This is a genomic window from Streptomyces tauricus (assembly GCF_014650955.1).
GTDB lineage: Bacteria > Actinomycetota > Actinomycetes > Streptomycetales > Streptomycetaceae > Streptomyces > Streptomyces tauricus.
This window is the reverse complement of record NZ_BMVY01000001.1, coordinates 803562-918904: the sequence shown is the minus strand read 5'-3', so window position 1 is coordinate 918904 and position 115343 is coordinate 803562. Positions and strand designations below refer to the sequence as shown.

98 protein-coding genes and 1 riboswitch (2 of these 99 cut by a window edge) are annotated in these 115343 nt (G+C 71.5%); of the genes, 42 read left to right on the top strand and 56 right to left on the bottom strand.

Going from position 1 to position 115343, the window contains the following annotated elements; genetic code table 11:
- Positions 1–780, top strand: the 3' portion of a protein-coding gene (locus IE278_RS03885; protein WP_189768655.1) for a helix-turn-helix domain-containing protein. It extends 138 nt beyond the left edge of the window; 780 of the gene's 918 nt are visible here — the last part of the coding sequence; its start codon lies beyond the left edge, outside the window; it ends in the stop codon at positions 778–780.
- Between the two features lie 108 nt (positions 781–888).
- Positions 889–1869 (top strand): SMP-30/gluconolactonase/LRE family protein, encoded by a 981-nt coding sequence (locus IE278_RS03880; RefSeq protein WP_189768653.1) that lies wholly within the window; start codon positions 889–891, stop codon positions 1867–1869.
- 40 nt (positions 1870–1909) lie between these two features.
- On the opposite strand, the gene IE278_RS03875 is transcribed toward IE278_RS03880, so the two are convergent.
- Positions 1910–3691 carry a PucR family transcriptional regulator gene (locus tag IE278_RS03875; RefSeq protein WP_373311878.1) on the bottom strand — a complete coding sequence of 594 codons (1782 nt, stop codon included), beginning with the start codon at positions 3689–3691 and terminating at the stop codon, positions 1910–1912.
- 241 nt (positions 3692–3932) lie between these two features.
- On the opposite strand from IE278_RS03875, the gene IE278_RS03870 reads away from it, so the two are divergent.
- From IE278_RS03870 to IE278_RS03860, 3 genes are all read left to right on the top strand, one after another.
- Positions 3933–5213 carry an aspartate aminotransferase family protein gene (locus tag IE278_RS03870; RefSeq protein ID WP_189768650.1) on the top strand — a complete coding sequence of 427 codons (1281 nt, stop codon included), beginning with the start codon at positions 3933–3935 and terminating at the stop codon, positions 5211–5213.
- Positions 5214–5307: 94 nt separating this feature from the next.
- A complete protein-coding gene (locus IE278_RS03865; RefSeq protein ID WP_189768649.1) occupies positions 5308–6747 on the top strand; it encodes an NAD-dependent succinate-semialdehyde dehydrogenase in 1440 nt (479 codons plus the stop codon).
- 225 nt (positions 6748–6972) lie between these two features.
- Positions 6973–7470 carry a DUF5990 family protein gene (locus IE278_RS03860; protein WP_220451669.1) on the top strand — a complete coding sequence of 166 codons (498 nt, stop codon included), beginning with the start codon at positions 6973–6975 and terminating at the stop codon, positions 7468–7470.
- Here the strand turns inward: IE278_RS03860 and IE278_RS03855 are convergent.
- Positions 7440–8924, bottom strand: a complete 1485-nt coding sequence (locus tag IE278_RS03855) for an FG-GAP repeat domain-containing protein (protein ID WP_189768645.1) — start codon at positions 8922–8924, stop codon at positions 7440–7442. The two genes, IE278_RS03860 and IE278_RS03855, sit on opposite strands and share 31 nt — an antisense overlap.
- 148 nt (positions 8925–9072) lie before the next feature.
- Between IE278_RS03855 and IE278_RS03850 the strand changes: the two genes are divergently transcribed.
- Positions 9073–9480: an STAS domain-containing protein gene (locus IE278_RS03850; protein WP_189768643.1), complete on the top strand. Its 408-nt coding sequence runs from the start codon at positions 9073–9075 to the stop codon at positions 9478–9480.
- Positions 9481–9689: 209 nt separating this feature from the next.
- Here IE278_RS03850 and IE278_RS03845 read toward each other — a convergent pair whose 3' ends face one another.
- The 3 genes from IE278_RS03845 to IE278_RS03835 all read right to left on the bottom strand — a co-directional run bounded on the left by IE278_RS03845 (position 9690) and on the right by IE278_RS03835 (position 11937).
- Positions 9690–10496, bottom strand: a complete 807-nt coding sequence (locus IE278_RS03845) for a methyltransferase domain-containing protein (protein WP_189769078.1) — start codon at positions 10494–10496, stop codon at positions 9690–9692.
- Positions 10497–10588: 92 nt separating this feature from the next.
- The gene (locus IE278_RS03840) at positions 10589–11206 is read right to left on the bottom strand and encodes a TIGR04282 family arsenosugar biosynthesis glycosyltransferase (RefSeq protein ID WP_189768641.1); all 618 of its coding nucleotides are present in this window, start codon (positions 11204–11206) and stop codon (positions 10589–10591) included.
- Positions 11203–11937, bottom strand: coding sequence for a glycosyltransferase family 2 protein (locus tag IE278_RS03835; protein ID WP_373311877.1), 735 nt, complete (start codon positions 11935–11937; stop codon positions 11203–11205). Before IE278_RS03835 ends, IE278_RS03840 begins: the two co-directional genes overlap by 4 nt.
- A 103-nt stretch (positions 11938–12040) precedes the next feature.
- On the opposite strand from IE278_RS03835, the gene IE278_RS03830 reads away from it, so the two are divergent.
- Together IE278_RS03830 and IE278_RS03825 are read left to right on the top strand one after the other, a co-directional pair.
- On the top strand, positions 12041–12940 hold the full coding sequence (locus IE278_RS03830; RefSeq protein WP_246569812.1) for a response regulator transcription factor: 900 nt from the start codon (positions 12041–12043) through the stop codon (positions 12938–12940).
- On the top strand, positions 12933–14048 hold the full coding sequence (locus IE278_RS03825) for a sensor histidine kinase (protein WP_189768637.1): 1116 nt from the start codon (positions 12933–12935) through the stop codon (positions 14046–14048). The genes IE278_RS03830 and IE278_RS03825 overlap by 8 nt, the downstream gene beginning before the upstream one ends.
- 47 nt (positions 14049–14095) lie before the next feature.
- Here IE278_RS03825 and IE278_RS03820 read toward each other — a convergent pair whose 3' ends face one another.
- From IE278_RS03820 to IE278_RS03810, 3 genes are all read right to left on the bottom strand, one after another.
- Positions 14096–15109 carry an NAD-dependent epimerase/dehydratase family protein gene (locus tag IE278_RS03820; protein ID WP_189768635.1) on the bottom strand — a complete coding sequence of 338 codons (1014 nt, stop codon included), beginning with the start codon at positions 15107–15109 and terminating at the stop codon, positions 14096–14098.
- Positions 15110–15188: 79 nt separating this feature from the next.
- Positions 15189–16958 (bottom strand): hydroxysqualene dehydroxylase, encoded by a 1770-nt coding sequence (locus tag IE278_RS03815; RefSeq protein WP_189768633.1) that lies wholly within the window; start codon positions 16956–16958, stop codon positions 15189–15191.
- Positions 16959–17101: 143 nt separating this feature from the next.
- Positions 17102–18154 (bottom strand): helix-turn-helix transcriptional regulator, encoded by a 1053-nt coding sequence (locus IE278_RS03810; protein ID WP_189768630.1) that lies wholly within the window; start codon positions 18152–18154, stop codon positions 17102–17104.
- 94 nt (positions 18155–18248) lie between these two features.
- Between IE278_RS03810 and IE278_RS03805 the strand changes: the two genes are divergently transcribed.
- Together IE278_RS03805 and IE278_RS03800 are read left to right on the top strand one after the other, a co-directional pair.
- The gene (locus tag IE278_RS03805; protein ID WP_189769075.1) at positions 18249–18839 is read left to right on the top strand and encodes a DinB family protein; all 591 of its coding nucleotides are present in this window, start codon (positions 18249–18251) and stop codon (positions 18837–18839) included.
- Between the two features lie 3 nt (positions 18840–18842).
- Entirely contained in the window at positions 18843–19961 is a 1119-nt protein-coding gene (locus IE278_RS03800; RefSeq protein ID WP_189768628.1) for a winged helix DNA-binding domain-containing protein, read from the top strand.
- A gap of 150 nt (positions 19962–20111) precedes the next feature.
- Here the strand turns inward: IE278_RS03800 and argG are convergent, their stop codons facing one another.
- Complete coding sequence (gene argG / locus IE278_RS03795; protein WP_189768625.1) at positions 20112–21566, bottom strand: argininosuccinate synthase; 1455 nt, start codon at positions 21564–21566, stop codon at positions 20112–20114.
- Between the two features lie 269 nt (positions 21567–21835).
- Between argG and IE278_RS03790 the strand changes: the two genes are divergently transcribed.
- Positions 21836–22456, top strand: coding sequence for a YciI family protein (locus IE278_RS03790; RefSeq protein WP_189768623.1), 621 nt, complete (start codon positions 21836–21838; stop codon positions 22454–22456).
- 34 nt (positions 22457–22490) lie between these two features.
- On the opposite strand, the gene IE278_RS03785 is transcribed toward IE278_RS03790, so the two are convergent.
- Together IE278_RS03785 and IE278_RS03780 are read right to left on the bottom strand one after the other, a co-directional pair.
- Positions 22491–23585: a M23 family metallopeptidase gene (locus tag IE278_RS03785; protein WP_189768621.1), complete on the bottom strand. Its 1095-nt coding sequence runs from the start codon at positions 23583–23585 to the stop codon at positions 22491–22493.
- A gap of 308 nt (positions 23586–23893) precedes the next feature.
- Positions 23894–24547 (bottom strand): TetR/AcrR family transcriptional regulator, encoded by a 654-nt coding sequence (locus tag IE278_RS03780; RefSeq protein WP_189768619.1) that lies wholly within the window; start codon positions 24545–24547, stop codon positions 23894–23896.
- A gap of 150 nt (positions 24548–24697) precedes the next feature.
- On the opposite strand from IE278_RS03780, the gene IE278_RS03775 reads away from it, so the two are divergent.
- On the top strand, positions 24698–25729 hold the full coding sequence (locus tag IE278_RS03775; protein ID WP_189768617.1) for a medium chain dehydrogenase/reductase family protein: 1032 nt from the start codon (positions 24698–24700) through the stop codon (positions 25727–25729).
- An 85-nt stretch (positions 25730–25814) separates the two neighbouring features.
- Here the strand turns inward: IE278_RS03775 and IE278_RS03770 are convergent, their stop codons facing one another.
- The 3 genes from IE278_RS03770 to IE278_RS03760 form a co-directional block, all read right to left on the bottom strand.
- Positions 25815–26930, bottom strand: coding sequence for an AI-2E family transporter (locus IE278_RS03770; protein WP_189768615.1), 1116 nt, complete (start codon positions 26928–26930; stop codon positions 25815–25817).
- A 95-nt stretch (positions 26931–27025) separates the two neighbouring features.
- A complete protein-coding gene (locus IE278_RS03765) occupies positions 27026–30244 on the bottom strand; it encodes an alpha-L-rhamnosidase (RefSeq protein WP_189768613.1) in 3219 nt (1072 codons plus the stop codon).
- A gap of 342 nt (positions 30245–30586) precedes the next feature.
- A complete protein-coding gene (locus tag IE278_RS03760) occupies positions 30587–31105 on the bottom strand; it encodes an AAA family ATPase (protein ID WP_189768610.1) in 519 nt (172 codons plus the stop codon).
- A gap of 780 nt (positions 31106–31885) precedes the next feature.
- Here IE278_RS03760 and IE278_RS03755 point away from each other — a divergent pair.
- The gene (locus IE278_RS03755) at positions 31886–32113 is read left to right on the top strand and encodes a hypothetical protein (protein WP_189768608.1); all 228 of its coding nucleotides are present in this window, start codon (positions 31886–31888) and stop codon (positions 32111–32113) included.
- A 456-nt stretch (positions 32114–32569) separates the two neighbouring features.
- Here the strand turns inward: IE278_RS03755 and lysA are convergent, their stop codons facing one another.
- The 7 genes from lysA to IE278_RS03720 form a co-directional block, all read right to left on the bottom strand.
- Positions 32570–33961 (bottom strand): diaminopimelate decarboxylase, encoded by a 1392-nt coding sequence (lysA, locus tag IE278_RS03750; protein ID WP_189768607.1) that lies wholly within the window; start codon positions 33959–33961, stop codon positions 32570–32572.
- A gap of 13 nt (positions 33962–33974) precedes the next feature.
- The gene (locus IE278_RS03745) at positions 33975–34397 is read right to left on the bottom strand and encodes an SAV_915 family protein (protein ID WP_189768606.1); all 423 of its coding nucleotides are present in this window, start codon (positions 34395–34397) and stop codon (positions 33975–33977) included.
- Between the two features lie 369 nt (positions 34398–34766).
- Positions 34767–35894 carry an ABC transporter ATP-binding protein gene (locus IE278_RS03740; protein ID WP_246569810.1) on the bottom strand — a complete coding sequence of 376 codons (1128 nt, stop codon included), beginning with the start codon at positions 35892–35894 and terminating at the stop codon, positions 34767–34769.
- Positions 35891–36763: a molybdate ABC transporter permease subunit gene (gene modB, locus IE278_RS03735; RefSeq protein ID WP_189768605.1), complete on the bottom strand. Its 873-nt coding sequence runs from the start codon at positions 36761–36763 to the stop codon at positions 35891–35893. Before modB ends, IE278_RS03740 begins: the two co-directional genes overlap by 4 nt.
- Positions 36760–37617, bottom strand: a complete 858-nt coding sequence (gene modA, locus IE278_RS03730; protein ID WP_189768603.1) for a molybdate ABC transporter substrate-binding protein — start codon at positions 37615–37617, stop codon at positions 36760–36762. The genes modB and modA overlap by 4 nt, the downstream gene beginning before the upstream one ends.
- A 194-nt stretch (positions 37618–37811) precedes the next feature.
- Complete coding sequence (locus IE278_RS03725) at positions 37812–38207, bottom strand: TOBE domain-containing protein (protein WP_189768602.1); 396 nt, start codon at positions 38205–38207, stop codon at positions 37812–37814.
- Positions 38208–38301: 94 nt separating this feature from the next.
- Positions 38302–39690, bottom strand: a complete 1389-nt coding sequence (locus tag IE278_RS03720) for a glycoside hydrolase family 43 protein (RefSeq protein ID WP_189768601.1) — start codon at positions 39688–39690, stop codon at positions 38302–38304.
- 490 nt (positions 39691–40180) lie between these two features.
- Here IE278_RS03720 and IE278_RS03715 point away from each other — a divergent pair, with 490 nt between their 5' ends.
- The 3 genes from IE278_RS03715 to IE278_RS03705 all read left to right on the top strand — a co-directional run bounded on the left by IE278_RS03715 (position 40181) and on the right by IE278_RS03705 (position 43327).
- Positions 40181–41065 (top strand): SDR family oxidoreductase, encoded by an 885-nt coding sequence (locus IE278_RS03715; protein WP_189768600.1) that lies wholly within the window; start codon positions 40181–40183, stop codon positions 41063–41065.
- Positions 41066–41172: 107 nt separating this feature from the next.
- Positions 41173–41649, top strand: a complete 477-nt coding sequence (locus tag IE278_RS03710) for an SRPBCC family protein (protein WP_189768599.1) — start codon at positions 41173–41175, stop codon at positions 41647–41649.
- Positions 41650–41692: 43 nt separating this feature from the next.
- Complete coding sequence (locus tag IE278_RS03705) at positions 41693–43327, top strand: phytoene desaturase family protein (protein ID WP_189768598.1); 1635 nt, start codon at positions 41693–41695, stop codon at positions 43325–43327.
- A 39-nt stretch (positions 43328–43366) separates the two neighbouring features.
- Here IE278_RS03705 and IE278_RS03700 read toward each other — a convergent pair whose 3' ends face one another.
- Entirely contained in the window at positions 43367–44539 is a 1173-nt protein-coding gene (locus IE278_RS03700) for a PucR family transcriptional regulator (protein WP_189768597.1), read from the bottom strand.
- Between the two features lie 207 nt (positions 44540–44746).
- Here IE278_RS03700 and IE278_RS03695 point away from each other — a divergent pair, with 207 nt between their 5' ends.
- The 3 genes from IE278_RS03695 (at position 44747) to IE278_RS03685 (ending at position 47943) form a co-directional block, all read left to right on the top strand.
- Positions 44747–46540: an FAD-binding dehydrogenase gene (locus IE278_RS03695; RefSeq protein ID WP_189768595.1), complete on the top strand. Its 1794-nt coding sequence runs from the start codon at positions 44747–44749 to the stop codon at positions 46538–46540.
- Between the two features lie 208 nt (positions 46541–46748).
- A complete protein-coding gene (locus tag IE278_RS03690) occupies positions 46749–47429 on the top strand; it encodes an MmyB family transcriptional regulator (protein ID WP_246569808.1) in 681 nt (226 codons plus the stop codon).
- Positions 47430–47493: 64 nt separating this feature from the next.
- Positions 47494–47943 (top strand): DUF6069 family protein, encoded by a 450-nt coding sequence (locus IE278_RS03685; RefSeq protein ID WP_189768592.1) that lies wholly within the window; start codon positions 47494–47496, stop codon positions 47941–47943.
- Here the strand turns inward: IE278_RS03685 and IE278_RS03680 are convergent.
- Genes IE278_RS03680 through IE278_RS03655 form a run of 6 tightly spaced genes read right to left on the bottom strand, consistent with a single transcriptional unit; the run spans position 47900 to position 54120 of the window.
- Positions 47900–48934, bottom strand: coding sequence for a fumarylacetoacetate hydrolase family protein (locus IE278_RS03680; protein WP_189768590.1), 1035 nt, complete (start codon positions 48932–48934; stop codon positions 47900–47902). The genes IE278_RS03685 and IE278_RS03680 overlap by 44 nt on opposite strands.
- Positions 48935–48944: 10 nt before the next feature.
- Positions 48945–49883, bottom strand: a complete 939-nt coding sequence (locus IE278_RS03675) for a VOC family protein (protein ID WP_189768588.1) — start codon at positions 49881–49883, stop codon at positions 48945–48947.
- Positions 49884–49886: 3 nt separating this feature from the next.
- On the bottom strand, positions 49887–50936 hold the full coding sequence (locus IE278_RS03670) for an amidohydrolase family protein (RefSeq protein ID WP_246569806.1): 1050 nt from the start codon (positions 50934–50936) through the stop codon (positions 49887–49889).
- Positions 50933–52063 (bottom strand): FAD-dependent oxidoreductase, encoded by a 1131-nt coding sequence (locus tag IE278_RS03665; protein WP_189768586.1) that lies wholly within the window; start codon positions 52061–52063, stop codon positions 50933–50935. Before IE278_RS03665 ends, IE278_RS03670 begins: the two co-directional genes overlap by 4 nt.
- A gap of 36 nt (positions 52064–52099) precedes the next feature.
- Positions 52100–53119, bottom strand: coding sequence for a cyclase family protein (locus IE278_RS03660; RefSeq protein WP_189768584.1), 1020 nt, complete (start codon positions 53117–53119; stop codon positions 52100–52102).
- Positions 53116–54120: a fumarylacetoacetate hydrolase family protein gene (locus IE278_RS03655; RefSeq protein WP_189768582.1), complete on the bottom strand. Its 1005-nt coding sequence runs from the start codon at positions 54118–54120 to the stop codon at positions 53116–53118. The genes IE278_RS03660 and IE278_RS03655 overlap by 4 nt, the downstream gene beginning before the upstream one ends.
- Before the next feature lie 128 nt (positions 54121–54248).
- On the opposite strand from IE278_RS03655, the gene IE278_RS03650 reads away from it, so the two are divergent.
- Positions 54249–55157, top strand: coding sequence for a LysR family transcriptional regulator (locus IE278_RS03650; protein ID WP_189768580.1), 909 nt, complete (start codon positions 54249–54251; stop codon positions 55155–55157).
- A 173-nt stretch (positions 55158–55330) separates the two neighbouring features.
- On the opposite strand, the gene IE278_RS03645 is transcribed toward IE278_RS03650, so the two are convergent.
- Complete coding sequence (locus tag IE278_RS03645; protein WP_189768578.1) at positions 55331–56044, bottom strand: FadR/GntR family transcriptional regulator; 714 nt, start codon at positions 56042–56044, stop codon at positions 55331–55333.
- Between the two features lie 249 nt (positions 56045–56293).
- Here IE278_RS03645 and IE278_RS03640 point away from each other — a divergent pair, with 249 nt between their 5' ends.
- The 5 genes from IE278_RS03640 to IE278_RS03620 all read left to right on the top strand — a co-directional run bounded on the left by IE278_RS03640 (position 56294) and on the right by IE278_RS03620 (position 61434).
- The gene (locus IE278_RS03640) at positions 56294–57535 is read left to right on the top strand and encodes an aminotransferase class V-fold PLP-dependent enzyme (protein WP_189768576.1); all 1242 of its coding nucleotides are present in this window, start codon (positions 56294–56296) and stop codon (positions 57533–57535) included.
- Between the two features lie 98 nt (positions 57536–57633).
- Positions 57634–58938 (top strand): ABC transporter substrate-binding protein, encoded by a 1305-nt coding sequence (locus IE278_RS03635; protein WP_189768574.1) that lies wholly within the window; start codon positions 57634–57636, stop codon positions 58936–58938.
- A gap of 2 nt (positions 58939–58940) precedes the next feature.
- A complete protein-coding gene (locus tag IE278_RS03630) occupies positions 58941–59945 on the top strand; it encodes a carbohydrate ABC transporter permease (protein ID WP_189768572.1) in 1005 nt (334 codons plus the stop codon).
- Positions 59942–60778 carry a carbohydrate ABC transporter permease gene (locus IE278_RS03625; protein ID WP_189768570.1) on the top strand — a complete coding sequence of 279 codons (837 nt, stop codon included), beginning with the start codon at positions 59942–59944 and terminating at the stop codon, positions 60776–60778. Before IE278_RS03630 ends, IE278_RS03625 begins: the two co-directional genes overlap by 4 nt.
- Before the next feature lie 191 nt (positions 60779–60969).
- Positions 60970–61434 carry a MerR family transcriptional regulator gene (locus tag IE278_RS03620; RefSeq protein WP_189768568.1) on the top strand — a complete coding sequence of 155 codons (465 nt, stop codon included), beginning with the start codon at positions 60970–60972 and terminating at the stop codon, positions 61432–61434.
- Positions 61435–61452: 18 nt separating this feature from the next.
- Here IE278_RS03620 and IE278_RS03615 read toward each other — a convergent pair whose 3' ends face one another.
- From IE278_RS03615 to IE278_RS03580, 8 genes are all read right to left on the bottom strand, one after another.
- A complete protein-coding gene (locus IE278_RS03615; RefSeq protein WP_189768566.1) occupies positions 61453–61887 on the bottom strand; it encodes a cupin domain-containing protein in 435 nt (144 codons plus the stop codon).
- A gap of 217 nt (positions 61888–62104) precedes the next feature.
- Entirely contained in the window at positions 62105–62386 is a 282-nt protein-coding gene (locus IE278_RS03610) for a hypothetical protein (protein ID WP_189768564.1), read from the bottom strand.
- Between the two features lie 56 nt (positions 62387–62442).
- Positions 62443–63438 carry an AraC-like ligand-binding domain-containing protein gene (locus IE278_RS03605; RefSeq protein ID WP_189768562.1) on the bottom strand — a complete coding sequence of 332 codons (996 nt, stop codon included), beginning with the start codon at positions 63436–63438 and terminating at the stop codon, positions 62443–62445.
- A 226-nt stretch (positions 63439–63664) separates the two neighbouring features.
- Positions 63665–65983 carry a 5-methyltetrahydropteroyltriglutamate--homocysteine S-methyltransferase gene (gene metE, locus IE278_RS03600; protein WP_189768560.1) on the bottom strand — a complete coding sequence of 773 codons (2319 nt, stop codon included), beginning with the start codon at positions 65981–65983 and terminating at the stop codon, positions 63665–63667.
- A 165-nt stretch (positions 65984–66148) separates the two neighbouring features.
- Positions 66149–66366, bottom strand: a riboswitch (cobalamin riboswitch).
- A 30-nt stretch (positions 66367–66396) separates the two neighbouring features.
- On the bottom strand, positions 66397–67176 hold the full coding sequence (locus IE278_RS03595) for an SDR family NAD(P)-dependent oxidoreductase (protein WP_189768558.1): 780 nt from the start codon (positions 67174–67176) through the stop codon (positions 66397–66399).
- 151 nt (positions 67177–67327) lie between these two features.
- Positions 67328–67981, bottom strand: coding sequence for a maleylpyruvate isomerase N-terminal domain-containing protein (locus IE278_RS03590; protein WP_189768556.1), 654 nt, complete (start codon positions 67979–67981; stop codon positions 67328–67330).
- A 207-nt stretch (positions 67982–68188) separates the two neighbouring features.
- Positions 68189–70384, bottom strand: a complete 2196-nt coding sequence (helR, locus tag IE278_RS03585) for an RNA polymerase recycling motor ATPase HelR (RefSeq protein ID WP_189768553.1) — start codon at positions 70382–70384, stop codon at positions 68189–68191.
- A gap of 196 nt (positions 70385–70580) precedes the next feature.
- Entirely contained in the window at positions 70581–71456 is an 876-nt protein-coding gene (locus IE278_RS03580) for an alpha/beta fold hydrolase (protein ID WP_189768551.1), read from the bottom strand.
- A 101-nt stretch (positions 71457–71557) separates the two neighbouring features.
- Here IE278_RS03580 and IE278_RS03575 point away from each other — a divergent pair, with 101 nt between their 5' ends.
- Complete coding sequence (locus IE278_RS03575; RefSeq protein ID WP_189768549.1) at positions 71558–71959, top strand: winged helix-turn-helix transcriptional regulator; 402 nt, start codon at positions 71558–71560, stop codon at positions 71957–71959.
- A gap of 42 nt (positions 71960–72001) precedes the next feature.
- Here the strand turns inward: IE278_RS03575 and IE278_RS03570 are convergent, their stop codons facing one another.
- The 3 genes from IE278_RS03570 to IE278_RS03560 all read right to left on the bottom strand — a co-directional run bounded on the left by IE278_RS03570 (position 72002) and on the right by IE278_RS03560 (position 75870).
- Positions 72002–73534: a glycoside hydrolase family 43 protein gene (locus tag IE278_RS03570; RefSeq protein ID WP_189768547.1), complete on the bottom strand. Its 1533-nt coding sequence runs from the start codon at positions 73532–73534 to the stop codon at positions 72002–72004.
- A gap of 61 nt (positions 73535–73595) precedes the next feature.
- Positions 73596–74270 carry a LysE family translocator gene (locus IE278_RS03565; protein WP_189768545.1) on the bottom strand — a complete coding sequence of 225 codons (675 nt, stop codon included), beginning with the start codon at positions 74268–74270 and terminating at the stop codon, positions 73596–73598.
- A 121-nt stretch (positions 74271–74391) separates the two neighbouring features.
- On the bottom strand, positions 74392–75870 hold the full coding sequence (locus IE278_RS03560; protein ID WP_213089700.1) for a glycoside hydrolase family 76 protein: 1479 nt from the start codon (positions 75868–75870) through the stop codon (positions 74392–74394).
- Between the two features lie 346 nt (positions 75871–76216).
- Between IE278_RS03560 and IE278_RS03555 the strand changes: the two genes are divergently transcribed.
- The 10 genes from IE278_RS03555 (at position 76217) to IE278_RS03510 (ending at position 88864) form a co-directional block, all read left to right on the top strand.
- Positions 76217–77326: a LacI family DNA-binding transcriptional regulator gene (locus tag IE278_RS03555; protein WP_189768542.1), complete on the top strand. Its 1110-nt coding sequence runs from the start codon at positions 76217–76219 to the stop codon at positions 77324–77326.
- A gap of 188 nt (positions 77327–77514) precedes the next feature.
- Positions 77515–79128 (top strand): FAD-dependent oxidoreductase, encoded by a 1614-nt coding sequence (locus IE278_RS03550; protein ID WP_189768540.1) that lies wholly within the window; start codon positions 77515–77517, stop codon positions 79126–79128.
- A gap of 108 nt (positions 79129–79236) precedes the next feature.
- Positions 79237–81426 (top strand): hydantoinase/oxoprolinase family protein, encoded by a 2190-nt coding sequence (locus tag IE278_RS03545; protein WP_189768538.1) that lies wholly within the window; start codon positions 79237–79239, stop codon positions 81424–81426.
- Positions 81423–82016, top strand: coding sequence for a hypothetical protein (locus IE278_RS03540; RefSeq protein ID WP_189768535.1), 594 nt, complete (start codon positions 81423–81425; stop codon positions 82014–82016). Before IE278_RS03545 ends, IE278_RS03540 begins: the two co-directional genes overlap by 4 nt.
- A gap of 3 nt (positions 82017–82019) precedes the next feature.
- On the top strand, positions 82020–83306 hold the full coding sequence (locus IE278_RS03535) for a TRAP transporter large permease subunit (protein WP_189768533.1): 1287 nt from the start codon (positions 82020–82022) through the stop codon (positions 83304–83306).
- 152 nt (positions 83307–83458) lie between these two features.
- Positions 83459–84496, top strand: a complete 1038-nt coding sequence (locus tag IE278_RS03530; RefSeq protein WP_189768531.1) for a glycoside hydrolase family protein — start codon at positions 83459–83461, stop codon at positions 84494–84496.
- 211 nt (positions 84497–84707) lie between these two features.
- Positions 84708–85895 carry a glycoside hydrolase family 64 protein gene (locus tag IE278_RS03525; RefSeq protein ID WP_189768529.1) on the top strand — a complete coding sequence of 396 codons (1188 nt, stop codon included), beginning with the start codon at positions 84708–84710 and terminating at the stop codon, positions 85893–85895.
- Between the two features lie 126 nt (positions 85896–86021).
- Positions 86022–86534 (top strand): hypothetical protein, encoded by a 513-nt coding sequence (locus IE278_RS03520; RefSeq protein ID WP_373311873.1) that lies wholly within the window; start codon positions 86022–86024, stop codon positions 86532–86534.
- A 186-nt stretch (positions 86535–86720) separates the two neighbouring features.
- Positions 86721–88220: an MFS transporter gene (locus tag IE278_RS03515; protein ID WP_189768527.1), complete on the top strand. Its 1500-nt coding sequence runs from the start codon at positions 86721–86723 to the stop codon at positions 88218–88220.
- Between the two features lie 5 nt (positions 88221–88225).
- Positions 88226–88864 carry a TetR/AcrR family transcriptional regulator gene (locus IE278_RS03510; protein WP_246569931.1) on the top strand — a complete coding sequence of 213 codons (639 nt, stop codon included), beginning with the start codon at positions 88226–88228 and terminating at the stop codon, positions 88862–88864.
- A gap of 99 nt (positions 88865–88963) precedes the next feature.
- On the opposite strand, the gene IE278_RS03505 is transcribed toward IE278_RS03510, so the two are convergent.
- From IE278_RS03505 to IE278_RS03475, 7 genes are all read right to left on the bottom strand, one after another.
- Entirely contained in the window at positions 88964–90907 is a 1944-nt protein-coding gene (locus IE278_RS03505; RefSeq protein WP_373311896.1) for an FAD-dependent oxidoreductase, read from the bottom strand.
- A 328-nt stretch (positions 90908–91235) separates the two neighbouring features.
- The gene (locus IE278_RS03500; protein ID WP_189768521.1) at positions 91236–92669 is read right to left on the bottom strand and encodes a cytochrome P450; all 1434 of its coding nucleotides are present in this window, start codon (positions 92667–92669) and stop codon (positions 91236–91238) included.
- 164 nt (positions 92670–92833) lie between these two features.
- Positions 92834–94030 (bottom strand): exo-alpha-sialidase, encoded by a 1197-nt coding sequence (locus IE278_RS03495; protein ID WP_189768519.1) that lies wholly within the window; start codon positions 94028–94030, stop codon positions 92834–92836.
- Between the two features lie 99 nt (positions 94031–94129).
- Complete coding sequence (gene arfA / locus IE278_RS03490; protein WP_189768517.1) at positions 94130–95647, bottom strand: arabinosylfuranosidase ArfA; 1518 nt, start codon at positions 95645–95647, stop codon at positions 94130–94132.
- A 44-nt stretch (positions 95648–95691) separates the two neighbouring features.
- Positions 95692–96579, bottom strand: a complete 888-nt coding sequence (locus IE278_RS03485) for a carbohydrate ABC transporter permease (RefSeq protein ID WP_189768514.1) — start codon at positions 96577–96579, stop codon at positions 95692–95694.
- A 2-nt stretch (positions 96580–96581) separates the two neighbouring features.
- Positions 96582–97490 carry a carbohydrate ABC transporter permease gene (locus IE278_RS03480; protein ID WP_189768512.1) on the bottom strand — a complete coding sequence of 303 codons (909 nt, stop codon included), beginning with the start codon at positions 97488–97490 and terminating at the stop codon, positions 96582–96584.
- A 100-nt stretch (positions 97491–97590) separates the two neighbouring features.
- Positions 97591–98958, bottom strand: coding sequence for an extracellular solute-binding protein (locus IE278_RS03475; protein ID WP_246569802.1), 1368 nt, complete (start codon positions 98956–98958; stop codon positions 97591–97593).
- A gap of 350 nt (positions 98959–99308) precedes the next feature.
- Between IE278_RS03475 and IE278_RS03470 the strand changes: the two genes are divergently transcribed.
- The 3 genes from IE278_RS03470 to IE278_RS03460 all read left to right on the top strand — a co-directional run bounded on the left by IE278_RS03470 (position 99309) and on the right by IE278_RS03460 (position 101864).
- Positions 99309–100331, top strand: a complete 1023-nt coding sequence (locus tag IE278_RS03470) for a LacI family DNA-binding transcriptional regulator (protein ID WP_189768509.1) — start codon at positions 99309–99311, stop codon at positions 100329–100331.
- Between the two features lie 148 nt (positions 100332–100479).
- Positions 100480–101175 carry an HAD family hydrolase gene (locus IE278_RS03465; RefSeq protein WP_189768508.1) on the top strand — a complete coding sequence of 232 codons (696 nt, stop codon included), beginning with the start codon at positions 100480–100482 and terminating at the stop codon, positions 101173–101175.
- A complete protein-coding gene (locus tag IE278_RS03460; RefSeq protein WP_189768507.1) occupies positions 101172–101864 on the top strand; it encodes a hypothetical protein in 693 nt (230 codons plus the stop codon). The genes IE278_RS03465 and IE278_RS03460 overlap by 4 nt, the downstream gene beginning before the upstream one ends.
- 53 nt (positions 101865–101917) lie before the next feature.
- Here IE278_RS03460 and IE278_RS03455 read toward each other — a convergent pair whose 3' ends face one another.
- From IE278_RS03455 to IE278_RS03430, 5 genes are read right to left on the bottom strand one after another with little or no spacing between them, the layout of a single operon-like run.
- Positions 101918–102787 (bottom strand): class I SAM-dependent methyltransferase, encoded by an 870-nt coding sequence (locus tag IE278_RS03455; RefSeq protein WP_189768506.1) that lies wholly within the window; start codon positions 102785–102787, stop codon positions 101918–101920.
- 44 nt (positions 102788–102831) lie between these two features.
- A complete protein-coding gene (locus IE278_RS03450; RefSeq protein WP_189768505.1) occupies positions 102832–104778 on the bottom strand; it encodes a glycoside hydrolase family 9 protein in 1947 nt (648 codons plus the stop codon).
- Positions 104775–106598, bottom strand: a complete 1824-nt coding sequence (locus tag IE278_RS42110) for a sensor histidine kinase (protein ID WP_246569800.1) — start codon at positions 106596–106598, stop codon at positions 104775–104777. The genes IE278_RS03450 and IE278_RS42110 overlap by 4 nt, the downstream gene beginning before the upstream one ends.
- Positions 106595–107287 (bottom strand): winged helix-turn-helix domain-containing protein, encoded by a 693-nt coding sequence (locus tag IE278_RS03435; protein ID WP_189768504.1) that lies wholly within the window; start codon positions 107285–107287, stop codon positions 106595–106597. Before IE278_RS03435 ends, IE278_RS42110 begins: the two co-directional genes overlap by 4 nt.
- A gap of 43 nt (positions 107288–107330) precedes the next feature.
- Positions 107331–108110, bottom strand: a complete 780-nt coding sequence (locus IE278_RS03430; protein ID WP_189768502.1) for an enoyl-CoA hydratase/isomerase family protein — start codon at positions 108108–108110, stop codon at positions 107331–107333.
- 306 nt (positions 108111–108416) lie between these two features.
- Here IE278_RS03430 and cbiE point away from each other — a divergent pair, with 306 nt between their 5' ends.
- Together cbiE and cobM are read left to right on the top strand one after the other, a co-directional pair.
- Positions 108417–109682 carry a precorrin-6y C5,15-methyltransferase (decarboxylating) subunit CbiE gene (gene cbiE / locus IE278_RS03425; protein ID WP_189768500.1) on the top strand — a complete coding sequence of 422 codons (1266 nt, stop codon included), beginning with the start codon at positions 108417–108419 and terminating at the stop codon, positions 109680–109682.
- Positions 109679–110428 (top strand): precorrin-4 C(11)-methyltransferase, encoded by a 750-nt coding sequence (gene cobM, locus IE278_RS03420; RefSeq protein WP_189768498.1) that lies wholly within the window; start codon positions 109679–109681, stop codon positions 110426–110428. The genes cbiE and cobM overlap by 4 nt, the downstream gene beginning before the upstream one ends.
- A gap of 71 nt (positions 110429–110499) precedes the next feature.
- Here cobM and IE278_RS03415 read toward each other — a convergent pair whose 3' ends face one another.
- The gene (locus tag IE278_RS03415) at positions 110500–111642 is read right to left on the bottom strand and encodes a cobalt-precorrin-5B (C(1))-methyltransferase (protein WP_189768496.1); all 1143 of its coding nucleotides are present in this window, start codon (positions 111640–111642) and stop codon (positions 110500–110502) included.
- A gap of 18 nt (positions 111643–111660) precedes the next feature.
- On the opposite strand from IE278_RS03415, the gene IE278_RS03410 reads away from it, so the two are divergent.
- On the top strand, positions 111661–112404 hold the full coding sequence (locus IE278_RS03410) for a cobalt-precorrin-6A reductase (protein WP_189768495.1): 744 nt from the start codon (positions 111661–111663) through the stop codon (positions 112402–112404).
- A gap of 81 nt (positions 112405–112485) precedes the next feature.
- Here IE278_RS03410 and cobJ read toward each other — a convergent pair whose 3' ends face one another.
- The 3 genes from cobJ to IE278_RS03395 all read right to left on the bottom strand — a co-directional run.
- Positions 112486–113928: a precorrin-3B C(17)-methyltransferase gene (gene cobJ / locus IE278_RS03405; protein ID WP_246569929.1), complete on the bottom strand. Its 1443-nt coding sequence runs from the start codon at positions 113926–113928 to the stop codon at positions 112486–112488.
- A gap of 77 nt (positions 113929–114005) precedes the next feature.
- Positions 114006–114668 carry a precorrin-8X methylmutase gene (locus IE278_RS03400; RefSeq protein WP_189768493.1) on the bottom strand — a complete coding sequence of 221 codons (663 nt, stop codon included), beginning with the start codon at positions 114666–114668 and terminating at the stop codon, positions 114006–114008.
- Positions 114669–114713: 45 nt separating this feature from the next.
- On the bottom strand, positions 114714–115343 hold the 3' end of the coding sequence (locus tag IE278_RS03395) for a ferredoxin-like domain-containing protein (protein ID WP_189768492.1). 801 nt of this gene lie beyond the right edge of the window; only the last 630 of its 1431 coding nucleotides appear in the window; its start codon lies beyond the right edge, outside the window; its stop codon occupies positions 114714–114716.

Sequence of the window (115343 nt, the reverse complement as noted above, 5' to 3'; positions counted from 1 at the left end):
GGCATCAGCGCCCCCTACTACACGCGCCTGGAACAGGGCCAGTCACGCAACGCCTCCCGCGAGGTGCTCGACGCCGTGGCGAGCGCGCTGCGACTGGACGACTCCGAGCGGGCCCATCTGCACACCCTGGCCAGTACATCCAGTCGGCGCGGGCCCGGCGCACGGCCCCGTCCCGAACGTGTCCCGCCCGCGACGAGCGCCCTGCTGGCGGCCCTCGACGGCACCCCCGCCCTGGTCATCGGCCGCCGCAGTGACGTCCTGGCCTGGAACCGCCCGGGACACGGGCTCTTCGCGGGGCATCTCGACCCGGACGGCCCGGACGACCCCGGCGGCGCGGGCGGTCCGGGGCGACGGCCGAACATGGCCAGGCTGGTGTTCCTGGACGCCCACACCCGCGACCTGTACGTCGACTGGACCGCCAAGGCCAGGGCCGTCGTGGGCAATCTGCGGCTGACGGCCGGCCGGTACCCGGACGATCCCCTGCTGGCCGCACTGATCGGTGAACTGACCATGCGCAGCCGGGAGTTCGCCACTATGTGGGCCGACCACCGGGTGCTCGCCTGCGATGTCGCCGACTACGAGATGCGCCATCCGCTGGTCGGGACGGTGACCGTCACCCAGCAGACACTGCAGAGCCCGCAGGGCGACGGGCCGTCCCTGGTGGTGGCCACCGCCGAGCCCGGTTCGCCGTCCGCGGCGGCCCTGGCCCTGCTCGCCCATGCCACCGCACCGCGAAAGGCGGACCGGCCGCACCACGGCGCCGGGACCCGCACCACCTGACCCACCCTTCCCCGCTCACCGGGGCGCCCTTCGGACCGCGGCGCCGCACCTGGCTGCCGCATGCCCGAAACCACAGTACAAACCCGAAAAGAAGCCAGAAAAGGAACCATGTCGAACCGACGTATCAAGACACTCATGGCGGCCGTCGCGGTGGCCGCGGCCACCCTCGCCTCGGCCCTCCCGGCCGACGCCACGCCCACCCGACCCACCCGCGAACCCCTGACCGACGTACGGGTCGCCACCCACTTCGACCTGTCCTCGGGCCAACTGCCGGAGAACATAGCCCTGTTGCCCGACGGCACCGCGGCCGTCACCTTCGCCGCGAGCCGTCAGGTGGCCGAGGTGAGCCCGCGGGGCGCGACCCGCGTCCTGGCGACGCTGCCCGCACCCGCCGACGGCGGCGTGCACACCCCCGCCCTCGGCTTCCCGCTGGCCACCGGCATCGCCCGCACCCCGGACGGCACCCTGTACGTGCTGTACGCGACCGGCACCGCCGACCTGACAGGGCTGTGGCGGCTGCGCCCCGGACAGTCCCCGCAGCGCATCGCCGCACTGCCCGCGGACGGTCTGCCCAACGGGCTCGCCCTGGACGAACGCGGCAAGCACCTCTACATCACCGACTCGGTACTCGGCACGGTGTGGACCGTCCCCGTCACCGGCGGCACCCCCACCGCCTGGTCCACCGCACCCGAACTCGCCTCCACCGGCTTCCTCGGAGCCAACGGAGTAAAGGTGCGCGACGGCGCGCTCTGGGTGACCAACCTCGACCGGGGCACCCTCCTGCGCATCCCGATCCGCCCGGGAAACCGCGCGGGCACCCCGCAGGTCAAGGCCTCGGACCTGGCCGGAATCGACGACTTCGCCTTCACCGGACACGGCGACGACGTCCTGGCCACGCTCAACACCACCAACAGGGTCGTACTCCTCAGGCCCGACGGCTCCCGGACCACCGTCCTGGACACCGCCGACGGACTCCAGAACCCCAGCTCCGTAGCGCTGCGCGGCAAGGAGGTGTACGTGCTCAGCGCCGCCTACGCCACGGCCACCGACCCCAACCTGCTGCGCGCACGCCTGCGCGGCCACCGGTAGATCCCGGCCGTGCGGGACGGCGGAGCCGCGACCCGGTGTCTCAGGTCGCCGCTCCGCCGTCCCGCAGGACGTCGAGGGCCGTGAGCGCCACGTGCAGTCCGGTACGCCGCTCACCGGATCCGAGGTCGCAGTCGAGCAGCCGCTCGATGGTGCGCAGCCGCTGGTGGACGGTCTCCCGGGACAGCCCGCCGAGCCGGGCGGCACCGGTCTTGCTGCCCGCGGCGTCCAGATAGTGCCGCAGGGTCGTCAGGAGGTCGGTGCCGTGCCGGGCGTCGTGGTCGATGAGACGGCCGAGCTGCCGTTCGGCGTACTCCTGGACGCGGGTGTCCTCGCGCAGCGCGTACAGGAGGCGGCGCAGTCCGATGTCGGACAGCTCGTGGTACGACCTGCCCGCGGGGAGGCGCCGGCCCGGGCGGGTGGCCTCCGCGACGCGGGACGCCTCGCGGAAGGAACGGGCGGTGTGGGCCAGGTCCGTGACCTCGGAGCCGATGCTCACGACGGCACACGGGTCCACCTCCAGCGCGGTGCGGCCCAGGTGCTCGACGGTGGACCGCCAGGGCTGTGCCGGGCGCAGGGCCAGCAGGACGCCGAGACGGGCGGGCGCCAGCGTGCCGACCAGCGCGGCGGTGCCCGTCGTTCTGAGCTGCTCGGACAGACGGGGTTCCAGACCGGTGTCGTCGACCGGCGCCCGGGTGTCCATCAGGACCGCGAGGAAGACGGTGCCCTCGGTGGGCAGGCCCAGCGCGGTGAGGCGCGCGCGGGCGTCCGCGGGGGAGCGGTGGCGCTGCTCGACGAGGTCGCGCAGGGCACTTCGGTGCGCTGTGCGCTCCCAGGGCGTGGCGTGGATGAGGCGGGCGATCGTCAGGGCCATCGCCGTCCGCTCCAGGACGGTCACGTCCTGCGGCCCGAACACCGCGGCAGTGACAGCCGCGGCACCCGAGCCGCCCGAGGCATCAGGGGCGCCCGGGGCACCCGAGGTCACAGGGGCCGTGGGAGCCGTGGGAGCTGTAGGAGCCGTGAGGGTCGGTGTTCCGGACGGGGACGGCGGCAGCATCGCCACGCGCCCCCAGCGCTCGCCCTGGTACTCCACGGGCGCCACGAGCCAGCCCTCCGGACCGCCCACCTCCGGACGGTCGACGGGCGGCGTCACCCGGGAGCGCCGCTCCCAGCCGGTCAGTGCCTCGTCCACCGTGCCGCCGGACGGCTCGCAGAGCAGTGCCTGGTGCACAAGGTTCTCCAGGACGACCGTCCGGCCGCTCATCTCCGCCGCCGCGCGTACGACGTCCTCGGGTCCCGCGCCGCGCAGCGTCAGGGCGGTGAACGCCTCGTGGATGCGCTGGGTCCGGCGCACGGCGTCCGCCTGGCTGCCGAGGATGAGGGTGTGGACGACCTGGGTGACCTCCAGGAAGTTGACGTCCTTGGCCAGGGTGACGAGCGGCAGGCCACGGACGCGGCACGCCTGGATGAGCGGCGCGGGCGGGCGGTGGTAGCGCCGTACGAGTTCGATGACCAGGGCCGCGGCCCCGATGTCGGCGAGTTCGTCGACGTACCGGCGCACGCCCGCCGGGTCCTCGGGCAGCGGCATGCCGGTGGTCAGGACGAGTTCGCCGCCCTTGAGGAAGGAGGCGGGGTCGGTGAGTTCGGTGATGTGGACCCAGCGGACCGGCCGACCGAGGCGGGCCGCCCCGGCGATCACCTCCGGCTGCCCCGCCGCCAGCACCGGCAGGGCCAGGACGTCGGCGACGGTGAGCGCGCGGCCCGCGGGAGCCGCGTCCGGGCCTTCGGCCATGGACGTCCGAGGCGTTTCGGCGTACTCGCTCATGATGCGTGCCTGCCCGCCCGGACACTGTGACAAGCGCGGCCGACCTGCGTGAGAGCGGGGCGAGAGCCATCGCGCAGGTCAGGGAGGGGCGCCGGGCCTCGGTCGGTTGACACACCGTCCGAACCCCGGCGCCGCGTCGGACAGATCACGCGTTGTCGCCCGCCGTCCCGGTCGAGATGCTCGACGTGCCGGAACACCGGAGTGGACGACGTGGACGACAACGCACGGCCGGGAGACGAACATGACCTCACTGTCGCCGCACCTTCGCCAGGCCACTCCCGTGGTGGCGGTCCGGGGCGAGGGCGTCCACCTCTTCGGTGAGGACGGCCGCCGCTATCTGGACTTCACCGCGGGCATCGGGGTCACCAGCACCGGGCACTGCCACCCCAGGGTCGTCGAGGCCGCCCAGGACCAGGTGGGCAGGCTCGTCCACGGCCAGTACACGACGGTCATGCACCAGCCCCTGCGCCGGCTCGTCGGCAAACTCGGCGAGGTGCTGCCCGCCGGACTCGACAGCCTCTTCTTCGCCAACTCCGGGAGCGAGGCGGTGGAGGCCGCGCTGCGGCTGGCCCGGCAGGCCACCGGCCGCCCGAACGTGCTGGTCTGCCACGGCGGATTCCACGGCCGGACCGTGGCCGCCGCCGCCATGACGACCTCCGGCACCCGCTTCCGCTCCGGCTTCTCCCCGCTGATGAGCGGCGTGGTCGTCACCCCGTTCCCGACGGCCTACCGGTACGGCTGGGACGAGGAGACCGCCACCCGCTTCGCCCTCAAAGAGCTCGACTACACACTCCAGACGATCTCCTCGCCCGCCGACACGGCCGCCGTGATCGTCGAACCGGTGCTCGGCGAAGGCGGATACGTGCCCGCGACCCGCGCCTTCATGGAAGGGCTGCGCGAACGCGCCGACCGGCACGGCTTCCTGCTGATCCTGGACGAGGTGCAGACGGGAGTGGGCCGCACCGGCCGGTTCTGGGGACACGACCACTTCGGTGTCACCCCCGACATCCTGATCACCGCCAAGGGACTGGCCAGCGGATTCCCGCTGTCCGGTATCGCCGCCCCCGAGGAACTGATGGCCAGGGCATGGCCCGGCTCGCAGGGCGGCACCTACGGCGCCAACGCGGTGGCCTGCGCCGCGGCCTGCGCCACCCTCGACGTCGTACGCGACGAGAAGCTGGTCGAGAACGCGGAGGCGATGGGGGCACGGCTGCGCCAGGGCCTGGAGGCGGTGGCCGACCGGACGCCGGCCATCGGGGACGTACGCGGCCTCGGGCTGATGCTGGGCAGCGAGTTCGTCGACGCGGACGGCGGCCCCGACCCCGAGACCGCCGCCCGCGTCCAGCGGGCCGCCGTCGACGAGGGCCTGCTCCTGCTGCTGTGCGGCGCCTGGAACCAGGTCGTCCGCATGATCCCGGCGCTGGTGATCGACGAGACGGCGGTGGACGCGGGTCTGCGGGCGTGGGCGTCGGCGGTGGAGGCCGGTACGGCACCGGCACCGGCACCGGCCTCGGACCGATGACGGACCCGACCCCCGCTGCCGCCGACCCCCGACCGCCGACCGCCGACCGATCCGGTATCGATCCAGTGGTGACACCCGACTCAGGAGCGACGCGATGACCGACACACCGACCCGGTTGTTCATCGGGGGTGCCTGGGTGGATGCCGCGGACGGCGCCACCATGCCCGTCGACGACCCCGCGACCGGGGAGATCCTCTGCCATGTCGCCGACGGAGGACTCAAGGAGGCCAGGCTCGCGGAGGAGGCCGCCATACAGGCCCAGGAGGCGTGGGCCCGTACCGCACCCCGGGCCCGCAGCGAGATCCTGCGCCGCGCACACGAGCTGGTCCTCGAACGGACCGACGAGCTCGCGCAGGTGATGACGTCCGAGATGGGCAAGCCGCTCGCCGAGGCCAGGGGAGAGGTGGTGTACGCCGCCGAGTTCTTCCGCTGGTTCTCCGAGGAGGCCGTACGCGTCGACGGCGGCTACGGCACGCTGCCCGACGGCCGGCACCGCATGCTGCTCTCGCGCCGCCCGGTCGGCCCCTGTCTGCTGATCACCCCGTGGAACTTCCCGCTGGCCATGGGCGCACGCAAGATCGGCCCGGCGATCGCGGCCGGCTGCACGATGGTGCTCAAACCGGCTCCGCAGACACCGCTGTCCAGCCTCGCGCTGGCCGCGATCCTCAAGGAGGCCGGGCTGCCGGACGGCGTCCTGAACGTCGTCACCACCTCGCGCGCCAGCGAGGTCTGCGAGCCGCTGCTGCGCGGCGGGCGCATCCGCAAACTGTCCTTCACCGGCTCCACGCAGGTCGGGCGGCTGCTGCTGGCGCAGTGCGCGGACGCCGTCGTGCGCACCTCGATGGAGCTGGGCGGCAACGCGCCCTTCATCGTCTTCGGCGACGCCGACCTGGAGAAGGCCGTGGACGGCGCGATGACCGCCAAGATGCGCAACATGGGGGAGGCGTGCACGGCCGCCAACCGCTTCTTCGCGCACCGGTCGGTGGCGGAGGAGTTCGGGCAGCGGCTGTCCCGGCGGATGGGGGCGCTCGTGGTCGGCCCCGGTACCCGGGCCGGAGTCGACGTGGGCCCGCTGATCGACGCCGAGGGGCGCGCCAAGGTGGCGGACCTCGTCGCCGACGCGGTGGAACGCGGCGCCCGGGTGCTCGTCGGCGGCCGTACGCCCGCGGGCCCGGGGTGCTTCTACCCGCCGACCGTGCTCGCCGACGTCGACCCCGGCAGCCGTCTGATGGACACGGAGATCTTCGGTCCGGTGGCCGCGATCCTCACCTTCGACGACGAGGACGAGGTGGTCCGCCGTGCCAACGACACCCCGTGGGGGCTGGTCGGCTACGTCTTCACCGAGGCCCTGGACCGCGCCCTCCGGGTCGGCGAACGTCTCGAGGTCGGCATGGTGGGCCTCAACACCGGCCTCGTCTCGAACCCGGCGGCCCCCTTCGGCGGCGTCAAACAGTCCGGCCTGGGCCGAGAGGGCGGCCGAGTGGGCATGGACGAGTTCCTGGACTACCAGTACGTGGCGATCCCGAGGACGTGAAGAGAGCGCCCCGAAGGGGGACGCCCCTTCCAACAGGCGCCCACCCTGGGGCGCCCCAAAGGGGCGCGGGGAACGGCGCGCCCAGCCACAACGCACCCGCACCTCCCCACCCCCCAACACCGACCCCCCCAACACCCCCACCCCCCCCCGCGGCAGCGGACCCGCGGGCCCGGCGGCACAGGCCCGGGGGCCACATCCGCCGTCCACGGCGGCATGATGACCCCCATGCGCATCCGTATCGACGCCGTCGACCTCCCCGGCCGCACCCACCCCGTCCCCACCAGCCGCAACGGCCCGTCGGAGCCCCGCGACCTCTACGTCGCCGTACAACGCCGTGACCGGCCGGGCGAACTGCTCGACCCCCACCCGGGGGACGCGCCGTCGGCGACCTGGACCCTGGAGTGCACGGCGACGGCGACGCCGACCGGCACCGACGTGAAGGGCCCCTACGTGCAGGACCGTCTGGGCCGCCGCTTCGTCTACCTGTCCTGGGGCACGGTCGACGAGGAGGGCGTCTTCTCGATGTTCCGGCGCGCCAAGCTCATGCTCGACATGGTCCCCGCGGACGTACTCGCGGAGGCCGCACGCGAGGGCGTACTGGTCGCACGCCTGGGCCTGACAGACCCCCAGGGCGGCCCCCTGTGCGCACGGGTCGTACCCCCGCACGTCACCTGGACCGCCGAACGCGACACCTACGCGCCCGTCGTCGCGAAGGACGCCTGATCGCGGGACGAGGTGCCCTCGGTGATCCACCAGTGCGTGGGGTGCAGGCCGTAGAGACCGAACAACGCGCCGGACGACCAGTTGAGGATCAGCTCGTCCTTGCCGTCGCCGTCGAAGTCGGCGGCACCGGCCGGCCGGGCGTGGCGCCACTTCGCGGCCGTCTTCCTGCCGTCGGCCTTCGCGGGCCCCTGACGCAGCACGGGGATGCGCCGGTCACCGTCGATGAGCGTGGCCCCCTCGTACGTGGCGACCAGAACGCCGTCGCGGCCGTCGCCGTCGGGATCGGCCGCCGCGAAACCACCGGGCCCGTAATAGGTGCTCAGCTTCTTCGGCACCTCGGGCAGTTGCCGGGTGACGGGGGCCGCGCCGCTGCCGGGGTAGACCGCGAGAGATCCGGCCACGTCGGGCGCCTCGGTCTCGAAACCCGGTTCGTTGTTGCGGCCGCCGTCGTCCCCGATGGCCACGTCACGCTGTCCGTCGCCGTCGAAGTCACCGAACGCGTGGGCGTTGCCCCGGCGCAACTGCTTGCCGCTCCCGGCGAGGAGAGCGCCCCGGCGGGCCGTGTAGAGGGTGTTCCCCGACTGCTCGCCGTCGCTCAGACCGTGCAGCAGCAGGGAGGTCGCGCGCGGCTCGCCGGACGGGTCGATGTCGTCCGCGACGAGATCGCCCTCCGTCCACGGCAGACCGGTGTCGGTGCGCGCGGGCACACCGGCGCGGGTGAAGGGCCCGTACAGCAGCACCAGGGACGAGTGGTCGGCGGCGAGCGCCGCGAGGTCGTGGTGGCCGTCCCCGTCGAAGTCGCCGCGGACGACCGACTCCACGCCCAGTGCGGTCGCGCTGCGCGGCAGCCGCACCTCGGTCGCCCTCGTGGCACCACCGGCCTTCGTCCCGGGCCCGTCGGGACCGCCCCAGGTCACGTACGGGGCGGTGCGCGTGGCGGATATCCGTCCGTCGTCCACGGTCTCGCCCGGGACGGACGTGACGAGGTCCGGGAAGCCGTCACCGTCCAGATCGGCGGTGACCACCGACTCCGCGCCGACGCTGTCGGCGCCCATCTGACTCTCCGGGGACTCGGGCAGCCCCAGGTCACGGCGTCCGTGGACCGTACGGGTCGAGGGATCGAGCCCGTTGGCCGATCCGTAGACCACGCCGACCCGTTGGTCGCGGTGGGGATCGTTCGGGTCGTCGCCGACGGAGATCGGCACGACGAGGTCGCGGAAGCCGTCCCCGTTGATGTCGTCGGGGTCCTCCGACCCCTTCCCGGCCGACGGCCGCCGGCTCTCCGTGGGCACGCCGGGCACTCCGGAAGCCGAGACCGAGGCCGCGTCCTCGGAAGGCGACGGTTCCCGGCTCGTGGCGCCGCTGCCGCTGCCACCGCCGCATCCGGTGAGCGGGGCGAGCACGACACCGACGGCGCAGACAGCGAGTGCGGGCAGGACGGAGCGAGGCTTCATGCGCGTCAGCCTCACACGTCCCGGTGCGCCGACTCCACCGCGTGCAGAGAGTTTCGCTTCGTCCCGTTGCCCGCCCGAATGCGGGGCACACGCACGCGTACGGGTGTCGTGCCACAGGGCACTCGTGGCTCCGGAACCGGGAGGTGTGATGTCAACGCAGACCCACCGCCTGACCATCACCCAGATAACCGACTGCGAGCACTGCGCGGTCCTGCGGATCAGCGGCGAGCTCGACCAGAGCTGTGAGGAGTACTTCCTGGGCACCCTCGCCACCATCGTCGACGCGGGGCGACGGCACCTGGTGCTCGATGTGACAGCTCTCGTCTTCTGCGATTCACGGGGGCTGAACTGCCTGCTCGCGATCAGATGGCTGCTGAAACGCCTGGAGGGCAAGCTCATCCTGGCCGGAGCGGGCCGCAGACTCTCGGAGCTGCTCGTACTGACGGGCAGTACGGAGCTGTTGCCCGTCCGCCGCGCGGTAGGGGTGGCCCTGCTGGAACTCCCCGAGGCCCATCGCCCCGTCTGGCCTCCCCCACCGGATCCCGACGAGACGTGACGAGACAGGTGTGGCGAGAAGTACGACGAGCGGGGCGGGGTCGTCCGCAAGGTCGGCGGACGCGAAAACGCCGGGCCCGCCACTACGGGGGGAAGTGACGGGACCGGCTGAGGTACAACCTGCCATACCCGCGCGTGAAAATGCGGCTCTTCGAGCGGCGGGCGAGCAAAAGAATGGTGATGGTGTCCCCACGACGGGCACGAAGGCCTTCACCAACCGGTCAGCCGGTACCGGATGGCAACCGGGCCACCGGCGGACGGCTTCCTCGGCCGTGGGCTGCTCAGCACGGCCGTCCTCTCCGGGGCGGCGCTCCGGTCGCGGCTGCGCAGGGCGACGAAGGAGCGTCCGCCGGTCGTCCACTGATCGACGGCGGTCCAGCCCGCGCGCGTCGCGTACCGGACCAGGGCGCGTGTCCCGATCCGGGCCCAGGGGAACGGCGTACACGGCGCCGCGAGAGTGCCGTGCGTGTCCGTGAGGTGCACACGGACGCGCTCGTCGACGTCCACCGGCACGGTTTCGGCGATCAGCAGCCCGGCCGGGACCAGGAGGTCGGCCAGTCTGACGAGGAGGGCGCGCGGATCACCGCCGATGCCGACATTGCCGTCGACCAGCAACGCGGTGTCCCACCGGCCCTCGGCGGGGAGCGGCTCGAAGACGGACCGGCACAGGGCGGGGCCGCCGAGCCGCGCGGTCCGGCTGACGGCCGCCGCGCTGACGTCGATGCCGAGGACCCGCCGTCCCTGCCCGGCAAGTTCCGCGACGAGCCGGCCCGGGCCGCAGCCGATGTCGAGCACGGCACCCTCGCAGCGGCCCAGGATCTCCAGGTCCACCGCGTCGGCGCGGGCGCACCAGCGTTCCACTTCGAGCGGCAGCAACCACCCGTCGGCCCGGCGCAGGAAGAGAGGGCCGCGACCGGTGCGCAACGCGCGGGTGTACGGGTCGGCGTCGTCCCACGCGGGCCGGGCCGACGGCGGAACGGGCTCACCGACGCCGAATTCGCCCTCGGGCCGGTCCATGGGCCGGTCCGAAGACTGGTCCAGGGGTCGGCTGTTCGGACCGGTCACACGCCACTTCACAAGCCGCCTCACAGGTCGTCGTACAGGTAGGTTCATCGGCCCGCGACCGCCGTGAGTCCGGCGAGACGGGCGGCGAAGCGGCCCTGGGGCGCGAGCGCGGCGACCGCCTCGGCATCGGCCGCCGTGTCGACGTCCCGCAGCGGTGGCAGATCGCGTACGCGCAGCCCGGCGGCGAGGAGCCGGCCCCGCTGCACGGCCCCGGTGGTGGGCGTCGACATCGGCACCCCGCGCAGCAGCCGCGGGTCGGGTTCGGCGAGCCCCAGTGCCCAGAAACCGCCGTCCTCGGCCGGCCCGAAGACGGCGTCGCAGTCCGCGAGGTCCACGGTCAGCAGGGCCGGTGTCACCTGGGGCGTGTCCATTCCGATGAGCAAGGCCGGGCCGTCGCAGCCGGCGAAGGCCGCGGCCAGCCGCTCGTCGAGACCTCCGGCGCACTGCGGCACGACGTCGAAGCCGGGCGGCAGCCACGGGCCCGGCGCCCCTTCCAGGACGAGGACCCGGCGGGTGGCAGGTGTGGCTGCCACGGCGCTCAGGGTGTCGGCTAGCGCCGCCTCGGCGAGGGCTGCGGCCTCGGCCGGGGTGAACGGCGGAGTGAGCCGGGTCTTGACCTGCCCCGGTCGTGGCTCCTTCGCGATGACGAGCAGCGTGGTCATCGGGGGATGCCTCCTTGAGGAGTCGGGGCTACGGCTGAGGTGGGGGATGCGGGTTCGGCCAGTACCCGGCTCATGTCACGGACGGCCTGCCAGGTGCCGAGCCAGGTCCCGGTCACCTTGGAGGAGCCCGTACGGGGCAGGTAGGGCACGTCGTGCTCGGCGATCCGCCAGCCCGCGTCGGCGGCGCGGACGACCATCTGCAGCGGATAGCCGCTGCGCCGGTCGGTGAGCCCGAGGGCCAGCAGGGGTGCGCGGCGGGCGGCGCGCAGCGGACCGAGGTCGTGCAGCCGGAGCCCGGTGCGGCGGCGCAGCAGCCGGGCGAGCGCGAAATTTCCGGCCCTGGCGTGGGCGGGCCAGGCGGACCGGCCTTTCGGGCGGCGTCGCCCCAGCACCAAGTCGGCGTCTCCTTCCCGCACTTGACGTACGAAGGGGATGAGGAGCGACGGATCGAGTGAGGCGTCGCAGTCGCAGAAGCAGACGATGTCGGCGGTGGCGGCGGCGAGCCCCGCGTGGCAGGCGGCCCCGAAGCCGCGGCGCGGCTCGTGGACGACGCTCGCGCCGAGAGCGCGGGCCACATCGGCCGAGCCGTCGGTGGAGCCGTTGTCCACGACGAGAGCCCGCCAGCCGGGCGGGATCCGGGCGAGGACCCAGGGCAGGGCCTCGGCCTCGTTCAGGCACGGGAGGACCACGTCGACACGGGGGGAGGGAGGAGGGGTTGTCACGTCCTTCACCCTACGAACGCGAAATGCGCATTTCGGGCATCGGATCCTTACGAAACAGGGACGTCGAGGTCCGGGGGCGGCATGGCGGACAGCGCGGTGCGAGGCTGGGCACATGCACCAGCCGCACGAACCGACCCCGGCTTCTCGCACCACCCCGCGGGCCGCCACCTCACAGACCGCCACGCCTCAGGCCGCCACCTCTCAGGCGGCAACCTCTGAGGCCGCCGCACACGCGGCCCCGCAGGCCGCGCCTCATGCCGATGCCGACCCGCACGCGGCATCCCGTTCCGCCGGCGGCGCCCGGATCCTGGTGGTCGACGACGACCCCACCGTCGCCGAGGTCGTCTCCGGATACCTCGGCCGCGCCGGATACCGCGTCGACCGGGCCGGTGACGGCCCCGACGCCCTCGCGCGCGCCGCCGCGCGGTGGCCCGACCTCGTGGTCCTGGACCTGATGCTGCCCGGCATGGACGGCCTGGAGGTGTGCCGACGGCTGCGCGACCGCGGACCGGTGCCCGTCATCATGCTCACCGCCCGGGGCGACGAGGACGACCGCATCATGGGCCTCGAAGTGGGCGCGGACGACTACGTCACCAAACCGTTCAGCCCGCGCGAACTGGTGCTGCGGGTCGAGTCGGTGCTGCGCCGCACCCGGCCCGCCGTCGCCGCGCGGCCAATGGGTGCGGCCGGGCTGACCGTCGATCCCGCCGCGCGCCGCGCCACCAAACAGGGCACGGAACTCGCCCTCACCCTGCGGGAGTTCGACCTGCTGTCCTTCCTGCTGCGCCATCCGGGCCGCGCGTTCGCCCGGGAGGATCTGATGCGCGAGGTGTGGGGGTGGGACTTCGGGGACCTGTCGACCGTGACCGTCCACGTCCGGCGGCTGCGCGGCAAGGTCGAGGACGATCCCGCGCGGCCCCGGCTGATCCAGACCGTATGGGGCGTCGGCTACCGCTTCGACCCCACGGGCGACGCCCCCGACGCCGACCGGACAGGAGCCGATCATGGGTGACATGCTGCTGATCGCCCTGTACGCCTTCGCGGGCGCCGCTGCCGCGGGGCTGGCCGGAGCGGGTGCGCTGCGGCTGATCCGACGCCGTTCGCTCACCGTGTCCCTCGCCGTGGTGGCCGCCGTGGCGGTGACCGCGATGCTCGCCGGAACGCTGGCCGTGGCGCAGGCGATGTTCCTGTCCGCGCACGATCTGAGCGTGGTCACCACGGTCGTCGCGATGGCGGCCGTCGTCTCCATGGTCACCGCGCTGCTGCTCGGCCGGTGGGTCGTCGCCCGCAGCCGCGAACTGGTCGTGGCCGCCCGTTCGTTCGGCGACGGCGGTGACTTCACCGCGCCCGGCGCCCCGGCGACCGCCGAACTGGCCGCGGTCAGCCGTGAGTTGGCGGCGACCAGCGCCAGACTCGCCGAGTCCCGGATGCGTGAGCGCGCCCTGGAGTCCTCCCGCCGTGAACTCGTCGCCTGGATCTCCCACGACCTGCGCACCCCGCTCGCCGGGCTGCGCGCGATGTCGGAGGCGCTGGAGGACGGCGTGGCCGACGACCCCCAGCGCTATCTGCGCCAGATCCGTACCGAGGTCGACCATCTCAACGACATGGTCGGCGACCTCTTCGAACTGTCCCGCATCCACGCCGGGACACTCGCGCTGTCCCTGTCCCGTATGTCGCTGTACGACCTGGTCAGTGACGCCCTCGCCGGAGCGGACCCGCTCGCCCGCCGGCACGGCGTACGGCTGGTGGGCGACCTCGTCGAGCCGGTGCCGGTCGAGGTGGACGGCAAGGAGATGAGCCGGGTCCTCGGCAACCTCCTGGTCAACGCGATCCGGCGCACCCCGGCCGACGGCACGGTCGCGGTGGCCGCCTCCCGCTCGGCCGACGGTGTCGTCCTGTCCGTCAGCGACGGCTGCGGCGGCATCCCCGAACAGGACCTCCCGCGCGTCTTCGACACGGGCTGGCGAGGCTCCGACGCCCGCACGCCCCCGGCCGGAGCCGGCCTCGGACTCGCCATCGTCCAGGGCATCGTCGAGGCCCACCAGGGCCGCGCCACCGTCCGCAACATCTCCGGCGGCTGCCGCTTCGAGGTGACTCTGCCCGCGGCGGCCGGAGGGTGAGAGCGGACTTCGACCCGCCCGGCCCACCGGCCACTTGAACGGCCGGCTCACTCACCACGCAGACGCGCCACCGCGAACTCCCGCATCCCCTTCGCGAATCCGACCTCGGGCCGCCAGCCCAGTTCGGCCCGCAGCCGGGACGAGTCCGCGGTGATGTGCCGTACGTCCCCCAGCCGGAACTCGCCGGTCACCACCGGATCGGGCCCGCCGTACGCGGCGGCCAGCGCCCGCGCCATCCCGCCGACCGTCTGCGGCTCCCCGCTCCCGACGTTGTACGCCGTCAACGCGCCGCCTGCCGTATCCCCTTCCACTTCCGCTTCCAGCGCCGTCACATTGGCCGCCGCCACATCCCGTACGTGGACGAAGTCCCGTCGCTGACCGCCGTCCTCGAAGACACGGGGGGCCTCGCCGCGCGCCAGCGCGGAACGGAAGAAGGACGCCACACCCGCGTACGGGGTGTCACGCGGCATCCCGGGCCCGTAGACGTTGTGGTACCGCAGCGAGACCGCCGTACCGTCCGTCGACCGCGCCCACGCGGCGGCCAGGTGCTCCTGCGCGAGCTTGGTCGTCGCGTAGACGTTGCGGGGGTCGGCGGGGGCGTCCTCGCCGACGAGACCGGGCACCAGGTCCGCGTCGCAGGACGGGCACCGCGGCTCGAACCGCCCCGCCGTCAGATCGGCGGCCGACCGCGGGCCGGGGCGTACCCGGCCGTGCCGCGCACAGGAGTACCGGCCCTCCCCGTACACGACCATCGACCCGGCCAGGACGAGCCGCCGCACCCCGGCCCCGGCCATCGCCGCCAGGAGCACGGCGGTACCGAGGTCGTTGTGCGACACGTACTCGGCCGCGTCGGCGACCCCCTTGCCCAGGCCGACCATCGCCGCCTGGTGACAGACCGCGTCGACCCCGGCGAGCGCCGACGACACCGCGCCGCGGTCGCGGACGTCACCGGCCGCCTCGCCTCGTACGTCGAACACCACGGGGTCGTGCCCGCCCGCCCGCAGCGCCTCGACGACATGGGACCCGATGAACCCGGCACCGCCGGTGACCAGTACACGCATGCGCCGAACCCTAGGTCCGCGCCCATGCCCTGGAGCAGGGGTACGCGCACCACGTCACCGGTCCGTAAGACCGACGGGGTCAGCCCAGGTCGAAGAGGTTCGGCAGCCGGAGGAGGTGGCGGGTGCGGTCGTGGCGTTTGAGCGCCTCCAGCTCGGGGGCCCGGTACAGCGGGGTGACGGTGCAGCGCTCGGCGGCCGAACCGACGCGGTCCAGCAGGGCGTTGACGGCCTGCCGGGCGGAGGTGTTGGCGCCCTCCATGGTGGCCAGATCGATGGGCACGGCCACGTAGTCGCCGGCCAGGAAGAGGTTGGGGATCTTCGTGGCGGACTTCGGACGGTGGTGGAAGGTCCCCGTGGGGTGGATGAGCAACTGTTCGTCGTTGACCGGGTTCGGGGTGCCGAGGCCGTCGACGGCCGGGTCGAGGAACCAGGAGTGCAGCGCGGAGTCCTTGAGGACCGTACGGCCGCTGTCGTTGAGGGAGGCCTTCAACTGCGCCCACACCTCACGGGCGACCTCCGCGCGGGTGCACTGCTTGGCCGTCCTGCCGTACAGAATGCCCGGCCGGTCCCATTCGGAGACGTCCACGGACAGACAGTCCGCGACCGTGCCGTCCCCGAAGTCGGCGGGGAAGTCATGGCCCGGCCAGTGCTGGGCCTGGGCGATGGCGGTCAGCGACCAGGGGGAGTCGATGAGGTCGAGGTGGCCGTGGATGATCGGCGTACGTTCCGTCAGATAGAACTGGATGCCCGTCATCCAGTCCGTCTCCAGCAGATCGCACTCCGCGAGCTGGGGATCCGCGGCGCGTACCGCGGAGTTCCAGGTGCGGCGGGCGTGCTCGACCGGCATGGCGGAGATGTAGTGGTCGGCGGTGACGGTACGGCGGGCACCCTCCGCGTCCTCGACGACCGCCCCGGCGATCCGGCCCGCGTCCAGGGGCAGGTTCAGTACGGTCCAGCCGATCTCGAACTCCACCCCGAGCGACTTCAGGTACGTCACCCAGGGGTCGATCCATGCCTCGTTGGTGGGCGCGTTCAGGATGCGGTCCAGCGGGCCGTCCGCGCCCCGCCCGAGGAGGTTGAAGGCGAAGGCCTCCAGCACGGAGCCGACCGTACGGGTGCTGGCCTCCTCCGCCTTGGTGGCCACGATGTTGCGGGTGATGCCGACGGCGAGGATGCGCTGGTAGTCGTACGACATCCGGGCGGCGCGTACGAACTCCCACCACGGAGTCCGCTCCCAGTCCTGGTCGCGGCGTTCGTCGCAGCTGGTGAGGAAGACGAGGAAGCGGTTGGCGAAGTAGAGGGCCTCGTGCAGGGGGAGGTTGAAGGCGGTGTCCAGGACCGAGACGAGGGCGCGGCGGATCTCGTCGGGGGTGAGTTCGGCGGGGGTGTTGCCGGGCCAGAGGAGGGGGATCCGGATGTCCTCGCGACCGCCCGAGCGGGCGAACAGCATCTCCTTGGGAGCGACGAGGTTGTCATGGACGCCGTTGGCGTTGCCGGGGAAGGGGATGCGGCGCATGGTGTCGGGCAGGTTGTGATAGATGCCCGGGATGAAGCGGAAGCCGTGCTCGCCGGGCAGGGGGCCGCGCCCGCCCGTACCGCTGTCCGGTACGTCCATGCTGCGGGCCTTGCCGCCCAGCGCCTTGCGTTCGTAGACCGTGACCCGGAAGCCGCGTTCGGCCAGTTCGTGCGCGGCCGTGAGCCCGGCGACGCCTCCGCCGAGCACGGCCACCGTCTGCGGGGCGACACCGCTCCGCGCCATGGCCGGCCGGGGTGTTCCGAGGACGGCACCGCCGGCGCCGGCCACGGCCGCGGACGTGCCGAGGAACGTTCTTCGAGTGGTCCCGCTCATCGCTGCCCCTCACCGCCGGCGATCATTGGCGCACGAGGATATGAGCGCCGCACCGATCCCGGAAGGCAGCCGACCGCACTCGGGTCACTTTGGCTTGATGCCGCATCACTTGGCCCCGGTTCGGCCTCCGGCACAGCTACTGGCTAGACCCCGTCGGGTGTGGCATCGGTGTAGCGGCGGGCCAACTGGGCGAAGGCGTCCTTGAGTTCGGCCGGGCCGACGACCTCGATGCCGGCGTCGAACCGGCCGATGGAGGCGGCCAGGCCGACCCAGGACCACGAGCCCAGAGTGAGCCGGCAACGCTCCGGTCCGAGAGCCTCGACGACTCCGTCATGTGCGTACTGGGCCACGCTGGAGGCGGGCTTGGCGAGGATCACCTCGCCGCGGCAGGGCCAGTCGCCGGAGCCGTCGGCGCCCCGGAATTTGGCGGCCACGAAAGTGGCCACGTCACCGCCGGGGAGCTCGCGCGGGACGAAGCGGGGGCCTGCCGGGATGCGCGGGGTGATCCGGTCGGCGCGGAAGGTCCGCCAGTCCTCGCGGTCCAGGTCCCAGGCGACGAGATACCAGCGTCCACCCCAGGTGACGAGGTGGTGCGGCTCGACCCTGCGTGGTGGAGCCAGGGGGAGCCCGTCGCCGCCACCTCCTGATGAGGATGCGGAGGCGGAGGCAGATATCGAGGCCGCGGCATCCGCCGAGGCCGCCGGAGACGCCGGGGCGTAGTCGAAGCGCAGTACCTCGCAGGCGTGGACGGCGGCCCCCAGCGTCAGCAGCACGCCGCTGTCGACCTGCGGCGCCTGCCGGGACGTGGGCCGCTCGACGGCGGTGACCTGAAGGGTGTCGATCCGGTGGCGCAGCCGCGCGGGCATGACCTGCCGGACGGTGGCCAGCGCGCGCACCGCCGCCTCCCCGATACCGGCACCGGACGCGGTCGCGATCTGGAGCGCGACGGCGAGGGCCACGGCCTGCTCGTCGTCGAACAGCAGCGGCGGCAACTCCGTACCGGCGTCGAGGCGGTACCCGCCGTCCGGCCCCTTGAAGGCGACGATGGGGTAGCCGAGTTCGCGCAGGCGGTCGACATCGCGGCGCACGGTGCGCGGGCTGATGTCCAGCCGCTCGGCCAGCAGCGCCCCGGGCCAGTCCCGGCGCGCCTGGAGCAGCGAGAGGAGGGACAGCAGTCGCGCTGATGTTTTCGGCATGGCTCCATGGTGCACGGAGTAGCGGACACACCCTGACCGCTTCTCCTGAGATTGTCTTCTTGTGACCGACGACGAGAAGAAGGACCCGATCACCATGACCGACGACGTGACCACCACGACCACCCTCCGGCCCGCCCTCGACCCCGAGCGCACCGACCTGCTCGCCGAACTCGCGACCGCCCGGTCCGCCCTGACGGCCACGACACGCGATCTCAGCGACGAACAGGCCGGCCAGAGCCCGACGGTCAGCACCCTGTCCCTGGCCGGGCTGATCAAGCATGTCGCGGCCGTCGAGGAGGGCTGGCTGCGCTTCGTGGTCGAGGGCCCGTCGGCGACGAACTACGACCTCCCGGACGGCGTCACCTGGGCCGACCTCGAGTCCGGTACCGCCCGCGAGTTCCCGCAGTGGGCGATCGACCACCAGAACAACTTCCGGATGCTGCCCGGCGAGACGCTGGCCGCGATCGTCGAACGGTACGAGCAGGTGGCCGCCAGGACCGAGGAGGTCGTCGCGAATCTGCCCGACCTGTCCGTGGCGCATCCGCTGCCCGAGGCGCCCTGGAACGAGCCGGGGGCGGTGCGCAGCGCCCGCCGGGTGCTGATGCACGTCATCGCGGAGACCGCCCAGCACGCCGGCCACGCGGACATCCTGCGCGAGTCGCTCGACGGCCGGAAGTCGACCTGACCGGTGGGCACTTCGACCGTTCTCGGCACCCGGGCGCTCAACCGCGCGACGCTGGCCCGGCAGCTGCTGCTCGACCGCGCCGAGCTGCCTGCCCTCGACGCGGTCGCCCACCTCGGCGGTCTGCAGGCGCAGGAGCCGCAGGAACCGTTCGTCGGGCTCTGGTCCAGGCTGTCCGCGTTCGACCCGTCGGCGCTGTCGGACCTGCTGACCGGGCGGAAGGTGGTGCGCACCCACCTCATGCGCCGGACCGTCCACCTGGTCACCGCCGACGACGTGCTGGCCTGGCGGGGCCGCCACACGGCCATGCTGCGCCAACGGGTGCTCGGGACCTACCGCCGCGAGCTGTCCGGGGTGGACCTCGACGAGCTCGCGGCGGCGGGCCGGGCCGTCATGGCCGACGGGGAGCCCCGCACGATGACCGAACTCGCGCGGGCCGTCACCGGACGTTGGCCGGAACCGGGACCGCGGCCACTCGGCGAGATGCTGATCGCCGCCCTCGTCCCCATGGCGCAGATGCCGCCGCGCGGGCTCTGGCGTACGCGGGCGGGAGTACGCAATGTCATGCTCTCCGACTGGCTGGGGCGCGAGGTCGATCCACCGGCCGAGAACGGCTCCGATCCGGTGGGGCAGGCGCTGGTCCTGCGCTATCTGGCCGCGTTCGGACCCGCCGCGTCGGCCGACCTGCGCGCCTGGTGCGGCCTGGCGGGTCTGCCGGCCGCGATCACCGCGGTACGGGCACGCGGGGAGCTCGTCGCCTTCCGTGACGAACGGGGCCGGGAGCTGCTGGACCTGCCCGGCGCACCTCGTCCCGATCCGGACACGCCGGCGCCGGTACGGTTCCTGCCGGCGTTCGACAACGCGGTCCTCGGGTACCACGACCGCGGCCGGATCATCGACGACGCACACCGGGGTCTGTCGGTCGCCGGTGAGCGGGTCGTCCTGGTCGACGGCCGGGTCGCCGCGTCCTGGACGGTCGCCAAGGACGACACCGTGACGGTGACCCCGTTGCACGGTCTCTCCCGGGCCGACCGCACCTCCGTGGCCGAGGAGGGACAGGCGCTGGCCGCGTTCCTGTCGGACGGTGACAGTGACCGCGTACGGATCACCGAGCCGGGTCTCTGAGCAGGCGCAGGCCGGTGCACGGGCTGCCGATCCGGTTGCCGACCGGGGTGCTGAGCGGGGAAAACCGGTCTGAACAGACCGATGGGCGGTCCCGGCGCCATCAGCGCCGGGCCCGCCCATCTCAGTGCTTCGTGCCGCTGCGGCGGGACATCAGTCCGTGCCGAACTCCATCGCCGCGCGGTCCAGCAGTTCGTCGTCCTCGGAGACCTCGCCGCGGGAGGCGATGGCCTCGGCGCCGCCCTGCGGCATCTCCGGCATGCTGCCGATGAGCCCGGTCGCGGCCGCCTGGGCGGCACCGATCGAGGGGCTGCCGGTGCCGATCAGACCGAGCCCGGCGTACTGCTCCAGCTTGGCGCGCGAGTCGGCGATGTCGAGGTTGCGCATGGTGAGCTGGCCGATCCGGTCCACCGGGCCGAACGCCGAGTCCTCCGTGCGCTCCATGGACAGCTTGTCCGGGTGGTAGCTGAACGCCGGGCCGCGGGTGTCGAGGATCGAGTAGTCCTCGCCGCGCCGCAGCCGCAGGGTCACCTCGCCGGTGATGGCCGCGCCGACCCAGCGCTGCAGCGACTCGCGCACCATCAGGGCCTGCGGGTCCAGCCAGCGGCCCTCGTACATCAGCCGCCCGAGGCGCCGGCCCTCGTTGTAGTACTGGGCGATGGTGTCCTCGTTGTGGATCGCGTTGACCAGGCGTTCGTACGCGGCGTGCAGCAGGGCCATGCCCGGCGCCTCGTAGATACCGCGGCTCTTGGCCTCGATGATCCGGTTCTCGATCTGGTCCGACATGCCCATGCCGTGGCGGCCGCCGATGGCGTTGGCCTCCATCACCAGGTCGACGGCGGAGGCGAACTCCTTGCCGTTGATCGTGACCGGGCGGCCCTGGTCGAAGCCGATCGTCACGTCCTCGGTGGCGATCTCGACCTCGGGGTCCCAGAACCGGACGCCCATGATCGGCTCGACGGTCTCGACGCCCGTGTCCAGGTGTTCCAGGGTCTTGGCCTCGTGGGTGGCGCCCCAGATGTTGGCGTCGGTGGAGTACGCCTTCTCCGTGCTGTCGCGGTACGGCAGGTCGTGTGCGACCAGCCACTCCGACATCTCCTTGCGGCCACCCAGCTCGGTCACGAAGTCCGCGTCCAGCCAGGGCTTGTAGATCCGCAGATGCGGGTTGGCGAGCAGCCCGTACCGGTAGAAGCGCTCGATGTCGTTGCCCTTGAAGGTCGAGCCGTCGCCCCAGATCTGGACGTCGTCCTCGAGCATCGCCCGGACCAGCAGGGTGCCGGTGACGGCGCGGCCCAGCGGCGTGGTGTTGAAGTAGGCACGCCCGCCCGAGCGGATGTGGAACGCCCCGCAGGTGAGCGCGGCGAGCCCCTCCTCGACCAGCGCGGCACGGCAGTCGACGAGGCGCGCGAGTTCGGCGCCGTAGGCCTTGGCGCGGCCGGGCACCGAGGCGATGTCGGGCTCGTCGTACTGGCCGATGTCGGCGGTGTAGGTGCACGGAACGGCGCCCTTGTCGCGCATCCAAGCGACCGCGACCGAGGTGTCGAGTCCGCCGGAGAAGGCGATTCCGACGCGCTCGCCGGCGGGGAGGGAGGTGAGGACCTTAGACATAGGAAGATTATGCATCAGCTCGCATGAACATGCAATGAGGGGGGTCGAGCGGCCGCCGGAGGCCCGCGGTGCCCGCCTGTCGGCCTGCCCGCCTGACTGCCGGTGCCGACCTGTGCCGGCTGGTGCCCGCCCGGGTCCGCCGGGGTCCGTCGTGATTCCGGCCCGCGCGGAACGGGCGTTGGTACGGTCCGTTGCCGCCCGGCGCGCTCCGTCGTGGTGAGTGCGCGGTGAGTACGTGGTGAGCGCGTGGAGGGGGAGGCGCGGGCGAGATGGAGTACTTCTTCTACTGCCGTGACCGGCCGGGTTCGATGCCGTTGCGGTGGGAGCTGAACGAGGCGCACTGGGCGTTCATGGACCGGTACGCCGAGCAGATGATCGCGCGCGGTCCCACGCTCGCCGCCGACGGCGAGACGGCGACGGGCAGCATGCACATCGTCGACCTCCCCGACGCGGCAGCCGCGCACGGGTTCGCGTTCGACGAACCCAACTACCGGGCCGGTGTCTACGCCGATGTCCTGATACGCCGCTGGCAGAACACCCTCGGCCGCACGATGTGGCAGTACGAGAGCGCGTACGCGAGCGGGCAGGCCGGACACCGGCGCTTCCTGATCATCGCGCACGGAGTGCCGGGCGCGACCGCGGCCCGCGACGCCCTGGAGGCGGAGCACCACCGCCATCTCGACCGCGACCACCGCGAACACCTCATCGCGTACGGCCCGTTGCTCTCCCAGGACGGCACCGACTGGCTGGGCACGGCCCTGCTGGTCGAACTGCCGGACCGCGAAGCCGCCGAAACGATGATGGCGGCCGAACCGTACGCCCGGGGCGGCCTCTACCGCAGCGTCGAGATCCACGACTGGCGGTTCGGCGGCCGCCCCGCCGCCGAGTGAGGCGCGGGGGCGCCCGCCGCCGGAACCGTCCGGGTCAGGTGCTGGGGCTGAGCCACGGCAGGGGGTCGGTGTAGTACCCGTCGAGGATCACCTCGAAGTGCAGGTGGGGGCCGGTGGACAGGCCGGTCGAGCCGACCAGCCCCACCGGGGTCCCGGCGTCCACCGCCTGGCCGACGGACACCTGGAGGGCCAGCAGATGGCTGTACGTCGTCTGCAGCCGCTTGCCGTCGATGGTGCCGTGGTCGATCACCACGCGGTTGCCGTACGCCTTCGTCATCGCCGCGAACACGACCTGGCCCTTCGACGCGGCGGAGACCTGCGCCCCCTGGGGCGAGGCGAAGTCGACCCCGGTGTGCAGTTTCGTCACTCCGGTCAGCGGGTGTTCGCGTGATCCGTAGGGCGAGGTGACGGTGAGGTCGCCGACCGGCCCGGCCAGTACGGCACCCGGCACCTGGTTGACGGCGCCGCCGGAACTCTCCCGGTCGACCGCCTCGTAGCGCGAGGACAGCGACTTCACCTCGGTGATGTAGGCCTCCGCGTCACCGGGTACGCGGCCCGCCTTCACCACGGCATCCGTACCCGACACGTACGCGGCGAGAGTGAGATCCACCAGGTCCCCCGTGACGACCCCCTCGGTCCTGAGGTCGGTCACCTTCTCGGCGAGGGAGCAGTCCTGGCGGCCGAGCGCCATCAGGGCGTCCGCCGGATCGCGGGGGGAGGAGCGGCCGTTGCCGTCGTCGTCCTTGCCCCACTTCTTCCACCCGGCGTCCGTGAACGCGGCGATGCCCTTCTCGCCCGACAGCGCTCCCGCGTCGTTGTTCCAGCCGGAGAGCCGGTCGATCTGGGCGGCCAGTACCGACGGCTTGACGACCGTGCAGTCCGCGACCGCCTTGCGGAGCCAGGGGATGTATGCGGCGTCGACGTCGGTCGTGGCGGTCGGGTCGGGGCCGCCGCCCTGCGGCCAGGCGTCGGCGAGATCGCCGTTGTAGGCCAGGAAGCCGGCCACCCCCACCAGGGCGACCAGCCCCGGCAGGACGAGCAGGGTGAACGGTCCCGGGCCGCGGCGGACGCGCTTCGGCCGCTCTTCCCGTGATCCCTCGACCGTCTCTTCGCCTGCCGCCTCGTCCACCGCTCCGGATGATGCTCCGGCTGCTCCTCCGGCCGCTCCTGCGACTGTGTCTCCGGCTGCCTCTTCGGCTTCGCTCCCGCCGGCCGTCCCCGTTCGGGAGTCGGCCGTCCCCGTTTCGTCCAACCGGCCGTCAATCACCGGCGAACTCCCCCTGCACCGCGCTGTGTTCCGCGGTGATCGCTGTGGTCATGGTGCTCACCCGCCCGACCCTAACGTGCCGCCGTACGGGTATCACGAGGCGCGAAGGCACAGGGGCCTGCCCGAACGGGCAGACCTGCCGCGGTCGGTGCGCCGACGCCTTGGTCAGCTCATCGAGTCAGCTCATCGAGTTCGGCCGCGAAGAACAGCGCGGGGTCGAACTCCATCCCGGTGAAGTGCCCCGCGAGTTCCAGGGACAGCACGCCGTGCAGCCGGGTCCAGAACGTCAGCGCGCGGTGCAGCGCCGCGGGCTCGGCGGGGTGGTCGCCCGCCCACCGCCGGTGCCCTTCGAGGTGCGAGCCGAACGCTGTCGTGGAGGGGGCCGAGGGCAGCGCGGCGCAGGCGTCGAGCAGGGTCGCCATGATCTCGTGCACGATCCCGGTGATGTCGTCGGGTGCGTGGTAGCCGGGTACGGGCGTGCCGTAGATGAGGAAGTAGCGGTGCGGGTCCTGTAGGGCCCAGTCGCGCAGGGCGTGCGCCAGCGCGGCCAGGTCGCCGTCGCCGCTGCCGTCGGCGGCGGTCGCGCGGAAGGTGTCGGCGAGGCTGCGGTAGGCGTCCCGGATCAGCTCGGTGATCAGTTCGTCGCGGTTGGCGAAGTACCGGTAGAGCGCGGGTCCGCTCATGCCCATGCGCTTGGCGATCGCGTTGAGCGAGAGCGCGGAGGCCCCCGCCGAGGCGAGCTGTTCCCACGCGTGCGCCTTGACCTCGGCACGCACCTGGGCGCGGTAGCGCTCGCGCGGGGTCTCGGTGCCCGTGTCCGTCATGGCCTACCGCCTTCCAGGTCTGTCCGTGTCAGTGCATCGTATTTAGTTAGAGGCTATCACCAGCGTTATTGACTCTATCCGTCGTGGTGCGTTACAACTTCTAACGAACGCAAGAAGCAGTCAGTCAAGTGCGACGCAATGGAGGTAGTCATGAACGCCGAAGGACTCGTCGAGGTCGTCCTGCCGGGCAAGGTGGCGCCGGAAGGACTTCTGATCAGGCGCGGAGCCGTCCCCGTCGCGGGCCCCGGCCAGGTCCTGATCCGGATGGAGGCCACCGGGGTCTCCTTCGCCGAGCAGCAGATGCGCCGGGGCCGCTACTACGACCAGCCGCCGTTCCCCTTCGTGCCCGGTTACGACCTGGTCGGCACGGTGCTGACCACGGGCGAAGGCGTCGAACCGGGCCTGGCCGGCGCCCGGGTGGCGGCCCTGCTGAAGGTCGGCGGCTGGTCCACCCACGTGCTCGTCGACGCGGCGGACGTGGTGCGGGTGCCCGACGGGATCGGCGCAGCACAGGCGGAGACCCTGGTGGTCAACGGCATCACCGCCTGGCAGATGCTGCACCGCAAGGCACGTGTCCGCGCGGGACGGACCGTCCTGGTGCACGGCGCCAACGGCGGTGTCGGCTCGGTCCTCGTCCAGCTCGCCCAGGCCGCGGGCGTGAAGGTGATCGGCACGGCGTCCGCGCGCCACCACGAGGCGCTCCTCGCGAAGGGTGTCGCCCCCGTCGACTACCGCACGGAGGACGTCGCCGCGCGCGTCCGTGAACTCGCCCCCGGCGGAGTGGACGCCGTCTTCGACCACGTCGGCGGCCGGGGCGTCGTCGACTCCTGGCGCCTCCTCGCACCCGGCGGGACGCTCGTCGCCTACGGCAGCGCCTCCACCCGGGACGACGAGGGTTCCAAGCAGTGGCCCGTGTTCAAGCTGCTCTGCCGGGTGTGGCTGTGGAACGCGCTGCCCAACCGCCGCCGCGCCTACTTCTTCAATGTCTGGGCCGGTCGGGCCCTTTCCAGGAACCGGTTCCGCGCCCGGCTGCGCAGCGACCTCAGCCAGGTCTTCGCGGCGTTCCAGCGCGGGGAGGTCACGGCCCAGATCGCCGCCCAACTCCCGCTCGTACAGGCCGCCGAGGCCCTGCGCCTGGCCGAATCCGGCACGGTCGCCGGCAAGGTCGTACTGAACCCTTAGGTGGCCGCCGACCGCCGGCGGCCGGGCCCGGCCCCGCTCGAGGAGGGTGCCCGAGCCGGCCGGCCGCGGCGCGTGCCGGGGACTTTCAGGAGGGGACGGCGTCGTCGGCCCGCGGCTCCCGCGTCTCCGGTTCCTCCGGTGGTTCGCTGAGCTGCTCGCGCAGGTAGTTCCAGAACACGGCGATCATCGCGGCGACCGGGACGGCGAGCAGACTGCCCACCACGCCCGCCAGACTCCCGCCGAGCGTCACCGCCAGCAGGATGACGGCCGCGTGCAGTCCGAGCCCGCGGCTCTGGATCATGGGCTGGAAGACGTTCCCTTCGAGCTGCTGCACGCCGATGATGATCGCCAGCACGATCAGCGCGTCCGTCAGACCGTTCGACACCAGGGCGATGAGCACCGCGACGAAGCCGGCGAACAGGGCACCCACGATCGGCACGAACGCGGAGACGAAGGTCAGCACCGCCAGCGGGAGGACCAGCGGCACGTCCACGATCCACAGACCGATGCCGATGAAGACGGCGTCGAGCAGCCCCACGGCCGCCTGCGACCGTACGAACGAGCCCAGGGTGTCCCAGGTGCGGGAGGCCACGGTGGGGACGTCGACGGCGAGCCGGCCGGGCAGCTGACGGGCGAGCCACGGCAGGAACCGCGGACCGTCCTTGAGGAAGAAGAACATCAGGAAGATCGCCAGGACGGCGGTGACCAGACCGTTGACCACGGTGCTCACGCCCGTGACGACCGTCGTGGTGATACTGCCCGCGCTCTTCTGCAGGCGCTCGACCGCACTGTCCATGGCGCCCGAGATCTGGGCGTCGTCGATGTTCAGCGGCGGTCCGGCGGCCCAGTCACGGACCTTGTGCATGCCGTCCACGACGCCGTCGGTCAACTCCCCGGACTGGGAGGCCACCGGGACAGCGATCAGCGCGACCACGGCCGAGGCGAGCACCAGGAACACCACGGTCACCAGGGAGGCCGCCAGCGCGGGACGCCATCCGCGCCGGCGCAGGAAGCGGGCCATGGGCCAGGTCAGCGTGGTCAGCAGGAGGCCCACTATGAGGGGCCAGACCACGGACCACATCCGGCCCAGGAGCCAGAGAGCCACCGCGGTCATCACCAGAACCAGCAGCAGCTCGACGGAAATACGCGCCGATGCGCGCAGCGCGGCGCGGGATCTGGCGGAACTCAACGAGGCAGACATGCGAGCACCTTATGGCCAGGCCACCGCGCTTCCGCGCAGCCCCGCCAACGCGGCGGCGTCCAAGGTGTGTTGGACGCCGCTGCGTGACGGCCGCGCTACGCGCTGAAGCGGTGGGTGCCCGAACCGACCCGGTACACCGCGCAGCCGTCCTCACCGCGCAGGAAGGTCGCGGCGGTGTGGGTGACCTCGTCCGGGGCGTCCGTGGGGATCCACACCTCGGCGGTGGTGTTGGGCGGCACGGAGCACGTCAGGACGAACTTTCCGGACCGCTGCCGCCACTGGGTGGAGACGGGACCGCGGACCGAGGCGAACGTGGCGCGGGCGGAGGTGACGCCCCCGCCCGGCCGCGGCCGGACGACGATCTCGCGGTAGCCGGGCCGGCCCGCCGCGATACCGGCGATGTTGGTGTACATCCACTCGCCGACCGAACCGTAGGCGTAGTGGTTGAACGAGTTCATGCCCGGGTCCTCGAAGCTGCCGTCGGGCCGGATGGAGTCCCAGTGCTCCCACATCGTGGTGGAGCCCTTGTCGATCTGATAGCCCCAGCTGGGATAGGACCGCTGCGCGAGCAGCCGGTGGGCGACATCGGTGTGGCCGGTCTCGGTGAGGACGGGCAGCAGCCGGGGCGTACCGAGGAAGCCCGTCGACAGATGCCAGTCCCTGGCCTCGATCAGCGCGACGAGCCGGTCGGCCGCCGCCGTTCGCAGTCCGTCCGGCAGCAGGTCCATCGACAGGGCGAGCACATACGCCGTCTGCGTGTCGCCCTTCACCCTGCCCTCGGCGCTGACATACGCCTTCTGGAACGCGGCGCGTACGCGTCCGAAGAGGTCGGTGTAGGGGGCGGGGTCCTTGTCCAGCTCCTTCGCGATACGGGCCGCGAGGTCGGCGCTGTGGGCGAAGTACGCGGTGGCGATGACGTCCTTGGGCGTCTCGTCCTCGACGTTCAGCCAGTCGCCGTAACCGGCGGCCGGCCGCAGCAGCCCGCTGCTGTTCTTCTCCAGGTACGTCAGCCAGGCCTGGACGGACGACCACGCGTCTTCCAGGACCTGCCGGTCGCCGTACGCCTGGTACAGCGACCAGGGGACCGTGACACCCGCGTCGCCCCAGCCCGCGACACCGTTGCCGACCGTACCCACCATGGGTGCCACGTCGGTGAAGGCCCCCTCCGCGGTCTGCCCGTCGCGCAGGTCCACGAGCCACTTCGTGAGGAACCGGGCGGACTCCATCGTGTAGGCGGCCGTGGGCGCGAAGACGTTGATGTCACCCGTCCAGCCCAGGCGTTCGTCGCGCGCGGGCGTGTCCGTCGGGATGGAGAGGAAGTTGCCGCGCTGCCCCCAGGTGATGTTGCTGTGCAGTGTGTTGAGCATCGGGACGTCGGTCTCGAAGTCGAACGTGAAGGGGGCCGACGTGTGCATCACGCGGCCGGTGAGGTCCGACGCCGTGGGAGTCCCCGGATACCCGGTCACCTCGACGTAACGGAAGCCGTGGAAGGTGAACCGCGGCTCGTACGTCTCCCGGCCACCGCCCTTGAGCGTGTACGTGTCGGTCGCCGCGGCGGTACGCAGGTTCGCCGTGTAGAGGGTGCCGTCGGGGTTCAGGACCTCGGCGTGCCTCAGCCGGACGGTCGTGCCGGCCGCGCCCGAGACCCGCAGCCGTACCGAACCGACCATGTTCTGGCCCAGGTCGAAGACGAACACCCCCGGCCCGGGCCGGGTCACCTTCTTGACCGGAAGTTCCTTGGCGACCCGTACAGGCCCGTCCACCTGGGCCTCGATCCGAGGGGGAACGGCGTCGCCGGGGGTGCGCACGGCGTCGAGCCACGCCCCGTCGTCGAAGCCGGGTGAGGTCCAGCCGGCGGTCTCCTTGCGCGCGTCGTACGTCTCGCCGCTCAGCAGGTCGGCGGAGACGATCGGCCCGGCGGCGGCCCGCCAGTCACTGTCCGAGATGACGCGCTCGCGCGTCCCGTCGGTGTACTCGACCTCCAACTGCGCCAGCAGCGCGGGGCGTTCGCCGTACTGGTGGGGCCCGAACATGCCGACGTTGCCCGCGTACCAGCCCGGTGCCACGTACGCGCCGATGGCGTTGGCGCCGGAGCGGACGAGCGGGGTGACGTCGTAGGTCTGGTAGTGGACGCGTTCGCGGTAGTCGGTCCAGCCGGGCGCGAGCTGGTCGCGGCCCACCCGGCGTCCGTTGAGGTGGGCTTCGTAGACGCCGAGAGCCGTGGCGTACAACCGGGCGCGGGCCACCTTCTTGCGCGGGAGCCTGAACTCGTGCCGCAGTTGGTTGGCCGCGTACGACGCGGGGACGACCTTCCCCCACGGCCCGGCGCCCCACGCGGCCGCCTCCTTCGCCGGCGGCCAGGCACTGTCGTCGAAGTCGGTGCCGCGCCAGCCGGCGGCGGGCTCCTTGTCGGTCGATCTCCAGGAGTCGTCGGTGACGATCCGCTGTTCGCCGGAGGCCGTGTGCAGGGTGAGGGTGGCGACCAGGCCCGCGGGCCCCTCGGACGCGTTGGTGGCCGAGACCGCGAGGACGTTCCGCCCCGTACGCAGCTGGGCGAGGACCTCGACGACGGCGGGGCGGCGCCAGCCGTCGCGGTCCGTCTCAAGATCGGTGCGGGCCACTTCGGTGCCGTTGACGGAGACGGTGTAGACGTTGTCCGCGCTGATGGCCAGGGTCGCCGCCGTGACCGCGTCCGGGAAGTCGAGTGTGCGGCGGAACCAACGGGTGACCGCCGGGGCACTGCCGGCCGGATCGCCCTCGGGGAACCAGATCCAGGAGCTGCCTTCGAGCGACGGCGCGTCGGTGAGGACCGGGGGAGCGGAGACCCACTTCGCGGACCACTGCGCGGCGTCCAGGAGCCCGGTCTCCCACCACGACGGCTCGCTCCACGCCGAGGCACCGCCGTCGGCGTCCCACACGCGCACGGACCAGAAGTACCGGGTACGCGGCTTGAGTTGCGGGCCCGCGTACGGGACGAGGACGGACTCGTCGGACACGACCTTCCCGCTGTCCCAGACATCCGGCTCCGACAGCCGCGAGACGCTGGAGGCCACCCGTATCTGATAGCCGCTCTGGCGCGCGCCCGGCTCGTCCGAGGCCATCGGCCAGCTCAGCCGGGGGTGTTGTGCGTCGATGCCCAGGGGGTGTCGCACGTACTCGACCGTCGGCGCGGTGACGCGCAGGGCGCTGCGACGGGCGCCTGCCCGGACCGGTGCGGGCGCGGGCGCGGCCACGGCGGATCCGGTGCCCGCGGCGGTCGCCGTGACGGCCATCGCCGCCGCCGTACCCGCCAGAATGTTCCTCCTGCTGATCACTGCGGCTCCTCAGGTAGGAAGGATGAATCCATAGGGATGAATCGATTCACTGCGGGTGAACGTAGGGGCGTGCGGGGCGAGGGTCAATGAGCGTGCAACACATTCTTGACGGGGCGTCGGATACGGTCGCTACTCCGGAGAGGCCGGAGGAATGTGGGGCGTCGGCGATTGAACGGTTTCAATCGGCCGGTGCGGGGCGGCTGGCCGGGCGGCTGGGTTTTGTGGTTCGGCGCGGTGCCGCCGGGCCGGGCCGGGCAGGGCCGGGTGGTTTCGTTCTGTTCCGGTCGGGTCGGGTCAGGTCGGGTTGGGGCCGGTCAGGTCAGGTCAGCGGGTCCGGTCGGGTCACACGGACGTCAGCCAGGCCGCGGTGTCGCGGGGACGGGAGAACCGGAGCGTGTCGAGGGGCGCGAAACGGGGATCGCGCGTCCGGCGTTCGATCTCCTGGCGTCGGACGGCGTGTTGGGACCAGGCCCACCAGACCGGGTGTTCCTTGCTCAGCCAGCCCGCCCAGGTCTCCCTGTTGCCGCCGAAGATGCTCTCGCGGGTGACGGTGCGCCTGACGGAGCGGCGAAAGGCCCGGGGTATGACGACACGCTTCCCGTAGTCGAGCCACAGGATGGTGTCCGCCCGGTCCCAGAGCAGGTCCCGGACCTCGGGGTAACCGACCGAGTCGACGATCCAGCGGGGTGCGGACGTGAGGCGTGCGACCTCCTCGGTCAAGGTGTCGTTGACGGCCCAGCCGGGACCCGTGAAATACAGCGCGTCCATCTCGTAGTAGGGCATGTCCAGGCGCTCGCCCACCGCCCGGGCGAGGGTGGACTTGCCTGCACCCGTGACCCCTACCACCAAGATCCGCTCCATGGGCGGAGCTTATAGCGGTGCCGGTGCGGTCGGACCGGGGGCTGCGGAGGGGGGTCTTCGCGGGGGACGCGGGGGTGTGGAAGCCGGTGGGCAGGGGTCGGGGCCCCGTCGGGCCTGCGGCCACCCGCAGAGGATCACCGTCCGGGGCGGTCGGACCGCCCTCCCCGGGCGCCGGTCGGCCCGAAAGGTGGCCCGAGTGTGGTCCGGGCATGCATCTGACCTGCTGGGACGCGGCTGGGAGGACCCCCTGTGACAGGCGGTCCGCAGGAGCTTCCGGCGGCCCGCGGACCACGCCGCGAGCAGTCCTTCGGAGACGCGGATCACTCATCCACACCACTCCGCGCACCGCGCCCTTTCGTTCTCAGGGCGCCGATAGGATCTAATGGGCAGTAGCGCGCGAGGTAGCAGGTACCGATGCTCATCGGTCGACAGCTCCGCCTCTGATCCGCGCGACTCCCGACTCCGGATGGTTTTGGATGCCTGCCTCTTCGCATCGCGACCCTGCACGTCCCGTTCAGGACGCGGCGGCCTCGTCTGCCGTGCCCCAGCACCACGGTCTGTTTCTCCAGCCGCAGTACACCATCGAGCTGCCGCCCCTGGACGAGGACGAGGACACCTTCTCGCCGCCTCCGCCCCCGCCGGCACAGCGGCGACGGGGGGCACCCCGGGCCCGCTGACCGTTCCCGCCGCCCGTCCCGCCCGTCCCGCTGGCCGTGACCAGCGAGACGTGTGCCCGGACCGGGCGGCGTCGACCTGAGGGGGAGAGACACTCTGGATCCCGTGGAACGCGCACTGGTCGTTGTGCACCGGCCCGCCGCGAGCGGCGGGCGACGCGTGAGCGTGCACCGGGACGGCGGGGCCGAGATTTTGGGGCTGGCCCACTCCGACCGCGATCTGATCGTGTTCCTGGAGGCCGCCGGACTGTCCTCCCCGGCCGAGTTGCTGGACGACCCCGGCTGGGTGGAATGGCGTGGCGGGCGACCGCACGAATGGGGCTCCGCGCCGTAGCGGCGCGGCTGCCCACGGGCACTGGCCCGGCCCGTCTCCGTACGGGTCCACGAGGGCCGTACGACTCTCGCTGGTACGGGCCAGGACGCCGTACGGCTCTGGCGTGTGCGGGGGCCACGAAGGCTGGACGGCCCTCGCTCGGGCGGGCCTACCACGGCCGCGCGGCTCTCGCTCGGACGTCCGCCGGTCCGCGACGGCCGGGCGGCCCTGGCTTGTGCGGGTCCACGAAGCCCGCACGGCCCTCGCCTCGGGCGCAGGCCCACGGAAGGGCGCGTGACTCTCGCTCGTCGGGGCTCACAAGCGTCCTACGACGCTTGTACGGGCCCGCGAGGGCCGTGGCACCCGGGGTGCGAGCGGGACTCGCGTCCGTCCGTGTGGCCGGGGCCCGGCCCTCCGCCGGGGTTCGGCGGTGAGTCGGGCCGGTCGAGTGAGGGGTGCCGCGGGCGTACCCGGGCGCTACAGGCCCACGTCGCGTCGGGTCATGTCGTCCAGTGACTCGCGGCGCACCAGCACGCGTGCGATCCCGCCCGACACCGCGACGACCGGGGGCCGGCCGACCAGGTTGTAACCGGACGCCATGGACAGGTGGTAGGCGCCGGCGGCCGGGACGGCGAGGAGGTCGCCGGGGCGTACGTCACCGGGAAGTTCCACCTCGTCCGCGAGGACGTCACCCGCTTCGCAGTGCCGGCCCACGACCGTGACGGTGCGGGGCGGCGCTGACGAGTGGCGTCCGATGAGGCGGGGCGCGTACCGGACCCCGTACAGCGCCGGTCTCGGGTTGTCGCTCATGCCGCCGTCGACGGCGACGAAGGTGTGCTCGCCGGTGCGCTTGACCGCCAGCACGTGATAGACCGCGACCCCGGCGGGTCCGGCGATCGCCCGGCCCGGTTCCAGCATGAGCAGCGGCAGGGGCAGGTGGGCCCGGGCGCAGCCGTCCGCCAGCTCGGTGCGCACGCGGTCGGCGAGGACACCCACGTCGAGGCTCGGCTCGCCGGGCCGGTAGGCGATGGCGTGCCCGCCGCCGATGTTCAGCCGGGGCAGGACGACGCCGTGCTGCTCCCGGATCCGGGCCAGCAGCCCGACCAGTCGCCGTACCGCGGTCACGTACGGCTTCACGGAACCGATCTGCGAGCCGATGTGGCAGTGCAGGCCGACGAGTTCCAGGTGCCGCTGGTCGAGGATCCGCGCCACCGCGTGCTGCGCCGACCCGTCCGTGATGGACAGGCCGAACTTCTGGTCGTCCGTACCGGTGCGCACCTTCGCGTGTCCGCCGGCCGCGATGCCCGGTACCACCCGCACCATGACCTGCTGACGGGCGTCGGCGGGCGTGATCGCGGCCAGCCGGGCGATCTCCGAGGCGCTGTCCACGACGATGACCCCGACCCCGAGCCGCAGCGCGGTGCGCAGGTCCTCGGGGCTCTTGGCGTTGCCGTGCAGCACGATCTTCTCCGGTGGGAAGCCCGTGGTGACGGCCAGCGCCAGTTCTCCGGCGGAGCAGACGTCCAGGCCCAGCCCCTCCTCCCGCACCCAGTGCGCCATCGCGCGGCACAGGAACGCCTTGGCCGCGTACACGACGTCGGCTTGCGGGAACGCCGCGCGGTAGGTGCGGCAGCGCTCCCGGACCTCCTGCTCGTCGAGGACGTACAGGGGGGTGCCGAAGCGGTCGGCGGCCTCGGTGAGGGAGACCCCGCCCACGGAGACGTCCCCGCCGGCCTCGGGGCGTGCGGAACGGGGCCAGACGGACGGCCCGTCGGTGCCCGCGCCGTCGAGGAGTCGGGACAGTGCACCGGGATCCCCGGGCAGGGAGGACGGGAGGGACGGGAGGGACGGGTGAAGGGAAACGGTCATGGCGGGCGCCTCCTCAGCCGATCAGCAGGTTCAGGTACGAGACGACGACGGCGGCGCCGGTCACACGCAGGGCACGGGTGTGCCGCGGGCGCCTCCGCGCGGGGGAGTCGACACCTGTACCGGTGCCGGTGGGGGAGGCGGTGGTTGCTGCCGGGGGAGCGGAGAGCTGCGGGTCGACCGTGAGGGTGGTGATGCCCAAAGGGGCGGCGAGGGCGCGCAGCGCGGGTTCGGAGAGCCTGATGGAGGGCTGTTCCGTGCCCAGAGTGGCGGCGAGCCGTGCCGCCGAGGTGAATCCGACGGCCGTGCGGCTGCCGAGGGGAGTGCGGAAGAACCGGGCCGTGCAGCCCGCGGGCCCCGACCGGACGGGGACGAAGAGAAGTCCGGCCGGGACGCGTTCAGAGGGCTCGGGGTCCTCGCAGTGGTCGATCGCAGACATCAGGCTGCTCCTCGCAGAAGGCGATGTGCGCCACGCGGCCGGATCGGCCGGGCACACCAGCGAAGCTATGCCCGCCGCCCGAGGGTCGGGCCGGGTCCCTGACGGATGCTTGACGTGAACCGGGGTTCTCGTAACGCGACCATGACGGCGGTGACGGGGCGCCGACGGGCGCCGACGGGGCGGCGGCGTGGCGGCGACAGGGCGGCGGCCCGGGATGACGGCCGCGCCATGACGGCCGCGGCGGTGGCTCCGGCGTGCCGGGGAGGTTGAGGCGCCGGCCGACGGGCTGCGGTGACCGGCTGCGCCGGCGGGTCGCGCCGACCCGCCGTACCGAGAGGCCACTCCGGCCAGCCGGTCCCAGCAGCCCGGTCAGACCGGGTACGCGTGCGTCTGTGTTGCCTTTACCGCTGCCCAGACCGCCGCTCCCGGGTGCAGGTCGAGTTCCGCGGCGGCGGCCGTGGTCAGGTCTGCGGCTAGGGGTAGTTCTCCGGCGAGGTCGGCGCGGATCTGGTCGCCGTGGGTTTCCAGGCCCGCGACCTCGCAGGCCCACAGGTTGCGGGCGCTGACTCCGGTGGGGCGGTCGCGGTAGAGCGTCACCGAGCTGGGCGGGAACGCCACGAAGACCGGACCGCGCAGGGCCTCCGTGGTGGTGATGGCCGGACCGGCGTCGAGCCGGACCGCGTGCCCGTCGGCCTCGCCCCGGTAGAGGTTCAGGCCGACCAGCTGGGCGATGTAGTCGGTACGGGGACGGCGGGCGATGTCGGCCGGGGCGCCCTCCTGGACGACCCGGCCGTCCTCGACCACCACCAGCCGGTCGGCCAGCACCATCGCGTCCAGCGGATCGTGCGTGACCAGCACGGCGACCGCCTCGAACTCGGCCAGGTGGCGGCGCAGCTGGGCCCGTACCTCCAGACGTGTCCGTGCGTCCAGGGCGGCCAGCGGCTCGTCGAGCAGGAGCAGTCGGGGGCGGGTGGCGAGCGCGCGGGCCAGGGCGACCCGCTGGGCCTGTCCACCGGAGAGCCGACGTGGCTTGGCACCGGCGTGCTCCGCGAGGCCCAGGCGGCCCAGCCACTCCGCCGCCCGCGCACGCGCCTCGGCCTTGCTCGCGCCCTGGCAGCGCGGTCCGAAGGCCACGTTGTCGAGGGCGGTCAGGTGAGGGAAGAGCAGGTAGTCCTGGAAGACGACGCCGACCGGGCGGGACTCCGGTGGCGTACGCTCCCGCGCCGTGCCGTCCAGTCGCAACCGGCCGCCGGTGAGCGGTGTCAGACCGGCGAGGGCGCGCAGCGCGGTGGTCTTGCCGGCGCCGTTGGGGCCGAGCAGGGCGACGACCTCGCCGGGCGCGGCGCGTAGCGCCACATCGAGCCGGAAGGTGCCGCGCTCGACGACGAGATGTGCGTCGAGGCCCTCGTCGGAGGGGTCGGCGCGTACGTCAGATGCGGCAGCGGCGGTGTCGGAGGCACCGGCGGCTTCGGAGGCGGCGTAACGGGGTTCGGTCATCCTGCTGTCATCCAACGGTCGCGCAGGCCCGCCAGCACCGCGACGGACACGGCCAGCAGGACCAGACTGAGGGCGATGGCGGCCTCCGGGTCGCTCTGCAGGGCCAGGTACACGGCCAGCGGCATGGTCTGGGTACGGCCCGGGAAGTTGCCCGCGAAGGTGATCGTCGCGCCGAACTCGCCGAGCGCCCGCGCCCACGCCAGGACCGCGCCCGCCGCGATACCGGGCGCGATCAACGGGAGCGTCACCCGGCGGAACGCCGTGAAGCGTGAGGCGCCGAGCGTGGCCGCGGCCTCCTCGTAGCGCGGGTCGGCGGCGCGCAGGGTGCCCTCGACGCTGATGACGAGGAACGGCATGGCGACGAACGCCTCGGCGATGACGACCCCGGTGGTCGTGAAGGGCAGCGTGATCCCGAACGAGGAGTCCAGCCACCTGCCGACGATGCCGTTGCGGCCCAGCGCCATGAGGAGGGCCACACCACCGACTACCGGCGGCAGTACAAGGGGGAGGGTGACGAGGGCCCGTACGAGGCCCCGGCCGGGGAACTCGACGCGGGCCAGCAGCCAGGCCAGCGGCACACCGATGACCAGGCTCACCGCGGTCGCCGCCGTGGCGCACACCAGCGACAGCCGGAGCGCCTGCCACACCTCGGCGCTGGTCAGCAGGTCCGGCAGGCTCCGCCAGGGAGCGCGCACGAGCAGGGCGATCAGCGGGACGATCAGGAACGCCAGGCCGATCAGCGCGGGCACCAGCAGTGGCAGCGGCACACCCCGGCCACCCGCGCCCTCGCCCGTCCGGACGCGCCGCCGCCGCGGCCGACCTCGGAGGGTGTCGGTCGCGGCGGCGGACTTGTCGTTCGAGAAGGTCACGGCTTGAGGAACCCGGCCCCGGTCAGGACCTTCTGACCCTCGGCGGACCGCACCAGCGCGATGAACGCCTCGGCGCCCTCGGTGTTCTGCGCTGCCTTGAGCGAGGCGATGGGGTAGTCGTTGATGGCGTCGGCGGACTCGGGGAACTCCACACCCTCCACCTTGTCACCCGCCGCGTGCACATCGGTCTTGTAGACGACCGCCGCGTCGGCCTCCTTCAGCTCGACCTTCGTCAGCGCCGCCTTGACGTCCTGCTCGTACGAGACGGGGGTGAGCTTCAGCTTGCTCGCGTCCAGGGCCTTCTGGGCGGCCGCGCCACACGGCACCCCCTTGTCGCACAGCACGACCTTCAGGCCCGACTTGGTGAGGTCCTTGAGGGAGGCGATCCCGTCGGGGTTGCCGGGCAGGGTGGCGATCTCCAGCTCGTTGCGCACGAAGGTCGCGGGTGTCCCCGACGCATCCCCGGCATCGGTGACGATCTTCATCGTCTTGGGGCTCGCCGAGGCGAACACGTCCGCGGGGGCGCCGCCCGTGATGCTCGCGGCCAGCGAGTCGCTGCCGCCGAAACTGAAGGTGACCTTCGTGCCCGGGTGCTCCTTCTCGAACTGCTCGCCCAGCGTCGTGAAGCTCTCCTTGAGGGAGGCGGCCGCGAACACGGTCACCGTGCCGGACACCTTGTCCGCCGAGGAGGTGGACGCCGAGGAGTCCGACTTCGCCGACGAGGAAGCGGAGGAGTCGTCGTCGGACGACGAGCAGGCGCTCAGCGCCAGCAGGGCGGCGGCGCCCGCGCCGGCCACCTGGAGGGCCCGGAGGGGCCGACGAGTCCTGCGGGTCCGGCGCGCGGTACGGCTCATTACGGGTCCACTCCCTCTGGTCCTCACGGACACCATCATCAGTGCACGCGTTGATGATAATGCCGCAGATGCGAGGTCAAAGTCTTCTGTTACTTCGCACAAGCTGGAGAGGAGGACAGGTTGGCTCGCATGTGCGTTTGTATGGGGTGAGGGTTCGGGTGCGGCCCTTGGGGAGGCGGTAGCCCGTGCCGTTCTCAGGCCCGGTCGATGTGCACGTTCGTCGACTTGACCCGGGCGGTGGCCTCCACCCCGACCTCGAGGCCCAGTTCCTCCACGGCCTCCCGCGTCAGCAGCGACACCAGCCGGTGCGGTCCTGCCTGGATCTCGACCTGGGCGGCGACGTCACCGAGCTTCACGGCGGTGACGATGCCGGGGAAGGCGTTACGGACGGAGGTGTACGAGGTGTCCTCCTCGCCCCCGCCGCTCTTGGCGAGTTCGACGGAGAAGGCGGCCAGTTCCTTGCCGTCGATCAGGCGCCGCCCGCCCTCGTCCCGGTGCGTGACCATCCGGCCCGCGTCCGCCCAGCGCCGCGCGGTGTCCGGGCTCACCCCGAGCAGACGCGCCGCCTGGCCGATCGTGTATGACTGCATACGCGCCAAGATAGGCGATCATCGGCGGCCGGACGCGGGCCGGACGCGGGCCGGACGCGGGCGGGACGTGGGCGGGACGTGGGCCTCCGGGCCGTCAGTACCCGACGCGGAACGTCGCGTCCCGCTGTTCCGTGGCCGTGGAGACCGGGTCGATGCGCAGCACGTAGTTCGCGTGGCGGATGTAGCGGGTGGGGTTGTTGTACGAGCGGAACGACGCCCAGGAGGAGTCGGCGAGGCCCGCCGTACGGTAGAAGGTCGCGTCGCCCGCGAACGTCGACGTGCCGTCGTTGACGTCGAGTTGGAGCGCGTAGTTGTAGTGCCGCAGATAGCGGGTGGGGTGGTTCACCGACTGGAAGGAGACGCCGGAACCGTCGGCCAGGCCCGGGACGAGCTTCCACTGGGAGTCGGTGTACAGGTCGAAGGGGTAGGTGTCGACGCGGGCGGCGTAGTTGGCGTGCCGGACGTAACGGTCCGGGTAGTTGTACGACTTGAGCCGGTTCCAGGCCGGGGCGCCCCACTTGGCGAGCAGGTTCGTGTACTCGGTCGCGGTGATCGTCGCTATGCCGCAGTGCTTGGAGTTGACCGGCTGGGTGTAGGTCTTCTGGTCGAGGGCGGTCCAGGTGCCGGAGGCCAGGTTGCTGGACTGCCAGGCGTAGAAGACACCGTTCGGCGTGTAGGTGTCTCCCCAGAGGAACCACGTGCTGCTGGTCAGGGACTTGTACACCGTCGGGGCCTCGGTGCCGCCGTGTGCGACCCCCGCGCTGAACTCGGTGAAACTGCCCGGGTTCAGGGAGGTGGACCTCGCCGCGACCAGCGTCTGGTTCTTCTTGAAGAAGAGGTAGTTGTAGCCGTTCACGCCGACGGCCATGTTCCCGTCGATGACGTCGTAGCCGGGGTCGAAGAACACCTGCGGGGCGGACGCGGTCACGAAGTCGGTGGTGTAGTTCACCATGATCACGTTGTGGCCGCTGGAGTCGACCGAGGAGTAGATGACCGCGTACTGGCCCCGGCCGGCGTCCCAGAACGCCTCGGGTGCCCAGCTGTGCGTGGTCATGTCGTGCAGCTTGAGCCGGCGGTAACCGGTGAAGGTGCGCAGGTCGGCGGAGTCCCAGACATGGATGTACTGGCTGTTGTAACTCCAGTCGGTGCCCTTGAGGTCGGTAGCGATGACGACGAAGGTGCCGTCCTGCTTGCGCATGAGGAACGGGTCGCGCAGACCGAGGGCGCCCGCCGTGGGCGTCACCAGGGGGTTGTTCTGGTTGAGCGGCGTCCAGTTGAGCGAGTCGGTGCTGACGGCGAGATGCAGTCCGTAGTCGGTGCCGAGGCCGAGGCTGGTCGACTCGGTGAAGTAGCACATGACGTAGGCCGAGTCGGCCGCGTGGGCGGTGCCGGCGCCGAAGGTCAGTACGCCGGACGCGGCTAGGGGAGTGGTGGCGGCCAGGCCGAGGAGGAGGCGTCGGGACGGCTGGGGTCTTGCGCTCATGGGGGTCTCCACAACGGATGCGGGCGTGACGGAGGGCCCAGGGCGGACGGCCGTGGGTCGATATCTCGAACATGGTTCGGAAGGTCGATCAGAAATTAGGGGCCGGCGTGGTGCGCGTCAATGACTCTGACGATGCCGGTGTGCGCGGTGCGGGACACGGGGCCGTGACCTGTGCGGCTCCGCCGTGTAGGCGCGACCGGCCCGCCGCGTGGGTGCGACCGGCCTCGGTCGGTCCCCGGTCGGTCCTCGGCGGGCCCCGGCCGACGTACGGGCCCACGGGGGTCCCGGCGGGTCCGCCGGTCGGGCCCCGGCGAGTCCCCGGCCGGGCCCCCGCCGGGTCCCGGCCGGCGTACGAGCCGACGGCGGGCGGTGTATCCCGAATCGTGGTCGGATGGACAGGGGTGGTCCTGACCTGCATCCGGGTCCGGTCGGCGACGGGAAGTATCCCCATCGGCTCGGAGTCGGACTGAGCCCGGCACGAAGGAGACCCGTGGAACACGATCCGCTGCGTGGCCGCACGGTGGTGGTGACCGGAGCCGCCCGAGGAGTCGGCGCCGCCCTGGCCCGGGACCTGGCGGGCCGCGGTGCCCGTCTGGCGCTCCTCGGGCACGAGAAACCGGCGCTGGAGGCACTGGCGGCCGAACTGACCCCGGCCGCCGCCTGGGAGGTCGACATCACCGACGACACCGGCATGACCGCCGTCGCCCGCGACGTCCGCGAGAACTTCGGAACGCCCTCCGTGGTGATCGCCAACGCGGGTATCGCCGAGGGCGGCCCCTTCGCCGAGTCGGACCCGGCGTCCTGGCGCCGGGTGATCGACGTCAACCTCACCGGCAGCGCGATCACCGCGCGCGCCTTCCTGCCGGACCTGGTCGACACGGCGGGCTACTACCTCCAGGTCGCCTCACTGGCCTCGATCGGCGCGTCGCCGATGATGAGCGCCTACTGCGCCTCCAAGGCGGGTGTGGAGGCCTTCGCCCACTCCCTGCGGGCCGAGGTGGCCCATCAGGGGATCGCGGTGGGTATCGCCTACCTCAACTGGACCGACACCGACATGATCCGCGACGCCGACCAGCACGCCGTGCTGCGCGAACTGCGCGGCCACATGCCACCCCCGGCCCGCCGCGTCTATCCGGTGGAGCACGTCGCGGCCCGGCTGGCGCGGACCGTCGAGCGGCGGCGCACCTCCGTGTACGTGCCCGGCTGGCTCCGCGCCGCCCAGCTGGGCCGCGTCGCGTTGCCGCCGGTCGTGCTGCGCGTGTCACGCCGGGCCCTGCCCCGGCTGGCGGCCCGGGAGCCCTTCCGCCCCACCGGCCTGCTCGGCAAGGGCGGACGGGCCGACGGCTCCGGCAGCGGCAGGCCCGCGGTCGGTTGAATTCCGGATGCCGGGGGACTCGGCACCGATCACCCGCTTTCGACGGGTGAGATACACGAGCGCGACACACGAGTGCGACACACGGGTGCGATACGAGGGAGGCAGAGGTGGCCGTACGCCACAGGCTCATCAAGAAGAGTCCGCGCGAGGTGTGGGCCGTCCTGGCCGACGGCACCCGGTACGCGGACTGGGTCGTGGGGACGGCATCCTCGTACCCCGTGCGCGGCCAGTGGCCGCAGGTGCATTCCGCGATCGGCTACGAGGTGCGGATCGGGCTCTGGACCGTCGGCAACGAGTCGGTCGTCCGAGCGTGCGTCGAGGAGCGCGAGCTGGAGCTGGAAGCGATCGCCGGTCCGCTCGGCACGGCCCGCATCGCCATCGAACTGCGGCCCTGGGGCGAGTACACGCTGGTCATCATCGACGAGCATCCGCTGCAGGGAGCCGGCGGCGTCCTGCACAACGCCGCCGTGGAAGGACTCATCCAGCTGAGGCACCGGGCCATGCTCAAGCGGTTGGCCGACGTGTGCGAGGGCGACGCGCAGAACGGCTCCCGGCCCGCCCGTACGCAGCCGAGGCCAGCATGACCGGCGTCGTCCGTGCGGTACTGCGGCGGGACGGGAGGCGGCCATGCCGGACGCGGTAGTCATCGGGGCGGGTCCCAACGGGCTCGTCGCCGCCAATCTGCTGGCCGACGAGGGCTGGAGCGTCGAAGTCCTGGAGGAGCAGGAGGAGCCCGGGGGCGCGGTCCGGCACGACCACGGGGTCGACCCGGACTTCACGAGCGACCTCTTCAGCTCGTTCTACCCCCTCGCCGCGGCCTCGCCGGTCCTCTCCGGACTCCACCTGGAGCGGTACGGGCTGCACTGGAGCCATGCGCCACGCGTACTGGCCCATCCGCTGTCCGACGGCCGGTGCGCCGTGCTGGGACGCGACGTCGACGACACCGCCGCGTCACTGGACGTCTTCGCCGACGGTGACGGCGACGCCTGGCGCGAGCTGCACCGGATCTGGGACCGGCTCCGCCCCGACCTGCTGGAAGCGCTGTTCACACCCTTCCCGCCGGTGCGCTCGGGCGCCCGCCTGGCCCTGCGGCTGCGGACCGCGGGCGGGCTGCGTATGGCCCGGTCGATGGTGCTGCCGGTACGGCGTCTCGGCGAGGAGGAGTTCCGGGGTGAGGGCGGCAGACTGCTGCTGGCGGGAAACGCGCTGCACGCCGACCTCGCCCCCGAGGCCGCGGGAAGCGGCGGCTTCGGCTGGCTGATGTCGATGCTGGGCCAGACGTACGGGTTTCCCGTGCCCGTAGGAGGGTCGGGCGCCCTCATCGGGGCGCTGACCCGGCGGCTGAAGGAGCGCGGCGGGGTGCTCCGGTGCGGGGAGCGCGTGAGCCGGGTCGTCGTCCGGGAGGGCAGGGCCGTGGCGGTGCGCACGGCCGGCGGCGAGACGGTGTCCGCCGGCCGGGCCGTACTCGCGGACGTGTCCGCGCCGGCCCTGTACGGCGAACTGGTGGACAGCGCCGACCTGCCCCCGCAGGTGCTGGCCGATCTGCGCCGGTTCCAGTGGGACTTCGCCACCTTCAAGGTCGACTGGGCCCTCGACGGTTCCGTGCCGTGGCAGGCTCCCGAGGCCGCGGGCGCGGGCACCGTGCATCTGGCGGACGGCGTCGACGAGCTGACCCGGTTCGCGGCACAGGTCGCCATGGGGCAGGTACCGGACCGGCCGTTCGCGCTGTTCGGGCAGATGACGACCGCCGACCCCACCCGGTCGCCCGAGGGCACCGAGTCGGCCTGGGCGTACACCCATGTCCCGCACCACATCAAGGGCGACGCGGGTGACGACGGACTGACCGGGAGCTGGGACACGAAGGAGCAGGAGCTGATGGCCGACCGGGTCGAGCGGCAGGTCGAGCGCTTCGCGCCCGGGTTCCGTTCCCTGATCCGGTCCCGGCGCGTGCTGGCACCGCCCACCCTCCAGGCACTCAACGCCAATCTGCACGGGGGCGCCATCAACGGCGGGACCACGGCCCTGCACCAGCAGCTCGTGTTCCGGCCCGTCCCCGGCACCGGGCGCCCGGAGACACCGGTGAAGGGCCTCTACCTGGCGTCGGCCTCCGCGCATCCGGGAGGCGGTGTGCACGGGGCCCCCGGCTCCAACGCCGCCCGCGCCGCGCTGCGCAGGAACATCCCGAACGGCCTGGCCCGCGCCCAGCGTGTGCTGGCCCGCCGCGACCGCAAGGGGGACCGCAGGCCCGAGCTCGGCACCTGAGTACGGGGCGGGGCCACGGGTGCGGAGCCGCTGTGACCGCTACAGCGGCTCCGGGTCCTGCCGGAGCCAGGTGGTCAGGGCCCACCACCAGTGCAGGGTGCTCAGTGGTTCGGCGAGGGGCCCGGACGCGAGGTCGGTCAGCGGGTGCCCGGTGATCTGCTGGAGGCGGCCGAGCCGGTACCGGACGGTGTTGGGGTGGGTGAACAGGGCCGTCGCACTCTGGTCGAGACGCCGGCCGTTGTCGAGGAACGTCAGTGCGGTGACCGCCAGTTGGCGGTGGAAGGCGTCCGACTCGTCGAGGGCGCCGAGCAGCCGGGCGCTCAGGTGCGAGCCCAGGAGGGGCTGGTCGGCGAGGGCGATCTCGGCGGCGAAGTCGGTCAGCTCGTACAGGCCCTGTCGGCCCTGGCGTACACCGATGTCCACGGCCCGGACGCAGAGCCGGTACAGCGGGCGGATCTCCTCCAGCGGAGCGGCCGGTGAGACCACGACCAGAGCCGACGCGCCCATCTCTTCGATCCCGGGCATCCGTCGGCACAGGCCTGCCGGCCGTCCCTCTATCAGGCCCGAGACCGCGCCCAGTCCGGAGAGCCGGTCCGTGAGGAGGCGTTCGGCCGCGGGGCCGCCGGCGTCCGCGACGACACAGTGGTGCGGGCCGCCGCCCGGCTGCATTCCGGCTCCCGCCATCTCCAGGGGCGACGGCACGACTCCGCCGACCAGCAGTCTGCGCAGTACGTTCGTGCGGACCTCGGCGCTCTCGTGCGGGGTGGCCCGCTCGGCGGCCCGGTAGCCGTTGATCACATGACGTTCGATCGCGGCGCCGTACTCGTGGAGACGCAGGACGACGCCGAGCAGTGTGCCGTCCGGGACCCCCGCCGCCCGACAGCGCTCGACGGTGATCTCCAGCGCGCGGCCCAGTCCGGCCTGGACTCCGCGCAGCACCGCGGTCATCGCGACGCCCTGGCCCGCCCGGTCGGCTCCCAGTAACAGGGCGGCGGTGAAGTCCTGTTGCTCGACCCCGCCGAAGGTGGCGAACCACTCGCCGGCGGCGCGGATCATGGCCGTGACGTGGGAGCGGCTCTCCGCCTCGGTGAGCCGGGCGACCTCGGGGGAGTGGGCCCGGGCCGCGCGGACAAGTTCGCCGCACACGTCGTCGTCGACGGCCATCGTCCGCAGGATCTCGGTGACCGGTTCGCGCTCGTGGACGACAGCCATGAGTCGATTCTCCGTCCGCGCTGTCGCCGGGACACAACGAAGCCGTCCGCACGTTGGTGTCCGGCCACTACCACATTGATGTGACGACCTGATTCCCTGTGCGCTACCGACGGTAACAGTGCAGTCGTCCCAAGAACATCCCCGGTGTCCCACGTCCCCTCGCCCCCCACCCCCCGCAGTTCCTCCGTCTCCTCCGGAAGGCAGTCCATGGAGAACTCCCCAGCCCTGGCCGCGATCACCCGGCGCCGCGCCCTGACGGCGGCGGGCGGCGCGCTCGCCGCCACCGCTCTCGCCCAGGCGACGGCCCCCGCCTTCGCCGCCTCGGCCGCCGCCTCGGACGCGGACGCGATCGTCGTCGGCGGCGGGCTGGCCGGCCTGGTCGCCACGGCGGAACTGGCCGCGGCGGGCCGCAAGGTACTGCTTCTCGACCAGGAACCGGCGACGAACCTCGGCGGTCAGGCGTTCTGGTCCTTCGGCGGTCTGTTCCTCGTCGACTCCGACGAGCAGCGACTGATGGGCATCAAGGACTCCCAGGAACTGGCCTGGCAGGACTGGCTGGGCACGGCGGGCTTCGACCGCGGCATCACGGACAAGGCCGGCCAGGACCACTGGGCCTACAAGTGGGCCGAGGCGTACGTGGACTTCGCCTCCGGGGAGAAGCGTTCCTGGCTCGCGGGCCTCGGCGTGCAGTGGTTCCCGATCGTCGGCTGGGCGGAGCGCGGCGGCGGCCTCGCGGACGGACACGGCAACTCGGTGCCGCGCTTCCATGTCACCTGGGGCACGGGACCCGCGGTCGTCGAACCGTTCGAGAAGAAGGTGCGGGCGGCGGTCGCGGACGGGAAGGTCACCTTCAAGTTCCGGCACCGCGTCGACGGGCTCGTGACGACCAACGGAGCCGTCACCGGGGTCCGGGGTGCCGTGCTGGAGCCGAGCGACGCCGCCCGGGGCAAGCCCAGTTCCCGCACGGTCGTCGGGGAGTTCGAGCTGCGCGCCCCGGTCGTCGTCGTCACCTCGGGCGGCATCGGCGCCAACCACGACCTCGTACGGCAGAACTGGCCGGCCCGGCTCGGCACCCCGCCCAAGACCATGATCACCGGCATTCCGGCCCATGTGGACGGCCGGATGCTCGCGATCACCGAGAAGGCGGGCGGCCGGATCGTCAACCCCGACCGCATGTGGCACTACACCGAGGGCCTCAGGAACTACGACCCCATCTGGCCGGGGCACGGCATCCGCATCCTGCCGGGCCCGTCGTCCATGTGGTTCGACGCCAAGGGCAAACGCTTCAACGCGCCCGACATGCCCGGCTACGACACCCTCCACACCCTGAAATCGATCACGGCTTCCGGGTACGACTACTCGTGGTTCGTCACCACCCAGAAGATCCTCGCCAAGGAGTTCGCGCTCTCCGGCTCCGAGCAGAACCCGGACCTGACCGAGAAGAACGTCTGGAAGCTGCTCTCGCGCATCTGGCAGACGCCCGAGCCGATCGAGAAGTTCAAGAAGAACGGCGTGGACTTCATCGTCGCCACGACCCTGTCCGAACTCGTCCGGGGCATGAACAAACTGACCGGCGACGGCCTGATCGACCTGGCCGACCTGCAACGCCAGATCGAGGCGCGCGACCGGGAGATGGACAACCCGTACACCAAGGACCTCCAGGTCATGGGCATCCGCAACGCCCTCGCCTATCCCGGGGACAGCATCAGCCGCACGGCGGCGGCGCACAAGATCATGGACTCGAGTGCCGGGCCCCTCATCGCCGTTCGCCTCAACATCCTCACCCGCAAGACCCTCGGTGGCCTCCAGACCGACCTCTCCGGCCGGGTCCTGGACGCGACCGGCACGCCGGTGCCCGGCCTGTACGCGGCCGGGGAGGTCTCCGGGTTCGGAGGCGGCGGTGTCCACGGATACCGGTCCCTGGAGGGCACGTTCCTCGGCGGCTGCCTCTTCTCGGGCCGCGCGGCGGGCCGGGCGGCGGCCCAGGCCACCGGGACCTGAGCCGGTTCTCCTTCTACGCGGTGGCGTCAGTGGTGGGGGTGTGGGGGACTCGCGGCGCGTCGCCGGGTCAGCGCTCAGCGGGCTCCCACCACACCGGATTGGCGGCCGCCTGAGCCACCGGCTCGATGATCTCCCACCCTTCGGCGATCAGCCCCTTATCGATCCGCCAGATGTCGACGACCACGATCTCCGGCCCGGCACCGGGGAGTTGTCGCGTGATGGCAACCGGCTACTGCTCGCGGCCGGCTTCGCACCCCGGTACGCCGAGCGGCCGCTCGACGACGACGCGCTGTCGGCGGCCCGGGACGCGGTCGAGAGGGTGCTCCGCGCGCATGAGCCGTACCCGGCGCCGGCCTTCGACCGCCGGTGGAACATCGTGATGGCCAATCGCGCGGCCGAGCCGTTCCTCGCGGACGTCGACACCGAGCTGCTACGGCCGCCGGTCAACTTGGTGCGGCTGGGACTGGACCCGGGCGGGTTCGCTCCTCTGGTCGTCAACCTGACCGACGTGCGTGCCGTGTTCCGCTCCCGCATCACGCGTCAGCTCGCCATCGCTCCCGACGCCGAACTCACGGCGCTCTACGAGGAACTGCTGGACCCACACTCCGAGGACGCGTCGAGCCGACCGGTCGCATCCGATGTGGTGATCCCGATGATCCTGCGTCTCCACGGACGAGAGGTGCGGCTGTTCTCGGCCATCACCACGTTCGGTACCCCCATGGACATCACACTGGACGAGGTCGCGATCGAGTCGTACTACCCCGCGGACACGGAGAGCGCCGCGTACTTCGAGGAGCCCGGTGCGATCCGCACCGGCGTGGAGGGGTGGGGTGGCGGGGGAAATCGTCCGCGCGACGACCGCTCAGTTCTCGGCTCCGTCCCAGTCTGACTCTGTGAAAGGCAAGCAGCGATGAACGACTGACCACCGTGAACGACCGACAGGAGAACCTGACATGAGCGCGATCACATCTCAGAGCCAGACCACCGCACGGTCCCTCACCACGCGCCCCGTGTGGCAGGTCGGAGTCGTGGCGGTCCTCGCGGGCGCCGTCGTGACCGAGGCCTTCGCGCTCGCCGCACGGGGCTTCGGCGTCCCCATGGACGCGGCCGGTCCGGGGGCCACCGAGGCCGCCGAGATCCCGGTGGGTGGCTTCGCCGGGGGCGTGCTGTTCTGGGCGGTCGTCGGGGTCGTCCTCGCCATGGCCCTCGCCCGCTGGGCCGAGCGGCCCGCCCGCACGTTCGTGGTGACGACCGTCGCGCTGACCGCGCTGTCCCTCGTGGGCCCCGCCGTCGCCCCGCACACCGCCACGTCCACGCAGGTCGTCCTCGCCGTGTCGCATGTGGTGGCCGCCGCCGTGATCATTCCCCTGCTGGCGAAGCGTCTCTCCCACCGACCGGCGTGACCGCCACCGTCCCCGGCCGCTCCCGACCGCGTCGGCGAGCGGCCGGCAGGGGTACGGGCTCGGCGCCCGGGACGACCGTGTTGCTGAGCATGCCGACGCCCTCGACGGTGAGGGTGACCGTGTCCCCGGGCTTCAGCGGCGGCGGGTCCTGTGTGCCGCGCCGGCCCCACAGTTCGGCGAGGCAGCCGCCGTTGCCACAGGTCCCGGAACCGAGGACGTCACCCGGTACGACCCGGGTGCCGCGGGAGGCGTACGCGGTCATCTCCTCGAAGGTCCAGCTCATGTGGGACAGCAGGTCCTCGCCCACCACCGTGCCGTTGATCTCGGCGGTCAGGGCAAGCCGCAGGAAGCCCTCGGCGTCCCGGTACCGCTCCAGCTCGTCGGCGGTGACGAGGTACGGGCCGAGGGTGGTCGCCGTGTCCTTGCCCTTGCACGGTCCGAGCCCGACCCGCATCTCCGCCGACTGGAGGTCCCGGGCGGACCAGTCGTTGAAGACGGTGTAACCCACGATGTGGTCGCGGGCCTGCTCGGGTGTGAGGTCCCGGCCCTCCCGCCCGATGACGGCGCCCACTTCGAGCTCGAAGTCCAGGGCGGCCGACCCGGGCGGCACGGGCACGTCGTCGCCGGGGCCGTACACCGCATGGGGGTTGGTGAAGTAGAACGTCGGCGCCGCGTACCACTGCTCGGGGACGCCCGAGGCGCCGTCGACCGAGCGGCGCACACCTTCGACGTGCTCCTCGAAGGTGACGAAGTCCCTTACGGACGCGGGCCGGAGGGGAGAAAGCAGCCGCACCTCGGAGACATGGGGGCCGGGCGGGAGGCCGAGGGCCGCCGCTCCGGCGTCGAGCAGCCCGGACAGGCCGCCGGTCTCCGCGAGCAGCGCGGTCAGCGAGGTGACACCGGGCAGTGGATGGAGGGCCCCGTCCTCCGCCACGACGGCCGCGCGACCGCGGTGTCGCTGCTCAGAGGTCCTGTACGTGGCGAAACGCATGGCGGGCTCCTCAGACCGGCGGGGCGATGAACACACCGCGGTCGGGGTCGTTGAAGGACTCCTTGGCGACGAACTCGTTCATGGGGTTGGCCGTACCCCACTGGTCGGTCACCTCGGGACGCGAGAAGTCGTAGACGTGCGGATGCCAGGTGTCCTCGTCCAGCACCTCCAACTCCGTCGTGTACTCGACCGTGTTGCCGTGCGGGTCGAGGAAGTAGGTGAAGGTGTTGTCGCCCGCCATGTGCCTGCCCGGACCCCAGATCTTCTGGAAGCCCGCCCGCATGACACGGCCCGAGCCGCGCATGTACTCGTCGATGCCGCGCATCTCGAAGGAGACGTGGTGCAGGGCGGTGTGCGGGCCCTTGGCCAGGGCCATGGAGTGGTGCTGGTTGCTGATCCGCATGAAGTGCATGACCTCGCCCATGTGCGGCGAACTGAGCGTGTCCGAGAGCCGGAAGCCCAAGTGGCGCTCGTACCACTCCCGGGTGCGGTCGAGGTCGGGGGAGTTGAGGACCACGTGCGACAGCTTGACGGGGATGGCCTCCTTCTCCTCGATACGGCGGTGGCGGCGCACCTCCACGTCCGCGGAGACCTCGACGGTGCGGCCGTCGACGTCGAAGAAGCGGAAGCCGTAACCGCCGCCGGGGGTGTCGACCTTGCCCGGTCGGGTTATCAACTGCACGTCACCGGAGAGGAGTTGCTCGGCGAGGGTGTCGACGTCCGCCGGGCTCGCGGCCCCGTAGGAGACCAGGTCGAGGCGCTTCTCCTCGGCCTTGCGCAGCCGTACGACGTACTGCTCCGGGGAGCCCTCGGCGGCCAGGAAGGAGATACCGGAGTCCTCGGCGACCGTGGTCAGGCCCCAGACACCGGAGTAGAAGTCGAGCTGCTTGTCGTAGTCGGGCACGGCGAGGTCGACGTGCCGCAGGTGTGTGAGCAGTCGTGCGTTCATGTGTCAGTCCTTCCGGAGGAGGGCGGTGGCGTTGCCGCCCCGTACGGCGTGGAAGTCGGCGTCGGACAAGCGGGCGGCACGCAGAGCGGCCATCGGGTCCTCGGTGCCCATGTCGAAGGGGAAGTCGGAGCCCAGCAGGACCCGGTCCGCCCCGGCGACGCGCACCAACTCCCGCAGGGCGTACGGGTCGTGGACCAGCGAGTCGAAGTACAGCCGCCGCAGATAGCTGCTCGGTGGCTGCGCGCAGCCGGCGCCGGCGTCGGAGCGGGTGGCCCAGGCGTGGTCGGAGCGGCCGACGTGGGTGGGCAGGTAGCCGCCGCCGTGGGCCGCGAGCACCTTCAGTGCGGGGTGGCGGTCCAGTACGCCGGAGAAGATCAGGTGGGAGAGCGCAACGGCGTTCTCGGTGGGCTGGCCGACGGTGTTGGACAGGTACCACCGGTCCAGGCGCTCGTCGAGCGTGCACCCGAAGGGATGCAGGAAGACGACCGCGCCGGTCTCCGCCGCCCGGCCCCAGAAGGGCTCGTACGCCGGATCGGACAGCTCCCGCCCGGGAGCGTGGCTGGATATCTCCACCCCGGCCAGGCCCAGCCCCAGCGCGTGATCGAGAGCGGGCACGAGGTGGTCCGGGTGCTGGAGGGGTACGAGCCCGAGGCCGCGCAGCCGGTCGGGTGCGGCCGAACAGTGCGCCGCCGTAGCCTCGTTGGCGAGCCGGTACACCTTCTCGGCACTCTCCTCGTCCGCCCAGTAGTGGTAGTGCGACGGGGAGGGGCTGACCAGCTGGATGTCCACGCCCTGGCTGTCCATGGCCGTCAGACGCACGGCAGGGTCCGTCAGCCTGGGGACGCGTTCGCGCACCATCGGTCCGCTCACCGCGAGGGCGTCGGGGCCGTTGCGGCGGGCGTCCAGCGCCCTGGCCTCGTCGAGCCCCGGCAGACCGGCCACCAGCGCCTCGACCTCGGGCAGCAGGACGTGGGCGTGCACGTCCACGGTCGGGGCGGCGAGCGTGTCGGCGCCCGGTGCGGTGCGGTCGGCGGCCACGGGCCGGGCGGTCACGGCAGTTCCCGCAGCATCGTCATGGTGCGGGCCATCAGACCGGGCACATCGGCGTCCCGCACCCCGTCGAGCTGCCACTGCCCGAGCTGCACGGACGCCTCGACGACGGGCCGTACCCGGGCGATCCGCCGCTCGTAGTACGCCTGGAACAGCGCGTCGTCCCACGTGTCGGAGCCGGTGAGCGACTGGGCCAGCACCCACGCGTCCTCCAGGGACAGCGCGGCGCCCTGCGCGAGGGTCGGCGGACAGCAGTGGGCCGCGTCGCCGATCAGCACGACCCGGCCGCGGTGCCAGGAACCCTCGACCAACAGGCGCTCGAACCAGGTGTAGTTGACCTGCGCCGGATCGGTGATGTGCTCGGTGATCTCCGGCCAGAAGCCGCCGTACGCGGAAGCCAGGCGCCGCATCTCGTCGGCGTGGGACCCGGCGGGTATCGCGGCGCGGTCGCGGTGGGCCTCGACGACATAGGCGTACAGGGTGCTGTCGCTGGTGGGGCAGTAACCGGCGATGTAGGCCGGGCCGCCGTAGGCGAGATCGGTGCGGGTCAGCCCCGCCGGACGCGGGGCGGCGATCCGCCAGATGGCCATGCCCGTCGGTTCGGGCCTGTCGGCGATGCCGATCGCGGCACGGGTGGCGGAGCCGAGGCCGTCGGCGGCGATCACCAGGTCGTAGCGGCCCTCGGAGCCGTCGTCGAAGCGGACGGAGACGCCGTCCGCGTCCTGGTCCACGATGTCGGCGGTGGTGCCGAGGCGGACCACGGCGCCACTGGCGCGTACGGCCTCGATCAGGATCCGCTGCAGCCGGGGCCGCTGCATGCCGACGGTGGCGGGCAGGTCGTCACCGCCCGTGCGCAGGTCGTCCTGCACATGCAGGACCGTGCCGTCGGGGGCGGTGATGCCCACCGAACCGAAGCCGAAACCGGATGCCTCGACCTGCTCCCAGACCCCCAACTCGCGCAGCACGCGCAGGGCGTTGCCCTGGAGGGTGATGCCGGAGCCGGCGGTGGCGTTCCAGTCGTCCCTGGCCTCGATCAGGTCGACCGCGAGACCGGCGCGGCGCAGCAGGATCGTCACGGCGTTGCCGGCCGCGCCACCGCCGATCACCAGGATCGTACGGGCTCTGCTCATGGGGAACTCCCTTGTTCCTGGGGCCTGTTGCCCGGACTACTTGACGGCGATCGGGTTGACGGGGGAGCCGACCGCGCCGGTGATGGGCAGGGGCGCGGCGGTGAGCCAGAACTCGTACACGCCGTCGGCCGCGCAGTCCTTCGCGAGCGCGTCCAGGTCCCACATCTCGCCGATCAGCAGGCCGATGTGGGGGATGGCCACCTGGTGCAGCGGCTGGAAGGCGTGCTCGAACTCGTTGGGCCGCACCTCGAAGCCCCAGGTGTCGGTGGCGATCGCCGCGATCTCGCTGCCGTGCAGCCAACCGGCCGTGGTGAAGGACAGGCCGGGCGCGGGACCGCCGGCGTAGTCGCCCCAGCCCTCGCGACGGGCCCGGGCGAGCTGTCCGGTGCGTACGAGGACGATGTCGCCGCGGCCGACGGAGACGCCCTGGGCCCCGGCAGTCGCGAGCAGGTGCTCCTCGGTGACGGCGAACCCGTCGGGCAACTCACCTTCCGCGCCGACCGAGCCACCCGTGCCGCGCGAGTCGTCCGCGCCGCTCAAGCCGCCTGCGCCGATCGCACGGCCGACGTCCAGGAGCACACCCCGCCCCGCGACCTGCGACGCCATGTGCTCGATGCCGGTCACCAGGTCGCCGTCGGAGGTGACGACCTTCTCCGCCGGACGCCCGTTCCACGCCATGCCGTGGTCGAAGATGTGCCCGAGCCCGTCCCACTGCGTGGAGCACTGCAGCGGCATGGCGATCACATCGTCGGCGCCGCCGATGCCGTGCGGGAAGCCCTGGTTGCCGAGCGCGGCGTCCGTGCCGGTGTCCAGCATGGTGTGCACCGGGTTGGTGCGCCGCCGCCAGCCCTTCTGCGGGCCGTCCATGTCGAACCGCTGGGAGAGCGAGAAGCTGACACCCCTGCGCACCAGCGCGGCGCCCTCGCGGCGCTTGGCCTCGTCGAGATGGTTGAGGGTGCCGAGCACGTCGTCCTCGCCCCAACGGCCCCAGTTGGAAAACGACTTGGCCGCTCGCGCGATCGCGCCCTCGGGGTCGGAGCGGTCGAGCGGTGTCACCGTGTCACCTCCGCCACGCAGCGGGTGCGCTGGGCGCCGAGACCGGTGACGGAGGCGTCCATGACGTCGCCGTCCCTCAGCAGCCGCCCCCAGTGCATGCCGTTGCCCGCCGGGGAACCGGTCAACACCAGGTCGCCGGGCAGGAGTTCGGCGGACTGCGATGCGTACGACACCAGACGGGCGACGTCGAAGATCATGTCCTTGGTGGACTCGTCCTGCATGGTCTCGCCGTTCAGCCTGAGTACGAGCCGCAGGTCGCCGGGGTCCGTGACCGACTCGGCGGGCACGAGCCAGGGGCCGAGCGGGGTGAAACCGGGGGCGTTCTTGCTGCGCAGCCAGTCGGTGCCGATCTGCGGCATGTCCCGGCGGAAGACGGTCGCCCGGTCGGTGAGGTCGTTGGCGATCGTGTAACCGGCGACGTGGTCCAGCGCCTCCTCGACGGACACCCGATGGGCCGGCCGGCCGATCACGACCGCCAACTCCAGCTCCCAGTCCGGCTTTTCGGCCCAGGCGGGCAGCACGACATCGTCGTACGGGCCGGTGATCGCGCTCGGCAGCCCGATGAAGACGTACGGCAGGTCCTCGGCCGCCCGGCGGTCCATGATCTCGGCGGCCTCGGCGCGCCGCTCCTCCTCGGGCCGGTCGTCGGCCGGGTCGCGGTGCGCGACATGCAGGTCGATGACGTGCTGCCGGTAGTTGGCCCCGGACTGGAACACCTGACGCGGCTCGACGGGGGCGTGCACCCGGAAGTCCGCCAGCGGCCGGTACCCGGGGCTGCCGTGGTCGTCGGCCAGCGCCGACAGTCGCCCCAGTGCCCTGTGCCAATCCTCCAAGAGAATGCGGACGGTCAGGTGTTCGTCGCCGAAGGCGGACCTGAGGTCGAGCACCCGGGCGTCGGCGGTGACGAGGGCGGGGAAGGCCGGCCCGTCGGGGGCCGAGAGGGTGGCGAGGGCGAAGCGTCCGGAGAAGAGAGCGGACGCGGCTTCAGGTTTCACGGACATGTCCTCCTGATTGCGGTGTGACCAATCTGGACCCGCCACCTACGATCAGGGAAATAGATTCTGTGGATGATCGCCATCCATCAGACTTATTCTTCCCAGGTCAGCGCCGTACAGCTGGAGGAACCGCCGTGAATCTGGCCCGTCTCGACCTCAACCTCGTCGTCGCCCTGCGCGCGCTCCTGGAGGAACGCAACGTCACCCGCGCCGGGCAGCGCGTCGGGCTCAGCCAGCCGGCCATGAGCGCGGCCCTGGCCCGGCTGCGCCGCCACTTCGGCGACGACCTGCTCGCCCGGGCCGGCGCCCACTACGAACTCACCGCCCTCGGCCGGGTCCTCCTCGACCGCACCTCCACCGCCTACGACCTGCTGGAACGGCTCTTCGCCAGCCAGGCCCACTTCGACCCGGCCAAGGAGAGCCGCGAGTTCAGACTGATGGCGTCCGACTACGCCGTCGCCGTGTTCGGCACCGAACTGGCCCGGGTCGTCCACGAAGAGGCACCCGGCATCCGGCTGCGCTTCAGCCAGACACCGCCCACCGTGGTCGACGACACCGCCAACCTGCTCAGCGCCGCCGACGGCCTGCTCATGCCGCACGGCGTCATCAGCGACTTCCCGGCCACCGACCTGTACGGAGACAGGTGGGTCTTCATCGTGTCCGAGGACCATCCCGGCCTCGGCGACCGGCTCACCCGCGCGGACCTGGCCCGGCTGCCCTGGGTCACCTACCAGCGCACCTACGACTCCCCGGCGGTACGCCAGCTCGGCATGCTCGGGATCGAGCCACGCGTCGAGGTCTCCGTCGACAGCTTCCAGTTGCTGCCGCTGCTGGTCGCGGGCACCCGGCGCATCGCGCTGGTCCAGGCGCGCTTGGCCCGGCTCCTCGCACCACTCGCCGCCGTCCGTGTGGTGACGCCCCCGTACGAGGCGGTACCCCTGCGCGAAGCCCTGTGGTGGCACCCGGTACACACCCACGACGCGGCCCACATCTGGCTACGGGAAACGGCGGCACGGGTAGCCGGACACATGACCGAGAACTGATACCGCCCCGCTCCCTGGAGGGGCGGCAGCCCTGTCAGGGGCGCGGGGAACGGCGCGAGCAACCACGACGCACGCGCAGCTGCTCCCGACCTCAACCCCCACCCCGACAGCGCCTCAGCAGCCCATTCCCGCGTCAGCCCATCCGCGCATCGGCCCATCCGCGCGTCAGCGCATCATCCCGGCAGGGCCCCGTCGTCATCCCGCTCCTCCACCGGCGGCGAAAACGCCCGCAACCACCGCTCGGTCTGCGCGACATGCGCCTCGGCCGCCCCCGCCGCGGCCCCGGGATCGCGATCCGCGATCGCGGTGGCCAGCACACGATGGTCCGCGTCGCTCTTACGTCGCAGCTCAGGCCCCTCGGGCAGCGTGAAGATCTGGTACTTGCGGGACCGGGCCCGGAAGACCGCGAGCAGGGACGCGAGCGTGGGATTCTCGGCCGCCCGCGCGATCTCCGCGTGGAAACGGTGGTCGAGATCCGACGCCTCGGCGGGGTCCTCCGTGGCCTCCATGGCCTCGATGAGCGAGAAGAGCGACTTCACCGTCTCGGGGGTCCGCCGGGCCGCGGCCTTGGCCGCGACATGCGCCTCCAGCACCCGCCGGATCTCGTACACCTCCAACAGGCCGGTCAGCGGCAGGAGTTCGAGGGTCAGCGAGAGGCTGCCGATGATGTCCTCCGGCCTGAGCTGGGACACATAGGTCCCGGAGCCGTGCCGCGGTTCGACCACGCCGAGGGCCGAGAGCATCCGTACGGCCTCGCGCAACGGGCCCCTTGAGACACCGAGTTCCTCGCCCAGCTCGGCCTCGGGCGGAATGCGTTCCCCCGGCCCGAGCCGCCCCGTCGCGATCATGTGGCGCAGGCCGTGGAACGCCCTGTCGACTGCGGACATCCGATTCCTCCCGTGGCGGGGCCGGTGGCGGCACCGTACCCCTCGGGCACTCTAGCGACTCCGAGTCGTCAGATGTCTCCGATGTATCGGTCGAAAGTCATCTGATGACTATCGCTGCAGACCCCTTGCGTGGCGCAAAAATGCCGTGCAGGATGCCGAGTCATCATACGTGTCCCGCCCGATGTCAGATGTATGCGAACTGCAGACGAGATATCGGCGGGCACTCGGGTTCGGTAGATGTGGAGTGATGTGAGCGAGACCGAGGTCACCACCGCCCCGCGCCCCTTGCTGCTGGCGGACGGCCGTCCCGCGGCCCGGGCGTGGTCGCTGGACCCCGTCATGAAGCACCTCAACCATGGCTCGTTCGGGGCGGTCCCCGTGGTGGCCCAGGAGCGGCAGAACGAGTTCCGTGCCGAGATGGACAGTTCGCCGGTGGTGTGGTTTCCGGCCCTGCCGCAGCGGATCGCCGCCGCCCGGATCGACCTCGCGGCCTTCCTGCGGGTCGCTCCCGACGACGTGGCCCTGGTGCCGAACGCGAGCGCCGGCATCAGCGTCGTGTTCGCCTCGCTCCAGCGGCGCAGGGGCGGCGGGATCGTCGTCACCGACCACGGCTACGGCGCGGTGACCATGGGCGCCGAGCGGCTCGCCAGGCGCTGGGGCGGCGAGGTGCGTACCGCCCGGGTACCGCTGGAGGCGAGCGAGGAGCAGGCCTACGAGGCCGTGATGGCCGCGGTCGACGACGACACGGACCTGATCGTCCTCGACCAGATCACCTCCGCCACCGCACGCCGGCTGCCGGTGGAACTGGTCGGCGCGGAGGCCCGCCGACGCGGTATCCCGCTCCTGGTGGACGCGGCGCACGCCCCCGGTCTGATCGAGGCCCCGCTGTCCGGTCTGACCTGTGACTTCTGGGTCGGCAACCTGCACAAGTGGGGCTGCACGCCCCGCGGCACCGCCACCCTGGTCGCCCGCGGTGAGCTGCGCGAGGAGTTGTATCCCCTGATCGACTCGTGGGGCGCCGCCGATCCGTACCCCGACCGCTTCGACCAGCAGGGCACGATCGACGCCACCGGTTATCTCGCGGCCCCGTCGGCCCTGGACTTCGTCGAGAGCACCTGGGGCTGGGACACGGCCCGCCGGTACATGGACGACCTGGCCGGCTACGGCGAGCGCGTCATCGGCGCGGCCTTCGCCGAACTGACCGGCGTCACCGGCACGGTCGACGTGGGCATGCCGGTCCCGGGCATGCGGCTCGTACGCCTGCCGGACGGCCTGGCCGGCAGCCGCGTCGAGGCGGACGCGCTGCGCGACCGGGCCGCCCGTGAACTCGGCGTGGAGGCGGCCTTCACCAGCTTCGACGGCATCGGCTACATGCGGCTGTCCGCGCACGTCTACAACACCGCCGCCGACTACGAGTACTTCGCCGAGGACTGCGTCCCCCTCCTCGGCCGATGGGCCCGCGCGGCCCGCGAACAGCCGGGCGTGTCATAGCCGCGCCCCGGCCCCTCCCCGTACCCCCCGGCGCTCCGTAACGCCGGTCCCCGGCAACGCCTGTCCCCGGCACCGCAGCACAGAAAGAGGTCGGCACGATGAGAAGAAGGACGGCAGCTCTCGCCCTCGGCACCGCCGCCACGATGGTCCTGACCGGCTGTAGCAGCATGAGCGGCTCCCAGGCCGACGGCACGGTCACCCTCAACATGGTGGAGAGCCTGACCAACCCGGCCCGCACGGACCTGATCAAGGGTCTGATCGCGGACTTCCAGAAGCAGAACCCCAAGATCAAGGTCAACCTGATCTCGCCGCCCACCGAGCAGGCCGACCAGAAGATCCAGCAGATGCTCCAGTCCGGCAGCGGGGTCGACACCCTCGAAGTGCGGGACACGACCGTCGGACCCTGGTCGAACAACGGCTGGATCTACGACATGAAGAAGGACCTCACCGGCTGGAAGGGCTGGGAGGCGATGACGGAGAACGCCGTCAAGGCATCTCAGGACGCCGAGGGCAAGACGTACTTCGTCCCCTACGGCTTCTACGGTCTGAGCGTCTTCTACCGCACCGACCTGATCAAGGAGGCCGGCTTCAGCAAGCCGCCGGCCAGCTGGGACGAACTGCTTGAACAGGCCTCGGCCATCCACGACCCGGGCAAGCGCAAGTACGGCTACGCCTTCCGTGGCGGAGCCAACGCGCAGGGCAACGCCACCGCCATCATCGAGGCGTACGTCGCCGACGAGATCGACCCCGCCGACGGCTTCAAGCTGAAGAACGGCAAGACGATCTTCTCGGCGCCCGAGGCGCTCGACGCCATGCAGACCTACCTCAAGCTCTTCAAGGACGCGTCCCCGAAGTCGTCCGTCTCCTGGGGCTACCCGGAGATGGTCGAGGGCTTCTCCAACGGCTCCACGGCCTTCCTGCTCCAGGACCCCGAGGTGATCGCCACCGTCTCGGAGTCCAAGTCCATCAAGAAGGACCAGTGGAGCACCGCCCCGCTCGTGGCGGGCCCCAGCGGCAAGACCGTACAGCCGCTCGCCACCGCCGGATGGGGTGTCGCGAAGGGCAGCAAGCACAAGAAGGAAGCGGTCGAGCTGGTCGAGTTCCTCTCCGAGGGAGAGGCGTCCACGGACTTCACCAAGACGAACAGCCTGGTGCCGATCCTCAAGTCGGCCGCCGAGGACCCGTTCTACAAGACCGGCCCCTGGTCCAGCTACGTCACCATGACGGAGAACCCGGACACCTACCTCAACGTCAGCCAGCCCCGCGGGGTCGCCTGGTGGGCCGAGTGGCAGCAGCGGGCCGACGCCGACATCCAGAAGATGGTCCTCGGCAAGACGACGCCCAAGGAACTGCTGGCCGGCTGGGACACGTACTGGACCGAGAAGCGGCAGCAGGAGAACTAGCCATGCCCACCGCGTCCGAAACGACGTCCACGACGCAGACGGCGAAGACAGCTTCGGCGGGGGCCTCCGGCAACGGGGGCGCCCGGCCCGTCCGCAAGGTCCGACCAGGCCGCCGCAAGCCGGAGTTCACCGCTCGGCGCGGTTTCCTCATCACTCTCTTCATGGCCCCGGCCGCGATCTTCGTGGCGGTCTTCACGTACTACCCGATGATCGCCGGCAGCCAGATGGCCTTCCGGCACTGGAACCTGACGGACCTGACCGACACCTCCTGGGTGGGCCTGCAGAACTTCCGGGACGTCTTCGCCGACCCCGCCTGGGGCACCGTGCTGAGCAACACCGCCATCTGGGTGGTCGGCTCCATCGTGCCCCAGCTGGTCATCGGCTTCGCCCTCGCCCTGTGGCTGCGCCGCAGATTCCGCTTCCGCGGCCTCTACCAGGCGCTCATCTTCTTCCCCTGGGCGATCTCCGGGTTCCTCATCGGCATCCTGTTCCGCTGGATGTTCAACAGCGAGTTCGGTGTCGTCAGCGACCTCCTCCAGAAGGTCGGCCTGATCGACGAGCCGGTGGCCTGGCTGGCCGACCCGAAGACGGCGATGTTCGCCGTCGTGGTCGCCAACATCTGGTACGGGGTCACCTTCTTCACGATCATGATCCTGGCCGCGCTGCAGTCCATCCCCGAGGAGCTGTACGAGGCCTCGGCGCTGGACGGCGCCGGCAAGGTGCGCACGCTCTTCCAGATCACCATCCCGTACATCCGGGTCACGCTCGCCCTGACCGTGCTGCTGCGCATCATCTGGATCTTCAACTTCCCCGACCTGATCTTCGGCATGACCGGCGGCGGACCGAACAACGAGACGCACATCGTGACCACCTGGATGATCAAGATCACTCAGCAGGGCGACTACGGCAGAGCCTCCGCGCTCGGCCTCATCGTCGTCGCCACGCTGCTGGTGTTCGCGGTCTTCTTCCTCCTGGCCACGCGCGAGAAGCGAGAGGTGAAGCCGTGATCGGCAAGGAGTCCACGGCGGGCCGGGCCACCAAGTTCACCTTCCTGGGACTGTGGCTGGTCTTCACCGTCTTCCCCCTCTACTGGATCACCATCACCTCGCTCAAGGCGCCCGGCGACATCTTCGCCTTCCCGATCGCCTACTGGCCCGAGCACTTCTCGCTGGAGAACTACAGCGGACTGTTCGGCAAGGCCGACTTCGGCGTCTACCTCACCAACAGCCTCATCGTGGCCACCGTCGCCGCCGCGATCGCCACGGTCATCTCGATGCTGTCGGCGTACGTACTGGCCCGCTTCGAGTTCCGTACGAAGTCGGCACTGCTGATGGCCGCCCTGGTGACCCAGATGATCCCGACGTTCATCGCGCTGGGGCCGCTGTACCTGCTGATGACCGACCTCAAGATGGTCGACAACCGGCTCGGGCTGATCCTCGTCTACATCGCGGTCTGCATCCCGTTCTGCACGGTGATGCTCCGCGGCTTCTTCGAGAACATCCCGGACGCGCTGGAGGAGGCCGCGATGATCGACGGTCTGTCCCGGTTCGGGGCGCTGTTCCGGGTGCTGCTGCCGGTGATGCGGCCCGGGATCATCGCGGCGTTCATCTTCAACTTCGTCAACTGCTGGAACGAGCTGTTCCTGTCCGTGACTCTGATGAACAGCGACAGCAACAAGACCGTGCCGACGGCGCTGAACGGCTTCATCTCCAGCTTCAACATCGACTGGGGCTCGATGTCCGCGGCGGCGGTCCTGACCATCCTGCCCACGATGGTGCTGTTCGCCTTCGCCAGCCGGCACATCGTCCAGGGCCTCACCGCGGGGGCGGTCAAGGGCTAGCAGAGGAGCGCCAAGGGCTGAGGAGAGAGACGGGAACTTTTCTGCCGTCCCACGGAGTGGGAACGACATGGAACCGACCTGATGATCACATACTTTGTCTCGACGTCACGGTAGCGATCGACGTCCGCCGCCCCATGGCCCGGGCGGCGGACACAGAGGACACAGACGAGACAGACGAGGTAGGCGCCCGAATGAGCAGCGAGCACATGCAGATCGGCGAGGTCGGCGCGCGCACGGAGCTGGCACTGCGCACGATCCGCCACTACGAGGCGACCGGCCTGGTCGCCCCCTCCGCCTGCTCCCAGGGCGGCTTCCGCCTCTACACCAGGGAGGACGTCGCGCGGCTGAAGGCGATCCGCCGTATGCAGCCGCTCGACTTCTCCCTGGAGCAGATGCGCGACCTGCTGGCCGTCACCGACCGCCTCGACTCCGACGACGACCTGTCCGCGTACGAGCGGCAGTCCCTGCTGCGGCGCGTGCGCGAGTACGAGGAGCATGCCGTCTGGCAGGTGGAGAAGCTGCGCGCGCAACTGGCGGAGGCGGAGGAGTTCGCCCAGACACTCCGCAAGCGCCTGAACCGGGACAGGGACCGGGACAAGGACCGCGACCGTGACCGTGGTCGGGACCGGAACCGCGACCGGGCCACCACGGCCTGAGCCGGTCAGGTCCCGCCGCTACTCGAAGGGGCACCCGGGGTTCGGGGCGTCCTCCGAGAAGGGGGCGCCGTGCGGCAGTACGTAGAGCACGGTGAGGACGACCGGTGTGTCCCCCAGGTTGCGGCCTATGTGTACGTTGCCGGGCCCGGCCGGTTCCTGGACGGTGCTGCCCTGCGGATACACGCCGTCCGACGCGCACGTGGAGTCGAAGTGGCTGAGCGTGCCCTGCTTCACATACGCGTAGAGCGGGCCGTCGTGGTAGTGCCAGCCGGTGGCCTGACCGGGCGGCACGGTGATCTCCCGGACGACGTAGTCGGTGCCGCCGACCGTCTTCTGCGCGATCAGGGTGCCGGTGACTCCCGGCCCGGGCGGGGTCGCGTGGGCGGTTCCCCCGGCGAGGACGGTGACGCCGGCGACCGCGCCGGCCACCGCGGTGCGGAGCGAGGTACGCATGGACAGGGCCTCCAGGTTCGTGGGGCTGTTGCGATGACGTGCCGCAGTGAACATAGAGGCAGGCGGTGCGAGTTGGCGCGCCAATCGGCCAAATGTGCGCAGCCGCCGGGCTGTGCGCGCGGACCGGCCCCATATGTCGGAGCCGTTGCCGCACACCGCCGGTGTGCGGCGACGGCTCGACCCTCCACAGCCGTCGGCAGCGGGACCGGTTTCGCGATCAGTCCAGGATGCGCAGACGCCAGTAGCCGACGTTGTCGCACGCCCAGGCCTTGGCGAGGCCCAGAGCGACGTACGCCTTCCCAGCGGCCTGGCATTCCGACAGCCTCTCGAAGGCGCCGACGGTGTGCCAGACCGCTGCGGTCGAGACCCCGACGGTCGAGTCCCCGGCGGTCGGCGTGACCCGCTCCGCGGCCCCGGGCGTCGACGCGGTGGCGATGCCCGCCCCCGCCAGACCGATTCCGGTTGCCACGGCGACGGTGGCGATGAGTTTCCTGAGCATGTGTACCTCCAGTCGTGACTCTCACAAGAGAGTGCGGGCCACGACCGGTCCTGTCCTTACGCGTACGCGCACAGGTCTGTGGTGTGCGTGCACTGTCGGCGGAACTCGCGCGGGGACAGACCGTACGAGCCGCGGAACACCTGACTGAAGTGCGCGGGGCTGCTGAACCCCCACCGGGCGGCGATCGCGCTGATCGGCCGGGCGGTCAGCCGGGCGTCGGCGAGGTCGCGACGGCACTGCTCCAGCCGGCGCTCACGAACCCAGCCGGCGACCGTGTGCCCCTCCTCGTGGAACAGCTTGTGCAGATAGCGCAGGGAGATGTGGTGGGCCGCCGCGATCGTGTCCGGGGTCAGGTTCGGGTCGCCGAGGTTGTCCCGGATGAAGGCGTGGATCCGGGCCATGAGCGCCCGGCGCCTGGTGTGGGGCGGCACCACGCTCTGTGCGTCCAGCGCGGTGGCCAGCGCCGCCGTCAGCACGTCGAGGGTGAGCGTGGACAACCTGGCGGTGTCGGACGGGCTGAGTTCCTTCATGCGCCGGGCGAGCTGCATCAGGAAGTGCGAGGAAAGCGCGCCGACCCCCGTCCCGCCCGGGATGCGTACCGCGCTCAGCCGCCGCAGGTCCCGCGGAGGCAACGGCAGCGACGAGCGGGGGAAGCGCAGGAGCAGTAACTGCTGGTTTCCCGACACACCCGGCGCGAACCCGGAGAGGTACGGACGGGAGGTGTCGAACAGGATCAGGTCCCCGACGCCGAAGTCCGTACACCGGCCGTCCTGCGTGATCCGGCCACGGCCGCGCACGATGCAGCCCAGCTTGAACACCCCGGGGTCCGTCTGCCGGATGAGCTTGGGCGTGCGGTGGACCGAATGCGGCATCGCCGTCATCAACGTCGCCTGCACAGGGCCCAGTTGACTGATACTGACCTGGGCCCTGAACCGACTCTCCACCTGCTGTTCGCAGCGCGTGTCGTAGGGCACCCAGAGCTTGGAACTCACCTCACGCCAGAAGGCGAACCTTTCCTCCTGCGGTACCTCCGCGGTGCTGACCACGTCCATGACCCACCCCCGTGACGTCGTGTCGCTTCCAGGTGTAGCACCACGGGGACCGGTCAGGTTCGCATTTTCGAAGCCGAAGCCGAAGCCGAAGCCGAAGCCGAAGCCGAAGCCGAAGCCGAAGCCGAAGCCGAAGCCGAAGCCGAAGCCGAAGCCGAAGCCGAAGCCGAAGCCGAAGCCGAAGCCGGGAGACAGGGGATGCGTTTGGTCTCCCGGCTTCTTCTGTGTGTCAGGACGTGGGCAGCTCCGTGCGGATCGTGTGGGCCGCGGTCACCAGGTTCTTCAGGGACGCGCGGGTCTCCGGCCAGGCGCGGGTCTTCAGGCCGCAGTCGGGGTTGACCCAGAGGCGCTCGGCGGGGATGGCCTCAAGTCCCTTGCGCAGCAGGGCCGCGGCCTCGTCCGCGCTCGGCACCCGGGGTGAGTGGATGTCGTACACCCCGGGTCCGGCCTCGCGCGGATAGCCGTGTCCAGCCAGCTCCCGGGCGACCTGCATGTGCGAGCGTGCCGCCTCCAGGCTGATGACGTCGGCGTCGAGGTCGTCGATGGCCTGGACGATGTCACCGAACTCGGCGTAGCACATGTGCGTGTGGATCTGGGTGTCCGGGCGTACGCCACCGGTGCTGAGGCGGAACGCCTCGGTGGCCCACACCAGGTAGGCCGGACGGTCGGCGGCACGCAGCGGCAGCGTCTCGCGCAGCGCGGGTTCGTCGACCTGGATGACCGAAGTCCCGGCCGCCTCAAGGTCGTTCACCTCGTCGCGCAGGGCGAGGGCGACCTGGCGGGCGGTGTCACCCAGGGGCTGGTCGTCGCGGACGAAGGACCAGGCGAGCATGGTGACAGGACCGGTCAGCATGCCCTTGACCGGCTTGGCGGTGAGTGACTGGGCGTACGTCGTCCAGCGCACCGTCATGGGTTCGGGGCGGGAGATGTCTCCGGCCAGGATCGGCGGGCGGACGTACCGCGTGCCGTAGGACTGGACCCAGCCGTGCTGGGTGGCGAGGTATCCGGTGAGCTGTTCGGCGAAGTACTGGACCATGTCGTTGCGTTCGGGTTCGCCGTGCACGAGCACGTCGAGGCCGGTCTTCTCCTGGAACGAGATGACCTCACCGATCTCGGCCCTGATGCGCTCCTCGTACCCGGCGCCGTCGATCCGCCCGGCGCGCAGGTCGGCCCGTGCGGTGCGCAGTTCCGTGGTCTGCGGGAACGAGCCGATGGTGGTGGTCGGCAGCAGTGGCAGACCGAGGTGGGCGCGCTGGGCCGCGGCCCGCTCGGCGTACGGCTGGGAGCGGTGGGCGTCGGCGTCCGTGATGGCGGCGGCCCGGGCCCGTACGGCGGGATCGCGGGTGATCGCCGAGCCGGCGCGCGACGCCAGATCGGCCCGGTTGGCGGCGAGTTCGGCGGCGATCGTGCCGGTGCCGCCCGCCAGGCCCTTGGCGAGTGTGACGCTCTCGGTGGTCTTCTGCCGGGCGAAGGCGAGCCAGCGGCGGATCTGCGGCTCGATGTCGCGTTCGGCGGTGGCGTCGAGGGGGACGTGCAGGAGCGAGCAGGAGGCGGCCACGTCGACCCGGTCGGCGAGGCCGAGCAGGGTGCCGAGCGTGGCGAGGGACTTCTCCAGGTCGTTGACCCAGATGTTGCGGCCGTTCACGACTCCGGCGATCAGTCGCTTGCCGGGCAGTCCGCCCACGGCGGCCAGCGCGTCCAGGTTGGCGGCGGCCGCCTCGGTGAAGTCCAGCGCCAGCCCCTCCACCGGGGCCTTGGCCAGCACCGGCAGGGCGTCGCCTAGCCGGTCGAAGTAGGACGCGACCAGCAGCTTCGGCCGGTCGGTCAGCGCGCCGAGGTCCCGGTAGGCGCGGGCGGCCGTGTTCAGTTCGGCGGGTGTGCGGTCCTGTACCAGAGCGGGTTCGTCGAGCTGGACCCACTCGGCCCCCGCCGCGCGGAGATCGGCGACGATCTCGGCGTACACGGGCAGCAGCCGGTCGATGAGGGTGAGCGGGTCGAAGCCGGCGGCGACACCCGGCGCGGGTTTGGCGAGCAGGAGGTAGGTGACGGGCCCTACGAGGACCGGACGTGCGGTGAGGCCGAGCGCGAGGGCTTCCTTCAGCTCCGCGACCTGCTTGCCGGAGTCGGCCGTGAAGACGGTGTCCGGACCCAACTCGGGCACCAGATAGTGGTAGTTGGTGTCGAACCACTTCGTCATCTCCAGCGGCGCCACGTCCTGGGTGCCGCGCGCCATGGCGAAGTAGCCGTCGAGCGCGTCGGCCTCGACGGTGGCGCGATGGCGTTCGGGGACCGCGCCGACCATGACGCAGGTGTCCAGGACGTGGTCGTAGTACGAGAAGTCACCGGTGGGTACCTCGTGGATGCCCGCCTCGGCCAGGTGCCGCCAGTTGGCCCGGCGCAGGTCGGCGGCGGTGGCCCGGAGGGTGTCGGCGTCGACACGGCCCTTCCAGTAGCCCTCGATCGCCTTCTTCAGTTCCCGGTTCTGTCCCTGGCGGGGGTAGCCGTACACGGTGGCCCGTGCCGCCGCGGCTGCGGACTGCGCTGTCACGGAAATCTCCTTCGCGAGATATCTCCCTGGGATCCCGGGACGGGACGCGAACGCGAAGGGGTGACGAACCGGACGGAAGCCGACCCGCGCGTGAAGCGCGGTCTTCCGCCTGATCGAGTACGCCGACCCGCCCACGAGGTCACCGGGATCTCCGCGCACGAGTGGTTCGTACACGGGCAGTTGGCAGGTCTTCGGACTCGCGGGCACGTCCTCCCTGCGGAGGACACCTACTGGCCGTCGCTTCCCAGACCCGGCCGGGCCCAGTGCGTGTGACGGCGGTCGTTCCCACTCACCGCTGCGGGGCAGTCCCGGATTCCCACCGGGTTCCCTCTTGCGACGCACCCGCCTGGCGGACGGGGCGAACCAGCTGCACGGGCCACCCTAAGGGGCACAGCCGCGCCGGGGAAAACCTTTTAGTGCACCGAGAAGCCGCCGTCGACGTGGACCGACTGCCCGGTGACGTACGCGGAGGCGGCGCTCGCCAGGAAGACCGCCGCGCCCGCGAAGTCCTCCGGCAGGCCGTTGCGTCCGACCATCGTGCGCGCCGCCAGGGCCGCCACCTTCTCCGGGTCGGACGACAGACGCCGGTTCAGCGGTGTCATCACGAAGCCCGGCACCAGTGTGTTGACGGTGACTCCGTACGGCGACCAGGCCTCCGCCTGCGAGCGGGCCAGTGACTCGAGGGCCCCCTTGGAGACGCCGTAGGCACCGCTCTGGACGAAGGCGCGGTGGGCCTGCTGCGAGGTGATGTGGATGATGCGCCCGAAGCCCCGCTCGGCCATGACCGGGCCGAAACGCCGGCCCAGCAGGAAGGGCGCGTCCAGGTTCAGGGCCATGGTGGTGTCCCAGACCTCGTCGCTCAGCTCGCTCATCGGCGGCCGGAGGTTGATCCCGGCGCAGTTGACGAGGATGTCGGGCTCGCCGAACGCCTCGACCGCCTGCTCGGCGGCCTCGCGCACACCCTCACGCGTACCGAGATCCGCGCTGACCCACGCCGCACGGCAGCCGAGCGCGCCCAACTCCTCGACCGTCGCCGTCAGTTCCGCTTCCTTGCGCGCCACCACGACGACGCTCGCCCCGGCGCGGGCCAGGGCCTCGGAGATGCCACGCCCGATGCCGGAGCTGCCACCGGTCACCAGGGCGACGCGGCCTTCGAGGGAGAACAGTTCTGAGAGGTAGTGCTGCGAGTCCATGGCGGCACCCTAGAACCGTGCCGCCGGGACCGGACCGGCGGGGGTGTGGTTCCGCCGTACGGCACGTGCTCCCAGGTCAGCGGCTTGCCTCAGCGACTCGCCCCGGGCCGGCCGTGCGTCCGGGGCTCGCCGCTCGACCCGTGCCGACCGCTCAGCCCAGGACCAGCGGGAGCCGCCCGGCGAGGGCGCCCAGCGCGGTCGTCTCCGCGTCGGTCGGCGTCCGGCGTCCGGTGCCGACCAGCAGCGCGGTCCTGTCGGAGAGCCCGGCGGGAAAGGGGGTCCCGGCGATCCTCTCCAGTGACGCGCGAGCGGCCGCCAGGGTCTCGGCGGGCGGCTCGGTGGTCGACGGCAGGTGGGCGATCAGGTCGAGGTGGTGCAAGGTCGCTTCGAGGACGTAAGCGGACAGGTAGTCGCCGACGGTCAGTACCTCGTCGCGGGTGCTGACGAGCGCCGCGGGATCGGCGAGGCCGGCGGCGCGGCCCGCGGCCGAGCCGACGTCGTCGAAGTGGAACTTCAGCAACCGCGGCTCGCCGTAGGCGGCGGCCAGCCGGGGGATCAGCGCGTCCAGCGGATCCTCGCCGGTCGGGGTGTCGACGAGGTGCCAGTAGGTGACCGCGTCCACGGTCGGTTCGGCGTCGGCGGGGGTGGCCAGGGTGATCAGGATGTCCTGGGCGTCGATGACCAGGTGGCAGACCAGATCCCGCACGAGCCACCCCGTGCAGCCGGACGGCTGCTCGAAGTCCTCGTCCGGGAGGTCGGCGACCGCCGTGCACAACGCCGTCCAGGAGAGCGAGAAGAGATCCACCGCGGCACGGTATGCCGGAACACGACGACGGACAAGCGTCCGCGGCCGGCGGGGCCCTCGCGATCAATGACGCCGGTCACCGCTGCCGGTCACCGCTGCCGGTCACCGACGCCGACCACCGACGTCGTTTCAACAACGTCGATCGACGACGACGGTCAACGATCGCGAGGCCGGGCCGAACTTGACGACCGCGAGGCCCCGCCGCACTCAGCCGCTGGTGAGGACGACCAGTTGCTGGGTCGCCCGGGTCATCGCCACATAGCGGTCGACCGCTCCTTCGATCCCCGTGCCGTACGTCTGCGGGTCGACGAGGACGACCAGGTCGAACTCCAGGCCCTTCGACAACTCCGGGGTCAGCGACCGGACGCGGGGCGTCGCCCGGAACGTCGGATCTCCGATGACGCAGGCGATCCCGTCCGTGTGCTCGGCGAGCCAGGTGTCCAGGATCGAGTCCCGGTCCGCCACGGATCCGTGCACGACGGGGACGCCGTTGCTGCGGATGGAGGTCGGCACGTTGGCGTCCGGGAGCGCGGCCCGGATGACCGGCGCGGCCTCCGCCATGACCTCTTCCGGGGTCCGGTAGTTGATGCTCAGCGAGGCCACCTCGATCCGGTCCAGCCCGACCCGCTCCAGCCGTTCCCGCCACGACTCGGTGAACCCGTGCCTTGCCTGCGCACGGTCCCCGACGATCGTGAAGCTCCGGGACGGGCAGCGCAGCAGGAGCATCTGCCACTGCGCGTCGGTCAGCTCCTGGGCCTCGTCCACGACGACGTGCGCGAACGGACCGGCCAGCAAGTCCGGTTCGGCGGTGGTCAGTTCGGACTCGTCGACCATGCTGACCTTGGCGTCCTCGCCGCGCAGCATCCTCACCAGGCCCTCGCCGTCGTCACCGTCCGCGCCCGAGTCGGTCGCGGCCTCGATCAGGTTGTCGACGACCTGCGCCATACGCTCACGCTGGGCGGCGAGGGTGGCCTCGTGCCGCCGCCTGCGCCGCGCCGACTCCGGGTCGCCGAGCCGCTGCCGCGCCGCGTCCAGGATCGGCAGGTCGGACACCGTCCACGCCCGCGGGTCCGCGCGCTGCAGCCTGCGTACGTCGTCGGGGCCGAGCCAGGGAGCGCACATCCGCAGATAGGCGGGCACCGACCACAGGTCTCCGACGACGTCGGCCGCTTCGAGCAGCGGCCAGGCGCGGTCGAGGGTTCCCGTCAGTTCCTCGTCGTGCAGCAGCGCTCTGCGGAACAGCTCGGGCGGGACGTCGTCGTCGTGCTTGTCCAGCAGGATCGCGAGCAGCGCCTCCCAGATCTGGTCCCGTGCCTCGTTGTGCGGAACACCCGGTCCCGGCGTCTCGAACGCCTCCGCCCAGTCGTCGGCGCTCAGCCGCACGTCGGACCAGGGCGTCGAGACCGTCATCCCCTGGGTGGGCGGCTCCTCGTAGAACCTGACGGCCGTCTCGACCGCCCCGACCATGTGGGCGGACGACTTGAGGGACGCCACCTCCGGGTCGGTCTCGTCCGCCGCTCCGGCTCCCTCGGCGACGAGGTCCCGCAGGGTGCAGGTCTGCACACCCTCCTCCCCGAGGCTGGGGAGGACGTCGGCGACGTACGCCAGATAGGGCTGGTGCGGGCCGACGAACAGCACTCCGCCCCGACGGTGCCCGAGCCGGGGGTCGGAGTAGAGGAGGTAGGCGGACCGGTGCAGTGCGACGACCGTCTTGCCCGTACCCGGACCGCCGTCCACGACCAGCGCGCCGCGGGAGCCGGCGCGGATGATCGCGTCCTGGTCGGCCTGGATGGTGGTGAGCACGTCCCGCATCCGGCTCGACCGGGTGCTGCCCAGGCTGGCGACGAAGGCCGAGTGGTCGTCGAGCGCGGCATGCCCTTCGAGCCCGTCGGCGGTGAACACCTCGTCCCAGTAGTCGCTGATCCGGCCGCGCGTCCAGCGGTACCTGCGACGGCTCGCCAACCCGAGCGGGTTGGCATGGGTCGCCGCGAAGAAGGGCTCGGCGGCGGGGGAGCGCCAGTCGATCAGCAGCCGTCGGCCGTCGTCGTCGGTGAGGCCGAGCCGTCCGATGTACAGCGGCTCGGGCTCGTCAGCGCGGACGATGTGCCCGAGGCACAGGTCCAGGCCGAAGCGGCGCAGGGTACGCAGCCGCTTGGTCAGCCGGTGGATCTCCGCGTCCCGCTCCATCGCCTCCCGGCCGATGCCGCCGGGTGCCTTGCGCTCGGCGTCCAGCCGGTCGGACAGTTCGGTGATCGCCCGGTCGAGGCTCTCCGCGATGGCCGCGAAGTGCTTCTCGTCGCCGCCGATCAGTCGCGGGTCGGCCTTGGGGGCGAGGTGCTCGGGAAGGTCGAACGCGCTCGTGGCCCTCGTGGTCCTCGTGGTCCTCGTGGTCAAAGAGTCCATGTCACCGGCTCCCTCCGGTTCGACGTCCTGCGCTGCCCATCGACCGGCAAAAACGCACGCACTTCGTGAATCACCTTTTTCCGCGGTTACTCGCCTTGAGTGCGCGATTCTGCAGCAGGACGGGGGCCTTGCCGCAAGCCCCCCGGTGCGCTATAAGTTAAGAGTGGCAAGGAGTGGTTGTTCCTGCTTGCCCTCATCACCCGTCCCCGGCACTCGCCGCGAGGAAGGGCCCCAGAAGCCCGAGCAGTTCGTCGGGCCGGTGCAACGGGATGATGTGGCCGCAGTCCTCGATGACATGGCCGACGACATGATCCGCCACCGGCCGTAGCTGCCGTTCCAGCACCCTGCCCACCGGCCGGGCACCGATGGCCAGGGTGGGGACGGTCAACCGCGCCGCACGGACGGCTTCCCGCACCTGCTGGGCACTCGTGGGCAACGCCCGGTAGTACGAGAACGCGCAGCGCAGAGCCTCCGTGCCGGTGTACGCGTCCACGAAGGCGTCGCGGACGGCGGGGCGCACACCCTGTCCGAGCGTCCCGGCGTCGAGGAACCAGTCGATGTACTCGCCCTCGTGCCCGGTGAGCACGGTTTCCGCGAGGCCGCCGGGCGCCGAGTGGAAGCCGAACCACCACGGTGCCCCGTGGGCGAGGAACTCCTCGGCACCCGGCAGTCCGCCCAACAGCGACTCCATGACCACGAGTTGCCGGACGAGACCGGGGCGGCGCATGGCGAACAGGAAGGCCGGCGGGGTGCCCGCGTCGATGCCGACGACCGCCGCGGACCGCACCCCTAGAGCGTCGAGGACGGCTTCCGCGTCGGCGGCGAGCGTGCCGGCGTCGTACCCGTCCGCCGCCCGTGCGCTCGCTCCGAATCCGCGGAGGTCCGGTGCGATCACCCGGTGGCGGTCGGCGAGCCCGTCCATGATGTCGGTCCACAGCTCCCAGGTGTGCGGGAAACCGTGCAGCAGCAGGACCGCCGGGCCCTCACCGGCCAGGGCCACGTTGAGGTCGACGCCGTTGGCCGTGACCCGCCGCAGTTCCACGGCGGCGGGGCGGCTCGATGTGCTGGGCATGGGGAAACCCCTCAGGCAGTTACCAATGGTGACAACAGAACGGTAGGTAAGTACCGTGAGAAGGCCAAGACCGCACTTCTTCCACAGGTGGTGAGCCCGAGGTGACCCCTCCGTCCTCCTCCGAGCCGGGTCGCGGAGACCTGTTCTCCCCGCAGTGTCCGACCCGTCGACTGCTCGACCGGATCGGCACGAAATGGACGTCGATGGCGGTCAAGGTACTGGCGGAGGCATCCCCGGACGAGGTGCGCTTCGCGGAGCTGCAGCGCAGGATGACCGGGGTCTCCCAGAAGATGCTGTCGGTCACCCTGCGGAACATGGCCAGGGACGGCTTGGTCGACCGCCGGGTGGAACCGACGGTGCCGCCCCGGGTGCATTACCGGCTGACCCCGCTGGGCCTCTCGCTGGAGGGGCCGTTGTCCATGGTGCGTGCCTGGGCCGAGGAGCACATGGCGGAGATCGACCTGGCCAACCGGCGAAGTGCGGAAGCGCCCACGGCCGACTGACGTGACCCGGCGCGGGGGCGTCCACGATCCCTGCAACCGCTGTCAGACGGACCGCAGCTCGAACCAGTCGAAAGCCGCGCTGCCCCGGGTGGCGTACATGCCGAGGACACGGCCGGTGAAGCCTCCGGCGACCTCCGTGGTGAGGTAGCGGCCGTCGAGTTCGGCGAGGACCTCGAAGGCGCCGCCGTCCGTCTCGTACCCCAGGCGGAGTGTGTCGGGGCCGCCGGCGCGCAGGCCGGGCGGGGGAGGTGTCGCAGGGTCGCGGGAGGTGACCGTCGGCGGCAGGACGTCGCAGGTGGTGATGTCGATACGCAGCCTCAACGGACCTTCGGGCACGGCCCGTTCGGCGACCGTGTGGCTCAGCGGACCGATCCTGGCGACCGCGCGGACCGTACCGTCGGCCACCTCCACCTCGTAGTGATGGGCCTCGTCCAGGCGTACCGCGAGCCCGCCCCGGCCGCCGTCGGAGACCTCCACCAGCGTGCGCGCACTGCAGTCGGGATCGCGCTGCCGCCGTCCGACGAAGAGCGCGCCCGGGGTGTCGAGACTGTCCGCGCGGGCGTGCAGGACCAGATGCCCCGGCCGCTCGTCGAGCCGGACGGCCTCCGGTTCGCCCCGGCGCACGGACACCCAACACGGTGCGAGAGCAGGGGAGTCGAAGTCGTCCCGGTCCGGCTCCGTCGGCCAGGGACGCGGGGTGAGCGCCGGAGCCTGCGCACGCGGTTCCAGCGGTCCGGGCAGCGGCCACCCGTCCTCCCACCGCACCGGCGCCAGGAACGTCTCCCGGCCCATGCCGTGGTACATCGGGGTGTCACCGCGGGGCCTGGTGCCCAGCAGCACCATCCACCAGGTGCCGTCCTGCGCCTGTACGAGGTCACCGTGGCCGGTGTTCTGCACCGGATGGTTCGTACTGCGGTGGGACAGAACGGGGTTGGCCGGATGCGGTTCGAACGGCCCCGGCAGCGTACGGGACCTGGCCACCGACAGGGCGTGGCCACGTTCCGTGCCGCCCTCCGACAGCAACAGGTACCACCAGTCGTCGATCCGGTAGAGATGCGGGCCCTCGGGATACTGCAGCCCGCTGCCCGACCACATCGGTACCGGATCGCCCTGCACCTCCCCGGACCTGGGGTCGATGCGGACACCGCGGATCCCGTCCGCCGAGAACACGCACCAGCAGGTTCCGTCCTCCTCCCAGGCCAGATCCGGGTCGATGCCCGGCACGCCGACCGGCACCGGATCGGACCAGGGGCCCGCCGGATCCTCGGCGGTCACCAGGATGTTGCCCGCCCCGGCGACCACGGTCGTGATCAGCCAGAACAGACCGTCGTGATGGCGCAGCGTGGGCGCATACACCCCCGTGGAAGCGGCGGCCGTGTCGGGCAGCGCCAACTGCGAGGGCCGGTCCAGGGCATGCCCGATCAGCCGCCAGTGCACCAGGTCCCGGCTGTGCCACAGGGGTACGCCCGGCACGTACTCGAAACTGGACGTCGCCAGGTAGTAGTCGTCGCCGACCCGGCAGACGCTCGGGTCGGGACTGAAGCCGGGGATGACGGGATTGTCGAAGTACGTCATGTCCGTCCCTGCTGCTGCGATGGGCCTGGGAGGTGGAATCCAGTGCGGAAACCTCCCGGATTCATTCGGTCGCCGCGACTCCGACCCCGATGCCGATGAACAGCCAGCCGCTCACGAGCTCCCACCGGCGGCGACAGGCCGGACCGAACACGGTACGAAGTCGCGCGGCGACACCCACCAGGACGAGCCAGTAGACGACACCGACGGCCACGTCGAGGAGGCCGAGCAGGAAGATCTGCCGGGGCAGGGAGCCGTCGTGGTCGACGAACTGGGGGAGGACGCTGAGGAAGAACAGGGCCGCCTTGGGATTGAGCACATTGGTGAGGAAGCCCTCCAGAAAGCTGCCACGCCGGCTGACATGCCGCCCGGACGCGGCGCTGACGTGCTGCCCCGACGCGGCAGCGGAAGCACCGACCGCCGGCTCCGCGGACCCGGCGGACCCGGCACGGTTGCGGCGCCGGGCGGCGAGCAGTGCTCGTACGCCCAGATACATCAGGTAGGCGGCACCGGCCAGTTTGATCACGGTGAAGGCGAGCGCCGAGCGGGTGGCGATGGCGGAGAGGCCCAGGACGGCCGCGCACATATGGACGCACAGTCCGGCCTGGGCGCCCAGCGCGGCGGCTCGGCCCAGCGCCGGACGCCGGGCCGCCGCCCGCACGATGACCAGGAAGTCCGGGCCGGGGATCAGATAGGCGAGCACCACCACGCCGAGAAACCCCGTCAAGTCCACCGACATGGCCCGCTCCGTCCTGTGCGTCCGGCCGTCGGGCACACGTGGCTATGGGGTTCCACGGTGCGTGCGGGTCATGCGGGCGCTTTGCGCTGGGCCGGGGTACGGGCAACGGGCTCGGTGGCACTCAGGACGCGGCGTTCATCAGGTCGAGGGCGCTCTGCTGGCGGGCGGCGTCCGTCTTGTCCAGTGGGCCGTACCAGCGCAGACCGTACTGGTCGAGTGGATTGCGGTCGGCGGCGTAGGCCTGGGCGGCCTGCCTGCTGAGGTAGGCGGTGTAGGGGCGGTCGGACAGGACCGCGTTCAGTTTCGCCAGGCCACGGACGTCGGCACCCTTGAAGGACGCCCCGTCGGCGCCGCAGTCACCCGACTCGCACGGGTCCCTGAGGATGCCCGCCGAGGTGTTGAGCTTGCCGGAGACGGTGTTGGCGTCGGCGATCCGGCGGGCGGCGGCGAGCACCGACGCGTCACCCGTGGCCTTGTGCAACTCCACCAGTCCGCCCACGAGTTGACCCTGGTTGTAGGACCAGACCGTGCTGTCGCCGACCTTGCAGGTACTCAGACTCAGTCCGTCGCTCACCGTCTGGTCCGCGTTGATCATGCCGGTTCCCTGGAACCAGCTCCAGTCCGCCTTCGCACGCTGAAGGTAGGTGGTGTCGCCCGGGATGCGGTTGTGCAGGGCTGCGTTCAGCTCGATGTACAGGGAGTTGGGGATGGCGTTCTTCACCGTCTTCGCGGTGGTCCACCACACCCCGCCACCGCAGGTGTTGTCCCAGTAGGAAGCCATGTAGTCCGCGTCGGCCCGGGCCGTGGCCAGGTAGCGGGCGTCGCCGGTGAGGTCGTACGCCGCGATCCAGGTCAGGCCCCACCAGCCGGTGTCGTCGATGTACTCGTTGCGGAACTGCCCGGCCGCCGAGTTCAGTTGGAGGTCGTAGGTGCGGGCGATGGCGTACCGGTAGCTCTGCATGCCGGTGACCCGGATGTTGTCGATGACTGCGTGCAGCGCGTTGGCGGAGTTCCACCAGCCGGTGGTGTCGAACAGGCCGGTGCCGTAGTTGTAGAACTGCATCTGCGCGGTCGCCGCCGCGGTGCGCCGGTCGCTGGCGTTCCAGGTGGAGCGGGCCCACGGTGTGCAGGCGATGTCGGGGCGGTCGGCGGCCTTGCCGCAGGCGCGCAGGGCGCCGACGCCGTGGCCCGCCCAGTCGTCGACGTTGTACATCAGCGTCCGCCAGCCGCTCTGGCCCGTCGGGATCTTCGTGGCGCCGAGGCGGCTGTTCGAGGCCCAGGTCCGGCCGCCGTCGAAGGAACGGTCCAGCCACACCTCGTCCCCGGGGCTGCCGTTGCCGACGGAGGCCCAGCCCATGGCGTCGGCGTCGTTGAAGTGCAGCTCGAACGTCCGGGAGAAGAGCGTGGCGGTGACCGGCCTCCTGTCCTGAGTGCTGAGGGCCGGATCCCGCGCGTCGCAGTACTTGTTGCACACCGTCGCCGCGGGTGCCGCAGCCTTCTCGGAGGCCGCGGTGGAAGGCGGGGCGGCCTGGATCAACAGGGCCGACATCGTTGTCAGAGCGAGGGCGAGGGCTGCGAGTGGTGATCGTCTGGCGCGCATGGATGAACTCCCGAAGGCTTGCCGAACACTGCGGTGGGGGCACAGGGGCTGGTCCTGGGAAAGGCTCGGCGTGGACGCTAACCGGAACCGGTTGACGGGTCAATGGTCCGGATGAATGTTCCTGTTCGGCCGCTGTCGGCGGAAGGGTTCGCCGGAAGAGCCCCGTGGGCGGTCGTCGGAAGGCCGACGGACGGTCGGCGAAGTCGGCGGACGAACAGCCGGCGGGCCAAGAAGTCGTGTCACACCCCTTGACCGTTGCCGTACGAGCCCTCCACAGTTCTGCTAATGCGCATTACTTATACGCATTAGCAAGCTGGTGACGGCCCTCCGCGGCCGGGTGAGGAGCATGGTGGAGCAGCCCAGGAAGGGACCCAGGCGAGGGCGGACCCCGGCAGCGACCGGACGCACGTCCCGGCCGCGGCAGGCGGAGGTCGCCCGGCTGGCCGGAGTGTCCCAGGCCACTGTGTCGCTCGTGCTGTCGGCGAAGGCCAAGGCGCAGGGCTCGGCGATCTCGGACGAGACACGGCAGCGGGTGCTCGACGCGGCCCGCAGCCTCGGCTACGTACCGGACCCGGCGGCCCAGCGGCTGGCGGCGGCCCGCAACAACCTGCTCGGCGTCTACAGCTTCACGGCCACCTTCCCGACGGACGTGGAGCACTCGTACTACCCGTTCCTCGTCGGGGTGGAGCGGGAGGCGGCAGCCCGCGGTTACGACCTGGTGCTGTTCACGGGTTCGAGTTCCGGTGGTGCCAAGGCGGCCGGACCCGAGGCGCTCAACCGGGTCCGACTCGCGGACGGGTGTCTGTTCCTCGGCCGGCATGTGCCGATCGCCGAACTGAAGCGGATGGTCGCCGACGGGTTCCCCGTGGTGCACCTCGGCCGCCGCGAGGAGCTGGAGGGACTGTCCTGGGTCGGCGCCGACTATGTGAGCGCCAGCAGCGAAGTGGTCCGGCACCTGGCGGCCTTGGGGCACCGGCGGATCGTCCTGGTCCGTGAGGACGACGACGCGCCTGCCTCCACCGACCGTCAACAGGGCTTCCTGGAAGGGCTGGAGGCGGCCGGACTGCCCGGCGGGTCCGAGGCCGTCTTCCGCTGCGCGGACCCCGGGCGCGAGGTCACCCCCGAACGGCTGCGGAGCTGGATCGCCGAGGGTGTCACCGCCTTCGTCGCGGAGGAGACCGACACCGGGGGCGCCTGGCGGGCCCTGCGCACAGCGGTCGACGAGGCGGGCCTCAGCTGCCCGGACGACCTGTCCCTCGCCCTTCTCGGCAGCCCTCCGTCCGACCTCGCCGGGGATCCGCAGCCCACCGGATTCGACGTCCCACGGCACCAGTTGGGAGCGGCCGCGGTCCGGATGCTGGCCGCACTCGTGGCGGGGGAGGCGGCCGAAGAACCCCTGGTCGCCTGTGCCTTCCGGGCCGGTGCGACGACCGGGGGCCCGCCGGGGCCGCGATGACACGGGCGTGCGTCGCGCGCGCCACACCACCGGCCAACCAGCAGTCGAACCACAAGCTGAGCCGGCGGGTCGAATCACGAACTGAACCAGCAGACCAACCACCCGCCGAACCAGCGGACGAAACACCCGCTGAACCACCAGACGAACCAGCGGACGACACACCAGATGAACCACCGGCAAGGAGAAGCGTGATACCGAAAGCCGACATCCTCATCGTGGGCGGCGGGCTCGGCGGCGTCGCCGCCGCACTGGCCGCCTGCCGGGCCGGACGCAGTGTCGTGCTCACCGAGGAGACCGACTGGCTGGGCGGACAGCTCACCTCGCAGGCCGTTCCGCCCGACGAACATCCGTGGGTCGAGCAGTTCGGCACCACCGCCTCGTACCGCCAACTGCGGGAAGGCATCCGGCAGTTCTACCGGCAGTGGTACCCGCTGCGCGCCGAGGCGCTGGCCCTCACGGACCTCAACCCCGGTGCCGGACGCGTGAGCAAGCTCTGCCATGAGCCGCGCGTGGCCCTCGCCGTCATCGAGGCGATGCTCGCGCCCCACCGGGCCGCCGGCCGACTGACCGTCCTCACCGACCACCGGCCCGTCGCGGCCGAGGCCGACAACGATGTCGTACGGTCCGTGACCCTGGAGCACCGCCACGACGGCGGCCGACAGGTCACCGTCCCCGCCCGTTACGTGATCGACGCCACCGAGACCGGTGAACTCCTCGCTCTCGCGGGTGTCGAGCACGTCACCGGGGCCGAGGCGCGGTCCGCGTACGACGAACCGCACGCCCCGGACGAGGCCCAGCCGCTCAACCAGCAGGGCATCACCGTGTGTTTCGCGCTTTCCCACCACGAGGGCGAGGACCACACCGTCGAACGGCCCGCCGACTACGACTTCTGGCGGGAGTACCGGCCCGACTTCTGGCCCGGACCGCTGCTGGGCTTCCAGGCACCGGACCCTCGCTCGCTGGAATCCGTACCGCGTACGTTCGTGCCCAATCCGGAACTGGATCCGCTCGCCGTGAGCGCCGACCAGAGCGCGGACGCCGGTGACAAGGAACTGTGGGGCTTCCGCCGCATCCTGGCGCGCAAGCTGCACCGGCCCGGCGCCTTCGACTCCGACATCACCCTCGTCAACTGGCCGCTCAACGACTACTGGTTGAAGCCGCTCGTCGGGGCGGGCGCGGAGACCGGCGCCGAAGCGGTCGCCGGGGCACGGCAGTTGTCGCTGTCGGTCCTGTACTGGCTGCAGACCGAGGCGCCCCGCCAGGACGGCGGCACCGGGTTCCCGGGGCTGCGCCCGCGCCCGGACGTGACCGGCACCCCGGACGGCCTCGCGAAGGCGCCGTACGTCCGTGAGTCGCGCCGGATCGAGGCCGTCACCACGGTCACGGAACACGATGTGGCGATCGACCTGGTCGGGCCGTACGGCGGCACCAAGTACCGGGACTCCGTCGGGGTCGGCAACTACCGCATCGACCTGCATCCCTCGACCGGCGGTGACAACTACATCGACATCGGTTCGGTGCCCTTCGAGATCCCGCTCGGAGCCCTCGTGCCGAGGCGGGTCCGCAATCTGCTGCCGGCCGGCAAGAACATCGGCACCACACACATCACCAACGGCTGCTACCGGCTCCACCCGGTGGAGTGGAACATCGGCGAGGTCGCCGGCGCGCTCGCCGCCCACTGCCTGGCCGAGGACGTCGAACCCCACCAGGTCCAGGCCGAGGACAAGCGGTTCGAGGAGTTCGCGCGCGGCCTCGACCGCGACGGCGTACAGCGCCACTGGCCCGACGTACGGGGCTACTGAACCCGGGGGCCGAACCCAGGGGGCCAGCGGACCGGCCGCTCAGCCGGTCCGCCCGCCCGGCGCCCGCACATGGCACATGACTGACGGAGCACAAGGAGGTGCCCAGACATGACCACCCACAGAATCCGCGTCGGCATCGACGTCGGCGGAACCTTCACCGACGCCGTGGCCGTGGACGCCACCACACTGAGCTTGCTGGGACAGGTCAAGGTCCCCACCAGCCACCACCACGAGGACGGTGTCGCGCACGGCATCGTCGAGGCGCTGGACCGGCTGCTCCAGCAGGTCGGCCGCGATCCCGCCGACGTCGCTTTCCTGGCCCACGGCACCACCCAGGCGACCAACGCCCTGCTGGAGGGTGACGTCGCCACCGTCGGCCTGATCGGTATCGGCACCGGCCCCGGCGCCGTCCTCACGCGCCGGCTCGCCGCCCTCGGCCGACTCGAACTCGCCCCCGGCAAACGGCTTCCGCTCGCCTACGCGCACGTGGCCGACCCGGACGACACCAGTGCCGTACGCGCCGCTGTCGAGCAGGTCACGGCGGCGGGGGCCGAAGTCCTCGTCGCCACCGAGCCGTTCGCCGTCGACCGGCCCGAAGGCGAGCAGTCCGTACTGGAGGCCGCCCGTTCCGCCGGGCTCCCGATGACGGCCGCGCACGAGATCACCTCGCTGTACGGGCTGCACAAGCGGACCCGTACCGCCGTCGTCAACGCGGCCATCCTGCCCCGGATGCTCGCCACCGCCGATCTCGTCGACGCGTCGATCACCAAGGCGGGCATCACCGCGCCGCTCATGGTCATGCGCTGTGACGGCGGTGTCATGGCGCTCGACGAGATGCGCCGACGCCCCCTGCTGACCGTCCTTTCGGGCCCGGCGGCCGGAGTCGCAGGTGCCCTGATGCAGGAGCGGATCAGCGAGGGCGTCTTCCTCGAAACCGGCGGCACCTCCACCGACATCAGCGTCGTACGCCGGGGCAAGGTCGCCGTCCGGCACGCCACGATGCTCGGCAAGAGCTCGTACCTCAACGCCCTCGACGTCCGCACGGTCGGTGTCGGCGGCGGCTCGATGGTCCGCGTCGATCTGCCCCGGGGTGATCAGGGCCACGAGGGTCAGGTTCGGGACGGTCAGGTTCGGGGCGGCCGGGCGCGGGTCACGGCTGTCGGACCGCGCAGCGCCCATATCGCCGGGCTGCCCTACGCCTGCTTCGCCGACCCGGCCGAACTGCGCGACGCCACCCTCGCCACCGTGCGTCCGATGCCCGACGACCCGGCCGACTACGCCGTCCTGGACGCGGCGGGCGGCCGGTACGCCCTCACCATGACCTGCGCCGCCAACGCGCTCGGCCGTGTCCCGGAAGGGGACTTCGCGCGGTGCGACCAGGAGGTGGCGAAGGCCGCGATCGCCCCGCTCGCCGCCGCCCTCGGCGTGGACGTACCGACGGCCGCCGCCCGCATCCTCGACGCGGGCGCCGAGCAGGTGAAGTCGGTGGTGGATCGCATCGTGCGCGACTACCGGCTCGACGCCGACACCGCGGTCCTCGTCGGCGGCGGGGGAGGCGCCGCCACCGTCACCCCGCACCTCGCGGTCCTCACCGGGATGGAGGGCCGGATCGCCCGCCACAACGAGGTCATCAGCCCGATCGGCGTGGCGCTCGCCCTGGTGCGCGAGCAGATCGAGCGGATCATCCCCGGCGCCACCCAGGAACAGATCCTCGCCGTACGCGCCGAGGCCGAGCAGGCCGTCGTCGCCCAGGGCGCCGCCGCCGACGGGGTCGAGGTCGAGGTGACCGTCGACCCGCAGACCAGCACCGTCCGCGCCATCGCCACCGGCGCCACGGAGCTGCGTACCCAGGACCGCTCGCACAGCGCCGACGACACCGAACGTCTCGCCGCGGCGGCCGCCAGCCTCAAGACCGCCCCGGACCGGGTCCGCGTCCTCGCCGGCACACCCGCCCACACGGTCTACGGCACCGAGGTGCGCCGCAGGCTGCGGGCTCCCCGGCACCCCGTGCGCGTCGTGGACGCCGACGGTGTCGTACGCCTCCACGCCTCCGACGCGCAGGTGGCCGCCACCACCGTGGGCGCCGCGCCCGAACTGCTCAGCAACCTCGTCCGCGAGGCGACGTCGTACGGCGACGGCGGCGTCCGGGCCCCCGCGCTGCGGCTGCTCCTCGGCTCCCGTATCGCCGACCTCTCCGGAGTCCTCGAACCGCAGCCGCTGCTCGCCCTGGCCCGCAGTGAGATGCGCGACCGCGCCGCCGACGAGCCCGTGGTGGCCGTGGTGGAGGTGCGGTCATGAACCGCGCCCTCGCGGCCACCGCGGACCCAGCCACCCACCAGGCAACCGACGACCTCGATCTCGCCGTACGCCTCCTCGCCGGTACGCCCACCCACGAAGGGCGGGACCCCGCCCTGCTGCGCCGCTGGGCCGAGACCGCCGACGCGTTCGGCGCGGCCCTCGAACCCGGGCCGTGCCGCGCCCGGATCGTGGAACGCGACGACGGGCTCGAAGAGTTGCTGCTCGCCCGCTACACCTCGCGCCCCGCCACCGTCGAGATCTACGTCGACACCGTCGACCGGGCCGAGAAGCTCATCGACGAACTCGGCTGGCGCTCCTGGTATCCCGTGGGATCCGTGCGCGGCGCGGCCCTCGCCCATGAGACCGCGCACGAGCACTTCCACCACAAGGAGACGCGGACCGCGCTCAAGGAGGCGATCGGGCACACCGCGCTGCGGCTCGGCCGCCTCCGGGTCCTCGCCCATGTCGCGGGGGCCGAGGAGATCGCCGCCCACGCCTACGCCCGTACCGTCTGCGGACTCGGCCGCAGCCCCCTCCTGCTGACCGCCGCGCTCGCCGCCGCGGTCGGCGCGCCAAGAAGAGAGAACTGAGCCATGGGTGTCGTCATCCTGCTCGTCATGGCCGCGGGTGTCGCCGCCATGCTCACCCGCAAACTGCCCACGGCGTTCGCGCTCGTCATCCTCGCCGTCGTCATCGCGTTCGTCGCAGGCGCACCGCTGACCGGCGAGAACAGTGTCATCGACACGGTTCTCCAGGAGGGCGCGCCCGCGCTGGCCGCCACCATGATCGCCATCGTGCTGGGTTCATGGCTCGGCAAGCTCCTGGAGGAGACGGGGGTCGCCGCCACCCTCGTACGCAAGATCGTCGAGTTCGGCGGGGACCGCCCGGTCGTCGTGGCCCTCGGTGTCCTCGCGGTCTCCGCGCTCGTCGGCACCGTCACCGGTTCCGCGCCCGCCGCGATGCTCGCGGGCCTCATCGGCATCCCCGCCATGATCGCGGTGGGCATCCCGAAGGTGACCGCCGCCGGGACCATCCTCATGGGCATCGCCGTCGGCATCCCCTTCGAACTGCCGCTGTGGCAGTTCTTCTCCACCGCTCTGGAACTGCCCGTCCCGACCGTCCGCGGCTTCATGGTGAAGCTGTTCCCGTTCGCCCTGGTGGCCGCCGTCCTGTATGTGTTCGTGGAGTCGCGGCGCCGGGGCGTCGAGCACACCTGGTCCCTCAAGTCCGTTGCGGACAAGCCCCGTTCACCGAGCCGCCGGCAACGCCTCGGCGACGCCCCGTGGTACGCGCTGCTCACCCCGGCGGTGCCGCTGATCCTCGCCCTGGGCTTCGAACTCGCCATCATCCCCTCCCTGTTGGCCGGCGTCCTGTACGCGCTGGTCACCACCACCCGCCCGCGCGAGATGAACAAGCGCCTGCTGCGCACCCTGTACGGCGGATTCGAGGTGGCCGCCCCGCCGATCGCGCTGTTCATCGCCATCGGCATCCTGCTGGCCGCGGTGAAACTCCCCGGCGCGGTCGAGGCGCTCGAACCCCTGGTGAAGGCGGTCAGCCCGCAGAACGCCGTGCTGTTCGTGGGTGTCTTCACGCTGCTCGTGCCGCTGTGCCTGTACCGGGGGCCGCTGAACGTGTTCGGCCTCGGCGCCGGAATCGCCGGTGTCCTCATCTCCGCCGGGATCTACCCGGCCGCGGTCGTCCTCGGCATGGCCACCTCGTACAACCAGGTCTTCGGCGTCGCCGACCCCACCAGCACCCAGACCGTGTGGGCCGCCCAGTACGCGGGCGTCTCCCCGCAGCAGGTCATGGTGCGCACGCTGCCGTATGTGTGGGCCGTCGCGCTCGGCGGGCTGTGTGTCGCCGCCGCCACCTACCTCTGACCGGCGGCCACCACCGGTTCGGTCCACCGCACGTCCGGTCCACCGCCGGTTCGGCCCACCCCCCGTCCGGTCCACCGCCGGTCCGCTCCTGCGCACCGCGAGTCCCCCTTCAGCTCCCTCTTCAGCGCCCGCCTCTCTTCCTGGAGTCGACCATGAACGAGCCGCGTCCCGCCCGTCGTCTGTTCCTGCGTGCCGGTGCCGCAACCGGCGCCGCCCTGACCGTGGGCGGGCTCGCCGCCCCGGCCGCGTCCGCCCTCACCGCGGACGGGGCCGCCGCCCCGGCCGTAGCCGCCGCGCCCGGTGGATTCCCCGACTACACGTACGTCCGCACCCTGCTCACTCCGTCCCAGCTGAAGTACAACCCGACGGGCGAGATCATCTTCCCGTGCATCCGGGGCACGGCCGGCCGCCTCGCCAACCCCCTGGGCAGGTACTACCTGTACTACGGGCCGCACGACGCGCCCGGCGGTATCTGCCTGGCCTACGGCGACTCCCTGGAAGGCCCGTTCACGGAGTACCCGAACAACCCGATCGTCTCCAACAACTGGCAGCCGCACTACAAGGTCAGCCATGTCGCGTCCGCGCACGTGATGTGGATCGAGAGTTCCAAGGAGATGTGGATGTACTTCCACGGGGAGAACACCACGACGCGGCTGGCCCGCTCCAAGGACGGCATCAACTTCACCTACGACAAGGTCGTCCTGTCCACGTCCATGCTGCCCAGCGGTACGACCGAGACGTCGTACGCCCGGGTCTTCCCGCACGAACTGCCGTCGCGCGGCGCCCACTTCGTGATGCTTTTCATGTTGAACAACACCAGCAACCACCGTGACATCCACTGGGGCTGGTCGGCCGACGGACGCAACTGGACCTTCGACCAGCAGCCGCTCGTCCGGCACACGGACGTCGGCGCCGTCAACGTCGGCGGCCCGCACCTGCTGTACCGCAACAACAGCACGTACGTCGTCTACAACAAGGACAAGTCGAGCGGCGGCGACATCATGATCACCGAGGTCGGCAACGACTTCAGCAAGCGCACACACCTCGGTGTCTTCTACAACTCCCGCAGCGCCGCCCCGGAGAACGGCCGGGCCGCCGCCCCGTCGTTCGGTACGGACGGCGGCGTCCCGTACATGATCTACGAGGCGGGGGAGCGGCTCGCGGGTTCGATCGCGATGGCCCGCGGCTGACGTTCCGCACGCGTACCGCAGCCGTACCGCACACCCACCGCACGCGTGCCGCTCAGGCCGGCGGACCGGGGCGCCGGGGAGTCGGCGGACCGACGGAATCCGATGTTGGTCTAGACCTTGACGTGTTCGCCTCATGAGAGCACTCTGAGAGCGCTCTCATGAGGATTCAACCAGTCCGCTTCCATCTGGTAGGAGGACGAGCGTGCTAGCCATGCGGAAAATGCTGGTGCCCCTGATCGCCGCGGCGGCCGTCGCCACGGGACTCACGGCGGCGGGACCCGTGTCCCACGCCGAGGCCGCGGTGCCCACGACCATCCCGCTCGAACTCAAGAACAACTCCGGGCGCGGCGACCAGGTCTACGTGTACGTCATCGGGACCCTGCTCTCGACCGGCCAGCAGGGGTGGGCCGACGCGAACGGCACGTTCCACGCCTGGCCCGCGGGCGGCAATCCGCCGACCCCGGCGCCCGACGCCTCGATCGCCGGACCGGCCAACGGTCAGACCAAGACGATCCGTATGCCGAAGTTCTCCGGCCGGGTCTACTTCTCGTACGGCCAGAAGCTGGTCTTCAAGCTGACCACCGGCGGTCTCGTGCAGCCCGCGGTGCAGAACCCGTCCGACCCGAACGCGAACATCCTCTTCAACTGGACCGAGTACACCCTGAACGACGGCGGGCTGTGGATCAACAGCACGCAGGTCGACATGTTCTCGGCCCCGTACGCGGTCGGCGTCAAGACCGCCACCGGTACCGTCAAGACCACCGGACATCTGAAGGCCGGCGGCTACAACGCCTTCTTCAACTCCCTGCGGAGTCAGCCCGGCGGCTGGGCCAACCTCATCAGGACCCGCTCCGACGGCACGATCCTGCGCGCGCTCGCCCCCGGTCACGGCATCGAGGCCGGCGCCCTGCCGAGCACCGTCATGAACGACTACATCAACCGCGTGTGGAGCAAGTACGCGACCTCCACCCTGACGGTGACACCGTTCAAGGACCAGCCCGCCACCAAGTACTTCGGCAGGGTCTCCGGCAACGTCATGAACTTCACCAACAGCGCCGGCGCGGTCGTCACCTCGTTCCAGAAGCCCGACTCGGACAGTGTCTTCGGCTGCTACAAGCTGCTGGACGCACCCAACGACCTCGTCCGCGGCCCGATCTCCCGCACCCTGTGCGCGGGATACAACCGCTCCACGCTCCTCACCAACTCCAACCAGCCCGACAGCGGTTCGGCCGGTTTCTACCAGGACGCGGTGACCAACCACTACTCCAAGAAGATCCACGAGCAGATGGCCGACGGCAAGGCCTACGGCTTCGCGTTCGACGACGTCGGTGCCCATGAGTCGCTGGTCAACGACGGCAACCCGCAGACGGCGTACATCACGCTCGACCCGTTCAGCTGAGAGACCGGCAGAGCCGACATGGCCGCCGGAGCTGAGCGCGGGCGGTGAACGGCCCGGACGCCTCCTCCGTATCCCTGTGGGACACCTGCCCGCTCGCGCGGGACCAGCACGGATACGGAGAGGCACGTGCCACAGCAGCGACAGCAGCCACAGCGAGGACATACCGGCCGCCCCCTCGTCGCCCGCGCGGTGCGCGGTGTCGCCCTGGCCGGCGGCCTGGCCCTGTTGCCGCTGGCCACGGCCTGCGGCGGCGACGCGGACAAGGGCGCGGGGGACAAGCCGGCGGAGACCTCCGCGATGTCCGCCCCCTCCGCCGGTGTGGTGGCACCGGCGAAGGTCGAGGTGATCGCCGGCCTGACCGGCTGCAAGGTCAAGATCCGGACCGACGCGGACGAACTGCGCGAGGGCGTCTGCGACACCGCCGACGGCGACTACCTCATCACCACCTTCCCCGCCGAGAAGTACAAGCTGACCTGGCTCGACAGTGCCTCCATGTACGGAGGCAAGTACCTCGTCGGCCCGCAGTGGGCCATCAGCGCGAAGCCGAAGATGCTGGAGACACTGCGCACGAAGGTCGGCGGGACGATCGAGGACCTGGACGCCGCGCGCACGGCGGCCCCCGGCCCGAAAGCCTCGTAAGTCTCGTAGCGAGGCCGTATTTCTCTGAGGCTTCTCCCAGGTTTTCTCGAGCCCGGGATCGCGCGGTCGGTGAATCAGAATTCACCAGGCACTCGCTTGGGTTGGTGAACAGCCATTCATCCGCTAGGTTGAATTGCTGTTCACCTCGCCATGTCTCGCGTTCGGGGAAGTGCCGTGCAGGATCCGATGCCCAGGGAGCCCGCCCGCACCGGGGGGTCGGCGGCGCTGGCAGGGCTGCGCGCCCGTCTGACGGTCCCGGTCCTCGCGTACGGCGGAATCCTGATGGCGGTCATGCAGACCGCCGTCGTACCGCTGCTCCCCGACCTGCCGCGGCTGACCGGTTCGTCCGCCGCCGCCGTGTCGTGGACCGTCACCGCCACACTCCTCGCGGGCGCGGTGCTGACCCCGGTCCTCGGCCGGGCCGGAGACATGTACGGCAAGAAGCGCGTCCTGCTCCTCGCGCTCTCGCTGATGACGGCCGGATCGGTGCTGTGCGCGCTGACCTCGGACATCCGGGTGCTCATCGCGGCGCGGGCGCTCCAGGGCGCCGCCGCGGCCGTGGTGCCCCTGTCGATCAGCATTCTCCGTGACGTGCTGCCGCCGGAGCGGACCGTCTCCGCCGTCGCCCTGATGAGTTCCACGGTCGGTATCGGCGCGGCGCTCGGCCTGCCGCTCGCGGCACTCATCGTGCAGTACGCGGACTGGCACACCATGTTCTGGGTGTCGGCCGCGCTGGGTGCGGCGGGCCTGGCGCTCGCCTGGTGGGCGGTGGACGAGTCGGCCGTACGGCACCCGGGCCGGTTCGACACGCTCGGCGCGCTCGGCCTGACCAACGTCCTCGTCTGTCTGCTCCTGGCGGTCTCGCAGGGCGGCACATGGGGATGGGGCAGCGTGCCGGTGGTCGCGCTGTTCGCGGGCTTCGCGGTCACCCTGGCCCTGTGGTGGTGGCAACAACTGCGCGCCGAACGGCCGTTGGTCGACCTCAGGCTCGCCGCCCGGCCGCGCGTGGCGCTGCCGCACCTGACCGCCCTGCTCGTCGGATTCTCCTTCTACGCCAACTCCCTGGTCACGGCCCAGCTCGTACAGGCGCCCAAGGGCACCGGGTACGGACTCGGCCTGTCGATCGTCGGCGCCGGACTGTGTCTGCTGCCCAGCGGTGTGATCATGCTGTTCCTGTCGCCGGTCTCGGCCCGGATCTCGCTGTCGCGCGGCCCTCGGGTGACGCTCGCCCTCGGGGCCGTCGTCATCGCCTGCGGGTACGGCATACGCATCCTGGACAGCCGCGACCTATGGGTGATCATCCTGGGCGGGGCCATCGTGTCGGCGGGCACGGCCCTCGCCTACTCGGCCCTGCCCACGCTGATCCTGGGAGCCGTGCCCGCCGCGCAGACCGGCTCCGCGAGCGGCGTCAACGTACTGATGCGGACCATCGGCCAGGCCGTGTGCAGTGCCGCCGTGGCCGCCGTACTGGTCCATCACATCAGCCCGGTCGGCGGACTGCTCCTGCCCAGCCTGCGGGGCTATCTGCTGGCCTTCGCGATGGCCGGGGCGGTCGCGCTGGCAGGATGCGCGATGGCCCTCGCGATACCGGGCAGCGGTGAGCGGGAGAGGATGGGCCGGCTGCCGCGCGGGCGGCGCGGTGAACAGGCCGAGGGTCAGTTGATGAAGGGAGCGGGGGAAGCATGAGGTCCGTGAAGTCCACCTCGACACCCCATGGGGCCGCGCCGGATCCGGCGCGCACGGCGGTGGCCGGGTCGGCGGCCGTGACGGACGGCGGCGGCCCGGGCCGCCGCGACGCCGAAGCCACCAAGGCGGCCATCCTGCGCGCGGCCCGCCACCTCCTCGCGCGGCACGCCCACGCGGACATCACGCTCAAGGCCGTGGCCGAACGGGCCGGTGTCAGCCCTCCTCTGATCATGAAGTACTTCGGCAACAAGGAGACGCTCTTCGCACGGGTGATGTCCTTCGAGGAGGACGCCGCCGTCCTGCTCGACGCGCCGCTCGCGGACCTCGGGCCCCACATGGTCCGCCACGTCCTCGTCAGCCAGAGCGAACGCGGCGCCGACCCGCTGCTGCGGATCGTCTTCGCCCCGCTCCAGGGCACCCAGGGAGACACGCTCCGCGCCAACTTCCGCACCCAGGTGAGCGACCGGCTCGCCCTGCGCCTCGACGGCCCCGACGCCGGGCTGCGCGCCGAACTCGCCGTGGGCATGCTGCTCGGCCTCGGCGTGATGTACGGCATCGCGCGGGGCGGCGAACTGCGCGCGGCACCGCTCGACACCGTCGTCGAACGGTACGCACCCGCCGTGCAGGCGTACCTGACGCCGTGAGCCGGCGACAGGGCTGTCCGGTCGCGGAGACACCTCGACAGGTCAGCCCGGTCGTCAGCCCTTCAGCCGGCCCTCTCGACGCCGGCCGGGTCGGTCCCGTCAGCCCGTGTGGACCCTCAACGCCGTCCTGACGGCCGATTCGAGCGCCCCCTCGATCCAGGCCGGCTTGATGGACGTGTGGCACCCCGCGAAATGAATGGGCCCCTCCGAGGTGGGGATGTCCGGGAACAGTTCCGTGTGCTGGCCCGGAAAGAGCACCGAGGCCTCACCGTAGGCATAGTGGTCGCGCATCCACGACTGGGTCTTGCACTTGGTCGTGAAGAACACCTCGCAGCGCCGCCCGAAGACGGCCTGCACCCCGGCCAGCGCCCGCAGATACCGCTCCTCGTCGGCGTACGCGTCCCACTTCAGGGCGTCGTCGGACCAGCTGTAGGAGGCGAGGATGATCCCTCCGTCACTGCCCTCCATCGGATGGGCGTGCTCGAAGAACATGAACCGGTTGGCGTTGTCGCTCACCGAGCCGCCGCCCCGCACATGGGAGGCCGCGGGGTCGTCGAGCACGGCGGGCCGGAAGGCGCTGAAACACTCCTTGAGCTCACCGGGGACGGTCACCCCCAGGTCCCGTACGGTCCGGTGGGCGCCGAGGTACCTGCCGTCCCTGACCTGGCCCTTCTTGTACCTGGTGTACAGACCGTCATCGATGGAGTTCAGCGCCTCCTCCCACTGCGCCTCGGTGAACTCCCACCAGCGCTGCGAGAACTCCAGCAGCACCTTGGTCGCCGCGTCGTAGTGCAGCTCGGTGATGGCCCGGCGCTTGCCGTAGGTCAGCGGAGGGTCGAAGGCCACATGGCGCAGGCCGGAAAAGGGCACGGTGACGATCACCTCGTCCCCCTCGAACACCTCCGTGGCACCCCCCTTGCCGGTCTGGCAGTCCTCGGACACGGTGTGCACCCGCACCAAGCCGTCGCCACGCTCGATGCGCACGGCACGCCTGTCGAGTCGCACCTTGCCCTTCACCGGCGCGTACAACGCGTCGACGAGCTTCGCGGTGCCGCCCTTCAGCTCCCAGAACTTGGTCTTGGGATCGATCAGCGCGCTGCCCAGGAAGCTGTGCAGGAAGGAGAGATGGAGCCGTGAGGTCAGGTTCTGGACGGTGCCCACGAGGTCGATGGTCCTGGTGTCGAGCCCGGCGACCTCGGTGAGGTAGCGGTACATGGACCAGTGGCCGTACCGCTTGAGGACCTTGACCCATCCCTCGACGAGGGCCGATCCCTCCTTGCCGCGGATGAGCTCGTGGGCGGGTTCGAGGGCGTCCGCGAGGATGGCCGCGGCGGTCCTCGTCCGGTTGGGACCCGTGACGCCGAAGGTGTCGTTGATCTTCGCCGGGTCCTCCTCGTACTCGGCCTTGCGCATGTGGACGCCGTTGATGTGCATCCAGGTGCGGTTGGCCCGCTTGGCCGGGTTGTCGACCTCCACGTCCACCAGCAGGAACTCCTGGCGTGCCAGGTGGAACTTCTCGATCAGCGCCATGAGGAGCGGGTGGCTCTCGGGCAGCCGCATCGCCCCGGCCTCGGCGTACTGCAGTGGATCGGCGAAGGGCTGTTCCCCGTTCTCGTGGCCCCCCTTGCGGAAGGTCTTGATCCGGCCGCCCACGCGGTTGTCGTTGGCCTCGATGACGACCACGTCATGGCCCACCCGGTTGAGCAGATCGGCGGCGAGCAGCCCGGCGGGACCGGCCCCGACGATCAGGACCCGCTTGGACGCCTTGGCCCCGCTCGACGGCAGCCCGCTCTCGATGGCCTTCAGATAGGACGGGACCAGGGGTTTGTCGTTCTTGTCGAAGACCACGATGGCGCGGGCGACCGTGGTGTAGGCCGCCGGATCGATGCCGGGCGGCACCGCGGCGGGTGCGATCGAGGGTGCTACGGCGGGGCTCAGCGCGGTGGCGGAAGAGGCCGTGGCCGCGGTGAGCCCGGCGGCAAGGACCGTGGCACCGGTCACCGTGACCACGGAACGCCGTGTCGGCGGCACGTTGTTGGCCATGGTCAGGTCCGAAGGGCTCACGGGCGTGGTGCTCACGGCCTTGGTGGGCGCGTCCGACGTGGTCAGGTCCGGGGTGTTCATGTCGTGTGTACTCATCAAGATCATGCTTGGCGCACGACCGGCGCGGAACCAGTGCATTCACACGGACGGGGAGCTCAAACCACTCGTTCCGTCATATGACGAGTCCCTGGTCAACGCCCCTGTGAGAACCGGACGTTCACCCTGGAAGTTGAGATGACGTCCCCCGGGAGTCGCCCAAGCCGCCGAGTCGCCGAGTCGCCGAGTTGTCGGGCCGCCGGGGGAGCCATGTGTTCCGCAACGGCGTTCACTACTCGGCGGGTTCGGTCCGCCCGGGCTCGGAGCCGACTCGGGGACCGGCGGTCATCAGCAGTGTCCTGGGGCGTACGGTGGCCCGCGCCACCGGCTGGACGGTCTGGCCCGGCGCCAGAGTGAACCGCACCTCGCGTGTGATCACCGCGATCGCGGTGATCAGCTCGGTGAGCGCGAACCGGTCGCCGATGCACTTGTGTCTGCCGGCCCCGAAGGGCAGGAAGGCCCCCGCGGGCAGCCGGGCCTGCGCGTCGTCCAGCCAGCGGTCGGGGTTGAAGTCGAGGGGGTCGGCGAAGAGTTCCGGATCGCGGTGCAGGGCGTGCTGGCAGTAGGCCAGCTCCGTACCGGCCGGCACGGTCCACTCCCCGAGACGGGTGTCCGTGACCGTACGACGGGTGACGAGCCATCCCGTGTGGTGGAGCCGCAGGGCCTCCGTGATGACCCGGTTGAGGTAGGGGAGCCGCATGGCGTCGTCGAAGGTGACCGGCCGCTCTCCCAGCACGTCCGCCAGTTCGGCCTGGACGCGGGCCTCGACGGCGGGGTCGCGGGCGAGTTCGTACAGGATCCATGACAGGACGGATGCCGTGGTCTCGGTGCCGGCCACGGCGAGCGTGAGGATCTCGGAGCAGATCTGATCACCGGTGAGGGGTTCGCCGGTCTCCTCGTCCCGGGCGCGCAGCAGCATCGACAGCATGTCGCCGGTGTCGTGGCCTGAGGCCCGCAGCTCGCCGAGCGCTTCGTCGATGGTGGCGCGCACGGCGTCACGGGCCTCGTTGAAGCGGCGGTTGAAGGGCAGGGGCAGCCGCTCGGCCCAGTCGGGGAGCATGACGCGCGCCCCGACGCCGTTCATGACCACGGACAGATCGCTACGCAGCCGCAGGAACGTTTCCTCATCGAGGCTGCCCGAGAAGACGGTCTTGGCGAGCATGTCGAGGGAGAGCTTGACCATCGCCTCGCGGACATCGACGACCTCGCCGGGCCGCCAGCGGGAGACGGCGGCCTCGGCTTCGCCGCGCATGATGTCGACGTACCGGGCGATCTCGGTGTGGGTGAACGCCGGCTGCAACTGGCGCCGCTTGCGCACGTGTTCCTGACCGGCGGCGGTGACCACGCTGTCACCCAGGAGCTGGCCCATCTTCTCGAAGAACCGGCCCTTGTCGAGGCTGGGGCCGAGGTCCACCAGCATGGCGCGGATCAGTGCGGGGTCCTGGACGATCAGGGTCCGGGTGCCGGGCTGGAGGGTTATCTCGACCACGGGACCGTATGTCTCGCGGAGTGAGGCGATGAAACCGAGGTTGTCGCGCATGAGCTGTATCGCGTGGCCCAGCAACGGGAGGGAGCCCGCCGCTCTGGGAATGGGAGGAGGCGTAGCGACCGTCACTTGGATCAGTGCTCCTTCACAACGTTCACGGGCGCGTACATCAATGCCCATCTCGGGCATAGTTGCATTCCGGAACGCCGAGTGGTCTATACCACGCGTGGCGGACGGTGGAGCGGGGTAGGGGAGCATCCCCGGGGGCAGGCCTGGGTGCGGGACAGCTGTGGGCCGACCACGACGAGTCGTCGCGATCGGCCCACGGTCACGCGGTCAAAGACTCAGGACGAGGGCACCGACTTCGTGGCGAAGTACGGTTTGCATATGCCACCGTCCCAGTCGGTGGCGATCTCCAGCAGGCTGGTGCCGTCCGCCGACGGCAGCAGGGCCGAGCTGTAGTTGGGGCAGTGGTCGACGACCGTCGACGCGACGGTGACGGGTGCCGGGATCTCCCGCCAAGTGCCGTTGCCGCCCGCGCTGTTGACCCAGACCGTCTTGTTGTTCCCGGCGGCCACCGTGCCGTCCTTGTTGTACAGGACCTGGCCGATCAGGAAGAGCCGGCCCAGCGGATTGCCGGCCTCGGGGGACCAGGCGACGGTCGGGGCGTGCTTGAAGTACTTGCCGTCGGCCGTCTCGGGCCGGTAGCCGAGGAAGGGCCCGCTCGACCAGTCCCAGCCGTCGGGCGAGGTCCGGTAGTGCACGACGCACTGGTACTGGCCGGGGGCCGCGCAGATCTCGTACGACATGAAGTAGGTGCCGTTGCCGAGCTTGCGGACGACCGCCATGCCGGGCCGGTCGGAGACCAGGGGGCTGACGACGGTGGCGTGGTGTCCGGTCCACGTCGTGCCGTTCGAGGTGCGGGCGGCCATCAGCTTCTGGCTGTGGGCGGAGTCGGTCTCGTCCGAGTAGTGGGCGACCAACTGCCCGGAGGCGTCGACGGAGAACTCGGGCTCCCACAGGCCACCGGTGCTGCCCGCGGTCGCGATGGTGGACAGGTAACTCCAGGTGCGGCCCACGTCGTTGCTCCTGAAGACGCGCAGGGCCATCCGCCGGTTCGTCTCGTCCTGGCCGACCGAGGCCGCCCAGAGCAGGGTGCCGGCGGGCAGATTCCCGATCGCCCGCGGGAGTTCGAAGAGCGTGGAGCAGCACAGTCCCTGCCCGCCCGCCGCCTCCGGGTCGCCGACGGTGCCGACCTGGCGGAAGGAGGCGCCGGAGTCGGTGCTCTCGTAGACGGCGCCGAGTCCGTTGTTCCCGGAGAACGTGACCACCGACGACAGGACGCGGCCGTTGGCGTTCCCGTTGTACGCGAGACGGACGGCCCGGGGGTACAGGCCGGTGTCGTTGCGCAGCACGGTGCCGGTCGCCGCGCCGGCCGTGCCGGTCTGCGCGGTGAGCAGCGCCGCCAGGAGCGCGACCAGCGCGGAGCCGAGGGCGGCCAGGCGGAGTGGGGGTAGGGGCGTACGTGGTCTTGCCGACATCAGATTCTCCCGAGGGGGTGGGGGTCGGATCTGTTCGGTCGGTGACGCCGGGGTGACGTCACACAGCGGGGTCGGGCCGCGGGGATCGGGCAGCAGGTGTCAGGCAGTCGGTGTCAGGCGGATGACGTTCCAGGACACCGGGGCCAGCTCCGCCTCCAGTGCGCCGTCGGCCGAGACCTCGGCCCCGCCGCTGGTGCGCGGAGTCACCCGGTCCGGTTCGGTCTGGGTGTTGACGGCGTCCGGGTCCTGGTCGGCCAGGACGAGGTGCTCAAGGACCCGGTAGCCGGTCAGCGCGCCGCGCAGCTCGGCCCGCAGGTTCAGCGCCTGCTCCTGACCGCGGTTGACGGCCAGGACGGTCACGGCGCCGCTCTCCTCGTCGTACGTCACCACCGTGTCGAGCGCCGATACGTCCCCGTGCCGCTCGGTGTCGATCCGGGACCCGGTGACCTCGGTGCGCAGCACCTTGCCCGTGGCGAACCGGGCCGCCTGGGCGAACGGGTGGAAGATGGTCTGCCGCCAGCTCGGGCCGCCCGGTTCGCTGCGGATCGGGGCGATGACGTTGACCAGTTGGGCGAGGCACGCGATGGCCACCCGGTCGGCGTTGCGCAGCAGCGTGATGAGCAGCGAGCCGACCACGACGGCGTCGGTCACGCTGTAGGTGTCCTCGATCAGCCGGGGCGTCTCGGCGGTCTCCAGGTTGCGCTCGCCGACGAAACGGGCCGCGTACCAGACGTTCCACTCGTCGAACGAGAGCCTGATGTGCTTCTTGGCGCCGCGCGCGGCCCGGACGTGGTCCGCGGTGGCGACCACGTCGCGGATGTACTGGTCCATGTGCGCCCCGGAGGCCAGGAAGCTGGCGCGGTCGCCGTCGAACTCCTCGTAGTAGGCGTGCAGGGAGAGGTAGTCCACCTCGTCGTACGTCTGCTCCAGGACCTCGCGCTCCCAGGTGCCGAAGGTCGGCATGGCCGCGTTCGAGCTGCCGCAGGCGACCAGCTCGATGGACGGGTCGACCTGGCGCATCGCCTTGCCGGTCTCGGCCGCGAGCCGTCCGTACTCGGTGGCGCTCTTGTGGCCGGTCTGCCAGGGGCCGTCCATCTCGTTGCCCAGGCACCACAGCTTGACGTCGTGCGGCGCCGAGTAGCCGTGCTTGATCCGCAGGTCGGACCAGGCGGTGCCGCTGGGCTGGTTGCAGTACTCCACCAGGGCGCGGGCGGCGTCGATCCCGCGGGTGCCGAGGTTGACCGCCATCATCGGGTCGAGGCCCTGCTCCTTGGCCCAGGTGAGGAACTCGTCGGTGCCCACCTGGTTGGTCTCGATGGAGCGCCAGGCCAGGTCGAGCCGGCGCGGCCGTTCGGCGGCGGGGCCGACCCCGTCCTCCCAGTGGTAGCCGGATACGAAGTTGCCGCCGGGGTAGCGGACCAGGCCCGTACCCAGTTCCCGTACCAGGTCGGCGACGTCCGTCCGGAAGCCGGCGGCGTCGGCGGAGGGGTGCTCGGGCTCGTAGATGCCGGTGTAGACGCAGCGCCCCATGTGCTCGACGAACGTTCCGTACAGGCGCGGGTCCACCTCCCCGACGGTGAACTCGGGGTCGACGGTGAACCGTGCGGTGTGCGGCATGCTGGGGCCTTTCTCAGAGGGTGTGAACTGATGTGCTGGTGGGGCTACTTGAGGCCGGTGCCGGCGATGCCCTCGACGATGCGCCGCTGGAACAGCGCGAACACGGCAAGGAGCGGGATGGCGCCGAGCACGGCGGAGGCCATCAACTGGGCGTAGGGGACGCCGAACACGTCCTGGACGGAGGTCAGTCCGACGGGGAGGGTCATCATCTCCGGGTCGGTGACGACCAGGAGGGGCCACAGGAAGTTGTTCCAGACGCCGACGAACACGAAGATCGTGACGGCGGAGATCACTGGACGCGAGATGGGCATGACGATCTGCCGGTAGGTGCGCAGCCAGGACGCGCCGTCCGCGCGGGCCGCGTCGATGAGTTCCCTGGGGATGCCGTCGAAGAACTGCTTGAAGACGAACACGGCGACGACGTTGGGTACTTGGGGAAGGACGACTCCCCAGTAGGTGTTGAGCAGACCTGCCTCCTGGAGCGCCAGGAACTGCGGGATCATGAGGACCTGGCCCGGGATCATGATCCCGGCGAGGAGCATCATGAACGCGGTCCGGCGCCCCCGGAAACGGGTCTGCGAGAGCGCGAAGGCGGCGAGCGATCCGGCCACCACGGTGAGCACGGTCGTGAGGATCGAGGTGATGAAGCTGTTCGCGTACCAGTAGGGCAGCTTCCCCGCGTCGAAGATGTCCCCGTACGCGGCGAGGGTGGGGTGGGCGGTGAACCAGTTCGTGGGGTCGGTGATGACCTCCTGCGCGGGCCGGATCGAGGTGGCGAGCGCCCAGGCGAGCGGCACCAGCCACAGCAGCGAGAAGGCGACGAGGACTCCGAGGGCCACCCGGTTGAACAGGCGTTCGGCGTCGTACTCGCGACGCGGCTCGGCCGTGGGTGTCCGTTCCTCGGTCACGGGCGGTGTGGCGGTGGCGGTCATGATCAGCGCTCCTTCTCGGCGCGGCGGACGAGGGCGAACCAGACGAGCGAGACCAGCAGGATCACCACGAAGAGCAGCAGCGAGACGGTCGACGCGTAGCCGACGCGGCCCTCGACGAACCCGGTGTCGTAGATGAGCTGGAGCGAGGGCCGGGTGCTTCCGTCGGGGCCGCCGTTGGTCAGCATGTAGATCTGGTCGAAGACCTTCAGGGAGGCGACGACCTGGAGGACCGTGACGAGGGTCGTGGTGCGGCCGAGCATCGGCACGACCACATGGCGGATGCGCTGCCAGGGCCCGGCTCCGTCGATCGCCGCGGCCTCGTGCACGGACCGCGGGATGTCCTGCAGACCGGCGAGATACAGGACGAAGTTGAAGCCGAGCGTCCACCACACGGTGGCGGCGGCGATGGAGATCATCGCCCAGTCCGGGTCGCCGAGCCAGGACGGCGGGGTGTCGACGCCGACCCACTGCGCGGCCTGCTGGGCGAGGCCCACCTGGTCGGCGTAGATGAAGGTGAACATGAGCGCGACGACCGCCGAGGGCAGGACGAACGGCGCGAAGAACGCGAAGCGGAAGAACCAGCGACCCCGGACGAAGCGGTCGGCGAGGATCGCGAGGACCAGACTGAGCAGCACCAGGGGGACGGTGGTCAGCACGGTGAACCACAGCGTGTTCTTGAGCGTGCGCCAGAACTCGCTGTCGCCCAGCACGGCCGCGTAGTTGGAGAGACCGGCGAAGTCGCCGAGGCCCGACTTGAGCAGGCTGGTGTCGAAGAAGCCGGCCACGACGGTGTAGATCAGCGGCCCCACCAGGAAGAGCAGATAGAACAGGGAGAAGGGCAACAGCATCCCCGGACCGGCCCAGCGGTCACCTCTGCCTCGGGCCTTGGTCGGTGCGGTTGTCGTGGCCATGGGACGGCCCTTTCAGTCAGGACATACGGGATCTCACGACGTGCGGGGGCCCGAACGAGGGCCGTGATGAAGACGGTGGGGAGCAGCGCGGGGCGCCGGGCTACACGGGCGAGGGCCGGCCGGCCAGTTCGCGCAGTTCGCGCCTCATGCGGGCGGCTCCGGCCGTCGGGCTGGTGGCGCCGGTGAACACGGAGGTCACGGCGTCGCCGATGACGATCTGCAGGGAGCTGCCCGCGCCTCCGTACCAGGCGGCCGGGTCGTAGGCGGCCCCGTCGGCGGCGGCCGCGTAGTGCGACTGCGGTTCGAGGGCCTTGTACGCGGCCGACCGCTGGGTGGGCAGCCAGGCGGGGATGTGTCCGCCCTCCGCCCACAGCTTGCTGGATCCCAGCAGGGAGGCGACGAACCCCAGGGAGAGGTCGAGGCGCTGGGCCGACTCGGAGGGTGCCTTGGGCAGGACGAGCGAGTGCGAGTCGGCGGCGCAGGCGTAGGGCGCGTCGTCGAAGATCCGCGGCAGGGGCCGCATGTCGAACTTCACCTTGGAACCCTGGACCGTGAGCACCTGCCAGACACCGTCCATCAGGAAGCCGGCCTTGCCGGTGGTCAGCATGGTGATGGCGCCCGGGCTGTCGGTGGTCGTCGGGACGACCTTCTCCTGGGTGAGGCGGCGGATGTACGCGAGGGCCTCGGCCGCGGCCTCCGTGTCGATGACGACCTTCTTGCCCTGGTCGGCGACGAGATCGCCACCGCTGATCTGCCGGTAGAACGACCAGAAGAGCCGGAACTGCGTCGAGGCGTCCTTCACCGAGGCGATCGAACCGCCCCACTGCCCGGTCACTTCCTTCGCGGCGCGCAGGGCGTCGATGAACGCGTCCGGCCCGTCCACGTCCGTCAACTTCCCCTGCCCGTCGAGCAGTCCGGCCTTCTCGGCGATGTCGGTACGGAAGTAGAGCACGAAGGGATGGGTGTCGAGCGGGATGGCGTACAGCTTCCCGTCCAGTTGCGACTTCTTCCACGGCCGGGGGTCGAACTTGTCCTCGGTCAGCCCGTGCCGGGCCAGATCGGCCGGCTGGATCTCGGCGAGCAGGCCCGCCTCGGCGAGCGTCGGCACCTTCGACAGATGGCTGATCGCGACCTGCGGCGGCCGGTCGCCGAGCGTGGCGAGGGTGAGCTTGGTGTAGTACGGGTTGCCCCAGACGAAGGTCGCCGACTTCAGGTCCGTCGACCCGTGCCCGGCGCGGTAGGCGGACTGCATCGCGAGCAGCCGCTCACCGTCACCGCCGGTGAATGGATTCCAGAAGTTCAGCCGTGACGGGGTGGGCGACCCGCCGGTGAACCCCTGGGCGAGGGTGCTGTCACAGCCGCCGAGCGCCGCGGCCGAGGCCGCGACGGCACCGAGCGACAGGGTGCCGCGCAGTAGTCGGCGCCGGGACGGAGCGGGCGGGGAGGTGTGCGGCGTGCGGTCCCGCATGGGCATGCGTCCTTCCACGGCGGAAAACTCAAGGAGTACAACGTTGGAATGGGCGATCGAACCGATCCGCTCGGTCGCTGGGTCGAGGCGGTTACAACGTTGTATCCCTGGGGAAATGTGGCGTCAACAGTTCTGCGGGAACTTCCTGTTCGACGGGTCGTCGACGCCATATCGGTTGATATCGCCCAACTGGGAAGCGAAGCCATTACAACGTTGGAACATGGCTTACGCTGAGCAGCACACCGGATCGATGCGCGTGACGGAGCAACGCGGAAGGCAGCCGTCGGTCGTCAGCCATCGGCCGTCGGTCGCGGGCCGGAAGGAAGCCGGGGGAGGGAGGGGCGACCACCATGGCAGGTGCACGCCTCAAGGATGTCGCCGAGCGCGCGGGCGTATCGATCAAGACCGTCTCGAACGTCGTCCGGGGCGAGGTCCGGGTCGCGGAACAGACCCGGGATCGGGTGCTGCGCGCCATAGCCGAACTCGGCTACCAGCCCAACGCCTCCGCACGCCATCTGCGCACGGGCCGCAGCGGCATCATCGCGCTGGCCGTGCCCGAACTGGTCGCCCCGTACTTCGCGGAACTCGCCGCCGAGGTCATCGCCGCCGCCAAGAAGCGCGGCTGCACGGTCCTCATCGAGGACACCGGGGGAGACCCCGCGGAGGAACTGCGCATCGCCTGCGGGCTCAGCGACCCGCTCATCGACGGTGTGCTGCTCAGCCCGCTCTGCCTCGACGAGACGATGCTCGCCAACCGCGAGCGACGCGTGCCCCTCGTCCTGCTGGGCGAGCAGTCGTACAAGATCCCGGCCGACCACGTACTGATCGACAACTCCGCGGCGGCGCGCGAGGCGACCGAGCACCTGCTCCAGCTCGGCCGGCGGCGCATCGGAGTCATCGGCCAGCCCTCGGACCGGGCCCATGCCACGACGGTGCAGCGCATGCACGGCTTCCTGACCGCACTGCACGCCGCCGGTGTGCCGCACGATCCCCGACTCGTCCCGGACACCGGGGAGTTCACCCGCGCCGACGGAGCCGCCGCCATGCGGATCCTGCTCGCCCTGGACGACCCGCCGGACGCGGTCTTCTGCTTCAGCGACCTGCTCGCCTCCGGCGCGGTGCGCGCGGCGCACGAACACGGTCTGCGGGTGCCGCAGGACCTGGCGGTCGTGGGCTTCGACGACATCCAGGAGACCCGCTACAGCGTCCCGTCGCTGACCACCGTGTCACCGGACAAGCGGGAGATCGCCGAACTGGCCGTGGACGCCGTGCTGCACAGGATCACCACCGACGCGGAAGCCCCGCACTCGCGGCTCATCGCGGGCTACGAACTGGTCGTACGGGAGAGCACGCGAACGGCGGAGGCGGGCTGACGGGCGGGTCCCGGCCCCTCGGCGAGTCCGGGCCCCCTCTGCGAGTCCGGCCCCCTCGGCGACCCCGGTCGGCCGACCCGGGTGCGGTGTGCCGGCGTGCTAGCGTCGCGATTCCCGGCCGTTGCGACAGAGCGAAGGGGGCCCGCAGGTGAACGCGCATGCCCGTGCCGCAGAGGCCGACAGCCCGTCGGTGATCCTCTTCGACCTCGGCAACGTCCTCTTCAGCGACCCGTGGGAGACCTTGCTGCTGACCCCCGGCACGGGGCTCGGGGACCGGCTGGGGCTCGACCGGTCCGCCGTACTGGAGTCCGGCCGCCGCTGTTGGCGGATGTTCAGTGTGAGCGAGGCCGAAGAAGCGGACTACTGGCACGAACTCTCCCGTCAGCTGGGCTGTGACATTCCCCCACAGCTGGTCAAGGAAGTGGAAGAGGAACTGCTGGTGGCGAACCCCGCCGCCGGAGCACTGCTCGCCGCGGCGTCCGCCGACGGAACCCGACCGGTGGGCATCGCCTCCAACAACACGTCCTTCTGGTACGCGAAGCAGGCGGACCGGCTGGACCTGGACCGGTGGATCGACCCGGGCCTGGTCTTCCTCTCCTGCGGGCTCGGCGTCTCCAAGAGCACAGCCGGGCGCGGCCTTCTGGAGATCGCCGCGGAGCATGTCCGCCCGTCCGCCACCTTGTTCGTGGAGGACCGTGCGGCCAACCTGGTGCGTGCCCGGGCGCTGGGTTTCCGCACCATCATGTACGCGTTCGAGGGCGAGCCGGGTGGGGAGTCCGGTCATGAGTCCGGTGGCGTCCTCGGTGTGTCGGCCGTGGAGTTGCTGGACACAATCACAGGGTGACCGACCCACCCCCGCCAACTCCCGTCCCACGTAAGGCGATTCCCGCCGTACGGTCCGCGCCCGCCGGCCAGAGGCCCGCGGATCCGGCGGCTCTCGGCCCGAGGCCCGCGGACCCTGTGGCCCTGACGGCGCTGCTCGCGGAGTACAACTCGCTGCGTACGGAGAGTCTGCAGGCGATCAGCAACCGCATCCAGATCATGAACTTCGCGTTCACCTCCCTCGCGGTCATCACCGCCGCCATGATCACCTCCGATCTGCCCAGGGGCATCCTCATCCCGGCCTGTCTGCTCTTCGTCCCCGGAGCCGCGAAGGCGAGTCTGCTGATCTGGCTGGGGGAGTACCACCGCTCCCAGCGGGCCGGCCAGGGCGTCGCGGCGGTCGAGCGCCGGATCAACAGCCTCCTGGGCGCGGGTGAGGTGCTCGGCTGGGAATCCCGGCTCGTCTCCTCCGGCACGCACATGGGCTATCCGTACATCGCCACGGCGGTGTTCATCCTCAGCACCGGCGTACTCGCCCAGAGCCTCGGCGGCTACTTCCTGGTGGGACGGCTGGCGCCCAGTCCGACTCTCCGGGACGACCTCGCCGTCGTGGGCGGCGTACTCCTCTACGCCGTGCTGTGCGAGACGCTCTTCCTGCGGTTCTTCGTTCGCCGCTGGCGGGCGATCCGCAGCGCCACCCACAGCGGCTAGGGCCACCCACAGCGGCTAGGGCCGCCCGCAGCGGCTAGCGCCACCCCCAGCGGCTAGGGCCGCCCTTCGGCCGTGGGGGCCGTGCGCCAGACGGAGATCTCCGTGCCCGGCTGGTGTACGGAAAAGCTGCCTGTGGGGGAAGCCGCCCGCAGCAGTCGGCGTACGTCCTCCTCGAAGTCGTCCCGGCGTGCGCCGAACAGATGAGGGGCGGAGAAGGACATCGAGAAGACGCCCGCCACGACGTCGTCGGTCGTGCGCTCCAATGCCTGTCCGCCGGGCAGCACGTGCCGCTCGGGGCCGGTGAATCCCACCCGGTCGAACACCGCCGCCTCACCGCCGGGAGTGCCGTGCGGCAGCACGCCCCGGCCGGCCCGGCGAACCGGCCCCAGATAACTCCGCACCAGTTCCCTCAAGGCCGTGTGGGGCACCGCCGGATGCGGCAGCCCGCCGACGGCACGAGTCTCCGTCCGCGCCTCGGACTTCAGGTCGGAGATGTGCACCAGCGCTCCGCCGGGCCGGAGCATGTCCCTGACGGTGGCCGCCACCAGGTCGCGGTCCATCCAGTGGAAGGACTGGGCGAAGGCCGCGACGGTGAACACGCCGAGGCCGGCGGGCAGTTCCTCGGCCCGGGCCCGCACCCACCGCGTCTTCCCGCTCACCCCGCGCTCCGCGGCCGCACGGGCGGCTTCGGCGATCATCCCGCTGTCCGGGTCCACGCCCACGACCTCGCCGAACAGGTCCGCCAGAGTCAGGGCGACGGTGCCGGGTCCGCATCCCACGTCGATGAGGCGTCCCCGCCCGTCGAGTCCCAGGACGCCGGCGAGCGCGTCCGCCAGTCCGGGGGCGTACGGGAGTCTGCCGCGCCGGTAGTAGGCGGCCGTGCCCAGGAACAGTGTGTCGTCCCACTCCCAGTCAGTGGTCATGTCCGCCTTTCACCCGGTATCTCCGCCGAAGTGTCTGCGTGACACTACCGGTCGTCGGCCCGTGCGGTGAGTGCGAAGGCCAGCAGTGCCGTCGTGGTGAAGTCCAGCGCGGGCTCCACGGTCTGCCAGGCGCCCACGTCGTCCAGGTACCGCGCGCCCTTGCCGTCGAAGTCGGTCCAGGCCCCGGCCGGCGGGGCGGCCGTGCACTTCTTCATGGTCGGGAAACTGTTCAACTCCTCCAGTTTCGCGGCGGCGTTGGGGCCGTTGACCACGGCGCCCCGCAGGATGGCGCCCTTGCCGTCATGGCTGCCCGCGAGGTTGGCCAACTGGTGTTCCGGGCAGTGCGGGTAGACCTCGCCCGCGCCGATCACGAAGCTGGTGCCCCAGGGGTTGGCGCCGAGGGCCCACCCCCGCTGCCGGCCGGTGAAGGCCGCGTAGCGGGTGTCCCCGGTGGCCTCGGCGTAGAGGCGGGCGGTGGCCACCAGGCCGAACGTGTGCGGGACGGCGTCGAAGTCGTCGTAGACGGCGCCGGCCCCGAACGGGTCGTGTCCGGCGCGGGCGACACCGTCCTCCAGTTGGCGGCGCAGATCCTCGTACAGGTCCGCGGCCCCGATCCCGTTGACCCGGGAGCCGTCCAGGACGGTGGCCATGTCCACATGGGCCAGGGCGCTGACGTCGGCCACGTTGAGGGTGCCCTTGACGTCGGAGGCCAGGTAGTTCCCGGCCCAGCCGGCCGCGGCGTCGGCCCAGTCGCTCTCCCGGTCGTCCCCCAACTGCCGTGCGGCCAGCGCCAGTTCGGCGCCGCCGAACTCCATGTCGTCCTGCCAGGAGTCCTCGGGATAGAAGGTGCCCGGGATCGCGGTGAGCGGCGGCTCGTCGGGGTCGGGCTCGGTGTCGGCCAGGTCGTAGACGGCGGCGGCCTTCTCCAGCCAGTCCCGGGCCTTCGCCGGGTCCGTGTCGGCCGCGCGCTGGGCGGCGAGCGCGAAGGCCGCGGCCACGCGTCCCGCCAGGCTGGGGCTGATCGCCTCGCCCGGCTCGGCCGCGCGGAAGACCGGCCGGTGCTTGATCGTGTAGTCCGGGTCGCCGGGTGACACATCGAGCCGGTCGTCGGCCTCCGGCAGCCGCCATACGTCGTGATCCGTCCGTACGGCCTCGTTGCCCGCGCCGATGCCGACCTGTACGTAGAGGGTCTCGCTGTCCCCGTCCCACATCCTGTCCAGCCAGGCCAGCCCGTGCGAGGCCTCCGCGGACAGCTCCGCCATCCCGGGGAGGTCGCGCTGCGCGAGCAGGAGTTCGGCGACGGAATAGGAGGTCGTGCCGGTGAACTTGAGGAAGTCCCCCGCGTCGAACCAGCCGCCCGAGACGTCGAGCTGTTCGCCGGTCGGGGTCAGCTCCTCGTCGAGCAGTTCGGTGCCCTCCTCGTCGTACTCGGGCGGGGCGTAGACGGTGGCGTCCCGGTCGGCCAGATGGGAAGGCCCGTGCCGCAGCGTGTGCCGGGGGCCGTCGGTGACCACGTCGGCTCCGTCACGCTGTGCCTGAAGGAAACGGACGTTGTCACGTACGAGCGGGGTCATCAGCTCGCGGGCCCCGGCGATCCGGAAGGCGGGCGAGCGGCCGGCGGCGGTCCCGGTCAGGACGATGCGGTACGTGCCGGGGGTGTCCAGCGCGGAGAGATCGACGGTACGGACCGAGGGGTACTTGGCGTTCCAGCGGCCGGTGACGGCTCCGAGTCTGCCCGCCGCCACGACCCCGTTCTCGGCGTCGACGACCTTGTAACGCGCTCCCGCCAGTGCCGCCGTGGGCCCCATGACGTAGGCCCGCTTGCTCTCGCCGCGCACATAGCCGACCTGGTCGACCCGTACGGCCACCTCGGTCGACGAGGGCTCGGCGCCGCCGCCGAAGGGCAGGCCGTGCAGGCTCGCGGCGACGAGGAGGATGCCGAGTCCCGCGGCTGCGGTGACCAGCAGGCGGGGTGCGCGCGGAGAGTTCATGCGCCTACGGTGCCGGAGCGTTCATGAGATGAGGATGAGGGCCTTGCGGCGGCCACGTGCCCGGGCAGCCGCAACTCGGCGAGCAGCCCGCCACCGGGAGCGTCGGCGAGACGGACACTGCCGTGATGCAACTCGGCAACCCAACGAACGATTGCGAGCCCTGCGCCCGTTCCCGGGCTTGCGCCCGTCTCCGGGCTTGCGCCCGTTCCCGGGCTGGCGCCCGTCCCCGGGCCGACGCCCGTCGCAAGTACCGGGCCCGTCCCGAGTCCCGCGCCCGTTCCCGGGCCGGTGCTCCTCTCCAGGCCGGCGCCTGGCTCCGGGCCTGCGCCCGTCCCGGGGCCCGGGCCCGTCCCCGGCCGCGGTCCCGTCCCCAGGACGATGGTCGTCTCTGGGCCAGTGCCCGTTCCCAGCCCGGCGCCCGTTTCCGATCCCGCGCCTGTCCCCGGGACGGCGCTCGACTCTCGGACGGCGCTCGACTCCGGTGCGGCGTTCGCTTGTGGGACGGCGCCCGCCTTCGGGACGGCCTCCGTCTCCGAGGCGGTGCCCGCCTTCGGGACGGCGTTCGTCTCCGAGGTGGCGCCCGTCCGCCGGGCGGCTGCGCGCCCCGAGAGGGTTGCTGCCCCGTAGGCGGCTGAGGGCCCAGCGACGGCTGAGAGCCCTGAGGTGGCTGTCCGCTCCCAAGGCGTTCTCGATCGCCCTGTGACGCCCCGGGTGAAGACCCGTTCCCGGTCTGCGAGTGGTATGCCCGTGCCGTGGTCCCTGACCGTTATCAGGCCGGGGGTGACCGTGATCTCCACGGGTGAGCCGGGTGGGCCGCCGTGGCGTTGGGCGTTTTCGATCAGGTTCCGTACCGCCTGGGCCAGGAGGTCGGGGTCCCCGCGTACCACCACCGGCTCGGAGCTCACCGTGACGTTCTCGTGGTCCGGCAACTCCTCGACCGTGGTCTCCACCAGCTGGTCGAGGCGCAAGGGCACCAGCTCGACCCGCTGGGTGCCGGCCTCCGTGCGGGCCCTGGTCAGCAGCCCGGTGACCAACCGGCTCAGCCGGTCCACCAACCGCAGCGTCTCGGCGGAGGAACCGTCCCGCTCCACCACCAGCCGTAGCGTCGCCAGCGGTGTACGCAGCTCGTGCGCGGCCTCGGCCAGGAACTGCTCCTGCTGACCCAGCGCGCGCAGCGCGGGACGCATGGCCCTGCCCGACAGCAGATGTCCGACGGCCGCCGCACAGCAGACCAGGGCCGTACAGCCGAGGGCCAGCCAGCGAACGAGGAGATCGTGATCGTGTTCGCTGCGCGCCGACGCCGTGCCGACCAGCACGGCCGCCCCGATCCGGTCGCCGTCCCAGACGGGAGCCGCCGCCCACCTCAGCCGCTCACCCTTCTCGGAGGGGGCGCTGAGGACGACGGTCTCCTGCTCCTCCAGGACGCTCCGCCACATGTGGTCGAGCCAGTCCTCCTGGGGCAGCGCCGATCGTGCGGGAACGACGTTCCAGACCGACGGCGACCCTCCCGGAGCGAGCTCCAGGACGGCCAATACCTCGGCGCTCCGGGCGAGTTCGTCCTCGCGGAGCGGCTCCAGGTGCAGTGCCCCGCCGTCGAACCAGACCGCCCGGGACAGACCGACGGCGCGGCTGTCGACCTCGTGGTCGAGGCCCGACCGACGGGACTGGGAATCGATGCGGACGGCGACCGTGGCGAGTACGACAAGACAGGCCGCGGTCGTCGCGGCGAACAGGAGCGTCATCGTCCGACGGGTGCGCCGCAGCCGGGCGACGGCCGGAGACACGGAGGGCACGGCTGCCGGGCGGCGCAGGCTGATCATGTCCGCGCCCCGGCGGCCGGGTTAGGGTCGGCGTCGCCCAGCCGGTAGCCGACGCCGCGCACCGTCCCGATCGGGTCGGGCGGCCCGAGCCGCCGGCGCAGCTGGCCGATCAGGACGTCCACGACGTTGGACATCGGCTCAGCCGCCTCGTCCCAGCAGCGCTCGATCAGCTCGGTGCGTGTCACCACCTCGCCGGCGCGCAGCATCAGTACCTCCAGCACCGAGAACTCCTTGGCCGACAGGCTGAGCAGTACTCCGGCCCTGGACACGCGGCGCCGCGGCAGGTCTACCTCCAGGTCACCCGCCCGCAGGACCGGCAGCCGCGCGGGCTGCTCCCTGCGGCACAACGCACGCACCCGTACGACCAGTTCGGCGAAGGCGAAGGGCTTGACCAGGTAGTCGTCCGCCCCGTGTTCGAAGCCGGCCACGCGGTCGCTCACCGTGTCCAGCGCCGTCAGCAGCAGAAAGGGCAGCGCCGATCCCGTGCGCCGGTGTTCGGCGAGGAGGGTGAGCGAGTCGCCGTCCGGCACCGAGCGGTCGGCCACGACACAGTCGTAGCGGTTCACCGAGAGCTTGAGATCCGCTTCGGCCAGCGTCCGCGCGAGGTCCACCGCGAACCCCTCGCCACGAAGCCGGGCTGCGACGACGGGCCCCAGATCGGGATCGTCCTCCAAGACCAGTACGCGCATGACCTGCAGCTTAGACGGTACGGAAACCGTGGCCCGCGGGCCCTCACCACGGTGCGGGGCGCCCCTTGAGCCGCTGCCAGTAGCGGCGGTGGGCGTGCCGGGCGCGGTCGTCCGTGATGAGGGCGGCCAGCTCGGTGTCGAGAGGGTCGGCGAGTTCGGCGATGTCGCGCAGGGTGGCGGCCTGGCAGGCCCGCTTGGTGAACGCGTACTGCTCGACACAGTCCTCGGGCGTCTCCTCGGCGACGGCGACGGCCCGGTCGAGCAACTCCTCGGCCGGCGCCAACTCGTGCAGCATGCCCAGCGCGTGCGCCTGGTCCGGGGTGAAGATCTCCCCGCGCAGGCAGGCGCGGGACGCGACGGGATCGCCCCAGGCGTGGGCGAGCATGCGGACGTACACCGCGGGCATGGGGATGCCGATCAGCACCTCGTTGAGCCCGAAGCGGGCCCCCTGGGCCACGGCCACCCGGTGGTCGCAGACGGCGGCGGTGATCAGTCCGCCGGCGAAGGCGTGGCCGTTGACCGCGGCGACCGTGGGGCGCGGGTAGGTGAACAGCCGCATGTTCGTGGCCCGGTACTCCTGGAACCAGGACGCGACGGCGTCCGGAGCGCCGGCGAAGAGCGGGAGGTGCTCGCCCAGATCGAGGCCGGCGGAGAAGCGGGCGCCGGTGCCGGTGAGTACGACGGGGGACTCCGCGTGGTCACGTTCGAGCCGGTCGAACGCGTCATGCAGGTCGGCGAAGAAGGCGCGGTTCTGCGCGTTGACCGGGTTGGTCGTCATCGTCACGACGGCGACACGGCCACGCCGCTCGATCGTCCAGCTCATGCTGACTCCCTTCGGGCCGGTGGGGTGGACGGCCTGGGCCCAGCCCCGATGGTGGGGGAAGGCCATGGCGCGGGTCGACCGGACCGAGGTGAGAAACCGAGGTGGGAAACGGAGAGGGAAGTCGGAAGCCGCACCGCGCACGTGGTGGAACGCGGCGTCCGGCAAGGGAGCCGGAGAGGTGCACCCGAGCGCAGGTGCGCAGGTCGGCGCCCAGTAAAGTGCGTTTCTGCTGCCCGTCCCGAAACCCCTCCCGCCCACTCGCGAGACTCCTGCGAGACCCGCTCCCGAATCCCGAGGTACCGAGCCGTGACCCCCGCCCGATCCGGACCGTCGCCCGCCGTCACCGTCGTCGGGATCGGGGCCGACGGCTGGGAAGGCCTGCCAGGAACCTCCCGCACGGCGCTTCGCGACGCCGAGGTCCTGATCGGGGGAGCACGCCAACTGGACCTGCTGCCGCCGGAGTGCGCCGGGGAACGGGTCACCTGGCCCTCACCCCTGCGCCCCGCCGTCCCCGGCCTCCTCACGGCGCACACCGGCCGCCGGATCGCCGTGCTGGCCAGCGGGGACCCGATGTTCTACGGCATCGGCCGCGCCCTCACCGAAGAACTCGGCGAGCTGCGCGTCCTGCCGCACCCCTCCTCCGTCTCCCACGCCGCCGCGCGCCTCGGCTGGCCCGTGGAGGACGTCGAGGTGGTCACCCTCGTCGGCCGGCCCACCGCCCGCCTCGCCGCCGCCCTGCACGACGGCCGACGCCTCCTCGTGCTCAGCGCGGACGCCACCACCCCCGCCGAGGTCGCCGCCCTGCTGCGCGACCGCGGCTTCGGCCCCAGCCGGCTGCGGGTGCTGGAACAACTCGGCGGCGCGAAGGAACGTACGACGGACGAGGTCACCGCCGACGACTGGGCGCACCCGTCCGGCGACCCCCTCAACATCGTCGCCGTCGAGTGCCGCCGCGCCCCGGACGCCCTGCGGCTCGGCGCCGTACCGGGGCTGCCGGACGACGCGTACGAGCACGACGGACAGCTCACCAAGCGGCACGTCCGCGCCGCCACCCTCGGCGCGCTCGCCCCCGCCCCCGGCGAACTGCTGTGGGACATCGGCGGCGGCTCGGGCTCGATCGCGATCGAGTGGATGCGTACGCACCCCTCGTGCCGGGCGGTCAGCGTCGAGCGCGACCCCGCGCGGGCCGAGCGCATCACCCGCAACGCCGACCGGCTCGGCGTGCCCGGACTGCGGGTCGTCACCGGAGCCGCGCCCGCCGTCCTGGCCGAACTCCCGCCCCCCGCCGCCGTGTTCATCGGCGGCGGACTCACCGCGCCCGGCCTGCTCGACGCGTGCTGGGACGCGCTGCCCGCGGGCGGACGGCTGGTCGCCAACACCGTGACCCTGGAGTCCGAGGCACTGCTCGCCGACGCCTACCGGCGCCGCGGCGGCGAGCTGGTGCGGCTCGCGGTGGCGCACGCCGTGCCGGTGGGCGGCTTCACCGGCTGGCGGCAGGCGATGCCGGTGACCCAGTGGGCCGTACAGAAGACCCCCGACCCCCGTGACCCCCGTCCAGGAGCAGACAGATGACCGTGTACTTCATCGGTGCCGGACCCGGCGCCGCCGACCTGATCACGGTACGCGGCGCCCGCACACTCGCCGCCTGCCACGTCTGCCTGTACGCGGGCAGCCTGGTCCCGCGTGAACTGCTGGCCGAATGCCCGCCGGACGCCCGCCTGATCGACACCGCGCAGCTCAATCTCGACGAGATCACCGCCGAGACGCTCCGCGCGCACGAAGAGGGACACGACGTGGCCCGGCTGCACTCCGGGGACCCGTCCGTGTTCAGCGCGATGGCCGAGCAGATGCGGCGGCTGGACGCGGCCGGGGTGCCGTACGAGGTCGTCCCCGGCGTTCCCGCCTTCGCCGCCGCGGCCGCCGCCCTGAAGCGGGAGCTGACCGTGCCGACCGTCGGCCAGACGGTCATCCTCACCCGTGTCGCCCACAGCGCCACCGCCATGCCGGAGGGGGAGGACCTGGCCACCCTCGGCCGCAGCGGCGCGCTCATCGTGCTGCACCTCGCCGTCAGGTACGTGGACCGCGTGGTCGAGGAGCTGCTTCCGCACTACGGCGCCGACTGCCCCGTCGCGGTCGTCGCCTACGCCTCCCGCCCCGACGAGCTGATCATCCGGGGCACGCTCGACGAGATCGCCGGGAAGGTGAAGGAGTCCGGCGTGCTGCGGACCGCCGTCATCATGGTCGGCCGGACCCTGGGCGCGGAACAGTTCCGCGACAGCCACCTCTACTCGACCGAGCGCGAACGCCATGTCTGCTGACGGTTGAGGCGCGCGCTCACCGCCGGGCACGGCGGGCACAAGGGGCACGCGCTGACCGCGGTGTACGCGGGTCAGGCCACCGTGCTGCGCCCCACCACCGTGCCCGCCCGGTCGACGCAGATCACGTCGACTGCGACCGGCGCCCCGCGCAGCACGGCCAGTGCCTCGTCGCGGGCGGTCGTCGCGACCAGCTCGCCCAGCGGCACCCCGGCCGCCATGCACAGCTGGAGCGCGGCCAGGCCGGTGTTGGCGTCGGCCACCTCGGCGGCCAGCGCCTCGCCCGCTCCGCCGCGCCGGGCGAGTTCGGCGAGGAACCCCTTGTCGACCTGGGAACGGCCGGAGTGCAGATCCAGATGCCCCGCGGCCAGCTTGGACAGCTTGGCGAAACCCCCGCAGATGGTCAGCCGGTCGACGGGGTGCCGGCGGATGTACTTGAGGACCGCGCCCGCGAAGTCACCCATGTCGAGCAACGCCTCCTCGGGGATGCCGTACTCGGCGACGACCGTCTTCTCCGACGTCGACCCGGTGCACCCGGCGACATGCGTATGCCCCGCCGCGCGGGCCACGTCCACACCCCGCCGGATCGAGTCGATCCACGCCGAGCACGAGTACGGGACCACGATGCCCGTCGTTCCGAGGATGGAGAGGCCGCCCAGGATGCCGAGCCGCGGGTTCCAGGTGGAGCGGGCGATCTCCTCGCCGTGGTCGACGGAGAGGGTGATCTCGACGTCGCCGGTGCCGCCGTGCCGTCCCGCGACCTCGGCGACGTGCTCGCTCATCATCCGGCGGGGGACCGGGTTGACGGCGGGCTCACCGACGGCGAGCGGCAGACCGGGCCGGGTGACCGTGCCCACGCCGGTACCGGCCAGGAAGACCACCCCGGCACCCATGGGCAGCCGCCGGACCGTGGCGCGTACCAGCGCGCCGTGCGTGACATCGGGATCGTCTCCCGCGTCCTTCACGATCCCGGCCATCGCATACGTGTCCGTCAGCTCCTCGGCCGCGAGCGCGAACGACGGCGTCTGCCCTCTGGGCAGCGTGATGGCCACCGGGTCGGGAAACTCCCCGGTCAGCAGCGCGGTGTACGCGGCCGTCGTGGCCGCGGTCGCACAGGCGCCGGTGGTCCAGCCGGGCCGCAGCCCGGTGTGCTTGAGTTGGGCGCCACGGCCGCCCTTCGCCTCGCCGGCACCGGCACCCTGCTCTTCGCTGTTCATGAACGGACCCGGATCTCCATGCACGTACTGATACTCGGCGGAACGACCGAAGCCCGACAGTTGGCCGGGCTACTGCACGGTACCCCCGGCCTGGACCTGACGAGTTCTCTGGCCGGGCGGGTCGCCAGCCCGCGGCTGCCCCCGGGGGAGGTCCGCGTCGGCGGCTTCGGCGGGGCCGAGGGGATGGCCGCGTGGCTGCGCGAGCACGCGGTGGACGTGCTCATCGACGCCACCCACCCTTTCGCCGGAACGATCAGCTTCAACGCGGCGGCGGCGGCCGCCACCGCCCATGTTCCCCTGCTCGCGCTGCGCCGCCCCGGCTGGGCCCCGGTCGAGGGCGACGACTGGCACGAGGCCGGTTCGCTGGCGGAGGCGGCGGAACTGCTGCCCGCTCTAGGGCAACGGGTGTTCCTCACCACCGGCCGCATGGGCCTGTCCGCGTTCGCGCACCTGGACGCGCTGTGGTTCCTCGTACGGTCCGTCGACGCACCCGTGGCGCCCTGTCCGGCCCGCATGGAGGTGCTGCTGGACCGGGGTCCCTTCACCCTCGACGGGGAGCGACAGCTCCTCCGCCACCACGGCATCGACGTCCTGGTGACCAAGGACAGCGGGGGAGCGGCCACGGCACCGAAACTGACGGCGGCCCGAGAGGCGGGCATCCCGGTGCTGGTGATCCGCAGACCGCCAACCCCGGAGGGCATCCCCGTGGCCACCGACCCGGAGTCGGCGGCCGACTGGGTCACGAAGAGGCGCGCCTCGTAAGGGGCGCGGGGAACTGCGTACCCAGCCACGACGCACCCGCAGCCCACACACCACACTCGGCCGGTGGCGCCACCGCACGGCTCACCCTTCCGGATACCGCCGAGGTGTCCAGACGACCTCCTCGCCGCCCTCACCCCCTCGCAGCACAGCCCGAGTCTGCGAAGACCCGACCAGCAGCACGGTACGCATGTCGACCTCCCCCGGATCGAGGTCGCCGAGCCGCACGACCCGTACGCGCTCACCCGCACCGCCCACGTCCCGGGCGACCACGACGGGCGTGTCCGGGGCGCGATGTTCGAGCAGCAGCTCGCGCGCCTTGCCCACCTGCCAGGTCCGGCTCCGCGAACCGGGGTTGTACAGGGCCAGCACCAGATCCGCCGAGGCCGCGGCGCGCAGCCGCTCGGCGATGACCTCCCACGGCTTGAGCCGGTCGGACAGGGAGATGGTGGCGTAGTCGTGGCCGAGCGGAGCGCCCACGCGGGCGGCGGCGGCGTTGGCCGCGGTCACCCCCGGCAGCACCCGCACGGGCACGTCCGCGTACTCCTTCTGCGAGGCGGCCTCCAGCACGGCGGTCGCCATCGCGAAGACACCCGGGTCACCGCCGGAGACGACGGCCACCCGCCGCCCCCGCTGGGCCAGTTGGAGCGCGAACTCGGCGCGTTCGGCCTCCACCCGGTTGTCCGAGCCGTGCCGGAGCTGCCCGGCCCGCTGCGGCACGCGGTCGAGGTACGTGGTGTAGCCGACCAGGTCGTCCGCGGCGGCGAGGGCGCCCCGCGTCTCGGGGGTCAGCCACAGCGGTCCTGCGGGCCCGGTGCCGACCACGACGACCTCGCCCCGCTCCCGCACCGGCCGCTCGGCGTCGACGCGGCTGGGCAGCACGGCCACCGAGAAGTACGGCACCGACTCGGGGTCCACGTCGGCCAGTTCGGCGACCCGCTCCCCGGCCATGGTGGCCCGCTCGACGTACCGGGCCTCGTCCAGCCGTCCCGAACTCTCCAGCGCGCGCCGCACCTTGGGGAACGTGCGGCCCAGCTTCATCACCACGGCCACGTCCGTCGCGGCGAGCCGCGCGGTCAGCTCCTCCTCGGGCAGGGTGCCGGGCAGGATCGTCAGCACCTCCTCGCCCTCGGCGAGCGGGGTACCGAGCCGGGCCGCGGCGGCGGACACGGACGTGACACCGGGAATGACCTCGGTGTCGTACCGGTCGACGAGCCGCTTGTGCATGTGCATGTACGAGCCGTAGAAGAGCGGGTCGCCCTCGGCGAGGACCGCGACCGTGCGCCCCGCGTCGAGATGCGCGGCGAGCCTCGCCGACGCCTCGGCGTAGAACTCGTCCATGGCGCCCTGGTAGCCGCCCGGATGGTCGGTGGTCTCCACCGTGAGCGGGTAGACCAGCCGTTCCTCCATGTGGTCGGCGCGTATGTGCTGCGCCGCGATCGAGCGGGCGATGGACCGCCCGTGCCGGGCACTGTGGTAGGCGATCACATCCGCCTCGGCGATGACCTGGACGGCCCGTACGGTCATCAGAGACGGGTCACCGGGGCCGAGCCCGACCCCGTACAGCTTGCCGTTCTTGCCGGTCTCCCCGGTGGTCGGGTGGTTCACTCTTCCTCGCTCGCGATCGCGTTGAGAGCGGAGGCGGCCAGGGCGCTGCCTCCGCGACGGCCGCGTACGACCAGGTGTTCCAGACCGGACGGGTGCGCGGCGAGTGCGTCCTTGGACTCGGCGGCGCCGATGAAGCCGACCGGGACGCCGATGACGGCGGCCGGACGGGGCGTGCCCTCCTCGATCATCTCCAGGAGGCGGAAGAGAGCGGTGGGGGCGTTGCCGACGGCGACCACGGAACCCTCAAGACGGTCGCGCCACAGTTCCAGCGCGGCGGCGCTGCGCGTGGTGCCCAGCTTGGCGGCCAGCTCCGGAACCGACGGGTCGGACAGCATGCAGAGCACGTCGTTGTCGGCGGGCAGCCGCTTGCGGGTCACACCGCTGGCCACCATCTGGACGTCGCACAGGATCGGCGCGCCGCCACGCAGGGCCTCGCGGGCCCTGGACACCACGTCCGGCGTGTAGGCCAGGTCGCGTACCAGGTCGACCATTCCGCAGGCGTGGATCATCCGTACGGCGACCTGGCTGACGTCGGGGGGCAGCGCCGCGAGGTCCGCCTCCGCGCGGATCGTGGCGAAGGACTGGCGGTAGATCGCCGCGCCGTCCTTCTCGTAGTCGTACGTGGTCACGGTGTTCTTCTCACTGCTCTCGGTCGTCATCGGGCGTCATGCGGCTCTGGTGCGGGCTCGGGTTCGGGTTCGGGCTCAGGTGATCTCCGACAGGGCGGCGGCGAGACGGGAAGGGTCGTCCAGGGGGACTGTGCGCGCCTCATCGTGTCCGGGTGCGACGACGGACAGCCGGTAACCCCCCTCCGGGGCGGCGACGACATCGATCCGCTCGCCCCGCGGGTGCCCGCAGCGGCGCTCGCACCCGGACCAGTACAGGGGAAGGCTCTGGCGGCGGCCCGCGCCGACCGCGTCCAGCGCGCCGCCCGCGTCCAGTGCGGCGGTCGCCTCCAGCGCGGCGGTCGCGTCCGCCCGTACGTCGGCCCGTGACTTGGCGCACCCCGGCCGCCCGATACACGCGCCGACGCGCAGCCAGGGCGAGCCGGGACCGGTGACGAGGCCGACGGCGTCGAGGCGGGCCAGCGCCTCGGTCCGCCGCGCGGCGGTCGTCCCCGAAGTGGGAAGAACCACACCGCGCCACGGGGTCAGCCGCAGCTCGCCGATGGCGACCCGCGTCAACTCCCGCCACTGCGGAGCCGAGAGGCGGCCCAGCGGAACGTGCACGGACAAGGCGTCCCCGATCGCTCCCGGCGACGGGCCGTCCGAGCGGCCGGTCTCCCGGACCTGCCGCTCGTGGCCGATGCCCTCCGCCGTCAGACGGTGTCCGAC

Coding starts and splice junctions, on each gene's coding strand:
- IE278_RS03435 (WP_189768504.1), bottom strand. CDS start 107,287: ATGCGCGTACTGGTCTTGGAGGACGATCCCGATCTGGGGCCCGTCGTC.
- IE278_RS03495 (WP_189768519.1), bottom strand. CDS start 94,030: ATGTCGGCAAGACCACGTACGCCCCTACCCCCACTCCGCCTGGCCGCC.
- cobM (WP_189768498.1), top strand. CDS start 109,679: ATGACCGTGTACTTCATCGGTGCCGGACCCGGCGCCGCCGACCTGATC.
- IE278_RS03820 (WP_189768635.1), bottom strand. CDS start 15,109: ATGCGTGTACTGGTCACCGGCGGTGCCGGGTTCATCGGGTCCCATGTC.
- IE278_RS03870 (WP_189768650.1), top strand. CDS start 3,933: ATGACCTCACTGTCGCCGCACCTTCGCCAGGCCACTCCCGTGGTGGCG.
- IE278_RS03475 (WP_246569802.1), bottom strand. CDS start 98,958: ATGCGGGACCGCACGCCGCACACCTCCCCGCCCGCTCCGTCCCGGCGC.
- IE278_RS03545 (WP_189768538.1), top strand. CDS start 79,237: ATGACCACCCACAGAATCCGCGTCGGCATCGACGTCGGCGGAACCTTC.
- IE278_RS42110 (WP_246569800.1), bottom strand. CDS start 106,598: ATGATCAGCCTGCGCCGCCCGGCAGCCGTGCCCTCCGTGTCTCCGGCC.
- IE278_RS03410 (WP_189768495.1), top strand. CDS start 111,661: ATGCACGTACTGATACTCGGCGGAACGACCGAAGCCCGACAGTTGGCC.
- argG (WP_189768625.1), bottom strand. CDS start 21,566: ATGTCTAAGGTCCTCACCTCCCTCCCCGCCGGCGAGCGCGTCGGAATC.
- IE278_RS03655 (WP_189768582.1), bottom strand. CDS start 54,120: ATGTCCGTGAAACCTGAAGCCGCGTCCGCTCTCTTCTCCGGACGCTTC.
- modA (WP_189768603.1), bottom strand. CDS start 37,617: ATGAGCCGTACCGCGCGCCGGACCCGCAGGACTCGTCGGCCCCTCCGG.
- IE278_RS03880 (WP_189768653.1), top strand. CDS start 889: ATGTCGAACCGACGTATCAAGACACTCATGGCGGCCGTCGCGGTGGCC.
- IE278_RS03525 (WP_189768529.1), top strand. CDS start 84,708: ATGCGGAAAATGCTGGTGCCCCTGATCGCCGCGGCGGCCGTCGCCACG.
- IE278_RS03780 (WP_189768619.1), bottom strand. CDS start 24,547: ATGACGGACACGGGCACCGAGACCCCGCGCGAGCGCTACCGCGCCCAG.
- IE278_RS03595 (WP_189768558.1), bottom strand. CDS start 67,176: ATGGACTCGCAGCACTACCTCTCAGAACTGTTCTCCCTCGAAGGCCGC.
- IE278_RS03530 (WP_189768531.1), top strand. CDS start 83,459: ATGAACGAGCCGCGTCCCGCCCGTCGTCTGTTCCTGCGTGCCGGTGCC.
- IE278_RS03645 (WP_189768578.1), bottom strand. CDS start 56,044: ATGTCCGCAGTCGACAGGGCGTTCCACGGCCTGCGCCACATGATCGCG.
- IE278_RS03450 (WP_189768505.1), bottom strand. CDS start 104,778: ATGAACTCTCCGCGCGCACCCCGCCTGCTGGTCACCGCAGCCGCGGGA.
- IE278_RS03740 (WP_246569810.1), bottom strand. CDS start 35,894: ATGACCGAACCCCGTTACGCCGCCTCCGAAGCCGCCGGTGCCTCCGAC.
- IE278_RS03630 (WP_189768572.1), top strand. CDS start 58,941: ATGCCCACCGCGTCCGAAACGACGTCCACGACGCAGACGGCGAAGACA.
- IE278_RS03500 (WP_189768521.1), bottom strand. CDS start 92,669: ATGGGCATTGATGTACGCGCCCGTGAACGTTGTGAAGGAGCACTGATC.
- IE278_RS03865 (WP_189768649.1), top strand. CDS start 5,308: ATGACCGACACACCGACCCGGTTGTTCATCGGGGGTGCCTGGGTGGAT.
- IE278_RS03805 (WP_189769075.1), top strand. CDS start 18,249: ATGACCGACGACGTGACCACCACGACCACCCTCCGGCCCGCCCTCGAC.
- IE278_RS03485 (WP_189768514.1), bottom strand. CDS start 96,579: ATGACCGCCACCGCCACACCGCCCGTGACCGAGGAACGGACACCCACG.
- IE278_RS03540 (WP_189768535.1), top strand. CDS start 81,423: ATGAACCGCGCCCTCGCGGCCACCGCGGACCCAGCCACCCACCAGGCA.
- IE278_RS03840 (WP_189768641.1), bottom strand. CDS start 11,206: ATGACCACGCTGCTCGTCATCGCGAAGGAGCCACGACCGGGGCAGGTC.
- IE278_RS03680 (WP_189768590.1), bottom strand. CDS start 48,934: ATGCGTTTCGCCACGTACAGGACCTCTGAGCAGCGACACCGCGGTCGC.
- IE278_RS03875 (WP_373311878.1), bottom strand. CDS start 3,691: ATGAGCGAGTACGCCGAAACGCCTCGGACGTCCATGGCCGAAGGCCCG.
- IE278_RS03515 (WP_189768527.1), top strand. CDS start 86,721: ATGCCCAGGGAGCCCGCCCGCACCGGGGGGTCGGCGGCGCTGGCAGGG.
- arfA (WP_189768517.1), bottom strand. CDS start 95,647: ATGCCGCACACCGCACGGTTCACCGTCGACCCCGAGTTCACCGTCGGG.
- IE278_RS03400 (WP_189768493.1), bottom strand. CDS start 114,668: ATGACGACCGAGAGCAGTGAGAAGAACACCGTGACCACGTACGACTAC.
- lysA (WP_189768607.1), bottom strand. CDS start 33,961: ATGACCGTTTCCCTTCACCCGTCCCTCCCGTCCCTCCCGTCCTCCCTG.
- IE278_RS03580 (WP_189768551.1), bottom strand. CDS start 71,456: ATGCCCAGCACATCGAGCCGCCCCGCCGCCGTGGAACTGCGGCGGGTC.
- IE278_RS03480 (WP_189768512.1), bottom strand. CDS start 97,490: ATGGCCACGACAACCGCACCGACCAAGGCCCGAGGCAGAGGTGACCGC.
- IE278_RS03745 (WP_189768606.1), bottom strand. CDS start 34,397: ATGTCTGCGATCGACCACTGCGAGGACCCCGAGCCCTCTGAACGCGTC.
- IE278_RS03760 (WP_189768610.1), bottom strand. CDS start 31,105: ATGGAGCGGATCTTGGTGGTAGGGGTCACGGGTGCAGGCAAGTCCACC.
- IE278_RS03620 (WP_189768568.1), top strand. CDS start 60,970: ATGAGCAGCGAGCACATGCAGATCGGCGAGGTCGGCGCGCGCACGGAG.
- IE278_RS03685 (WP_189768592.1), top strand. CDS start 47,494: ATGAGCGCGATCACATCTCAGAGCCAGACCACCGCACGGTCCCTCACC.
- IE278_RS03815 (WP_189768633.1), bottom strand. CDS start 16,958: ATGAGCGGGACCACTCGAAGAACGTTCCTCGGCACGTCCGCGGCCGTG.
- IE278_RS03555 (WP_189768542.1), top strand. CDS start 76,217: ATGGTGGAGCAGCCCAGGAAGGGACCCAGGCGAGGGCGGACCCCGGCA.
- IE278_RS03855 (WP_189768645.1), bottom strand. CDS start 8,924: ATGAAGCCTCGCTCCGTCCTGCCCGCACTCGCTGTCTGCGCCGTCGGT.
- cobJ (WP_246569929.1), bottom strand. CDS start 113,928: ATGACCGTACGGGCCGTCCAGGTCATCGCCGAGGCGGATGTGATCGCC.
- IE278_RS03700 (WP_189768597.1), bottom strand. CDS start 44,539: ATGGCTGTCGTCCACGAGCGCGAACCGGTCACCGAGATCCTGCGGACG.
- IE278_RS03860 (WP_220451669.1), top strand. CDS start 6,973: ATGCGCATCCGTATCGACGCCGTCGACCTCCCCGGCCGCACCCACCCC.
- IE278_RS03470 (WP_189768509.1), top strand. CDS start 99,309: ATGGCAGGTGCACGCCTCAAGGATGTCGCCGAGCGCGCGGGCGTATCG.
- IE278_RS03535 (WP_189768533.1), top strand. CDS start 82,020: ATGGGTGTCGTCATCCTGCTCGTCATGGCCGCGGGTGTCGCCGCCATG.
- IE278_RS03725 (WP_189768602.1), bottom strand. CDS start 38,207: ATGCAGTCATACACGATCGGCCAGGCGGCGCGTCTGCTCGGGGTGAGC.
- IE278_RS03635 (WP_189768574.1), top strand. CDS start 57,634: ATGAGAAGAAGGACGGCAGCTCTCGCCCTCGGCACCGCCGCCACGATG.
- IE278_RS03830 (WP_246569812.1), top strand. CDS start 12,041: ATGCACCAGCCGCACGAACCGACCCCGGCTTCTCGCACCACCCCGCGG.
- IE278_RS03775 (WP_189768617.1), top strand. CDS start 24,698: ATGAACGCCGAAGGACTCGTCGAGGTCGTCCTGCCGGGCAAGGTGGCG.
- IE278_RS03415 (WP_189768496.1), bottom strand. CDS start 111,642: ATGAACAGCGAAGAGCAGGGTGCCGGTGCCGGCGAGGCGAAGGGCGGC.
- IE278_RS03720 (WP_189768601.1), bottom strand. CDS start 39,690: ATGAGCGCAAGACCCCAGCCGTCCCGACGCCTCCTCCTCGGCCTGGCC.
- IE278_RS03810 (WP_189768630.1), bottom strand. CDS start 18,154: ATGCCGAAAACATCAGCGCGACTGCTGTCCCTCCTCTCGCTGCTCCAG.
- IE278_RS03570 (WP_189768547.1), bottom strand. CDS start 73,534: ATGACGTACTTCGACAATCCCGTCATCCCCGGCTTCAGTCCCGACCCG.
- IE278_RS03505 (WP_373311896.1), bottom strand. CDS start 90,907: ATGGCCAACAACGTGCCGCCGACACGGCGTTCCGTGGTCACGGTGACC.
- IE278_RS03770 (WP_189768615.1), bottom strand. CDS start 26,930: ATGTCTGCCTCGTTGAGTTCCGCCAGATCCCGCGCCGCGCTGCGCGCA.
- IE278_RS03845 (WP_189769078.1), bottom strand. CDS start 10,496: ATGGACCGGCCCGAGGGCGAATTCGGCGTCGGTGAGCCCGTTCCGCCG.
- IE278_RS03430 (WP_189768502.1), bottom strand. CDS start 108,110: ATGAGCTGGACGATCGAGCGGCGTGGCCGTGTCGCCGTCGTGACGATG.
- IE278_RS03850 (WP_189768643.1), top strand. CDS start 9,073: ATGTCAACGCAGACCCACCGCCTGACCATCACCCAGATAACCGACTGC.
- IE278_RS03615 (WP_189768566.1), bottom strand. CDS start 61,887: ATGCGTACCTCGCTCCGCACCGCGGTGGCCGGCGCGGTCGCCGGCGTC.
- IE278_RS03825 (WP_189768637.1), top strand. CDS start 12,933: ATGGGTGACATGCTGCTGATCGCCCTGTACGCCTTCGCGGGCGCCGCT.
- IE278_RS03665 (WP_189768586.1), bottom strand. CDS start 52,063: ATGAGCAGAGCCCGTACGATCCTGGTGATCGGCGGTGGCGCGGCCGGC.
- IE278_RS03605 (WP_189768562.1), bottom strand. CDS start 63,438: ATGGACGTGGTCAGCACCGCGGAGGTACCGCAGGAGGAAAGGTTCGCC.
- helR (WP_189768553.1), bottom strand. CDS start 70,384: ATGGACTCTTTGACCACGAGGACCACGAGGACCACGAGGGCCACGAGC.
- IE278_RS03790 (WP_189768623.1), top strand. CDS start 21,836: ATGGAGTACTTCTTCTACTGCCGTGACCGGCCGGGTTCGATGCCGTTG.
- IE278_RS03705 (WP_189768598.1), top strand. CDS start 41,693: ATGCCGGACGCGGTAGTCATCGGGGCGGGTCCCAACGGGCTCGTCGCC.
- IE278_RS03455 (WP_189768506.1), bottom strand. CDS start 102,787: ATGACCACTGACTGGGAGTGGGACGACACACTGTTCCTGGGCACGGCC.
- IE278_RS03695 (WP_189768595.1), top strand. CDS start 44,747: ATGGAGAACTCCCCAGCCCTGGCCGCGATCACCCGGCGCCGCGCCCTG.
- IE278_RS03565 (WP_189768545.1), bottom strand. CDS start 74,270: ATGTCGGTGGACTTGACGGGGTTTCTCGGCGTGGTGGTGCTCGCCTAT.
- IE278_RS03610 (WP_189768564.1), bottom strand. CDS start 62,386: ATGCTCAGGAAACTCATCGCCACCGTCGCCGTGGCAACCGGAATCGGT.
- IE278_RS03675 (WP_189768588.1), bottom strand. CDS start 49,883: ATGAACGCACGACTGCTCACACACCTGCGGCACGTCGACCTCGCCGTG.
- IE278_RS03560 (WP_213089700.1), bottom strand. CDS start 75,870: ATGCGCGCCAGACGATCACCACTCGCAGCCCTCGCCCTCGCTCTGACA.